Below are 111773 nucleotides of genomic sequence, written 5' to 3'. Positions count from 1 at the left end.
GGTTCTCGACGTCGAACTTGCCGTCGGGGGCATATGCGATAACGGCGTTGGGCATGCCCTTCTCGCGGATCAGCGCGGTCAGCGCCCGGGTGTCGACACCTGACATGGCGACGATGCCGCGGCGCTTCAGCCACTGGTCGAGGTGACCGGCGGCGCGATAGCTCGACGGGTTGGTGACGTCGGCCTTGAACACCGCACCCACGGCACCCGAGCGCGTCGCCGGGTTCAGGTCCTCAATGTCTTCATCGTTGGTGCCTATGTTGCCGATGTGCGGGAAGGTGAAGGTGACAATCTGGCTGGCATAAGAGGGGTCGGTGAGGACCTCTTGGTAGCCGGTGAGCGCCGTATTGAAGCAGACTTCGGCGACGGCACTGCCGGTGGCGCCGAGGCCTCGGCCGGTGATGACCGTTCCGTCGGCCAGAACCAGTACGGCGGTCGGCACTTCGGTTGCCCAGGGGGCGGTCTCTGAGGCCATGGCGATGCTCCTGCGTAACGGGCGCCGCGACTTGAAAAATGGCTCGCAAGGGGCCATATCGCGCAGCGAAAAGCACGGACGACCACCGTCAGGCGGGCCCCGTGCACAAAACAAACAAGTCCTTGCAAGGCGCGGACAATAGGCGAAGGCCGGCACATGGTCAATGACCGTTCCGGGATTCGCGGCTAATTATTTTTCCTAGCAAAAACAGGAAGTTGGCCATTGTCATTCGGTTTGCCACTGTGGCAGGTCGGCGCTATTGTTTGCGACACGTTCAGGAGTAACGGCCATGCGCGAGACACTCGCCGAGGCACTGAAGACTGCATTGAAGACCGGCGACAAGCGCCGCACCTCGACGCTGAGGCTGATCCAGGCAGCCATCCAGGACCGCGATATCGCCCATCGCGGTGCCGGCAAGGACCCTGTCACCGACGAGGAAATCCTGCAGATCCTGACCAAGATGGTCAAGCAACGCCAGGAATCGGCCAAGGCCTTCGAGGAAGGTTCGCGGCTGGAACTGGCCGCCCAGGAGCGCGACGAAATCGCCGTCATCTCCGACTTCCTGCCCAAGCAGATGGAGGAGGGGGCGGTGCGCAGCGCGGCACAGCAGGTGATTTCGGAAGTCGGCGCCGATGGCTTGCGCGACATGGGCCGCTGCATGAACGCGCTCAAGGAGCGCTATCCCGGCCAGATGGATTTCGGCAAGGCCAGCGGCATCGTCAAGGAGCTGCTGCAGTAGGCAGCTATGGCCTTGTGCCATGTGAACAGAAACGTCCCGCCTGCGATGCAGCGCGGGGCGTTTTTCGTTTGGGGCGCGAGGGTAGCCGCGCCTTTCCTTCTGCCCTTGCGGGAGGAGGAAAGGTCATCACGCGGCGTGGCGGAGCTTGACCGGGGCCTTGTCACGCAGGCCCCAGATGTGGCCGAACGGATCGAATACGGTTGCGCCGCGGCGGCCGTCGGTTGCCGCAGCCAGGTTTCCACGAATGGTTGCTCCGACCCCGATCGCTCGTTGCAGCGCGGCTTGCACGTTGGCGACATCGAGGATGAAGACGGCGCTGACCGCACCATGGGCCTTGGGGAAGAACGGCCCGCCGCGCCGCGGTTCCTGTTCTCGGCGGGGATTGGCGCCGCCAACCTGCAGGGCGACACCGCCGATCCGCAGGTCGATCGAGATCGGAACGCCCTCGAACAGGTAGGATCCGCCGCGAATGGCACCGAACGCCCTCTGGTAGAAACTGGCTGCCTCTTCCTCACGGCCATGCTCGACGACGACCGAAACGGCAAGCTCGGCCTTGGCGTCGGACGTCGCCTTGAGGGTGTTCCAGTTGTCGTAGCCGAACTGGCGGGCGACGATCTCGAGACAGGCGCTGTGGGCAAGGTGGATGTCTTGCGCGGCCAGGCCTGCACGCAGCTCCTTGGCCATGGATTTCACGCGATCAAGCGATGGCATGGGATGTTCCCTTGAAGAGGTGACATACAGCGTCAGTGCTCGCATTGCCGACGGTCACCCAAGGGTCAACCATGTTCTCCGGTGCATTCGCCAATCCCTGGGGAGCGAGCGGCAGGCTGCACGGCCCAAGGAGAGTGTCGCCAAGGACGGCGATTCGGGCAAGTTCAAATGGGCTGCGATGGCGGCGGCGTTTCCTTTTCAAAAATCACGTCACCGGCAGGCGCTGGCGGGCGATGGCCGCGTGGAAGCGGGTGCCGTGGATCAGGGCGTCGTCGTTGAAATCAAAGGACGGGTTGTGCAGCGGCGCCGAGGCCTCGCCATTGCCGATATAGGCGAAGCAGCCGGGGACATGGTCGAGGAAACGGGCGAAATCCTCGGATGCGGTGACGATCTCGCCCTTGCCGTTGACCGCACCGGCGGCAAACACGGAGCTGGCGGCTTCGAGCGCGGCTGCGGTGGCCTCGGCATCGTTGAACAGCGGCACGAACTCCCTGCTGTAAGTCACCTCGGCGGTGCAGTTGTAGGTCAGTGCGGTGCCTTCGGCGATGATGCGCATCTGCCGTTCGATCTCGGCGCTCACTTCAGGGCGGAAGCTCCTGGCATCGCCGAGGATGCGGGCGAAGCCGGGCAGGGCGTTGCGGGTGCCGTCGGTGATGAGTTCGGTGACCGAGACCACGGAGATGTCAGCCGGGCTCAGCCGGCGTGACACGATGGTCTGCAGGTTGGTGACGACGGCGCAGGCAGCAACCAGCACCTCGCGGCCGAGATGCGGGCGGGCAGCGTGACCACCGAGGCCGCGCAGCACGATCTCGAAATTGTCCTCCGCCGACATGATCGGGCCGGGCCGGGTCTCGAAATGGCCCAATGGCAGGCCGGGCATGTTGTGCAGGCCATAGATCTCGTCGAAGGGAAAACGCGCCATAAGCCCGTCGTCGAGCATGGCGAGCGCGCCCTTGCCCCATTCCTCCGCCGGCTGGAAGATGAAGCGCACCGTGCCGTCGAAGCCGCCTTCGTTGGCAAGCAGCTTCGCCGCGCCCAGGAGCATCGCAGTGTGGCCGTCATGGCCGCAGGCATGCATGACACCGGGATTTTGCGAAACGTGACCGTGGCTGGCCTGCTCGGAGATGCGCAATGCGTCCATGTCGGCGCGGAGCGCGATGGCCCGGTTGCCCGATCCACGGCGCAGGGTGCCGACGACGCCGGTGCCGCCGACGCCTTCGACGACCTCGTCGAGGCCGAAAGCCCGGAGTTGGGCTGCAACGAAGGCTGAGGTGCGCTTTTCCTCGAAGCCGAACTCGGGATGGGCATGCAGGCCGCGCCGCCAGGTTGTCATCTCGGCGACGAGGGTGTTCTGGTCGAGCGCGGCCATTGTGCTGATCCCTAGGATTGGAGGAAACAGCGTCGCCCGGATTAGCTGTGGCAGGCAAGAGCGGTTGGTGGGGCCAGCCTTTTTGCCGTGCGGGAAAAGCGCGCCGGTTGCGCCTTACGAGGCAAATCGTCAACGTTGCGATCCTTCGCACCCCCCTCTGGCCTGCCGGCCATCTCCCCCACAAGGAGGGAGATCACGCCGTCATCGGTGCTACGCCCAATCACTGACGTTAGCGGGGGCCTGGCAATCTTGCAGGATGGGCGCCGCCGGCGACGCGACTAATCTCCCTCCTTGTGGGGGAGATGGCCGGCAGGCCAGAGGGGGGTGCGGAGGATCGCAACGCACAATGGAAAGAGGCGCGGCGTGCGCATGCGGAAAAGCGTTACTGTGCGCTGCTCAGCTCGCCTTCAGACGCGAGCCGCGGAGCAGGCCCTGCTCTTCGAGCACGGGATAGGCCATCGAGGCGAGCAGGGAGTTGATCTGCTTGAGATCGCGGATGGTGTCGAGGTGGATCGAACTGGTCTCGACGCTCTTGATGGTGCCGTCGCGCAGGCGCAGGAAATGGCTCTGGCTGGTCTGCTTCTCGACGTCGCGCAGCCGGTCCTTTTCGAGCACGAGCTGGCGCGCGGTGTTGGCGTCGCGCGACACCAGAACGTTGAAGGCCAGGCGCGCATTGGCCATCACCGAGGCGTGGAAGGAAGTCAGCTCGCGCCAGCCTTCGGGCGTGAATTCCAGGCCGCGGTCGAGCTTCTTCTGCACATGAGCCAGCATGTTGCGGACGATGATGTCGCCGACCTGCTCAAGCTTGACGCAGGCGCCGAGCAACTCCTGGCAGCGCAGCGCCTCGTCCTCGGTCATCGGCCGGATGGTGGCCTTGGCGAGGTAGAGCTTGATCGCCTGATGCTTGCGGTCGACGCGGTCGTCGAGCGAGGCGAGTGCCTTGATCTTGTCGGCGTCGGGGCTCTCATAGAGCTCGATGATGCGCTGAAGCATGATCTCGACGGTCTCGCAGACGCGGACCGTCTCTCGGGTGGCGTTGGCAAGGGCCTGCGAGGGGGTGTCGAGGGCGGCTTCGTTGAGCGCGCTGAGCTCGGCGACCGCCATCTCCTTGGCCGGATCGGTCCTGGTGCCAAGCGCCACGATCTTTTCCGAGGCGCTGTAGACGAGTTTGGCGAGCGGAATGCCGGCGACCAGGATGATGCAGTTGAACAGGATGTGGGCGTTGATGATCTGGTCGGGGCCGGTCGAGCCGAGGAACGCGGTCGACGGCTTGATCCATAGAAACGCCACCAGCATGACCAGCGAGCCGGCGCCGCGCATCAGCAGGTTGCCGATCGGCACGACGCGCACGCCCGGCTCGGCGTTGCGGGTGAGCAGGGGGGCGATGATCGAACTGCCGAGATTGACGCCGAGCACCAGCACGATGCCGAGCTCGGGCGGCACGAAGCCGCGGCCGGCAAGGGTGACGATCAGCAGCACGGCGGCGATCGAGGAATGGAACAGCCAGGTGACTATGGCCGCGAGCAAATAGGCAGTGACGGGGTCGCCGGCGAAATAGTCGATGATGACGGGCAGCAGCTTGCTTTCGCGCAGCGGCTCGGAGGCCTGGCCGACCATTTCGAGCGACAGCACGAGAAGGCCGATGCCGACGAGGATGCGGCCTGTCTGCTGCCAGCTGCGCCGGTCGGTGGCGAGGAACATTGTCGTCCCGGCGACGAGACACAGCGGCACCAGTAGCGACAGGTCGAAGGTCAGGATCTTGATGACCAGCGCCGAGCCGATCTCGGCGCCGCGCACGGCGAGCTGGCCGGCGATGCCGCTGACGATGCCGGCACCGGCGAAGGAGCCGACAAGCAGGGTAACGGCGGTCGAGCTCTGGAAAGCGATGGCCAGGGCCGTTCCGGCAAGCACCGCCAGGATCGGGGTGCGCATGGTGTTGCGCAGCTTGTGGCGCAGCACGTCGCCATAGGCACGCTCGACGCCGGTGCGCACCATTCGGGTGGCAAACAGGAGCAGGGCGACGGCGCCGGCGAGGTGCAGCAGGACGACGGAGCCACTCATCGGGAGCACCTGATGGACGTGCTGCCGGGGGCTGTCTGGGAGGCTGCCACGGTGCTCCTGGCGCGGATGCGAATCACTGTCATGAACATGCCATTTAGATTAGCCGGATAATATTTTTCGTCCATAGTGCACACGTGTGCACGCAATCGCAAGATGCGATCATCCATATTGTGACAGGTAGGGCGGCAATTCCGGTTCGACAGCGACCGGCCGACGGCGCAATCGGGATGTCTGGCCGGATGTTTGCGCTGCTGAGGCCCTGTGAACAGCGGGCATGTCCGCGGGCAGGCAACGAATAGGAGTCGTGTCCGGCGAGGCGAGCGCCTATATCAGTTTGAAACAAGCAGGACCCGATGCGCTTTTCCGACGGATTTTTGAGCGAGATACGTGACCGCGTGCCGATTTCGGCCGTGATCGGCCAGCGCGTGACCTGGGATCGCAAGAAGACCAACACCCAGAAGGGCGATTTCTGGGCCTGCTGTCCGTTCCATGGCGAGAAGTCGCCGTCGTTCCACTGCGAGGACCGCAAGGGCCGCTATCACTGCTTCGGCTGCGGCGTGACGGGCGATCATTTCCGCTTCCTGACCGAAATGGATGGGCTCAGCTTCCCCGAGGCGGTCGAGCGCATCGCCGAGATGGCCGGCGTGCCGATGCCAGCGCGCGATGCGCAGGAAGAGCGGCGCGAGCGCGAGCGCGCCTCGCTGCATGACGTCATGGAACTGGCGACCAAATTCTTCGAGGACCGGCTGCAGACGTCCGACGGAGCCCGTGCCCGTGCCTATCTGCGCGACCGCGGGTTATCGCAGGTGACGCAGCAGCAGTTCCGGCTCGGCTTCGCGCCCGACAGCCGCAATGCGCTCAAGGAGTTCCTCGCCTCCAAGGGCATCGAGAAGGCGCAGATGGAGGCCTGCGGGTTGACCGTCTTCGAGGACGTGCCGGTTTCCTATGACCGCTTCCGCGACCGCATCATGTTTCCGATCCCGGATTCCCGCGGGCGCATCATCGCCTTCGGCGGCCGTGCGATGTCGGCGGAGATTTCGGCCAAGTACCTGAATTCGCCCGAGACCGAGCTCTTTCACAAGGGCAACGTGCTCTACAATTTCGCCCGCGCCCGCAAGGCGCTGCAGAAGGGCGGCACGGTGATCGCCGTCGAAGGCTACATGGACGTGATCGCGCTCGCTCAGGCCGGTATTGAAAATGTCGTGGCGCCGCTCGGCACGGCGCTGACCGAAAACCAGCTCGGACTGTTGTGGCGCATGTCGGGCGAGCCGGTGTTGTGCTTCGACGGCGACAAGGCCGGCTTGAAGGCTGCCTACCGCGCCGCCGACCTGGCGCTGCCGCTGGTAGCCCCTGGGAACACGGCCCGCTTCGCATTGCTGCCAGAGGGAAAGGACCCTGACGACCTGGTCAAGGCGGAAGGGCCGGAAGCGTTCCGCACCGTGCTCAACGCGGCGCGACCGCTGTCCGACATGATCTGGATGCGTGAGACGTCGGGCGGGGTGTTCGACACGCCGGAACGGCGCGCCGAGCTTGAAAAGACGCTGCGCGAGCTGACCGGCAGGATCAAGGACGAGAGCGTCCGCTACCATTACCAGCAGGAAATGCGCGAGCGGGTGCTGAATTTCTTCGGCAGCCAGCGCGGCCGCCAGCAAGGGCAAGGCGGCAGGGGCTCGTTCAGCAAGGGTAGCGGCGAGCGCGGCCAGTGGAAAAAGGGTGGTGCCGGTGCCGCCGCGGGTCGGCTTGCCGTGTCCGAAAGCCTGGCGCGTTCGGCGCTGGTCAAACGCACGGCCGGCATCATGCCTCTGCGCGAGGCGGCACTCGTCGTCGCTCTGGTCAACCACCCCGCGCTGATCGACGAGAATTTCGAGCATGTCGAACGGCTCGACCTCAGCCATGGCGAGCTCAAGCAGCTGCATTCGGTGCTGATCGATGCGATGGCGCATGGCGAGGCCAACACCCGTGAAGCAGTTGTGGCGGCGATCGAGCGCGCCTCCTGTGCCGAGATGTGGGGGCGGGCGGTGATGCTGGCGCGGCGCGCCCGGCAGTGGACGGCGCTGGAAGACGCGGCGATCGAGGACGCCCGCGACGCCTTCGCGCAGGCGTTGCACTTGCACCGCAGCGCCCGCACCTTACATAAGGAGCTGAAACAGGCCGAAGCTGCGCTGGCTACAGATCCTACCGACGAAAACTACCGACATCTGGTGGAAGTTCAGGCGCAGTTTCACGACGTGCAGGCCACCGAAGCGCTTATCGAAGGCTTCGGGGTGTCTTCGGGCCGGGGCGGTCGTAACTGACGCTGCGGACCGATTATCCCGCAATTGATTCGCTTTTTTGGCGCGAATCATGCGAGAGGCGCTTGACCTTCCGACGGAATGACGGAATCAGGTCGATTCGAAAAAGTTAACCGGCGGCCAGGTCGCCAGTCGTGTCGATGGCCTGAAAATGCGGATTGGGGCACTTGTCACTGGACAGGAAGATATTCCGCCACAGATATCACGGTTAATCTGGACTTAACACAGGTACAGCTACTGGCAGTTCAGGCGCAGGTTCGATGAGCGCATCTGATTTGCACTGTCCAAGAGTTTAAGCGGCTGACGGGCCGCCTGGAGAAAGCGAAGAATGGCGACAAAAGAAAAGGAAGAGGTCGAGACTGAACGCGAAGGCGCCCCAGACGGACCTTTGCTCGACCTTTCCGATGACGCTGTCAAAAAGATGATCAAGGTCGCGAAGAAGCGCGGCTATGTCACCATGGACGAGCTGAATTCGGTGCTGCCCTCGGAGGAGGTGACCTCCGAGCAGATCGAGGACACCATGGCGATGCTCTCCGACATGGGCATCAACGTGGTCGAGGACGACGAGCAGGGCGAAGAGGCCGAGGCTTCCGAAGGCGACGCCGAAGAAGATGCCAATGAGCTTGCCGAGCAGACCGGCACCGCCGTTGCCGCGACCACGACCAAGAAAGAGCCGACCGACCGTACCGACGACCCGGTGCGCATGTACTTGCGCGAAATGGGCTCGGTGGAGCTTCTGTCGCGAGAAGGCGAAATCGCCATCGCCAAGCGCATCGAGGCTGGCCGCGAGACGATGATCGCCGGCCTGTGCGAAAGCCCGCTGACCTTCCAGGCCATCATCATCTGGCGCGACGAACTCAACGAAGCCAAGATCCTGCTGCGCGAGATCATCGATCTCGAGGCGACCTATGCCGGTCCCGAGGCCAAGCAGGCGCCGATCGTCGAGCGCCTCGAGGAAGACGCAAAGCCCAAGGACGAGCCGAAGGCGGGCCGCCGCCGCGGTGGCGACGAGGAAGACGACATCACCAATGTGGGTGGCGACACCCGTGGCGAGGACGACGAGGAAGACGAGGACGAGGCCAGCCTGTCGCTGGCGGCCATGGAAGCGGAACTGCGTCCGCAGGTCATGGAAACCCTCGACGTCATCGCCGACACCTACAAGAAGCTGCGCAAGCTGCAGGACCAGCAGGTCGAGAACCGTCTCGCCGCCGCCGGAACCCTGTCGCCGAGCCAGGACCGCCGCCTGAAGGAGCTGAAGGATCAGCTCGTCAAGGCCGTGAAATCGCTGTCGCTCAACAACGCCCGCATCGAAGCGCTGGTCGAGCAGCTCTACGACATCAACAAGCGCCTGGTGCAGAACGAAGGCAAGCTTTTGCGTCTCGCCGAAAGCTATGGCGTGCGCCGCGACGAGTTCCTGAAGGAATATCAGGGCTCCGAGCTCGACCCGAACTGGATCCGCTCGATCTCGAACCTGTCCAGCCGCGGCTGGAAGGAGTTCACCAAGAACGAGAAGGACACGATCCGCGACCTGCGCGCCGAGATTCAGAACCTCGCCACCGAGACGGCGATTTCGATCCTGGAATTCCGCAAGATCGTCAATCAGGTGCAGAAGGGCGAGCGCGAGGCAGCGATCGCCAAGAAGGAAATGGTCGAGGCCAACCTGCGTCTCGTCATCTCGATCGCCAAGAAGTACACCAACCGCGGCCTGCAGTTCCTGGATCTGATCCAGGAAGGCAACATCGGCCTGATGAAGGCCGTCGACAAGTTCGAGTACCGCCGCGGCTACAAGTTCTCGACCTATGCCACATGGTGGATCAGGCAGGCGATCACCCGTTCGATCGCCGACCAGGCCCGCACCATCCGCATCCCGGTGCACATGATCGAGACGATCAACAAGATCGTCCGTACCTCGCGCCAGATGCTGCATGAGATCGGCCGCGAGCCGACGCCGGAAGAACTGGCCGAAAAGCTCGCCATGCCGCTCGAGAAGGTGCGCAAGGTGCTGAAGATCGCCAAGGAGCCGATCTCGCTCGAAACGCCCGTCGGCGACGAGGAAGATTCGCATCTCGGCGACTTCATCGAGGACAAGATGGCGATCCTGCCGATCGACGCGGCGATCCAGGCGAACCTGCGCGAGACCACCACGCGCGTGCTCGCCTCGCTCACCCCGCGTGAAGAACGCGTGCTGCGCATGCGCTTCGGCATCGGCATGAACACCGACCACACGCTTGAAGAGGTCGGACAGCAGTTTTCGGTCACCCGCGAGCGTATCCGCCAGATCGAAGCCAAGGCACTGCGCAAGCTCAAGCATCCGAGCCGCTCCAGGAAGCTGCGCTCGTTCCTCGACAGCTGATCGCAGCGATCTCGTTCAAAAAGCCCGGCTCTGGCCGGGCTTTTTCGTTTGGGGGGCCCATATTCCTGCGCAATTCCAACCGGAGAACCGCCAGGCCCTTTTCCTGCAAATCCTCTAGTCCTCCGGGTTTCCAGCAACGAGATTGTATTCGGCCCATCTGGCCTCGGGAATTGCCTCGCCGACGCTGAACTCGAAGGCCGCGACAGCGCCTGCGGTCACATCGCAAGAGAAGACTACGCCGTACCAGCGGCCCCCGGCCCGGAAGGCTCCGCCTTGCGCATGAATCGAGCCGCCAGCGATCCTGAGATCGCCGGTCGCATAGGGGACGACAAGATCGGGACGGAGCTCCGCCTTCCAGCGGTGGATCTGCTCCATGGCCTCGATGTTGCACAGCTGGATGGCACGTTCGTCGGGAGCAAAGGTCGCCAGCGCCTGCCTGGCATGGCGGCTGCGCGGGTCGGCGAGCAGCTTTGCCGCGTAGAAACTGTGCGCCTTGACCATAGAGGGGGGCTGAGCGGTGGGCGCCTCGGGCTTGGAGGTGGTGGCAGGCGCAAGGGTACGTCCAAGCGGTGCGGCGGAGGCTGCCTGTTGTCGCGGCAACTGGACTGGTGCGGGCGCCGGTGCCACCAGTTCGACCGGCACTGCATCCTCGGCCGGAACCCTGAATGGCTGTGGCCTCGGCAACAGCAAGAGGGCGGCCAGCAAAAGGGCATGCAATGCCAGCGAGACGGGCCAGCTGGGATCCAGTTTCACGACAGGCGACATGCGACCCGGGTTTTTGTGCAGCCAACTGGTTCGCCCGTCACTGTGGCGCGATTGCGGCGCCGGATATCGGTGCTGCGCAAGCCTGCCTAATTGCGCCTGCGCCGGTAGACGTAGACGACCGCCGGCGGCAGGTTGCGCCAGACGCGGGGCGAACGGGTGAATTCCAGGCCGAGGCTTTCGGCAATGTTGCTGCGCACCGGCGAGAACAGCCCATAGGTGAACTGGATATAGACGCCATCGGGCCCGAGCCGCGAGAAGGCGGCGGACAGGATCGCCTCCTGCTGGCTTGATGTCATCGACAGCAGCGGCAGGCCAGAGACGACGGCGTCGACGTGCTGCGGTCCTACGGACGCCAGTTTTTCCGCAGGTTCGTCAAAAACGGTCACTTCTGGGTGGCGGTCGCGCAGCATGCGGCAGAAGACCGGGTTGAGCTCGTAGAGGAAGAGGTCGGCGGGCGCGATGCCGAGCTTCAGGATTTCACGGGTGATGTTGCAGGTGCCGGGGCCGAACTCGGCGACCCACCGGGCCCAGCGCGGCAGCTGGCTGGCCATGAGCTGGCACAAACTCGGCGACGAAGGGGCAAGGGCCGACACCTGACGGGGCCGGCGTAGCAGCTGGGCAGCGAACGCATTGAATTCGGTCATTCTTGCGGGTCCTGGCTTTTGGCGTAGGTGGTTAGCGGTCGCGCATGATGCAATAGGCAAGCTCGGGCGAAATCCGATGCACGATGCGCAAGAGCTTGGTCTTTTCGATCCAGATCTCGTCGAGGCCGCGTTCGATGCCGGCTATGAGGTCGGCGGCGGCCAGCGCCGGCGGATATTTCCGGAGCGGACCGGCGCGCGACAGGGTGGTGTCGACAAGCGTCATGACGGCTTCGGTGAGCTGGATCGGAAGCTTGGCCGCGCGGCACTGGTCGCGCAGCGAACGGGTGAAGCTGCGCAGGGCGTCGCGTCCGACCGCGATGACATGCGCGCCCTTGGCGGCCAGCTGGCGGGAGAGCTCCAGGCCGATGCCGCGTGCGCCGCCGGTGACGAGCACGGTCCTGTCGTTGAAGTCGAAACTGTCGTGCATTCCCTGACCTGGTGGGCTTGGCTGTTGACCCGTACTTGGGTGCGGGAAATATTGCGAATAATCGTGTCACCCACTACTCGCATCCCATGAACGCATCAAAGTCCCGGCTGACCCCCCGCAAGACACCGCGGCAAGAGCGCAGCGCTGCCACCTGCGCTGCGATCCTGGAGGCGGCTGCTCGCATTTTGGAGACGTCGGGCAGCGCCGGACTCACCACCAATCATGTCGCGATGTTGGCAGGCGTTTCTGTCGGTACGCTCTACCAGTACTTCCCCGCGAAGGAGGCGATACTGGCCGAGCTGGTCCGCCAGATGCGACAGGACATGCTGGCCGATTTCGTCGGTGCCGTGCGCGAGGCCGAGGGCAAGGGGCTTACCCGTGCCGTCGATGCGATGGTCTCTGCGAGCCTGCGCCATCATCTCAGGCGGCCGGCGCTGGCGCAGGCGCTGGAGCACGAGGAACTCGAGCTCAAGCTCGACAAGGAGACGGTGCAGCTGAAGGCCGACATGCGCGACCTGATCGTCGGCGTGCTGCGCGACCACGGCGTCGACCAGCCGGAGCGCACGGCCTTCGATCTGATGTCGCTGTCCAGGGGCATCGTCGACGCCGCCGTCCGGGCCGGCGAGAGCGATTTCGACGATCTGCAGGCGCGCTTGCGCCGGGCGGTTGCCGGCTATCTCGGAATTCTTGCCTAGCTGCTCTTCGTCGGGTCGCCGACTTCGGCGTTCAGCCGCACCGCCTCCCGGACGAGTTTTTCGGCAAGCGCCGCATCCACCGTGTCACCCTCGCGATATTCCATGGTGGCGAGCTCGTATTTGCCGCCGGCCTTCAGCCTTGGCTCGATGCCGCGCAGCCGCTTGCCGCGCCAGAAGCCGAACAGTACGCGGGCTTCCTCCGCCCGGATGAGCAGGACCGGGCCATTGGAGAAGCAGACGATGTGGCCCCATTTGATGCGCGCCTCGGGATCGCCCGCGGCACGAGTGGCTGCGCGCAACGCCTCGACGATGTCGAAGCGCCAGTCGCTCAAGGCCTTGATATAGGCCTCCGGGCTCTCCGCTGGCACTTCCTTGCGCATCATCTGGCTGTTCTCCCCCTGCAGGCACGCTATCCCGATCGCATTGGCCGCGCCATATCGTGTGCAGTTCAGCCCCTAGCTGCCGCCACGCCCCAGCGCGGGTCCGACATAGCGGGCGCGCGGGCGGATCAGTACACCTGACGTCAGCTGCTCGATGGCGTGCGCGACCCAGCCGATGGAGCGGGCGATGGCGAAGAACGCTGTCTCATGGCCGATCGGCAGCCCGAAGGTGCGCACCATCACCGCCAGCGCATAGTCGATGTTGGGGTGCAGGCCGGTGGCTTCGGTGATCAGCGTCGGTGCCTCGACGGCGAGGCGCCTGTCGGCGCCCGCCTCGGCCAGGGCTGTCAGCAGGCTGTCGGCGCGAGGGTCGCCGTCGCGATAGACGGTGTGGCCGAAGCCGGGGATGCGGTCGCCTATGGCGACACGTTCGCGGATGTTGGCGGCGACGTCGGTGGCGGCGAAATCGGCCACCATATGCGCTGCCAGCGGGCCGGCGCCGCCATGACGAGGGCCCTTGAGCGCCACCAGGCCTGATATCAGCGCATCGTAGAGGTTGATGCCGGTGGAGGCGGCGCAGCGCACCGTCCATGTCGAGGGGTTGAACTCGTGGTCGGCAAGCAGCACCAGCGCGCGGCGGAAAATTGCCTCGGCACTGGGATGGCCAGGCGCCCAGGCGTTGGCCACCTGCAGATGGATCGGCGCAGGCGAGGGCGTGGTGCCAAGGATGCCTGAGGTGAGCAAACGGACGGCACGGGCACCAACCTCGACGCGGCCCTGGCGCGAGCGATTGAAGGCGCGTGAATCGTTGCCGCCGGCCAGCGCGAGCATGGCGATGGCACGTGGGATTGGCGCTTCGCCCGTGGTGACCGAGGCCACGGCGCGCATGGTGTCGCTGATGACAGGCATGTTGGCGGCGGCGAAAGGGTCGGCGTCGTTCATGTCCCACAGCAGCGTCGCTGCCTGTTCCAGCGTCGCGTGCTCGGCCAGTGCCACCGCCTGAACGCCGCGATAGACCGACCCTTCGCTGGTGATGGTCGAAATCGCTGAATCGAGAACCGGCGCCTCGGTCTCTCCGGCGCTGGCGAGGCCGGCCGGGGCACGCCGCGCCAGAAGGGCTCGGACGTCGTCGGCACGGTAGCGCCGGGCACGGGCGTCCTCGGACGGTTCCGAGCGGATCAGGCCGCGGCTGACATAGGCATAAAGCGTAGCCGGCGAAACGGCGAGCTCGCCCGCGGCCTCGCGGGCCGAGAGATAGAGCGGTTCGGAGGCTTTTTTCATATTGATCAAGCTAATCAAGATTGATCAATATGAAAAGAGCTTCATCTTTCTGCAGCGCAGCAAGGAGCAAGCCCATGACACTTCATCAGACCACCGCCGGACTGGACGGCGTGACCGCGGCCATGACCGCACTTTCCCATGTCGACGGCGAGGGTGGCGAACTGATCATCGCTGGCAGCCGCGTCGCCCAGCTGGCCGCCGAGACGGATTTCGAGGGGGCTGCCGCCCGCCTGCTTTCGGCCGCCGGCAAGGAAACCGCAGCCGGCGAATTGAGGGCGGAGCTTGGCGAAGCACGTGTCCGTGCCTTTGCGCGGCTCGAAAAGATCCTGCCCGCGACCGAAAGCCTGGCGCTCGGCGCCGGCTTCCGCGCGGCGATCGCCGCGATCGATCGGGAGGACGGTCTCGACGACGAGGTGGCGCTTCTCGGTGCCATGCCGGTTCTGGCGGCAGCACTGGCGCGCAGCGCCGAGGGACTCGCCCCCGTTGCGCCCGATGCCAGCCTCGGCCAGGCGGCCGACATGCTGCGCATGATGCGCGGCACGGCTGCGAGCGACGCAGAAGCGGCGGCGCTGGACGCCTATCTGGTGACCGTCAGCGACCACGGCATGAACGCCTCGACCTTCGCCGCGCGTGTTGTCGCCTCGACCCAGGCGGACCTGTTCATGGCGGTGACGGCAGGCTACTGCGCGCTGTCGGGCCCGCTGCATGGCGGCGCACCGGCACCTGTCCTCGACATGCTGGAAGCCATCGGCAAGGCCGACAACATCGCACTATGGATCGACGCGGCATTGGCGCGCGGCGAGCGCCTGATGGGTTTTGGTCACCGCATCTACAAGGTGCGCGACCCGCGCGCCGACGTGCTGAAGCGGTCGGTGGGCACGTTGGGCTCGGAGGGTATGGATATTGGCCTTGCCGCCGAGGTCGAGGGATATGCCCGCGAGGCGCTCGCCCGCGCCAAGCCGGGCCGTCGTCTCGACACCAATGTCGAGTTCTACACCGCCATCCTGCTCGGTGCGCTGAAGATCCCGCGCGAGGCGTTCACCCCGGTCTTCGCTGTCGGCCGCACGGCGGGCTGGGTCGCGCATGCGCTGGAACAGCAGCGCACCGGCCGGCTGCTGCGCCCGGCCTCAGTCTATACCGGGCCGATGCCGGCCTGAGAGCATGCTGACGGATTGCGCAAAGCCCGGGGCATGACCCCGGGCTTTTTCATTTGGCAATTGCCTTTGGACGGTACGACGCTAGATGCAGCGGTGGAAGCTTGAAGGGAGAGGGCCCGATGCGGCTGGTGGCGAGTTCTGTGGGATTGGCGGCCATTTCGCTTGCCGTGATGGGCGCTGCGGCGGCACCGCCGCAAAATCCGATCGGCATGGCGAACCCTGCCTCGGTGCATTGCGGCAACATCGGCGGCAAGCTCGAGATCCGCAAGGACGCCGGCGGCAACGAGACCGGCTATTGCCGCATGCCCGACGGCAGCCTCTGCGAGGAGTGGGCGCTGTTCCGCGACCAGAAATGCGTGGCACCGAAGGATTAGGCACTCAATACAGACCCGGCACCAGCCGCCATGTGCGGCGGGCGTAGTCGTCATATTCCGCGCCGAAATGGGTGCGCAGCAGGCGCTCCTCGGACCGGATGCGGGCGACCAGCGGCACTAGGGTGAGGCCGACGAGGATGACGCCCACGCCCGAGCGGAAGACAAGAGCCCAGCCAAGGGCGTTGACCAGCAGGCCGAGATAGCTGGGATGGCGGATGAGCGCATAGATGCCCGAGGTGACCAGCCTGTGCCCGGGCTGGATGGCAACCAGCCCGCTGAAGCGGCTGCCGAGGACGAAGAACGGCCACAGCCGGAGCATGCCGCCGGCGGCAAACAGCGCGACGCCGATCCACCGGATCGTTTCGCCGCCGATGGTCCAGAAGTCGATACGGTCGTCATAGGCCGGCAGGAAGGCACTGAGCAGGCCGATGACGCCGAGCGCCGGCAGCACCCAGCGATTGGCGCGGTCCTCCTGCTCGCCCGGGCTGAGATTGGCGCCGCTGAGCAGGGCGACGACCATCAGGACGACGGTGAGGATTGCGGCAGCGGTGCGGGACGGGTTTGAGAAGAATACCATGAAGCCGCCCGCGCCGAGAATCGCAAGCCCGAGGCTGACAAGCGTGCCGGCCACGCCAAGGATGAGTATTTTGAGAGAGGGCATTGTTTTCCACGTCCCCGATGCAAGCGTTCCCACCTTAGCCGAAAGCAGTGCCTAGAATGCAAGGGCGGCCTGTGCGGTGTGTAACCGTGGGCCGTACCTTGAAGAATCAAGATTCCGACCCGCGCGATCTTCACCGCGCGGGTCGGGCTACTTGCTTACTCCTTGCCGACATACTCGCTGAGCAGTTTTTCGTTGCGGGCCTTTTCGATCTTGGCGGTCAGTTCGGCGGCGAGACGATCGTCCATACGATACTTGACCAGATTGACGAGGGCGCCGGTGAGCAGAAGCACGCCCATGCCCCAGTAGCCCTTGGTCGAGAGGTCGACCGGCGCCAGCCACAGCGACAGGGCGAGCATGAAGTAGGCGACGGCGACGGACGCGGCGTTGAACAGGATATAGGTCTGGTTCGGGCTCATGATTTTCCTCCTTGAGTGACGACATTGCGGGGTGGCGAGATCTAGGGATCAGTTGGGTGACGAGATTTCGGTGGCGGTTGCGAGACGCTGAAGGACCTGGGTCGCGTCGACCCTGACGGGCAGGCCGTGGCCGGCATTCGCCAGTCTTGTGCGCACCGCATCGCCGCTCAATTCGTCGTCGATGGCATCGATGACGAAGGCTTCCTCCAGCGGATCGCTACGGTCGTGGATGCGGGCGATGAGAGCCTCCGCCTCCTTGAAGCCGGTGGACCTGCCGAGCGAGCGGTTGAGGCCGCGCTGGGCCCGATGCTCGGCGTCGAGCGCCTTGGCCGAGATCAGGCCCTGGTTGAGGTCGACAATCTTGGCATGGGCCTTCTCGATCGAGAGCCGCATGCGGGTGATCCGCTGCTCCAGCGCTGCCAGCGTCGCCTGGCGAACCGCGCGTTCGTTCTCCAGTTCGGCGATGACGGTTGCGCCGTCATGCGCCAGTTCATTGGCGCCGGCATGAAGCGCGCTGGCGGTCCGCTGTTCGAGGTCACTGAGGCGCTGGGCAAGGCGCGAGAGCGCCGACTGTTCACCGCGGTGGCGGATGACGATCGTCGCCAGGGTCTGCTTGGCGGCGCTCAGGCCGGATTGTGCGTTCCTGATGTGTTGTTCGATCAGGTCGATGGCAAAGCGGTTTTCAAGGCCGGTTTCAGCCTGGGCTCCCGCAACCGCCAGCAACGACTTGAAGACATTCCTTATCATGCTTCCCTCCCTTGAACATTGTTCATATTTGAAGGCTACCACAAAATGAACATTGTTCAAGAGGCATTTTGAACGATGTTCATTTTGGCGGCGTTGTGCTATCTGGATGGCAATGGCGGGCCTTCAACATTGGCAGGAAACAAGATGGCGCTGGATCGCAACGAGACGAAGGAGCGGGTGCTTGGCATCGCCGAAAGGCTGCTCAACGAAGGGGGGGCTGCCAAGCTGCAAGCGCGCACGATCGCCAGCGAGGCCGGGATCGCGGTCGGCTCGATCTACAATCTGTTCGGGGACCTGACCGGTATCTTGCGGGCGGTCAACACGAGGTTGCTCGAACGACTTGATACCGTCGGCAATCAGGTGCTTGGCGACCTGGAGCGTCAGGGCGTGACCGATCCGGTCCGGCTGCTTCTGGCACTGGCCGGGGTCTATCAGCGTTTCGTCGTTGAGAACCCGGGAAGCTGGCAGTCACTTCTGGCCACTGGCCTTGCCGGTGAGCCCTCGGACGAAACCAGGGCATATGAGGAACGGCTTTCGAGCAGCTTCTTGCTGATTGCCGACATCCTGGAAAAGAGCGGGCTGATTACCGATCCGCGCCTGAGGGGAACGGCCGCGCATGCCTTGTGGTCAAGCGTCCACGGTATCGTGACGGTCGGCTACGCTACCGATGCCATCGAGGGCAGACGAGGGGACGTGTCGGAGCAGATCACGCTTCTGGTGACGACCTTCGTCGCCGGCCTCAGGCAGAGGGTATGACGGGAGGGACCCACGCGACGGATGCCGCGCGGGTCGCGTTTGTCACTTGCAGGTGGTCTTCAGCTTGTTCGCTTCGATCGCCGTGCCGTTGAGCTTCAGCACCGAGCCGTCGGTCTGGATCAGCGAAGTGCCCGACCAGGCGCCCTGATCGGCGAGGCAGTTGAGCGGCGTGTCGACGACGGTGATATTGCCGCGGATGTTCTCGGCAGGGCCTGAGAAATAGAGACCTGCCTTGCTGGCGCCTTCGACGCGCATGTTGCCGAAGTCGATGTTCTTGACCGGGCCGCCGAGGAAGTCCCACTCGCTGCCGTAGATGTAGGCACCATAGGTGCCGGCATTGGTGATGGTGACGTCCTTGAAGCTGATGCCGGAGACGGGGTTGAGGAAGATGCCGGCGTTGCGGGTGCCGTCGATGGTGAGGCCGTGGACATTGACGTTGGTCGTCACCGCATTCTCAGGCAGGGTCGAGGCGGTGACGAGCATCAGCCCGTTGATGCCGCCCTTGAGCGTCATGTCGGTGATGGAGACATTGGAGGTGCCCTGGAGCACCACCAAGTCCATATCCAGGCCCTGCTCGGAATTGTCGACGGTGACTTTGTTCATCGTCACGTCGTTGGCGGCGACGAGCAGGATGCCTTCGCGGCGCGACTTGCTGATCCTGACGTTGTCGATGACGATGTCGCTGGCGGCGTGGGTGATCACCTCCGGCCAGTCGCTCTGGTCGATGCGGCTGCCGGCGAAGATGCCATAGGTGATGCTGTCGATCACCGTATCGCGGACGGTCATCCCGCTGGTGCCGAGCGCGGCGATCGCGGCGTGCGGCGCGCGATTCGGCCGGCCGACCGCGAACTCGCAATTGGTGTTGCTGTTGCAGATGTAGAGGTCGTGGATGTTGGCGCCTGATATCGTGGCGCCGGTGACGTTGTCGAGGCGGATGCCGTCGCCCGCGGTCTTCGAGATGTCGACGTCGCGGATCGAGATGTTGGAGGTTTCGCTGCTGGCGATGCCGGCGAGGCCGCCGGTGATGGTCAGTCCGGCGATCTCGCTGCCCGAGGCCATGCTGACGACGTTGGCGGCGGCGTTGGTGCCAGTCAGCTTAGCTGCGTCGCCGCCATTGCGGAACGCGGCCTCTATGCGACTGTTGGCGCCGCGTACGGCGATCGATCCGCCGCCGCCGACCATGTGCTGGCCGGCGCCGAGCTGCAGCGCCTGGCCGAGCGTGATGCCGCCATTGGCCAGCACAAGCGCGTTGGTGCCGGCGGTGCTGAGTGCTGCATTGATGGCTGCCGCATCACCCGTTGCCTGCGAGATCGGGACGACCTTGCCGACGGCCTGACCGCCGTGGACAAACTCAGCGGCCTCGTTCACGCCATCGCTGTCGGCATACGTGCGGATGAAAACGGCACGTTCGACGCGCTGGAACATCGGATCGAAGGCGGCCTTGCCGGTGCGGCTCGATCCGCCGAGTGGCACACGCAGCCGCGCGGTGAGGCCGAATTCGGTCTGGTCCTCATTGTCGTAGGAAATCGAGGCGCCGAGCGCCAGCATCGAACCGGAGACACCGGGCAGGCCGGAGAAGCTGACCTCGGTGCGCGCCTTGACGCCAAGCGTGTCGTCGAGGCCGCGCGCGCCATCATACCAGTAGGCGCCGCCGAAAACCTTCATCTCGGTGTTCATGCTTTCGGGGAAGACGGGCAAGCGCAGGCCGACTTCCGTGTCGGCGCCGGTGCGGGCGAATTCGCGGCCGGCCTGGAACTTGAGTTCGCTGCCGGAGACGAAGGCGTGGCTCAGGCTTGCTGCGACCTTGTCGTCGCCGAGGGGGAGATAGGCGTTGGCGCGCGCTTCGTAGACCGGGCCCAGCGCTTCGACGCCGAATGACAGCTGATTGAAGCTGTTGCCGTGTTCGCTGTTGAAGACGTCGAGATAGCCATAGCCGCCGAGCAGCCAGCCACCTTCGACACGGTAGCGGTAGCCCATGCCGAACGAGGCCTGCCGTGCCGAACCTTCCACGAAGCGGCCGCTGGCGTCGAAGAAGACGCCATTGCCGTTGTCGAGCAGGAACGGCATGAAGATACCGATGCCGCCATTGCCGACGCCATAGGCAAGGTTGCCTTCGAGTTCGAGGATCGGCTGCTGGGCTTGCGCAAAGGCGCAGGTCGAAAGGGCGGTGCCGGAGGCCAGCGCCACTGCAAACAGGCTTGGGAATGTCATGGCAGGTACTTCAAATTTCCGATTGAACGTCGGTGAGCTAAAATACCTGAATTGAAGAGTCCAGATTAAATTGGCGACTGTACGGGCGTCGCCTGTTGACGACGTTTTTCCTTTTGTTTCAATGCGTTGATGCTAATTTAGGCCGTTGCCGGGTTGGTTTGTTAGAAACCGCTGCGGACGCTGGGGCAGATGGCGACCACGCGCGGGACCGCAGCGGTCGTTGCCGACTGCTGCGGCAAATTGGCTTTCCATTGGGCCAGACCGCGCGCCGGGGCAGCCGCTCATGCTGCCCGGCGCGTTTCGCTTCTAGCTTGCCTTAGGTGCCGCGACGACAAGTGCCACGATGCGCCTGACCAGCGGCAGGACCAGAAGCAGCGTCGGGAACGCCACCAGCCAGGACAGAGCCCAGGCGGCGGGCCAGGTCGACAGGAAGGCCGGCGTCGGCCCAAGGCTCTTCAGCGTCGAGATGGCCGAGACGACAGACGACATCAGCACCGAGAGCACCAGTGGCATGATGATGGCGGCATAACGCGCGGGCAGCTTCCCGCATGTGCGGGGATGGGAACGTAAGCTCATGGGATCACTCATTGGAAGCAGTCGATCACGAGAGTGCAAGTCATGGCATTCCTCCCGGTCGCGACCGGTTGAATGCGTTGCTTGACGTGAGACGCTTACGGCATGCGTGGAACGCAGCGCGGCCTAGATAGCTTTGACCGTTGCGGAATGCAACGGTGCCGGGCATAGCTTTTCGGGTGGCTTTTGCCGGTGAAGGTCTTGCTTTATGGTCGCCGCACCTTGAGGGAGGACACCAGTGTCGATCGAATTCCTGCTGACCACACTGATCATCGTCGCATCGCCCGGCACGGGCGTCGTCTACACACTGGCGGCGGGGCTGTCGCGCGGCGGCAAGGCGAGCATGCTTGCGGCATTCGCCTGCACGCTCGGCATCGTGCCGCATCTGATCGCCGCGCTGACCGGCCTTGCCGCGCTGCTGCACACCAGCGCGCTGTTGTTCGAGGTCGTCAAATATGCCGGCGTTGCCTATCTGCTCTACATGGCCTGGCAAAGCCTGCGTGAGCAGGGCGCGCTGAAGGTCGAGGCCGATGCCGATCCGCGCAGCGCATGGCAGGTGCTGGTCGACGGCATCCTGATCAACGTGTTGAACCCGAAGCTGTCGATCTTCTTCGTTGCCTTCCTGCCGCAGTTCATTGCGCCCAACGAAGCCAACGTGCTGGGACGCATGCTCGAACTGTCCAGTGTATTCATGCTGGCGACCTTCGTCATCTTCGCCATCTACGGCCTGTGTGCAGCGGCCGTGCGCGACAAGGTGACGGGTAGCCCGCGCGTCCTGACCTGGATGCGGCGGACGTTCGCCGCCGCCTTTGTCATGCTCGGCGCCAAGCTGGCCCTGACGGAACGCTGAAAGTGGTCCTGTCGGCCGGGTTGCCCGGCCGTCGTGGCTGCGCTTTAGTCGGGTTCGATGCCATTGTGAGCCGAGCCTGACGAAATGCAGTTCCAGATTGCCCTGGAAGATCCAGCCAAGCCTGACGTGATCGCGCTTTTGGAGGCGGGCGACGCCTATGGCGCTTCGCTCTATCCTGCCGAAAGCAACCACTTCCTGCCGCTGGAGGCGTTGCGGGCGCCCAATGTGCGCTTCGTCGTTGCCCGCGACGGGCAGGGCACGGCACTCGCCACCGGGGCCGTCGCGCTGTCGGACGATTTTGCCGAGCTCAAGCGCATGTGGGTGGTACCTGAAGCCAGGGGCAAGGGCATTTCCAAGGCCGTTCTCGCAGACCTCGAGGCGCGGGTGATCGAGGCAGGCCAGTCGTTGTTGCGCCTGGAAACCGGCATCGACAATCATGAAGCCCTGGCGCTCTATGAGCGCCAGGGCTTTGTCCGTCGCGGGCCCTTCGGCGACTACCGCGAGGACCCGCTCAGCGTGTTCATGGAAAAGCAGTTCGGCGTGGCCGCCGCCTGATCAGCGCCGCCCCGGAATTTCCGCTTACTTCGCGCTCGCCGGGAATGCGGGCAGCTTGGCGATGTCGTTGGCATCATGCTGGACGACGAGCGTCGCATCAAGCGCCTTCGCCATGTCCTGAAGCCTGCCCATCGAGGCCAGCGACTGTGCCCTGTCGACGTTGAAGGGCGGCACGCCGTTGTTCGTGAACTGCTCCTCGAAATGTACGGTGTCGCCGCTCAACAGCACGGCTCCCTTGCCGGCGAGCCGGACAAGCAGCGAGTAGCTTCCATGGGTGTGGCCGGGCGTCGACAGCATGACGACAGAGCCGTCGCCGAACACATCCTTGTCGCCTTCGACTGTATTGACCGGCGCCTTGCCGTCGAGCCATGGCTTGACCAGCGACGGGTCGACGGCGAAGGCCGGCGGTTCGGCGCGAAAGCCGTCGAGGTCGGCCTTGCCGATCAGCAACCTGGCCTGCGGGAAGTCGGTGGCCTGGCCGACATGGTCGAAATGGTTGTGGCTGATGCCGACGGTTTCGATCTTGTCAGGCGCCACGCCGATCTCGGACAACTGGTCCTTGATCGTCTTTGACAGGCTCGGCTTCATGCCGTTGCCCTCCTGCGATGCGCCGAGCAGTGCGGCCGGCAGGCCGGTGTCCCACAGCATGTAGGATGCGTCGTGGCGGATCAGGTAGCAGCTGTCGGTCAGCGTGCGTTGTTCGCCCTGATAGCGCAACGTGTCGGAGAAGGCGGAGAGATCGCTGATCTTGATCGATCCACAATCGAGGCGCCAGAGTTCGATCTCGGCGGCCTGAGCGGTGTCCATGGCCGGCAGGGCCAGCATGGCGGCCAGCAGAAATTGTGCAGTTTTCACTTGGGATCTCCTTGAATGCGGCTGCGGCGATTGCCGACGCCGCGCAAAATGGCCTGCTGGCGCAGGGCGAGCGTGCCCGGAATGGCGGCGATATGTACCCGAAACGCTCAAAGTGACGTCGACAGCGCCATTGCAGGTGCTACTGTTGGGGTATGCTCAAACCAGTCGAAGACGCCCAAAGCACATTGTCGCGACGCCTGCTGCAACTCCTGCGGCCGCTGGAGATGTCGAGCCGCACGGCGCGCGGGCCGGGGCTGCACACATTCGCCCGCCAACTGTTCAGCTATTGCTGCATCGAGCGCGAGCGACTGGTGAGCGTTGTTTCGGAAATGCCGAGAATCGGCATCGTGCTTAGCGGCGAAAAGGAGTTCTGGCTCGGCGACGCCGGCCAGCGTTTCGTGGCGGGTGATGTGTTCGTGCTGCCGGCGGGTACGCCGTTCGACGCGGTCAACATTCCCTCTGAAGCCAACGGCCTCTACGAGTCGCTGCTGCTCGAGGTCACCCAGGTGCCGAAATGGGTGCAGGAAATGCCGGGCGCTGCCCGCCCAGTCGTCGGCTTCGACCTGCGCGTGCCACTGTCTCAGGAACTCGTCGATGCGCTCGGCCATGCCGCCATCTCGCTCGGCGGGTCCGATCATGCCGCGGTGCTGGCCGAACATCGCCTCGCCGAAGTGCTGATCCTGCTCAGGAAGTTGCCGGTGGCACAGCCGCTGTTTGCGCAGTCGCTGGCCGAGCGCGCAGCATGGCTGGTGGCGCGCGCGCCGGCCAGGCGCTGGACGGCCGAGGAGATCGGGCGAGAGCTCGGTGTCGGCGCCTCGACGCTGCGGCGCAAGCTGGTCGAAGCGGGCACCTCGTTGCGCGGCGTCCAGGCGTCGGCCAGGATGCAACTGGCGCATGAGATGCTGGCGCGCGGCGAGGGCAACATCACCGATGCGGCCGATGCCGCCGGATACGCTTCGAGGTCGCATTTCGCCCGCCGCTTCCAGGCGGTCTATGGCGCGTCTCCGGCTGAAGTCCGGCTGCGCCAGCCAACGCAGCAGGGTTGATCCGCGCAAAACCTTGCCGGAAGGCCGGCAGGGGAGGATACTGCCTCTCCGTGGATGCATTTTAGGGCGATGACCCGGATGCCCGCCCCGGCCTTCATGCCGTGCTCCGTGGCACCGGAGGGAGGTGTGCAGTGACGACATACATCATGCTGATCAACTGGACCGACCAGGGCGTGCGCGACGTTCGTTCGTCGCCCAAGCGGCTCGACGCGGCCAAGAAGCTGCTCGGTGAAATGGGCGGCTCATTCAAGCAGTTCTATCTGACCATGGGCGAGTACGACATGGTGGCGGTCGCGGAGGCGCCCGACGATGCGGTGGTGGCGCGTTTCGCGCTGATCCTGGGACAGGCCGGCAACATCAGGACACGCACGCTGAAAGCCTTCCCCGAACTTGCCTATCGCGAGATTATCGCTTCGATGGGCTAGGCGGATCGCCACGGCGCAAGCCCGCTGCCTGCGCCGTGGCTCGAAACGCCTCGACTGAATCAAGATGACCGTCTAAGCTTCGGAAAAACAACGGGAAGAACCAGATGTCGTTTCTGAAGAGACTTTTTGGCGGGGGCGGGAGCTCTGTCGAGACCCAGACGGCAGCGGTGGCCAAGGAGATCGAATACAAGGGCTTTGCCATCAAGGCGATGCCGTACAAGGAAGGCGGCCAGTTCCAGACCTGCGGCATCGTTTCCAAGGATGTCGAGGGCGTGGTCAAGGAACACAAGTTCATCCGCGCCGACCGTTTCGCAGCGCTCGACGACGCGGTCGAGGTGTCGCTGACCAAGGGCCGTCAGCTCGTCGACGAGCAGGGCGAACGCATGTTCGGCTGACGGAGCGCGCGCCTCGTGCCGCTTCATCATGTTGCCCTAATGCAACTTTTTGTCGCAATGAGAGCTTTCTGTTCGATCCTGCCTTGCGTGGCGGATTCATGAAACCCTAGGGTTGTCGCATCCGAATCTGGGAATGCTCATGAAAGCCGTTCTTCTCGCCTCGTCGATCCTCTTCGCCGCAACCGGCGCCGGCGTGGCTGCCGATGCGGTCGCAGCTGACCCGGTGGCAGCACCTTACAACTGGACCGGCTTCTATGCCGGCGTTCATGGCGGCTACTCTTGGGGCAGTGGTGACGGTGCTTATCCGCACCCTGTCATCGGACGCTTCGAGACAGCGTATCCCGAGGCCCGCGGCGGCCTGCTGGGTGCCCAGGTCGGCTACAACCATCAGTGGGGTTCATGGGTTCTCGGCCTGGAGGGCGATCTGTCCTACTCCTGGGCGGATGGGAGCTCCAGGATCAACGAATTTCCCGCCGAGACGGACAATGGTGCGCGCAACGACAACGAGTATTCGTTCCTTGCCAGCATCACCGGCCGTGCCGGCTACGCGGTCGACCGCACCTTGTTCTATGGCAAGGCGGGCATTGGCTTTACGCGGCTCGAAATGAGCGACTTCACGGACCCGAACACCTTCAACTCACGTGGATCCAAGACGCTGACCGGCTGGACGATTGGCGGCGGCGTGGAGCATGCGCTGAACGACAAGTGGTCGGTGAAGGGCGAGTACCAGTTCTATCACTTCTCGGGCGACGTGGCGCTGGACGATCCCATTCCGTTTCGCTCCTATGAGGGCGATTTCAACGTCCACGCCGTCAAGATCGGCCTGAACTACAAGTTCTGAGGCGCGCCATATCAACCCTGGCCTCGCGCCGGGGTTTTTTTGTTTCCGAGGGCTGTGGCCAAGCCTAGCCGAGCGACCTGACATAACCGATGTAGCCGCGCACGTCGTTGGCTGGTTCGGTGTAGGCGTCGCCCAGCGATTTCTCCATGGCCGCAACATAGGCCTTTGCCCAGGCCGGCAGCGGATAGTCGATGACGGCGAGGAATTCCAGGGTCGCGGCGAGCCGGATGTCGGCGATTGACGGGCTGTCGCCGCCGATGAAGGGCTTGTCCTTGATGTAGAAGGAGCGAAACACGTCGAGCGGCTCGGCGAGGGCTTCGACGGCGGCCTGGCGCGCCTTTTCCTTTGTCGGCGCGTCAGCGTCGCTGTAGCCGACTTCGCCGGGATATTGCGGGAAGTTGAGTGCCGGGTAGGTGGCGCGCGCGAGATAGGGATAGAATGTGCCGATGAGGTAGAACATCGCGCTGTCGATCATCGCGCGCCGCTCGGCATCCCTGGGGTAGAGGTTGTCCAGTCCGTGCTTGTTGGAGAGGTACTGCATGATGGCGCAGCTCTCCCACAACACGCCGTTTGGTAATTCGGCGCTTTCGATCATCGGTGTGAGATGGGCCGGGCATGCAGCGAGATATTCCGGCGTGCGGGTCTGGCCGTAGACGTCCTTTTCGGTGAAGCCGAGTCCCGAGGCACGCAGGAACACCCGCGCGCTCAAGTTGTTGACGCTTGGCTTGATGACGTTGAGCGTGATGTCGGCCATGTCAGCTTCTCCCGGGTTCAGCTCTTGCGATAGGGATCCTTGGGTTCCCGCCCGGCCGACAGGGTCGACCGGCTGCGCTCGGTGAGCGCCTCGATGGCGTCGGCAAGGTGGATTTCGGCGATGTTGTAGTCACCGCGGGCGACCCTGACCTTGTGCGCCTCCATCAAAACGTCGGCATGGGTATGCCCCGCCGGCGGCTCGAACCGGTAGGAGGCGAGCTCGATCAGGAGGCCGAGGGGATCCTCGAAATAGATCGAATCCATGAAGCCGCGATCCTTGACGCCGCTGTGCTTGATGGCGCGCTCGTCGAGGCGCTCGACGGCCTGCAGGAACGTCACCCGCGAGACAGAGAAGGCGATGTGGTGCACGCAGCCGACGTCGGTCGGCGTCCGCTTCGGGTCAGGCTTGCGGTTCTCGTCGGTGAAGATGGTGATCAGGCGGCCGTCGCCGGGATCGAAATAGAGGTGGCTCTCGCTTGCCTTGTCGAGATTGGGTTGCTCGAAGATGAAAGGCATGCCCAAAATGCCTTCCCAGAAGTCGATCGAGGTGTTCCGGTCAGCGCCGACAAGGGTGATGTGGTGTACGCCTTGCGCCTGGAGCTTTCGCATGTGCAATCCTCCGTCGGCAGCAGTGTCGCACAAGCCCCATCACAAGCAATAGACCGAAGGAGTGGCGCTGTCTGGCCTTGCTGACACTTGGACGTGCACGCAGCAATCGAATTTCAAACAAAAAACCCCGGCATTGGGCCGGGGTCTGTGTGTGCCGCGTGCGAACGAAGCCTTGGCGCCAGAGCGTCAGCTCCTGAGGCCGGGGGCTTCCTGGCCGGTGCGCTCGACATATTCAGTGTAGCCGCCGCCATAGGTGTGGATGCCGTCAGGGGTGAGCTCGAGCACGCGATTGGACAAGGCGGCGAGGAAATGGCGGTCGTGCGAGACGAACAGCATGGTGCCCTCATATTGCGAGAGCGCAGTAATCAGCATTTCCTTGGTGGCGATATCCAGATGGTTGGTGGGTTCGTCGAGCACCAGCAGGTTGGGCGGATCAAACAGCATGATCGCCATCACAAGGCGGGCCTTTTCACCGCCTGACAGCACGCGGCACTTCTTTTCGATCTCGTCGCCGGAGAAGCCGAAGCAGCCGGCGAGCGCGCGCAACGGTGCCTGGCCGGCCTGCGGGAAGGTGTCCTCGAGTTGCTGGAATACGGTACGATCGCCGTCGAGCAGATCCATGGCGTGCTGGGCGAAATAGCCCATCTTGACGCTGGGGCCGCGCGCGACCGTGCCGTTGTCGGGATTGGAGGCGCCAGCGACAAGCTTCAGCAGCGTCGACTTGCCGGCGCCGTTGATGCCCATGATACACCAGCGTTCCCTGCGGCGAACCTGGAAGTCGAGGCCTTCATAGATGGTTTTCGAGCCATAGCTCTTGTGCACGTTCTTGAGCGTGACCACGTCCTCGCCCGAGCGCGGTGCCGGCTGGAATTCGAACGACACTGTCTGGCGGCGCTTCGGCGGTTCGACCTTGTCGATCTTGTCGAGCTTCTTGACCCGGCTCTGCACCTGGGCGGCGTGCGAGGCGCGCGCCTTGAAGCGTTCGATGAAGGCGATTTCCTTGGCCAGCATCGCCTGCTGGCGTTCGAACTGGGCCTGCTGCTGCTTGTCGGCCAGCGCTCGCTGCTGCTGGTAGAACTCGTAGTTGCCGGTGTAGGCGGTCAGCGAGCCGCCGTCGATTTCGACGACCTTGTTGACGATGCGGTTCATGAACTCGCGGTCGTGCGAGGTCATCAAAAGCGCGCCGTCATAGTTCTTGAGGAAGGCTTCGAGCCAGATCAGGCTTTCCAAGTCGAGATGGTTGCTCGGCTCGTCGAGCAAAAGCGCGTCGGGGCGCATCAACAGGATCTTGGCGAGTGCAACGCGCATCTTCCAGCCGCCGGAGAGCGCGCCGACGTCGCCGTCCATCATTTCCTGGGAGAAGCCGAGACCGTCGAGCACCTCGCGGGCGCGGCCGTCGAGTGAATAGCCGTCGAGCTCCTCGAAACGGCCCTGGACCTCGCCATAGCGCTCGATGATCTGGTCCATCTCATCGGCGCGGTCGGGATCGACCATCGCCGCTTCCAGCTCGCGCATCTCGGCGATCAGCTCGCTGATCGGACCGGCGCCGTCCATCACCTCGGTGACCGGGCTGCGGCCTGCCATGTCGCCGACATCCTGGCTGAAATAGCCGATGGTGACGCCGCGGTCGACCGAGACCTGGCCTTCGTCGGGCTGCTCCTGGCCGGTGATCATGCGGAACAGTGTCGTCTTGCCGGCGCCGTTCGGGCCGACGAGGCCGACCTTCTCGCCCTTCTGCAGGGCCGCCGAGGCCTCGATGAAGACGAGTTGCTTGCCGTTCTGCTTGCCGATGTTTTCGAGACGAATCATGATTTGTAGGACCCAGAGGATTGGTCGGGTCACCACGCCATCGGTTGCGCCCGCAAAAGAGATCGCCCGTAAAGCACTCCGCACCTTGGCGCGCAAGGGCCGCCGATGTCACAGGCACCGGCGGCGCGGAGACAAAAGCATCTTGCTAACCGAGCAAGTGGCGCAGGACGCCGGCCGACGCGATGCCGACGATGACGGTCGGCAGCATCGACAGCCGCGTCGCCGCAAGCACGGTGATGGCGAGCGCCAGAAGATCGGCCGGATTGTCGGAGACAAAATCAGGCGCGATGACCGAGATCAGCACGCAGCCCGGTGCTGCTTCCATGACAGCAGTGGCGCGCGGGCTCAGCGTCCGGTTGCGCAGCATGACGTAGCCGCCGATGCGGGTGAGGTATGTGACGCTGGCCATCAAGACGATGGCGAGAAGGTTGATCTGGTCGATCATGCTTCACCTGCCAGGACATAGGCCGCAACGAGGCCGGACAATGCGCCGGCGGCGACATACCAGGCGCCGGGAACCAGGAGATAGACGATGGCGGCAACGACGAGGCTGACCAGCCATGGCCGTGCGGCGGCGACGCCTTTCCACATGCCGGCGAGCAGCACAAGGAACACCGCCGGGAAAGCCATGTCGAAGCCATAGGCCTCGACGTCGCCGAGCACCGGGCCAAGTGCGCCGCCAAGCCCGGTGAAGACGACCCAGGCGAGGTAGAAGGGGATCGATGCGCCGGCATAATAGGGCAGGCTGAAGGCCGGGCCTGAGCCCGCCGCAGCACGTTTCCTGGCGTCGGCAAGCCCGAGCGCCCAGCTCTCGTCGCACATCAGGAAAAGTGCCGGAAATACCTTGCGCCTGGGCAGGTGGCGCAGGAACGGCGCAAGGGCCGCTCCCATCAAGAGGTGGCGGCTGTTGACCAGGAAGGTGATGGCGACGATGAGCAGCACATGCGGCGGCGAGGTCCACAGCTGGATCGCGGCGAATTCGGAGCCGCCGGCGAAGTTCAGGCCGGTCATCAACGGCACCTCGACAGGGCTCAGCCCCTTCTGCGCCGCCTGGGCGCCAAGCACCAGCGCATAAGGCACGATGCCGAGCAGCACCGGCGTGCAAGAGCGCATGCCGCGCCAGAACTCGGAACCGCTGCCGCCTTCTGCCCGGTCGGACAATGTGGCCTGTGAAACACTCATGCAATCATCCCGCGCGCCTTGCGGGGCGCGCCTTCCCAAAAGGTTCGAGGTGATGGTGTCGAACGGCAATCTAGTCCAAGGCGGGCGCAATTTGGTTGCGAAGATTGTTGAGTTTGGTGCCGATATGGCATCTGATGCGGCAGATGGCTAAAAAATTGGAATTCTGAGCCAATGAAGCTGGATGACATCGACAAGCGCATCCTGCGTGCCTTGCAGCGCGACGGCCGGATGGCCAACAATGATCTGGCGCGCGAGGTCGGACTGTCGCCGTCGCCCTGCCTGCGGCGCGTCAAGCTGCTGGAGGAGGCGGGGGTCATCGACCGCTACGTCGCCATGCTCAATCCGGCCAAGATCGGCAAGGGGCAGACTTTTTTCACCCGGATATGGCTGAAAGCGCAGGACGAGGACACGATCGAGCACTTCGCCGCCGAGGTGGCGAAGCTGCCCGAAGTGCTGGAATGCTACCTGATGCTCGGCGACTGCGATGCCATGGTGCGCGTCGTGGCCGCCAACATCGACGCCTACCGGCGCTTCCAGTCCGAGCATCTCAGCCGCATCAAGGGCGTGCAGAACGTCAAGACCGACGTGCCGAGCCAGACGATCAAACAGACGTCGGAGATGCCACTCTAGGCGGCATTGGGGGAGAAAAGGGCCCCGGCGGTTGCCGGGGCCATTCGTTTTCGTCAGGCGGGCTGGACCAGGTTGGCCAGCAGGCGGAAGGCGCCGGGCACCAGCTTGTCGAGCTGGTGGTGCAGCACGAGCGAGGTGTGGGTGTGGCGGCCCTTGCCGATCTCGGCCGACAGCAGCGAGCCTTGCAGCTTGTCCTCGCCCTTGTCGCTCATCGCCAGCAGCGGCTTATAGGCCTTGTCCCACTCGGAGGCGAAGTAAAGGCCGCGCTCCTTGTCCCAGTTTGCCCAATCCTCCGGCCCGATCTTGTTGGGCTTGTTGAGCAGCGGGTGCTCGGGCTCCAGGATATCGACCTCGGAACTAGCGTCGGTGACGCGGTAGCGGATCGAGGGCGAGCCGATCTTGAGGAACAGCGGTGGCACTTTCTCGGCATCCCAGCCGTCGCTGGGGCGGTGGTAGAGCGTGACCAGATGGCCGCCATCCTGCACCCACTTGTGCAGTTCGGGCACGGCTTTGGCGAGGTCCTTGCGCTTGCCGAAAGCGAAGATGCCGACGACGATGGTCTTGAGGTCGCGATATGCACCCTGTCCGACTTCGGCCGGGCTGAGCTCGACGACATCGATGCCGAGGCGCTTCATCCACAGGCCGACCTTGTCGCTGCCGCCGCCGATGTAGCCGACCTTCAGGCCGGTCAGCTCGGCGCCCACCGTCTGTACCGGAACCGACACCCTGGTCGGCACGACGGAGCGGCCGATATGTGGGTAGGTGAAGGTGTTGATGGCATAGGCGTCCTTGCCGAGCAGCTGGGGTTCGATGGCAAAGCGGGTTTCGCCGGGTTTCGCCGGCGGCTGCAGGTCGAAGGTGCCTGAGTTGCCAGACGCCTCACCCGACGGGTTGAGTGCCCAGCCTTCCGGCAGATCGATCTTGAGGTCGCCGACCTTGGCGTTGGTGACGGTGGCGGTCATGGCGACGGGTGCCAAGTCGGCAGCGGTATTGAACACCACCGCGTCCGGCTTCAGCTCGAGCGATGCCGCGGGCACCACCCGGAGCGCGTCCTCGAGGTCGACGTCGAGCACCGCCGAATGGCCGCCGATGTTGGCAGTCAGGCGCACGAAGGCATCGCCGTTGCCGCCGAGCGGGTCGAACTGCTCGGTAAGCGGATTGGTGAGCTCGGCGTCGGCTGCGACGGAAAGCTGGTCATTGCTCGCCGTCAGGCCCTTGCGGGCGATGATCTCGGCCGATTCAACGACAACGTTTTCAGGGGCTTCGACCAAGGTCTTGATGGTGATACTGTCGCCCGGCTTGAGGTCTTCGCCTGAGGTGAACGCTCTGACATGCATGCCTGCGGCGGTTGCCAGAACCAGGTCGATTTCGCGCGCCTTGCGGTCGAGGCGATGGGCAACCTCGGCGCGCAGCTCCTGCGGCAGCTGCTTGCGGGCCTCTGATATGGCCTTGGCAATCTCGACGGCCTTGGCGGTCACCACGACGGGGTCGCCATAGTCGGCGATGGCCTCGTCGATCAGGCCCTGGGCGTTGCGCAGGGCGTCCGCCGAGGAGGCCGGCATGCCGTCGAGCTTGGCAATGTCGCCGACGGTGGCGATCAGGCCCTCGCGGATGTCACCTTCGGTCTTTGCCGGCTCACCCTTGGCGACGCGGGCGAGATGCAGCTGCCACTCGGTCTGCGGCTCTTCCCGCCATTTGCCCATGCCCTGGGTCAGGTGGCAGGAGCGCGACCACTCGCCCATCTGCGGGAAGGTGGCTCCCGAGATCTTGTCGCGCTCGGGCGCAGTGACGGTCAGAGTGGTCGGGGGCGGGGGCGTTTCATCGTCATAGACGCCGCCACCACCGCCATAGGCCGGTGAATAGATCTTGGGCACGTTCCATGGGTCGAGGCCGGCGGCGAGCTGTTCGGGATACTCCTTGGCGTCGCCCGAAATGTCGGCGGAGATGAAGGTAGCAACGACGGCGGCGCGGTGCTGGCCGTGCTGGCCAGGCACGTCGAGGAAGCAGTTCATGACGATGTCGGGCTTGTACTGGCGGAACGCCCAGGTCATTCGCTCGACGACACGGTCGCGGCCCCAGCGGTCGATGGTGGCGTTGGGATCCTTGGAGAAGCCGAAATCGTGCACCGAATCGGAGTGGCCGCGGCCGCCGAAGGCGAGCGAAGCGTCAAGTGAGCGCGAGGCTTCCTGCATTTCGCGTGTGCGAAGCACGCCAAGCACCGAACCGCGCTCGGCGCCGATGCTGTTCTGGCCGCCTTCGCCGCGCGTGATGCAGTAGAGCACCGGGCGGATGCCGTAGACGTGGCGCAGGGCGGCGAGCAGGCCGCTTGGCTCATCATCGGGATGGGCGCCTGTGGTCATGAATGTGAGCGTCGAGGTGAGGCGCTCTAGGCGGCGGTGCAGGGTCACGATTGCCGGCTCAAGCTTCTGCCTGGCGATCAGTTCGAGGTCGGTGGCGGGCGTGGAGTGCGCAGCGGTGCGCATGGCCAGAAGGGCAGGCGGCAACGAGGCGATGAACAATCGCCGGGTCATCGTGGACATGGAAATCTCCTCTCGTAATCAGGCGGCGCCGTGAGGTGGCAGCTCCCCTCCCGTGGGCGCCTGCGCTGGCCAATGGAGCCAGCAAGCAGACTATGGCCAGCAAGATAAAATAACTCAAGTAAGTTTATGTAATTGAGAAGGTGCTTACCTATGGTGAGGCGCCGACGGCGGGAGTATGGGAAAGTGATGCCCTCTGCGCCTGCAGCGGCGGTGTTTTTCGCCTGTCGTCGCTTGCTTCGTCCTGTGCCTGCGACATTGGAGGCGGATGCTGGTCCGGCATCGAAAGACAACTGGATCAACGAGGGTGGGCAAGCACGGTGCCGGCACGCACCGACAATAAGAATCGGGCGAGCGCTGACTGCGTCCGCCCGATGGCAATCGTGGCGATCGTAAGGGTGCTATGCGGCAATGGCCGTATGGGCTGAGGATGCAACCAGCGCATCGACCTTGGCCGTTGCCTTGGCGAGGGCTGCCGTGACTGCGTCCGGGCCCATGCCGACGCCCTCGATACGGACGACCTCGACGTCGGTCATGCCGATGAAGCCGAGCACGCTGCGCAGATAGGGGATGGCGTGGTCCATCTGGACGGCAGCACCTTCCGAATAGATGCCGCCTGAGGCCAGCACGATATAGACCTTCTTGCCGGTGACCAGGCCTTTGGGGCCGTTTTCGCCATAAGCGAAGGTCTTGCCCGAGCGGGCGACGTGGTCGACCCACGATTTCAGCGTCGACGAGATGTTGAAGTTGATGAAGCCGGTGGCGAGGATGACGGTGTCGGCGGCAAACAACTCGTCGAGCACGGCGTCGGACACGCCGACGACCTCGGCCTGGCGCTTGGTCCGGGCTTCAGCCGGCGTGTAGATACCCGTGGCGTAGTCGGTATCGATATGCGGCAGCGGGTTGGCGACGAGGTCGCGGACGACGAGAGTGGCCGCGGGATCGGCGGCCACCAGCTTGTGGGCAAATTCGGTAGCGATGCGGGTCGAATGCGAGGCGGCACCGCGGGGGCTGGACGTGACAAGCAGGACGGACATGGCGGTTTCTCCTGGGGTTGGATTGTTCGATGCGTTGAATATGGTCGAGCCAACCCATTTGAAAAACTGGCATATTTTATATATTATCCATCGATAATCTGGATGGATAGATGCAGCCCAATCCCACCCTCGACCAGCTACAGGTCTTTGTCGTCGTGGCTGAAACCGGAAGTTTTTCCGCCGCCGGCCGCAAGCTCAACCGTGCGCAGTCGGTCATCAGCTATGCCATTGCCAATCTCGAGGCGCAGTTGGGTCTCAGGCTGTTCGAGCGCGAAGGCACGCGCGAGCCGCAGCTGACCGACGTCGGCAAGACGATGCTGGAAGATGCGCGCCGCATGATCGGCGTGCTGCAGCGGATCCGCTCGCGGGCCAGCGGCCATCAGCAGGGACTCGAGGCGGAGGTCGCGATGTCGGTCGAGGTCGCCTTGCCGTCGCCGGTGCTGGTCCCGGTGCTGAAGGCGTTCGAGGAGCGATTCCCGACCGTGGCGCTGCGCCTGCATGTCGGCTCGCTCGGGCTGATCGTCGATCAGGTCATGACCGGGCAGGCCGATCTCGGAGTGGGCGGCATAACTGGCGAGGCCGAGGTGCAACTTGTTCGCCTTGGCTTCATGTCCATGGTGCCGGCAGCCGCTCCCGATCACCCGCTGGCGCAGATTTTAGGACCGGTGCCGCTGGAGGAAATGCGCGAGCACATCCAGCTTGTCGTGTCGGACCAGTCGGAGCGGACGCGCGGACGCGATTTCGGCGTGTTCGCCTATCGCACCTGGCGGCTGACCGACATGCGCACCAAACATGCGCTCATGCGCGAGGGGCTCGGCTGGGGCGGTCTGCCGCGCTGGCTGATCGCCGACGATCTGGCCAATGGCCGCCTGGTCGAGCTCAATCTCGAGCCTTACAGCGAGCAGCGCTCGCCGCTGTTTGCCATGCACCGCGCCGACAGCACGCCAAAGCCGGCGGCGGCCTGGCTGATCGAGCAGTTCAAGTGCGAGCTTGGCTGTTTCAACGAGTTCGAGCCGCAGCGCCATACAGCGACCGGCATGGCGTGAGCGTCAGGCCGGCTGCTCGGCCGTCATCAACCCGTCGATCAGCGCCGAGATGACCGCCATCTGGTCGGCGAAGGGCGCGCCCGTATCGATCGCCAGCGCGGCGCGATCGAAGGTGGCTGCGAGCAGGCTGGTAAGGGTGGTCGGCGGTAGCTTGCGCATTGCGCCGGCACGCATGGCCGCTGCGAGGCCTTCGCGCAGCGTGCGGTTGCCATGGCGGTCGTCGATGGCGTCCATGCCGGGACGGCCGAGCACCGCCGGGCCGTCGAGCAGCAAAAGCCGCGTCCGTCCCGGCATCTGCATCGCCCGGAGATAGGCTTCGGTACCGACAAGAAGCGCTTCGCGGGCGCCAAGGGAGACGGGTGCCGCGCGTTCGATCTCTTCGGCAACCGCATGCGCCTCCTGCTCGACGACCGCCGCAAACAGCGCCTGCTTGTCGCTGAAGTGGTGATAGAGCGCGCCGCGCGTGACGCCGGCCGCAGCCACGATCTCCGGCGTGCCGGTTTCGGCATAGGATTTTTCGGTGAACAGCCTGCGCGCGGCAGCGATCAGGTCGCCGCGCGTCGCCTCGGTGCGGTCACGGTTGGAACGGCGCTCGGTTTTCACTTGCATACATTCAGCCTGTATGTTAATTCGAATTTACATGCAGACTGTATGTTGATTGAGGAGAGAAGGAAAGCCATGAAAACGACAAGCTATTATCCCGTGATCATGACCGGCGACGTCGCCGGCACCGCCGCGTTCTACGTCAAGCACTTCCGCTTCGAGTCACAGTTTGATGCCGGCTGGTATGTCCATCTGCGGTCGGCGGAAGACAGGGACGTCAATCTCGCCATCGTCCAGGGCGATCACGAGACGATCCCCGAAGAGGGGCGCGGGCGGGTCGCCGGCCTGCTGATCAATTTCGAGGTCAAGGATGTCGATGCCGTGCATGCGCGGGTCGTCGCGGAAGGGCTGCCGATCCTGCGGTCGCTGCGCGACGAAGACTTCGGGCAGCGCCACTTCATCACCAGGGACCCCAATGGCGTTCTAATCGACGTCATCACGCCGATCCCGCCGAGCCCCGAGTTTCTGGCGCTGTATGCGCCGGGTACGGTTGACGCCTGAACGCAAACGAAAACGGAGGCGCCGCGAGGCGCCTCCGTCACTTTATCACTATGGCTTCTACCTGGCCGGCAGGCTCAGTCCTGGATGTAGCAACGCTTGCGCATGCCGGGCGCCGGATCGCCGAAGGTCTCGTTGTCGCAATCGACGCCGTCGCGGAAGACGCCTTCCTCGAACTGGCTCATCGTGCCGTAGCGCACTCGCTTGCGGCCGTAGAAATCGCAATAGTCGTTCTCGCTGGCGCAGGCCACCCAGCGCTTGCGGCGCGGTTCGCCGTAGCCGCCATCGCCATAGTCGCGGCTGCGCCGGCCGCGCTCGACGATGTAGCATTCCTTGCGCAGGCCCGGTGCCGGATCGCCGAAGCTGCGGTTCGAGCAGCGGACCGCGGGCGCGTCGATGAAGCGCGAGGTGGTCCTGCCTTGCGCGCCATAGACGACTTCTGCCGGATAGGGCAGGCGGCAGGTGCCGCCTTCCGATGCGCAGCGGATCAGCCGTTGAGCCTCTGCAGGGGTGGGGGTGACGGCGGAGACGGTTGCCGCCAGTCCGGCGACGCAGATCGATGCGAAGGCCGTTCGCATCGTAAGGGTTTGGGCGATTGACACGATAGAAGTCCTCGAATCGTTGGAGGCCTCGACCTTAGCGAGCATGGCTTGAACGCAAGATGAATGCGGCGTTTTGAAGAAAGGTTCGGCGCCCGGCCAGACAAGATGCCCACGCAAAAGCTGCCAGCAGAAAACCGGCTATCACCCTTGCCTTGTCCACTTGCGGGGCTCTGGTGAGCAGCGGACGCTACCTCGCTCGACAACGGCCAAAATCATCCCAATACCTCCACCAGCGCCGTGCGCCGGCGCGAAGGCGCTGGTGTGGCGCCAAAACTGACAGGAAATAGGCGCTCACATTACCCCTGTCGAACGCGAGCACGACGCTCCAGGTCTCTCCGGATGGCCAGTCCACGTCTTCTTCAAACCTTGCAGTGGTTGAATAGACCCCATCTGTCGGTTCAGGGTCGCCACCAAACCAGGTGAGGCGAACGCGTGCGGCAGGGATTCCAATCTGCTCGAGCATGCTGTTTCCAGTTTCGCGAGGCCAGAACCATTGGCAGCGCCTGATCTAGGCCTTGGCCGGGCGCTCCTGCACCGGATAGACCCGGTCGTAGGCTAGGTTGAAGACGAATGCGTAGGCCATGTAGAAACCCGCAAAGGACGCATCCATCAGCAGCGCCTGAAGAAGGCTCACGCCGAGATACCAGGCAATGAACGGCATCAGGACGGCGAGAAGCCCGACCTCGAACAGGACAGAGTGAGCGACACGCACAGGCAGCGATTTCCGGACGCTGCCTTTGATCGCCAGAAGCAGGTGGTCGAAGCCGAGATTGAACAGGTAGTTCCAGATCGTTGCGATCGTCGCGCTGACGATGGCGACGGCGCCGATGTCGCCCATCGGCATATGGAAAGCCCAGGCGCCAAGCGGCGTGACCAGCGCCAGCCCGATCAGTTCGAAGCTGATGGCGTGGCGAACACGATCAAGAGTGGTGCGCATATTAGCCCCCGTGGGATTTCGGCCCGTTCCGAAAAAGCGTCCCAGATGGGGGAGATGGTCCTCGCTTCGGAAGCAAGATTAAGAACCGTGCCAGATGTTCAGTACTGCCATGGTCGGTTGTTCGATGGTGCCAGGGACGATCGCAGGCCTGTAACTGCCGTCCCGCGCGGCGCCGGTATTGTCCGGCTACTTCCTGCGATGGGAAAGGATCGTGCCGGCGCCGGCCAGCGTCAGCACGGCGCCGGCAATGAAGGGCGGGATGAATACGGCGAGCGCCTCGGTGTCTTCCCAGCGCAGGCGGAAATCGTTGCAGCCGGTGCCGCAGCCATGGGCGTTCAGCCAGATCCAGCCGCCGAAGGTCGCCGAACAGACCAGGACGCCCAGGACGAGCAGTGCATATCCCAACAGCCGCAGCAGAGCCTCCTGCGCAAACAAAAACGGAGGCGCCTGTGCAGCACCTCCGTCCATTGATGTCAATCGGCGCCCTAACGGCCGAAGGTGAGTCAATCCAGTGGCTTGGCCGGTGCGGTTGAGAAAATGAATCCGGCCGACGTTCCCTCCTAGAGGCTCGGGCCGTCCTCGCCGGCGGCCTTCTTGTCGCCTTTGGAGAGGCCGGTCAGGCGGTCGATATAGGCAAGCAGCAGCGCCGACAGCACGAAGGCCAGGTGAATGATGGTCAGCCACATCAGCTGGTCGGAGGTATATTGCTGGGCGTTGAGGAAGACCTGCAGCAGGTGGATCGACGAGATTGCGACGATTGTCGAGGCAACCTTGATCTTGAGCGAGCTGATGTCGATCGTGCCGAGCCAATGGACCTCGCCGTCATGATTGTCGAAGCGGCTGACAAAGTTCTCGTAGCCCGAGATGATGACCATCACCACCAGCGAGGCGACAAGGGCCGCGTCGATCAGGCCGAGCACCTTGAGGATGGTGTCGGTGTCGTCGAGCACCATCACCTTCATGACGAACTCGTAGAGCTTCTTGACGAAGGACAGCGCGTAGATGCCGAGCGCCACGGCGAGGCCGAGGTAGAACACCACGAGCAGCCAGCGCGAGGCGAGAATGATGGATTCGACGGCGTGTTCGAGGCGTTTCATGAGACGTCCGAAAATGGCGATTGGAAAATGAGGCGGTGCCGACGAATGCAACAGCTTGGCGGATAAAACAAGGCCCGGCCGCTGGAGGGGGATTCGGCCGGGCCTGATCTCCTTGAACGCCGGAGATGGGACGGGGCAGGGAACCACGTCATCCACAAGGTGGCATCAAAATCCAGCGATTCAATGGCCAAAGCCGGGTGATCGCGTGATTGTTACCGGCGATTTCATGTCCGAAAAGGATGCTTTGGCGGCAAAAACCCGCCCTGCAGTGCGCGGGGCGGGTTTCGTTTCAGTGTCTTCAGCCGCTAGTTGGCGCTGGCGATCGGTGCCACCAGCGGGGTGATGCGGCGGATTGCGACGCGGCGGTTCTCACGCTCCGGCTTCTGTGACTTCACCTTGAGGTAGCGCTCGCCGTAACCCTGCGTCGACAGGTTCTCCGGCTGGATGCCGAAGACGTTTGTAAGCGCGTCCGCCACGGCCTCGGCGCGGCGATCCGACAGCGCCAGATTGGCGACATCGGAACCGACGGCGTCGGTGTGGCCCTCGATGAGGAAGGTTTCGGCCGGGTTCTTCTTGAGCAGCTTCTCCATCGCGTTGGCGACGCCCTCGAGCTTGGCGATCTCGCTCTCGGGGATCGAGGCCGAGCCGAACTCGAAGCTCAGCGTGTCGAGATCGACGCGCCGGGCGATGTCGCGGACACGGGCCGAACGCTTGACCTCGTCGACCGAATAGAGCCGCTTGACGCGTTCCACAGGAGGACGTTCGAGGAAGTCGTAATAGGCGTCGTCATCCTCGACATATTGCGCGTCGAGAATGTACTCGTTGCGCGGAATATTGAGCTGTAGGGGCGGCAGGTCGAGACCCGGATCGCGCCACTCGTCCATACCCTCGTAATACTGGTCGTCGACATAGCTCAGCACATATTCGCGGCCATCGGGGGTGATGCGCGAGCGCTGCACGATGTCGCCATATCGGTTGCGGATGGTGATGATCTGGTTGCCATTGTCGCGAACGATGACTTCGCGAGTACGGCCGCGCGGCAGTTCCTCGTAATAGACGTCCTGCGCATCACGCGTGATACGCGGCCGGTCGTTGCTCTCGACGATGATCTCATTGTTGATCTGGATGATCACCCGATCGCCGATCTCGCGCAGGAACTCGCTGCCTTCAGGTCGCGGCCTGCGGCGCAGGTCTACCTCGGGCATCTTTTCGATGCGGGTGCCCTTTTCGGCAGTGACGGCCTGGATCTCGACAGGCTGGGCTGCCTCGGTGGCCGTCTTGTCGTCAACCGGCGGCGGCCCCGGATCGACGGGCACCGGTACCGGCTGCGCCGCCTGCTCGCCAGTCTGGCCCTCGGGCGCGGGCTGAGCGGGCTGGCCTTCGGCAGCCGGCTGCCGGCCACCAGCCTCGGCGGGTGGCGCTTCCTTCTGGCTGTCAAGCATCGGCGCCTCGTTGGGGTTCACCGGTGGCTGGTTTGCAGGTGCTTCGCCCTGCTGGGCAGGCTGTTGTGGCTGTTCACCAGTTGCCGGTTGCTCGCCGGTCGCCGGCTGCTCGCCAGTCGCGGGCTGCTCGGTCGAAGGCTGCTGCGCGGCAGGCTGTTCGCCCTGCGCTGGCGCTTCACCTGCGGGTGCGGTGGTTTCGGGCGCCGGAGCAGGGGTGGGAACCTGTTCCGGGGTCGCTTCTGCAGGCTTCTCCGCCGGTTGCTCGGCAGGCTGTTCGGCCTGGGGCTTCTGCTCGGGCTGGGCCTCGGGCTGCGGTGCCACCTCAGGCGTCTGGGCCGGCTCTTCGGCCTGTGGTTCCGGTTGAGGCGCTGCCTCCGGCTCGGCGGCAGGCTGTTCTGCCTGGGGCTGCTGCTGTTCGGCGGCGGGCTCGCGCTTCTTACGCTTGGGGGCGGGTTCTTCCGCCTGCGGCTGAGGCTCTGCCTGCGGCTCGGGTTCAGCCTGCGGTGCGACATCTTGCTGAGGTGCTGGTTCTTCCGCCGGCGCCTCGCGCTTCTTGCGGCGTGGCTCGGGCGCTGGTTCTTCGGCCTGCGGTGCCGGCTGCTCTGCCTGCGGCTGCGGCGCGGGTTCCGGCTGTGGCTGCGGTTCGGGCTGAGGCTCAGGCTGCGGGGACGGTTCCGGTTGCGCCTCCGGGGCAGGGGCCTGCTGGCCACCACCCTGGCGTGCTGCACAAGCTTCCGCCGATTCGCCTTCCTGGCAGTCCGACTGAACGCGGATCAGCGGCAGCGCAGCCCCCGCTTCGTTCAGCGCGCCGTTCGGCAACGGCATGGCGCCCAACGGCGCGGATGCCATGAACAGGCCGATTGCCGTGCCTGCGAGAATCCGTGGTTGGCGTTTCATCGTTGGAAATCTCCTCGAAGTGAAGTTTGGTCCCGTCCCGGCCCAAACAGATGGAACCGTTAATGGTTCCGCTTGTCGTGGCAGTCGCATCGCATCGGGGCGATTGCCCGACGGCAACATGGCAATATCGTGGTTTCGCTGAACTGGCGATGAATGAGAAGGGCGGCTTGACGCGCCCCCCTTTCGGGGCCAAATGCCAGCCATGGACGATGCCTATTGGAAAACGACGCCGCTGGAGGCAATGAGTCCGAGCCAGTGGGAACAACTCTGCGACGGCTGCGGCAAATGCTGCCTGTCCAAGCTCGAGGACGAGGATACCGGCGAGATCTATTGGACCAGCGTTGGCTGCCGGCTGTTCGACGGCGCGACCTGCCGCTGCGCCGACTATGCCAATCGCCTTGCGCGCGTGCCGGACTGTGTCGGGCTGACGCCTGAGAACGTGCGCACGATTTCCTGGCTTCCCAGCACATGCGCCTATCGCCTCGTCGGTGAGGGCCATGATCTCTATTGGTGGCACCATCTTGTTTCGGGCAGCCGCGAGACGGTGCACGAGGCCGGCGTATCGGTGCGCGGCAAGCTGACCGCCTCCGAGGATGATATGGCCGAGCCGGAAGACTATTTCGACCACATGCTGGACGAAGAGCCGTAAGCGCCAAACTCGCCCGACACAATACGGTCAAGGCCCTTCGGGTGGACGGCCAAGGCCCTTCTGGTGGCTGTCTTCCATCTGCGCGACGGCTCACGCATTGTTGCAGTGCGTAAAAAATACTTAGCAGAATCAAATATTTGATACATGAACCGAAAATGAATGCGTGGTTCGAAAACGGTTCAGCTTGGGTGGCGCATTGTCTGGTCATCGCTCAGGCAGAGATGGCCTGACGCCTCGGGTTCAAGGAGAAGACACAATGTTCGACAAGATCAAGATCGCGGCCCTTTCTGCCGTCATCGGCTTCAGCACGCTGGCCGCCATTCCTGCGACCGCACAGGCCGACGGCCTTTATCTCAATCTTGGCCAGGGCTCGCCGAATGTCGGCGTCTACATCCAGGACCGCGACGGCCGCCGCGACAACCGCTGGGACAACCGCCACGACAATCGCTGGGGTCGCCCCGGTGGCCGCTGGGACCGCGCCTGCTCGCCTGACCGTGCTGTCGACAAGGCCGAGCGCATGGGCCTGCGCCGCGCCCGCATCGTCGATGTCAACCGTCGCTCGATCACGGTGAGCGGCCGCAAATATGGCGAGCGCGTCGCGATCACCTTCGCCCGCGCCCCGAACTGCCCGGTCGTCCGCTGGTAAGTCGAAACGCGACCTGAACAGCGTCGGGTAAGCCCGATCGCAGTAGCGGGAGCCCCTTTCCTCTCGGGGAAGGGTGGTGGCTCCAAACAAAACCCCGGAGGCCTTGCCTCCGGGGTTTTTCATATTCTTTCCAGCTGTTGGGGTGTCGGACTGCCTGGATGCGATCCGTTTGCCCGATCCTGCCGCGCTTCCGAACGCGCGGCAGGGCGCCCGATGTCAGATCGTCAGTTCTTCAGTTCGAAGGTGACGTTGACCTGGACGCGGTAGGCGTTTTCGCCGGCCTCGACCGGTGCTGCGCCGGCTGCGCGGTCGAACGACTTGGCCTGCATCGGCATTGGCGGCGGGGCATAGGACTGGTCCGTGATCTCGAGCACCTTGCCGACTTTGACGCCGGCGGCCTCGGCCAGCACCTTCGCCTTGGCGATGGCGTCGGCCACCGCAAGCTTGCGCGCCTCGGTGATAACGCCTTCCGGCTTCTCGTTGGTAAAGGTGATGCCGCCGCCCTGGTTGACGCCGAGGGAGACGGCCTTGTCGAGAACCTCGCCTGTCTTGGCGATGTCGCGGACGCGCACCGACAAGGTGTTGATCACTTGGTAGGCGACGAGCTCGGCATCCTGCGAGCCATCGGGCTTGTTGGTGTAGTTGTAGCGCGGCTGGATCTGGATGCCGGCGGTCTGCAGGTCGCGCTCGGCGACACCCGCTGCCTTCATCGCGGCGATCACGGCAGCCATTGCTTCGTTGTTGGCGTCCAGCGCCTCGCGGGCGGTCTTGGCCTCGCGCATCACTGACAGCGACAACAGAGCCAGATCGGGTGCCACCGAGGCTTCGCCTTCCCCCGTCACGACGATGCGTGGCGACGGTTCGTTATCGGCGCGGGCGGCAGCGGCGGGAAGTGTCAGTGCCGCTGCAAGTGCAAGCGCCATGTATTTGCGATTCATAATATAATCTCCGTTGTCCTGAGCCCTTCGGGAGTGTCAGATAGGGGCGGATTATGGGTGGATTGCGGCAGCGCGCAACAGATGCGCGAAGATGGCTTGTGCCAGCGCGCAAAACTGACTATCCAGCCCGCATGTGGGGCCTGTAGCTCAATGGTCAGAGCCGGCGGCTCATAACCGCTTGGTTGGGGGTTCGAGTCCCTCCGGGCCCACCAAAAACTAAGTTTTTGATTTTATTTATATTTTCTCCGTTTTAGTCCGGGCGTACACCACGGCGTACACTGGAACACGCGTGTATCTTTGGTCAGGCCATGAGTGCTCAAGAAGTATTCTTGGATGCCAATCGGAATAAGTTGAGGTTAGTCATCTCAGGGGCGAAATCTTCCCATCGCAATCTTGAACGTTTCGGTAGGAATGTGGCGCGCGGCTACCTCCTCGCTTGACATGGCTGGGACGTCGGCAGCACGACTGCGGATGCCGCCCTTCGGCGCCAGCGCCCAAGGCAATGCCGGTGCCTGTCGTGGTAAGAAGACAGATCCATCTCGAACATGCCGCGCGCACCGAAGCCATCCGCATCGTGACGCTGCGCGCCAAGGCGTCAGGCTATCTGCAGGCACACGGACTATCAGGCCGCGCTCGATCAGGCCAAGGCGCAGATCGAGCGTGACCAGGCATCGCTCGAATAGCTCAAGTCGAGCCTCACCCGCGGCAACAAGCTCGCCGACAACGGCTATCTGGCCAAGGACGGGTTCGACCAGCGCTGCAGCGCGGTGCGACAGGCGGAAGCAGCCCGTGCCATATCACGTTCGGCCTTGCGGACTGCCGACTCAGTTCAACGCCGCGGCCGGCATGCGCAATATCGGGACGCGACTTGGTCGATCGAACCAGCCTCTCGAACTGGCATGCAACGACGTGCCAGTTCATTCGCTCCGCGCGTAACCGTCGGCCAGTCAGTCCTTGATGATGACGTCGGCCTTGTCGAATTTGGTGACGTCGATCAGCCCCTTGTCCGAGATGAGCAGTTCCCGGATCACGACAAGCGCCAGCAGCGAGTGCTGCATATAGGCGTCGCTTCGACCAACATGCCGGCCTTCACGGCGACCACCTCGGCCCGCTCGTCCGACATCGGGCCGGCGACCAGAAGCTCGACCAGCGCAAGCTCCTTGCCCTCGCTGATCATCACGATGCCGCCGCTGACCTCTGCAGCCTGTTGGCTGCCTGGGCCATGTCGGCCTTGTTGGTGCCGGCGACGATGATGTGATGGCTGTCATGCGCGATGGTCGAGGCCATGGCGCAATCCTTGGAGTAGCCGAAGCCCGAGACGAAGGCATTGACCACTTCACCGGTGGCCCCGGTGGACTAGCGGCCCTCATGTCGACTGTGACGATGCCTAGCGGGCGTGTTGCTTCCAAGGTCGATGACCAGGCCTCGTCAACACTCGGGCAAGTTCACCGCAAGCCCGCCCAGCGATGTTTCCTTATATTTCGTCGCCATGTCCTGGCCGGTCTGGCGCATGGTCTCGATGCAGTTGTCGAGGGGCATGAAGTGCTGACCATCGCCGCGGAGCGCCAGGCTGGCCGCCGAGACCGCCTTGATCGCGCCAAGACCGTTGCGTTCGATGCAGGGCACCTGGACAAGGCCGCCGGCCGGGTCGCAGGTCATGCCGAGATGATGCTCGAGCGCGATTTCGGCCGCGTTCTCGATCTGCTCGTTGGTTCCGCCCAGCGCTGCGCAAAGCCCCGCCGCGGCCATGGCGGACGCCGAGCCGATCTCGGCCTGGCAACCGCATTCCGCGCCGGAGATCGAGGCGCGGTGCTTGATCAGCCCGCCAATGGCGGCCGCAGTCAGGAGAAACTGCCGTTCGCCATCCGCATTGGCACCGACGCAGTGATCGCTGTAGTAGCGCAGCACGGCAGGTACGACGCCGGCAGCACCATTGGTCGGCGCTGTCACGACGCGCCCTCCCGCCGCATTCTCCTCGTTGACGGCCATGGCATAGACGAGCAGCCAGTCGGTCGCCGCGTGCGGCTGTGCCCGGTTGCTGCCGCGCTCGCCGAGCAATTGCTGGTGCAGGCCCTTAGCGCGGCGTCGCACCGACAGTCCTCCCGGAAGAATACCTTCCTGGCTGAGGCCGCGATCGATGCAGCCGTTCATTGCCGCCTGGAGTCGTTCAAGTCCCGGCTCCAGATCGCGGCCATGGCGCACCCGTTCGTTCGCTTCCTTCATCGCTGCGATCGGCAGTCCCGATTCACGCCCCATCCGCAGCATCTCGACGGCGGAGGTGAAGGGATAAGGCACGTCGCCTGCGGCTGTGTCCCGCGAAGGGGACACACTGGAAAGCTGGTCTTCACTGACGACGAAACCGCCGCCGATCGAGTACCAGACCTCACGCAGAACGACATTGCCGGAAAGCCCGTGCGCGGTGAAGACCATGCCGTTGGCATGGCCCGGCAGCGGCGGTCCGTAGTCGAAGACGAGGTCGTGATCCGGATCGAAGGCGATGGCGCCGATCCCGGGCGCCGTGATGTTGCGCGTGACCTTGAGGCCTGCGACCAAGGCTTCTGCCTGGTCGGGGTCGAGTGTATCAGGCAGAAATCCCATGAGCCCCAGAAACACTGCCCGGTCGGTTGCGTGGCCTTTGCCGGTGTAGGCGAGGGATCCATGCAGGGAGACCGTCAGCCGCCGGCATTCGGTCCGCCCGGGCAGGGCGGCGAGGGCCTTGAGGAAGCGCGAAGCGGCGACCATCGGGCCCATCGTGTGCGACGAGGACGGGCCGATGCCGATCTTGAAGATATCGAAGACGGACAGGAACATGGATCGATCCTTGAAGGGGTGTGCCCCCGGCGCGCGACCGGGGGCGACAGGCTCACTCGGCGGCTTCCGCGTAGCTTTCGAGCGGCGGGCAGGTGCAGACGAGGTTGCGGTCGCCATGCACATTGTCGATCCGGTTGACCGGCGGCCAATATTTGTCGGCCCGGAACGAGCCCGCCGGGAAGCAGGCGGCCTCGCGGCTGTAGGGGCGGTCCCAGTCGCCGACGAGATCCTCGACGGTATGGGGCGCGCGCTTCAGCGGATTGTCCTCGGCATCGAGCGTGCCGGCGACGATGGCCTCCGCTTCGGCGGCAATGCCCAGCATGGCGGCGATGAAGCGGTCGAGTTCGGCCTTGGGCTCGCTCTCCGTCGGCTCCACCATCAGCGTGCCGGCCACCGGCCAGCTCATCGTCGGCGCGTGGAAACCGCAGTCGACAAGGCGCTTGGCGATGTCGTCGACGGTCACCCCGGCGCGTTCCTTCAGCACTCTCGTATCCAGGATGCACTCATGCGCGACATGGCCGGCGGCCGAGCTGTAGAGGATCGGATAGGCGGACGCCAATCGCCGCGCAATGTAGTTGGCGCTGAGAATCGCAGTCTTGGTCGCCTGGGTCAGGCCCTCGCCACCCATCAACAGGCAATAGGCCCAGGAGATGAGCAGGATCGACGCGGAGCCGAATGGTGCGGATGATATGGCGAATGCGCCGGCAGCCGGATTGCCCGGCAGATGCGGCACGAGATGCGCCTTGACCCCGATCGGCCCCATGCCCGGCCCGCCGCCGCCATGCGGGATGGCAAAGGTCTTGTGCAGGTTGAGGTGGCTGACGTCGCCGCCGATATCGCCAGGGCGCGCGAGACCAACCATGGCGTTCATGTTGGCGCCGTCGATATAGACCTGTCCGCCATTGTCATGGGTGAGTGAGCAGATCTCGCGCACGGTCGTCTCGAACACGCCGTGGGTCGAGGGGTAGGTGATCATGCAAGCGGCCAGGTTTTCGGCATGGGCTTCCGCCTTGGCGCGGAAGTCGGCGACATCGATGTTGCCGTCGGCGGCCACGCCGACCACCACCACCTTCATGCCAGCCATCTGTGCGGATGCCGGATTGGTGCCATGCGCCGAGGTCGGGATCAGGCAGACGTTGCGATGGCCGTTGCCGCGCGCCTCGTGATAGCGGCGGATCGTCAGCAGGCCGGCATATTCACCCTGGGCACCCGAATTGGGCTGCATCGAAAATGCGTCATAACCGGTGATCTGGCACAATTTTGCCTCGAGGTCGCTCAGCATCTCGGCATAACCCTGCGCCTGGTCGGCGGGGGCATAGGGGTGAAGGTTGGCGAATTCCGGCCAGCTCAGCGCCATCATTTCGGCGGTGGCATTGAGCTTCATCGTGCAACTGCCGAGCGGAATCATGGCCCGGTCAAGCGCAAGGTCGCGATCGGCAAGGCGGCGCATGTAGCGCGTCATCTCGGCTTCGGCGCGGTTCATGTGGAAGACGGGGTGGGTCATGAACACAGAGGTCCGCAGCAGCGCGTCGGGCAGGCGATACTCAGGCGTCAGGTCGTCATCCGCCATGCCGCCGCCAAAGGCGCGCCAGATCGCCTCGGTGTGGCTGCGTCGGACAGTCTCGTCGAAGGTTATGCCAATGCGCGTCTCGCCGATCGGGCGAAGGTTGATCCCTTCACGCAGGGCCGATGCCAGGATGGCGTCGCGGCGGGGGCCGCATTCCACTGTTACCGTGTCGAAGAAGCTTGCCGGCTGGATAGGAAAGCCAAGGGTCTCCAGTCCCTTGACCAGCCGAACCAGCTTGCGGTGGATGCGCTCGGCGATCGCCCGCAATCCGTCCGGGCCGTGGAAAACGCCATACATCGAGGCCATGACGGCCAGCAGCGCCTGTGCGGTGCAGACATTCGACGTCGCCTTTTCGCGGCGGATATGCTGCTCGCGCGTCTGCAGCGACAGCCGATAGGCGCGGTTGCCGCGGGCGTCGATGGAGACGCCGACGATCCGGCCCGGCATCGACCGCGCGAGGTTGGCGCGCACGGCCATGTAGGCGGCGTGCGGACCGCCATAGCCCAGGGGCACGCCGAAACGCTGGCTGGAGCCGATAGCGATGTCGGCGCCCATCTCGCCCGGCGGCTTCAGCAGGGTCAGGGCCAGCGGATCGGCGGCCACGACGGCCAGCGCGCCCGCGTCCTTGAGCGCTGCGATCGGGGCGGTGAAGTCCTGCACATGGCCATAGGTGCCGGGATACTGGAACAGCGCGCCGAAAACGCGCGACGGATCGAGATCGGTGAAAGGATCGCCGATGATCACGTCCCAGCCGAGCGGTTCCGCCCGGGTCGCGACCACGGCAATTGTCTGCGGATGGCAATGATGGTCGACAAAGAAGGCGCGGGCCTTCGAGCGTGACGCACGCTCGCACAGGGCCATGGCTTCGGCCGCGGCGGTGCCTTCGTCAAGCAGCGACGCATTGGCGATGTCGAGCCCGGTCAGGTCGCACATCATGGTCTGATAGTTGAGCAGCGCCTCGAGCCGGCCCTGGCTGATCTCAGGCTGATAAGGCGTGTAGGCGGTGTACCAGGCCGGGTTCTCGAAGATGTTGCGCTGGATCGCCGGCGGGGTGAAGGTGCCGTGGTAACCCTGTCCGATGAAGCTGGCATTGGCCGTGTTCTTCATCGCCACGTTGCGCAGCCGTTCCAGTACGCCGCGCTCGGACAGCGCCTTGCCCCAGGCAAGAGGGCGTGTCTGCCGGATGTCTGCCGGGACGATTGCGTCGATGAAGGCATCGAGGCTTTCGGCGCCGACTGTTTCCAGCATCTCCGCCATTTCGCGCGGGGAGGGGCCGATGTGGCGGCGATTTGCAAAGTCGTATGGCGCGTAGCCGGTCGGGGTGTAGCTCATCTCAGTCTCCTCATCCCACCAGTGCCAGATAGGCGGCTTCATCCATCAACGCTGTGGCATCATCCACGTTTGCGAGGCGCAGCCTGAAGAACCAGCCTTCGCCTTCGGGCGACCTGTTGATCATGGCAGGGTCGCTGTGGAGGAATTCATTGACCGCAATGATCTCGCCCGCCAGCGGGCAATAGACGTCGGAGGCGGCCTTGACGGACTCAACGGTGGCTGCCGTCTCGCCCTTTTCGAGCACGGTGCCGACCGCCGGCAGGTCGACGAAGACCAGATCCCCCAGCAGTTCGCTGGCGTAGCGGGTGATGCCGACCGTGGCTATGCCACCCTTGATGGACAGCCATTCGTGATCTTCGGTGAATTTCAGCATATCGGGGCTCCTCAGTACCGTTTGTAGCGTTGCTTGATAAAGGGCAGCGGGGAGACGAAGACGCGAAGGCGTTTGCCCCTGACTTCGGCGAACAGGGGCGTGTCCGTGCTGCTCAGTTCGGTCGGAACATGGGCCAGGGCGACCGGCGCATTGACGGAGGGGCCGAAGCCGCCTGAGGTCACCTGTCCGACCGGTTCGCCGCCGACTTCGGCGGCAAACAGCTCCGTGCCCTCTCGGATCGGCGCACGGCCCTCGATCCGCAGTCCGACACGGCGGCGCGAAGCCCCCGTTGCCAGTTCTTCGAGGATAATCTCTGCCCCGGGGAAGCCGCCGGCGCGTGCTCCGCCTCGCCGCCGCACCTTCTGGATCGCCCATTCCAGCGCGCCCTGGGCAGGGGTGGTGGTGGCATCGATGTCATGGCCATAGAGGCACAGGCCCGATTCCAGCCGCAGGCTGTCCCGCGCGCCCAAGCCGACAGGGCGAACCCTGGAATCGGACAGCAGCGCTTCGGCGAGTGCTGCGGCGCGGTCGGCGGGAACCGAAATTTCATAGCCGTCTTCGCCAGTATAGCCCGCCCGCGCCACGATGCAGGGCGTTCCCAGCAGATTGATGTCGGCGACCTCCATGAAATGCATCTCTGCCACCTCAGGAGCGAGTGCCGCGAGCGCGGCCTCGGCATCAGGGCCCTGCAACGCGATCAAGGCACGATCCGTGAGCTCCTCGATCTCGCAGTCTTTGCCGAGGTGAGCCCGAAGATGGGCGACATCCTGCGCCTTGCAGGCGGCGTTGACCACCAGGAAGAGGTGATCGCCGCGGTTGGCGATCATCAGGTCGTCGAGGATGCCACCATCGTCCGCGGTGAAGAGCCCGTAGCGCTGGCGCCCCGGCTTCAGGCCGAGGACATCAACCGGAACCAGCCGTTCGAGCGCCAGCGCCGCATCCTCGCTCCTGCCCGTCCTCGGGCGAAGAATGACCTGTCCCATATGGCTGACGTCAAAAAGCCCGGCGGCGACGCGGCAGTGCAGGTGTTCCTTCAGGACGCCGTCGGCAAACTGGACGGGCATCTCATAACCGGCGAACGGCACCATCCTGCCGCCGCGTGAAACGTTGAATGCCGTCAGCGGGGTTTGCCGCAACTGGAATGGCAAGGTCATGAAGAGCCTCCAAGGCTGGAAAACAGAGCGCTGTCGAACTTGTTCGGGCATGGAACAGGCGGCCATCCCGTCAGGGCGGGAAAGGGCCGCCTGACATCTCAGGTCGCTGCGCTGGAAAGGGCCGCCACGCATGCCTCCTTCACAGCCTCACCCATGCCCGGATGCGGATGGGAGGTGCCGGCAATTTCGGCTAGCGTCGTGCCGAGCCGAAGCCCGAGGACCAGTTCCTGCAACAGTTCCCCCGCGCCATGTCCGAGGATATGGGCGCCGAGAAGCCGGCCTGTCTCGGCGCAGGCGATGACCTTGGCGAAGCCGTCGGTGGCGCCGATCGCACGGGCGCGGCCGTTGGCCAGGAAGCTGGCCTTGCCGACCAGAAACGCGCGCCCGGAGGTGCCGGCATCGTCCTCCGTGAGGCCGACGCCGGCGATTTCGGGCGCCGTGTAGACCACCCCCGGCACGAGGCGATAGTCGGGTGCGCCATGCGCCTTGCCCGCCAGAGCATCGATGCAGGCAGCGGCGTCTTCTTCGGCCTTGTGGGCGAGCATCGGCCCGGGCACCACGTCGCCGATGGCCAGGACGCCGGGCACGCTGGTGCGGAACTGTGCATCGACTTCGACAAAGCCCCTGGCGTCCTGCCTGACCCCCAGCGCCTCAAGCCCAAGGCCTGCGGTGTGGGGCCGCCTGCCGATAGCGACGAGCACGGCATCTGCTGCCAGCGTTTCCAGTTCGCCCGATCCGCGGGTTTCGATCTCGACGCTGGCCGCCTCGCCGTCGCGGGCGATTGTCTTGACGGCCGCGTTCAGGGTGAAGCCGATGCCTTGGCGGGCGAGGATCCGCTGCGCGTTCCTGGCCAGCTCGCCGTCGATGCCGGGCAGGATGCGGTCGAGATACTCGACGACAGTCACCTTGGCGCCGAGGCGCGACCAGATCTGGCCGATCTCCAAGCCGATGACACCGGCGCCGACCACCACCAGCCGGTCCGGCACCTTGCCGAGCGACAAGGCACCTGTCGACGACAGGACGAGCTTTTCGTCAAAGGGGACATTGGGCAGGGCAGCAGGCGCGGACCCGGTGGCGATCAGAATGTGCCGTGCGGAGATCTCGCGCTCACCAACCGTAACCCGCCCCGGAGCGGCGATGCTCGCACGCCCCTGGATGAATTCCACGCCGGCCTTCTTGAACAGGAAAGCGATGCCTTTGGTCAGGTCGGAAACCACCTTGTCCTTGCGCGCCATCATGCGCGAAAGGTCGAAGCGGGCGGCTTCGGTCTCGATGCCTTGGTCGGCGAGGGATTTCAGCCCTGCCCAGTGTTCGGTCGATGACAGCAGCGCCTTCGAGGGAATGCAGCCGACATTCAGGCAGGTGCCGCCCGCCGTGGACCGCTCATCGATGCAGGCCACCCGCATGCCGGCCTGTGCGGCCCTGAGTGCGGCGACATAGCCTCCCGGTCCGGCGCCGATGACGGCGAGGTCGAAATCAGGCATCGGCCTTGCTCCCGTAGATCGGGAAGGCGAAGCAGAGCGCGGTTACTCTCCGGTGGACTGTGTCTTCGACGGCAGCGTTCGGGCCGCTGCGCAGGCTGTCCAGCACGTCCCCGATCAGATGGCCGATCTGCCGGAACTCCTCGGGGCCGAAGCCGCGCGAACAACCGGCTGCGGTGCCCAGGCGGATGCCCGAGGTCACCGTGGGCTTCTCGGGGTCGCCTGGCACGCCGTTCTTGTTGCAGGTGATGCCGGCGCGCTCCAGCGCCTCGGCCGCTTCGTTGCCCTTGAGGCCAAGGGGACGCAAATCAACCAGCATCAGATGGTTGTCGGTGCCGCCGGAGACGATCGCAGCACCTCGCTCGACCAGAACCGCGGCGAGCGCCTTGGCGCTGGCCACGACCCGTCCGGCATATTCCGTGAAATCCGGTTCCAGCGCCTCGGCGAAGGCGACGGCCTTGGCGGCGATCACATGCATCAGCGGTCCGCCCTGCAGGCCGGGAAAAACCGCCGCATTGATCTTTTTGGCGATGGCCTCGTCATTGCTCAGGATGATGCCGCCGCGCGGGCCACGCAGGGTCTTGTGTGTGGTCGAGGTGACGACATGGGCATGGAGCATCGGGCTCGGGTGATGGCCGGTGGCGACCAGCCCCGCAATATGGGCCATGTCGACCATCAGCATGGCGCCGACGCTGTCGGCGATGGCGCGGAAGCGGGCAAAGTCGATCACCCTGGAATAGGCCGAGGCGCCGGCGATGATCAGCTTCGGGCGCTCGGCCTCAGCCAGGGCAGCTACCTGATCGTAGTCGATCAGCCCTTCCGGGGTCAGCCCATAGGTGATGGCGCGGAACCACTTGCCTGAAAGCGCCGGACGCGCACCGTGGGTGAGATGGCCGCCGGCATCCAGCGACATGCCGAGGATGGTGTCGCCCGGCTGCAGCAAGGCCAGCATGACAGCGCCGTTGGCCTGGGCGCCGGAGTGGGGCTGCACATTGGCGAATTGCGCGCCGAACAGCTGTCTTACGCGATCGATCGCCAGTTGCTCGACCACGTCAACCTCGCCGCAGCCGCCATAGTAGCGCTTGCCGGGATAGCCTTCGGCGTATTTGTTGGTCAGCACCGAGCCCTGCGCCGCCATCACCCTTGGGCTGGCGTGGTTTTCCGACGCGATCAGCTCGATTTCGCCCTCCTGGCGCCGTCCCTCGGCCTCGATGGCCGCCCACAGGTCCGGGTCGAAAGTGGCAAGCGCTGATGTGCCGTCGGTCATGTCTTCTCCTCCTGTGACGATGGCCAGCGCAGGCTGCCCGATCTCGTCCAAGGATATCGAACGGCCATCATTGTTGAACTTCATAGTTCTCATGCTAGGATGAGGGATACTCATGATAGGATCGGCCATGCGCAACATCCCGACAGACCTGATGCGCAGCTTCGTCAAGGCGATCGACGGCGGCAGTTTCACCCGCGCGGCCGAAATGGTGGGGCGCACGCAGTCGGCGGTCAGCCTGCAGATCAAACGGCTGGAAGAGGTGGTCGGCGTGCGGCTGTTCCAGCGCGACGCCCACAATCTGCAGCTCACCGCGCAAGGGCGCAGCTTCGCGCAATATGCGCGTCGCATCCTGGCCCTGAACGACGAAGTCCTGGCACTGATGCAAAGCCCTGACGTGTCGGGCAGGGTGCGGCTTGGCGCCCCGAGCGAGTACACCGACTCCCTGCTGCCGCATCTGTTGGGGCGCTTCGCCCAGGCCCATCCCAACGTCATGCTGGAAGTGACCAGCGACCTCAGCAAGAACCTTCTGGCCCGGCAGGAGAACGGCGAGTTCGATCTCGTCGTCGCGCTGCACGATGACAGCGAGAGCCGGGGTGGCAGGCCCATCCACACCGAGCCGCTGGTCTGGTTCAGCAGCGCCGACCACTTCGGCCATACGCAGAGCCCATTGCCATTGGTGCTGGCACCGCCCCCATGCGTCTATCGGCACCGGATCCTGCAGCAACTGAAGCGGGAGGCAAAAGCCTGCCGGATCGCCTATCTCAGCTCGAGCCATAGCGCGATCCTGGCGGCGGTCAGGGCAGGGCTTGGCGTGACCGCCATGGCGCAAAGCACCGTTCCTGACGACGTCCGGCGTCTCGGCCCGGACAATGGGCTCGCGCCGCTTGGGCATCTTGCGCTGCGCCTGCACCGGCTTGCCGCAGCGCATTCCGAAGAAGCGATAGACTATCTGGAAACCTATATCACCGAGCAGATCGGCCAGACGGCGGGACGGCTGGCGATCTCCGCCTGATCCGCAGCCGATGCGGCGCCAGCGCAATTCCAGGAAAGGTGTGCAGCGGTTTTCCGTCCGGAATTGCGCAAGACAAAGGCATAGAGAGATTCCCCGCTTCGAAGAAAAGCGGAAACTGTCTAGGCGGAAAAGACTGCCTTCAGCGACTCGAGATCACGGCGCAGCCGGCGGTCGATGTCCTCGTCATCGCGGTTGTCGTCGGCAATGAACTGGAAGAACCTTATGTTCTGCAGCGAAAACAGGCAGTCGGCGAGGGCTGCACTGTCGACGGATGCCGGTATCAGCTCGCGCTCCTGAAACTCGACGATCATGGCGTGCATCAGCTCGATCAGCACGTTGTCGAGCTCGAGATAGGTGCGCCCGAAGTCGCTGCTGCCTTCGTTGATGCTGGCTGACAGGACCTCGCGCCACGTCGATTTCGTCAGGTAGCTCATGGCGTGGCGACGGAGGATCTGGCCGAAGGACGCCACCGCATCGACCAGATTTGCAGGCTTGCGGGCGATCATCGTTTTCAGCTGCCGGATCAGCAGCTGGTCGCTCTCGCTGACGAGGGCGAGGAGCAAGCCGGCCTTGCTGTCGAAGTAGTTGTAGACGGTGACAGCGGAAATATCCGCGTCCTTGGCGATCAGTTCGATCGTCGTCGCGGTGTAACCATCTGTCTGGAAGCGGGTCTTGGCGATTTCCAGGATGCGCTCGCGGCGGCTTGCCTTCTGTCGCTCTCTCAGTCCCATCGACGCCATGCTTCAGTCTGCCCCCTTCAACGGCTTTTGCCTCCAATTTCCTTTAGGTGCAACAAAAAACACGTTGACACGAAAATTTTAGAGACTAAAACTTTTGATGCTCTAAAGGGAGGAGACCTTGCGATGGGCATTATCCGACGTTCTTTCTGCATTCTGGCCGCAGCCGCGGTCGTGACGGGCTTTGGCCTGTCGGCACCGGCACTCGCCGAAAATCTCAAGGTCGCGATCGTCCTGCCGGGCGTGAAGACCGACAAGTCGTTCAATCAGGCCGGTTACGAAGGCGTCGAGCATGCCGCCAAGGAGCTGGGGCTGGAATTCGCCTACAGTGAAAAGGTAGCCCAGCCCGACCAGCCGGAGGCGCTGGCCGACTATGCCAGGCGTGGATATTCCGTGGTGATCGGCCACGGCGGCGAGTTCCAGGATTCGGTGGCCAAGGTTGCCAATCGCTTTCCCGATACCAAGTTCGTCGTCGTCAACGGGACCGAGCCGGGTGGCAATGTCGCCATCATGAGCTTCGACTTCCGGGCCCTCGGCTATGTCATGGGTTATGTTGCCGGCAAGGTGTCCGAGACCGGCAAGGGCGGCTACATCGGCGCGCAGAAGCTCAAATTCTACGTCGATCTGGGCAACGGCTATGCCAAGGGTTTCAAGGCCGCCCGTCCGGATGGCGAGGTGCTGACTGCCTGGACGAATGACTGGGACGACGTCGCCAAGGGCAAGGAAGCCGCGCTCAACGAGATCAGCCAGGGCGCCGACGTCATCTTCCCGTCGATGGACAATGCCGTCGTCGGCAGCCTCCAGGGTGTGAAGGAAAAGGGCAAGAAGGCGATCGGCATCTATTACGATGCGATTTCCAACTGGCCCGACACTGTCATCCAGTCGGCGATCTTCGACATGCGCGGCGCGCTTCTGACGCTGCTCGGAGAGGCCAAGCAAGGCAAGCTCGAGGGCAAGGCCTACATATACGGACTGGAAACGCCGACGGCGGCCCGCATCGGCACCTATTCCGCCGCCGTGCCCGCCGCCGTGCAAAGCGATGCCGCGGCCATCATCGAGAAGATAAAGGCCGGCGAAATCGACGTCCACTGAGGCCATGCCGGCCTCTCGCGCGAGGATGGTCTGGCGCCTGCCTCGCGCACCCACTTGCCACTCGTTTGAATGCTGGATTGTGCCATGACCGCGCAAGGACTTCGGCTGGAGAAAATCTCCAAAACCTTCGGCGACTTCAAGGCGCTGGACGGTGTCGACATGACCGTTCCCCGGGGAACCGTACACGCCATTCTCGGCGAGAACGGTGCCGGCAAGACGACACTGATGAACATACTTTACGGTCTCTACCAGCCCGATGGCGGCCGCATCCTCATCGATGGCGCCCCGCAAAGGATCACGTCTCCGCGCCGGGCGATGGAACTCGGCATCGGCATGATCCACCAGCATCTGATGCTCGTCGAAACGCTGACGGTCGTCGAAAACGTGGTGCTCGGCCTGCCGGGGCAGGGAATGCGGCTTTCGCTCGCCGAACATGCCCGCAAGCTCGAGGCACTCGCCAAAAGTTTCGGCTTCGACATCGACCCACATCAGGAGGTGTGGAAACTGCCGATGGGTATGCGCCAGCGGGTTGAGATCCTGAAGGTCCTCTATCGCGACGCCAACCTCATCATCCTCGACGAGCCGACAAGCGTGCTGGCGCCGAGCGAGGTCGAGGGGTTCCTCGAAGGCTTGCGGCGGCTTCGGGCCGCGGGAAAGACAATCATCTTCATCAGTCACAAGCTGGACGAGGTGGCAGCCGTTGCCGACCGGGTCACGGTGCTGCGCCGCGGCACGGTTTCGGCCGATCTTGCCGTCGCAGGAACGCCGCCGAGCGAAATGGCGCGCATGATGGTCGGCCGCGACGTCGTGCTGACCACGCTCGAAAAGACCTCGCCGACGTCGGATGAGGTTCTGGTGCGCATCCGCGACCTCAAGGCGCGCGACAACCGTGGCAACCAGGCCCTGAAGGGCGTGTCGTTCGACATCCGGGCGGGTGAAATCCTCGGTGTCGCCGGTGTCGACGGCAATGGCCAGGCAGAACTTGCCGAGGCCTTGACCGGGCTGCGCCAGGCAGAGGGCGGCACCGTCGAGCTGTCAGGCGAGGATGTGTCTGCTGCCGGCGTCTACGAGCGTCGCCATCGGCTCGGCATCTCGTTCGTGCCGGAAGACCGCCATGGCACCGGCCTGGTCCTCGACCTGCCGGTCTATCAGAACGCCATGATCCGCGACTTCCGGGAAAGCCCGTTCTCCTCAGGTCCGATGCTGCGCGCGGCAAGCGCCCGCAAGGTCGCGGAAGACTGGGTCAAGCGTTACGACGTCCGCCTGCAGTCGGTGGACCAGGCGATCCGCTTCCTGTCGGGCGGCAACCAGCAGAAGCTCATTTTTGCCCGCGAGGTCGAATGTCGGCCGCGGCTGCTGGTCATCATGCAGCCCTGCAAGGGTCTCGATGTCGGGGCGATCGAAGCCGTGCACAGGACTGTTCTCGCCGAGCGCGAGCGCGGCACGGCGATCCTCTACATCTCCACCGAACTGGAACACATCCTGAGCGTCTGCGACCGCGTCGCCGTCATGTGCGCCGGGCGGATCACCGGAATCATTGCTCCCGAAGAGGCGACGCCAGAGCGTATCGGCGCCCTCATCGGCGGGCTCGAAGAGGAAAAGGTGGCGTGATGCTACGAGCCATCCAAGGTATCTACATGCTGCGGCCGGTCTGGGCCGTCCTGCTCTCGCTCCTTGCCGGAGCTGGTCTCATAGCCATCGCCGGGGTCAATCCCGGCGAGGCTTACGCGGCGCTCTTCGGCGGCGCGTTCCTCGACTATTACGGCCTTGCCAGCACGCTGGCGAAGATGTCGCCGATCCTTCTGGCCGGCCTCGCAGTCATCATCCCACTCCGGGTCGGCCTGCTGAACATCGGCGCCGAGGGCCAGATCTACATGGGCGGCCTGTTTTCGTCGATGGCAGCACTGCTGCTGCCGGAAATGTCGCCCGTCGTTCAGGTGCCGCTGTGCGTTCTCGCCGGAGCTCTGGGCGGTGGCCTGTGGGGTTTGATCCCCGGCTATCTGAAGGCTTATCGCGGCATCAACGAAGTCATCATCACCATCCTTTTGAACTTCATCGCCATCAACCTGGTGAGCTATGTCGCCGGCGGACCGATGATGCAGGAGGGCGCGCCTTATCCCTATTCGGAGGAAATCCGCGAGGGGCTCTGGCTCCCCTACATCATGCCCCATACCGACGCTCATCTCGGCGTGGTCGTCGGCATCGTGCTTTGCGTCGTGGCATGGTTCGTGTTCCGCTTCACCACTGTCGGCTTCGGCCTCGGCATGATCGGCAAGAACCCTGTCGCCGCGACCTATTCGGGAATCCGTGTCCGGCGCAACGTCGTGGCGGTGATGTTCGTCGCTGGCGCCATCGGCGGGCTGGCGGGTACCTTCGAGGTGCTGGGCCTCAAGCACCGTCTCTACCATCTGTTTTCGCCGGGCTACGGCTTCGACGGCATCGTCGTCGCCTTCCTGGCCCAGCTGTCGCCGCTGATGGCGCCGGTTGCAGCCTTCTTCCTGAGCGGCCTCAAGGTCGGCGGCCTCATCATGCAGCGCGCCGTCGGGCTTGAAAGCACGGTCGTCGAGGCAATCCAGGGCCTGGTCATCATCTTCGTCGCGGCAAGTCTCGCCTTCCGGTTCGATCGGGGCAACTGGCGACGGTTCCTCGAACGGCGCCGGCTGCTGGATGCCGGCATCGCCGGAGGCATCACGAACAATTCCGGAGGCAGGTCATGAGCTGGGCAGGCGATGTTTCGAGCTTGGTGGATTTCTTCTCGACCGTTCTCAGGCTGTCGACGCCGATTGTCTTCGCAGCGCTCGGCGGCGTGCTGGCAGAGCGGGCAGGGGTGTTCAACGTCTCGCTAGAGGGCTGCATTCTCGGTGGTGCCTTCGGCGCCGCCACAGGCGCCTATCTGCTCGGCACGCCGGTCGGCGGGCTCGTCTTCGGCATCCTCTTTGCGGCCGCCATTGGTTGTGTCCTTGCCGGCCTGGCCGTTGGGCTCGGCATCAACCAGCTCGTCACCGGCATCGCGATCAACATCCTGGTGCTTGGCCTCACCTCCTATCTCGCGCGGCTCATACTGGGAGCTGACGCCACCTCGACCTTGCCCGGCTTTGCGCCCGTGGCGATACCGCTCTTGTCCTCCATTCCGCTCATCGGGCCGGTCCTGTTCAACCAGGATCCGCTCGCCTACCTGATGTATCTGGCGGTGCCGCTGTCCTACTGGTTCCTGTACCGGACGCCCTGGGGGCTGAACGTGCGCGCCATCGGCGACTATCCGGTCGCGGCCGACACCGTCGGCGTCAGCGTTCCCGGTGTGCGGGCGATCTGCGTGATCACCAGCTGCGTGCTCGGTGGCCTCGGCGGCTGCTATCTGGTGCTCTGCCAGGTTTTCGTCTTCACCGAGAACATGAGCGCCGGCAAGGGCTGGATCGCGCTTGCGGCGGTGATCCTGGGGCGGTGGAACCCGGCCCTGGTCTTCGTCGCCTGTATCTTCTTCGCCTTCTCCGAGGCCCTGCAGCTGCGCCTGCAGTTCAACAACCCCGATGTGCCCTACCAGCTGTTCTCGATGGTGCCATTCCTCGCTTCCTTCGTGGCGCTGGTTGCCTTCGCCGGCCGGGTGCGTCCGCCGGCGGCCATCGGCACGAAATATGTCAGGGGCGGAAAGTAGCAGCCCCTTCCTTCCCCACTGTCCTGAAAGGGTCGACAATGACCAGCAATTCGTATGAATCCGGACGTCTGAACCTGCCGTTCGTCGGCATCTGCACCTTCGGCAAGTATCCCTACCAGCCCGACTGGGACGCCATCGACGCCGATGTCGCCATCCTCGGCGCGCCCTTCGACTGCGGCACGCAGTGGCGGGCCGGCACCCGCTTCGGCCCTCGTTCCATCCGCGAGGCTTCGACGCTGTTCTCTTTCGGCCATGGCGGCGCCTATGACCACGAGGACGATGTCACTTACCTGCCCAGCGGCGAGGTCTCCATCGTCGACATCGGCGACGCCGACATCGTCCATACCGACACGATGAAGAGCCACGCCAACATCGAGTTCGGCGTGCGCAAGATCCTCGCCGCCGGCGCATTGCCGGTGGTGCTGGGCGGCGACCATTCGGTCAATATTCCCTGCATCAACGCCTTCTCCGACGATTGCGCCGAGAACGGCCCGATCCACATCGTCCAGATCGACGCTCATCTCGACTTCGTCGACGAGCGCCACGGCGTGCGCTACGGCCACGGCAACCCGATGCGCCGCGCCGCCGAAAAGCCCTATGTCAGCGGCCTGTCGCAGCTCGGCATCCGCAACGTCTCGTCCACCGCCAAGGAAGGCTACGAGGACGCGCGCAAGATGGGCTCCGACATCCTGTCGGTGCGCCAGATCCGCGCCCTGGGAAGTGCCGCCGTCGCCGAGCGTGTTCCCGCCGGCGCGCGCTATTACGTCACCATCGACATCGACGGTTTCGACCCGTCGATCGCGCCGGGCACCGGCACGCCCTCGCATGGCGGCTTCATCTATTACGAGGTGCTGGAGATCCTGGCCGCACTCGCCAAGCGCGGCACCATCGTCGGCATCGACCTGGTCGAGGTGGCCCCCGACTACGACCAAACAGGCGGTACCGCCATCCTGGCGGCACAGGTGCTGATGAACCTCATCGGCCGCGTCATGCATGCCAGGAAGGGATAAGGACAGGATCATGATCCGCAATCAAATCCCCTGGCCGAACGGCGCGAAATGCGCTGCCTGCATCACCTTCGACATGGATGCCGACAGCCTCGTCCACATCGCCCATCCGAAGGACGGCCACTCACGTGTGGCGGCGATCTCGATGCTGCAATACGGCCCCAAGGTCGCCGTTCCGCGCATCGTCGAAAGCTACCGGCAACTCGGCATCAAACAGACCTTCTTCGTGCCCGCCTGGTGCATCGAACGATATCCCGAGGCCATCGAGGCGATGCTCGAGGGCGGGCACGAGCTCGCCCATCACGGCTTCCTGCACGAGCATCCGCGCGAGCTGTCGGAAGAGGAGGAGGCCCACTGGCTCGACCGCGGCATCGAAGTGATCAAGCGGGTGAGCGGCAGGCATCCCAGGGGCTGGCGCGCGCCGCTCTACAATTTCTCGCATCGCTCTGCCGATCTTCTGGTGTCGCGCGGCTTCAGCTATGACGCCTCGCTGATGGGTGACGACATCCCCTATCTGCTCGACTGCGAGGCGGGGCGGCTGGTCGAGCTGCCGTCGCACTGGGGACTCGACGACTGGCCGCAATATGTCCAGTCGATGGATCTCGACTACATGATGCCGATCCGCGCGCCCGAGCAGGGTTTTGCGATCTTCGCGCAGGAGTTCGAGGCGGCGTACCGCAATGGCGGCCTGTGGATCCCGGTCGTTCATCCCTTTGCCACCGGTCGCCTGGCGCGCTGGGACGTCGTCCACCGCTTCCTCGAAGGCGTGCTCGATCGCGGCGACGTCTGGTTCGCGCCGATGGAGGAGATCGCGGCACACGTCCTGAAGGTGACGGCCGACGGGGCGTGGACGCCACGCGTCGACCGGCTGCCCTATTACGCCGAGCCGGTGCAGGTTCGGTAACGGGCTGGAGCTCCGAGGAGACGGAGGTAAGCATGCAGGAGCGCGGTGTGGGCTACGTGGTTGCGGGCCGGAACAAGGGCGGCGCGGCGGCCCCCGCCGGCGACCCTTGCGATGAACCGGTCGCCCAGCCTGCGGGGCGGCGGCTCGTTCGTTGCATGGTGGCATGCCTGCCTCGGTTCGTCAGGCGATTGCTGCGCTTGCCTCGGCCTTCTCAGGACCTGTGACGACCAGGCTTGGCGCCGGGCAGTGCAGCGACCCAGGCGTCGGCGTTCGACGCTCCCCGGGGGGCGGATTTCACCACGAGGGCCCTGATACCGACACCGGGCAAGGGTGTTGGCAGGCGCGTATCGCGTCGTCGTAGATTCCTTCGATGGCCAATCTTCCTGCCGGTAGAAAAAAACGTCGGCGAATTCCGCATCGTGGAATCCTCATCTTGAGAGACATTGGGCGTCACGCAATCCTGCCTGCCACTGACAGTCTGGTTTCTGGGAGGAAAAAATGTCGACAGGCTTGGATACGCCGCTCGAAGGCGGCACACGGGGGGCGGCGACGCTCGCGGATGGTTCAAAGACCCACGAGTTTCGAAAATCGCTCGGCGTGTGGCATGTCGTCGGACTGGCGATGGCTGACGTGTCGCCGACAATGGCAGTGCTGCTGCTGACCGGCGGCGTCGTCTCCATCAGCGGAACGTTCACGATCGGCGCCTGCCTCATCCTGAGTGCCGTGGTCGTGCTGATCGCGCTGTGCCTCGGGGAACTCGCGGCGCGCAACCCCTCCGCCGGCGGCATGTATTCGATCGTCAAGGACGTGCTGCCGGCACCGATCGCCTGGATCACGCTTCTGAACTACCTGTTGCAGGGTGTCTTCATTCCCGCCGCCCTGGTCCTCGGCATCGCCGTCTTCCTGAAAGACCTCGTTCCCGGACTTTCCGTTTCCAGTGAACTGGTCGCCTTCATTGCCTTGATGGCGGCGGGGCTGATCGCCCTGACCCGCGTCGAAGTCGGCGCCTGGACGACAGCCATAATGGTCGTCGTCGAGGTGGCCGTGCTGGGCATCATAACGGTGGCGGCAGTGCTCAACTGGAACCAGGACATCGTTGCGGTGACGATGGCGCCCGTGCATGTCGTTGACGGCCATCTCGTGCCGGTGACCTTCGCCATTGCCATCACGGCATTGGCGCCCGCTTTCAACATCATCAACGGTTACGACGCGACATTGGGTTTCGCCGAAGAAATGCATGACGGGCGACGCCAGATCGCCAAGGCGGTCGTCATCACGGCGATCCTCGCCAGCTTTCTGATCACCGTGCCGTTCACGGCTGCGGTCGTGGCCGCTCCCGACCTGCTGGCCTTCCTGACAAGCCCCGCTCCGGTGGTCTACTCGGTCGAGCAGGCGCTCGGGCCTTCCGCAAAAGCCATTGTCGACGTCGGCGTGATCATTGCTTTGTTCAATGGCGCGCTTTCGCTGATCATGTATTTCGCCCGCGGCGTGTTCGCCACCGGTCGCGATCGTCTGTGGCCGGCCGTAGTCAGCGACAAGCTCGGCTCGCTCAACAAACACGGCGTGCCGGGCTGGGGTGTGGTGGTGCTGGTGGTTCCCGCCATTCCGCTGCTCTTCGTCAGCCAACTCGACTGGCTCATCATCTTCGCCGGCACGATGATTGCGGCTGTCTATTTCTGCATCGGCCTGGCCGCATTGTGGAGCCGGATCAAGGACAAGGACGGTGTCCGTCCATTTCGCATGCCGCTCTGGCCACTGCCGGCGCTGGCCGTCACCCTGTTCACCGCCTTTGCGCTGGCGCAGCAGGAATCACAATTCCTGATCGGCGAACTGGTGCTGGCGATTGCCGGGCTCGGCCTCTTCGTCCTGTCGAGGATGTGGTCGCAAACCAAAGCATGAGGACGGGCGGGCAGCACAGCCCGCCACCCTCCAGCAGATCAAAAAAGGGACCACAACATGAAGAGAGTGATCATCGTAACCGGTGCCGGCCGTGGTATCGGGCTCGCCGTGGCAAGAAGGTTCGCGGCGACGGGCGACCTTCTGGTTCTCAACGACCGCCAGTTTGGTGACGAGGCTGCCGAGATCGTCGAGCAGGCAAAGTCGTGCGGCGGCGACGTCGCCTTCGTCACCGGCGACGTGTCGCGGGTCGAAGACGTTGCCGCCCTGGTTACCACGGCGATGGACCGTCATGGCCGCATCGATGTCCTGGTCAACAATGCCGGCGTGCTTCTGTCCAAGGCGACCGTCGACACAAGTGCCGAGGATTGGGCACGGGTGATCGGCATCAACCTGACCGGGACCTGGAACTGCCTGCATGCCGTTCTGCCCGGAATGATCGCGCGCCGCTCCGGTCGCATCATCAACGTCTCGTCCGAGCTCGGGCTGATCGGCTTCGCAACCTATGCCGCCTATTGCGCCTCCAAAGGCGGCGTGATCGCGCTGACCAAGGCGGTGGCCAAGGAGGTGGCGCCGCATGGCGTGCTGGTCAACTCGGTCGCACCGGGTCCGATCGAGACCGACATGCTCAAATACGACACCGTTGAATACAACGACGAGACGCGCGAGCAGATTCCGCTGCGGCGTTTCGGGCAGCCGGACGAGATCGCGGCGATGGTCGAGTTCCTGGCAGGCCCCGGCGGCAGCTACATGGTCGGCCAGATCGTGAGCCCCAACGGCGGCACGGCCATCTAGGGAAACGCCGATGACCAGCGAAGTTCAATCGCTCCTGCGCGGTCTCTCGTTGCTGGAGGCCCTGGCCGAATTCGACACACGCGGCGCGTCCCTGCAGGAACTGTCGGAGAAGACCAGCCTGTCGCCCAGCACTGCACATCGGCTGCTGACGACGTTCGTGGAGGCCGACTATGTGACGCGCGGCAGGGAACGGAGTTCCTACGTGCTTGGTCACCGCATCATCGGGATTGCGGGTTCGGCGCAACTGCGTACGGCGCATCTCAGGGTGATCGTCCGGCCATATCTCGAGGCCATAGCCGAGGAAAGCGGCGAGACGGCGAACCTGGTGGCGCTGGACGGCCGCAGTTCGGTCTATATCGACCAGGCGGAAGGCAAGCGCGTCCTGCACATGTCGATCCGCGTGGGCAGCACCTTTCCCGCCAACACCTCCGCTTCCGCCAAGGCGATCCTGGCATTTCAGAACCCGGAACAGGCCTTGAGGCTGATCTTCGGCGACGGCAGGGCCAAGCGCTACACCAGGCGCACGATCGTGCAGGCCGATGCATTCCGGGCCGATCTGCAAAGCACCAGGGAGCGCGGCTTTGCGATCGAACGCGAGGAGGTCGACGAGGGGGTGAGCTGCATCGCGGCTCCCATCCTCGATCGCAAGGGCGTGGCGATCGCAGCGGTCAGCGTACCCGGCCCAACCACGCGCATTCTCAACCCGACCCCGGACCGCCTGGGCAATCTTATCCTCGCCCACACGGCCAAGATCTCGCAGGCGCTCGGCGCCAGATACCTCGCGCGACGGCCGATCTGACCCGTCACAATCCCCGTTGCAACCAAGGAACAGAGCATGACTTCGATTCTGGTTACCGGTGGCCTCGGCTACACCGGCCGCATCATTGTTCGCCAGCTCGCCGAGCAAGGCTTCAAGGTCGTCAACTACAACCGCGACTACTCCGAGTGGGCAACCGACCTGATCACGCCCGTCCAGGGGGAGCTCTATGACATTCCGCGCCTTGTCAGGACGATCGAACGCCATGAGGTCGACCGTGTCATCCACACCGCGGCAATGTCGCATCCCGACTTGTCGATCGAACTGCCTGTCACCACCGTCGTGGCCAACATAGACGGCACCGTCAACCTGATGGAGGCGATGCGGCTGGCCGGCATCAGGCGACTGGTCAACTTCTCGTCGGAAACCGTCTACGGCAATCACGTCGAGCCGATCGACGAACGCTCCGCCACCGTGCCGACCACTCCGTACGGTGTCACCAAGGTGGCGGTTGAGCACTTCAGCCGCATCTACAACGAGCTCTATGGGCTCGAGGCGCTGTGCCTGCGCTTCAGCGAGGTCTATGGACCCGGCAACAGGATGCCGCAGATCTTGCGTGACATCATCAAGCCGGTGCTGCGCAGCCAGGCCTTCCGGATGGAGAACGGCGCCGACCATCTGTTTCACTTCATCCATGCAGAGGACGTCGGCCGTGCGGCCATCCTCGCCGCTTTTGCCGACAAGCCGGACGGCTCGGTGTTCAACGTCTTCGGCGATCGTTGCTGGACGCTTTCCGAAGCAGTCGGCCTTATCCGCAAGCTCTTGCCCCAAGCAGATATCGCAATCGGCCCCGGATATTGCCACCTCGACCGCCAGGGACCCTGGGACCAGTCAGCCGCCAGGCGCGCGCTTGGCTATGCCCCGGGCTACACGCTGGAGCAGGGGCTTGCGGCCTATGTCGAATGGCTGCGGTCGAACGAGTACTGAGATGGCCCGCTGCTTCATCCCCGTGCAGCCACTCTCCCGGGATGGGTTCGCACCCTATGGCGACGTGATCGACGCCGGCGGCCCGGAGTCTTTCCCCACAAATGGCGGCGCTGCCCATCGCTTTCACCGTCTTGGTGTCGCTGACTGCGGTGCGGAAGGTGGTGCGGCATTGCTCAGCATCTTTCGCGTGCTGCACGCCGGATTGCCGCTGCGTGTCAAAATGATGGAACGTCATCCTCTGTCGAGCCAGGCTTTCATACCGCTCGCCGGCCAGCGCTTCGTCGTCATTGTCGCGCCTGCCCAGTGCCGTCCCGATCCTGAAATGCTTCGGGCCTTCGTCACCGACGGGCGCCAGGGGGTGAACTACCATCGCGCCACCTGGCATCACCCGCTGGTGGCCCTGGATGGCGGCGATTTTCTCGTCGTCGACCGCGACGGCCCAGGTCCCGATTTCAACCAGGACTACGAGGAAGTGTTCCTGAGCGGGGACGTCCTCATCGACATGCGGGCGGTCGAGGCCGCCCTTTCCACGCTGTCGCCAACATCTTCGCAGGAGCAGAACCGATGATTTCCAATCAGATTGCCTGGCCCAACGGTGCCAAATGTGCCTGCTGCCTGACGTTCGACATGGACGCTGACAGTCTGATTCACGTCGACTATCCCAACGACGGCGACCGCAGGGTCTCGGCGATCTCGATGCTGCGCTACGGACCCCAGGTGGCGGTGCCGCGCATCGTCGAAACCTATCGCCAGCTCGGCATCCGGCAGACCTTCTTCATTCCCGCGTGGTGCATCGAGCAGTATCCGCAGGCCGTCGAGACGATCCTGGCCGGTGGGCACGAAATCGCCCACCACAGCTACATCCACGAGAATCCACTGGAACAGACGGCAGAGGACGAAGCCCATTGGCTCGACTCCGGTATCGAGGTGATCAGGCGCGCGACGGGACAGTCGCCGCGTGGCTGGCGCGCTCCGCTCTACAACTTCTCCAACCAGTCGCTGGATCTGCTTTTGGAGCGCGGCTTCAGCTACGACGCCTCGCTTATGGGCGCCGACATTCCCTACATCCTGAAGAGCCGGAAGACGGGCCGTGAGCTCATCGAGTTGCCGAGCCATTGGGGGCTCGACGACTGGCCGCAGTATGTGCAGTCGTTCGACCTGAATTACATGATGCCGGTGCGCAGCGCGCGCAACGGCTTCGACCTCTATCTGCGCGAGTTTGAGGCGGCCTACGCATATGGTGCGCTATGGGTGCCTGTCCTGCATCCGTTCGTGACCGGGCGGCTGTCGCGCTGGCACGTCTTCCGGGAGTTCCTGGAGCAGGTCGTCACAAAGGGTGACGTCTGGTTTGCACCGATGGAGGAGATTGCCGCGCATGTGCGCGCGGAGACCGAAGCCGGCCGCCACGAGCCGATGGTGGAGCTTCTGCCCCAATACCAGCGGCCGATCGGCCGTGTCCTGCCGCGGCGTTGATGTCACGGCGGAGGTCTGGCTTGTCCATTCTCAAATTCCAGACGCCGGCGGGGAACGCGCTTTCGATTGCTGCCGAGCAATTGTTGCTTGCCGGCTATGCCGGCCGAAACCGAGCCGATGTCGAGGCTCATATCTTGGAGATGCGCCGCCTGGGCGTTCCGGTGCCGGCCGAGCTGCCGGTATTCTATCGCGCGATGCCCTGCCTTCTGACACAGGCGGGGAGTGTCGATGTCGTCGGCTTGGACACGCGGCCGGAAGTCGAGTTCGTGCTGCTTTCCTGGAACGGGCGCCGCTATGTCACGGTTGGCAACGACCAGTTCGACCTGGCGGTCGAACGGCACGGATGGGGCGAGAAATCCAAGAACCTGTGCCAGAAGATCGTCGCCGGCACGGCGTGGCCGGTGGACGAGGTGATCCTCCATTGGGACAGGCTGGTGCTGGAGCTCTGGAGCAATGACGAGTTGCTGCAACAGGGTTGCCTTGACATGCTGCTGGAGCCGGACAGATTGCTCGAACGCGCCCGCTGCCAGGCCAGTTTCGACACCGGCGGCATCCTGCTTTTTTCAGGAACCATACCGGCACTGCGCCCCCCTGGCGCCGACATGCGAAATTTCTGCATGAAACTTCGCGACCCGGTGCTGGGTCGCGAGATCGTCTCGCAATTCGTTCTGTGCGACATCTCCGGTTCGTGCTCTCGACGTGACGTGGTGGTGCCGGCCTAGGTGAGAGGTGCGGCCGGGCAAGGTCGCTGCCGCGCGAGGGGCGCGAGACAGGCCGGACCGACAGAACGGGATCATCGCGATGGTCACCGGCCTGCAACAGAAATGACGAGGAGTGCCGAGGCGCCGCGGTTCACGGGCGGCGAAGAACCATGCTGCGCCTGACATCCCGGCCTTTCATCCAACCAGCGAGGTCCGCTCGGTGAGGTGGAGGTTTTTCTGCCAGGCGGTCTGGATCCGGGCCTCGATGACCTGGAGTACCATGCGGTGGGCACGGGCGACGTCGAACTCGCCCTGGCGATGGGCGAATTGCAGCCAGAACCCGTAATGCTGGACCGTGCCTGACGTTCGTTGCTCTCCCTTTGAAGGCTACAGGTCGTCGTCAAACGGCATCTGTCACTGTCGGTCGCCGCAATCCGGACAACAGCAAGCGGCCCCGAAAGCGTCACACCATGGAGGCGTCTTTTGCGTTCGCATTGCTAGGGCCGACGGTTTTCCGCGCGCCATGTCTGCACAGCGACCGCGTCGGCCTTGCCGCCGCGCGGGCCGTGGATGGTGACCGAGCGGGAGGCGGCGGCGATGGAGAAATCCAGGGCATCGGCGAAGGGCCGGCCCTGCGTCAGGCACCAGGTCAGCGCGCCGCCAAACGTATCGCCGGCGCCGGTCACATCGACCACTTGGACAGGGTAGCCGGCTGCCTGCAGGCGCGTTTGGCCGTCATGTGCCTCGGCGCCATCGGCTGCCAGCGTGCGCACGACCCATCCGATCTGGTGATCGCGTATCCAGTCGCCGATGCGGGAAATGTCGTCATGGCCGAAGGCGGCGCGGAAGCCGACCTGGTTAAAGATCACGACGGCTGCGCCGGTGAGATAAGGCATGTCTTCGGGCGTACAGCCACCGACATCAAGGTCGAAGATGGCGCGGCGGCCATGGTGCCGCAGGTCGGCGACGAGGTCTGCCTGCCTGAGCAGGCCCTGTTCCGTCTGGACGTGAAGCCGGCGGACGCGGTAGAGCGTCGTGTAGAGGAAGCCCGGCTGGCGCAGGGCCGCCAATGTCGCCTGCGCCAACCACATTGGCTGCTCGCCCATTTCCACTGTGAGCACGACATGCTCGCCGTCGATCAGGAAGATCAGGTTGCGCGACTCCGCAATTGCGGGATCGATCAGCATATGATCGGCTCCGACGCCATTCTGCCCGAGGTCGTCGATCAGGCGCCGTGACAGCGGGCTGTCATTGAGCAGTGAAATGAACTGGGTTTCGCCGCCCAGGGCGGCATGCACGACGGCGGCATTGGCGATGGAGCCGCCGATCTCGGCCGGAAGTTCCCTGACCATGCCCTTGTCGGCGCGGCCTGGCCAGCGATCGGCAGTGTAATATTCGTCGAGCGCAACGTCGCCGATGAAGAAGGTGGTCATGGGTGCAGTCCTTGCGCAGCCTGCACCTGACGCGGCCCGCCTTCGACCGGCACCCAGGGGCTCTCCGCGAGGCCGCAGATCGCCATCCAGTAATAGGGTGCGGGGCCAGAAAGACCCCGACAGGCGTCGTGCCAGACATTGCGGTGCATGACCACCGCCTGGCCAGGAGCGATGACGAAGGCCTCGATGTCGTCGCGGTGCGGTGCGCTGGCCTCCGACGCCGGGGCCACGGCGAGAATGACCGGCTCGGCGGCGCAGAAGATCGCTTCCTCCGTTCCGGGATGCCGTTCCATCGCCGCACATGACCATGGCGCGCCGCCGCCACGGGTGATGCCGAGATGACCGGCACCCGCGATCAACGGCGTGCGGGTGAACCCGTCGTTCCAGCCGTCGCCGGCGGTCCAGATCACGGCGGCATCTGTGTCGCCCATGAGATCGTAGACCCTGCCGTAGGGGGCAAAATTTTCCGGCGTCACCGGCTGGGCGACGATTGCGTCCGGCACGCTCATGCAGCGCTCCTGAGCGAACGGACGGCGCGCATCAGGCGCGCAACGTGAGGGGCCTCGACGCGGCCGGTATCCTTGTGATCATGCTTGAACCAGCTGCCGACCACTGCGCCGTCGGCCGCAGCGAGTTGTTCGGCGGCATTCGCTTCGGTGAGCCCTGCACCGATGAGGAGCGGCACGGTGCCGCCGGTGGCGGCACGGAAGCGAGCCACCTTGTCCATGTCCGTCGGCTGCCCGGTGGCATCGGATGTTACGACCAGACCGTCGCAGCGAGATGCACCGATGCGCACGTCTTCTTCTTCCGGCCGGCCGGAAAGGACGGGCTGGTATTTGAAGCGCACGCCGCCGAGCAGCAGCGCGGGAACGCTTGCCCGTCTTTCTGCGAGGCCCGTGGCGAAGGGGCCGTCGGCTTCCGGCGGCAAGTGGCCGGCGACGGAGTCGACCTGGATGAAAGCGACCGGATAGCGCCTGGCCAGCGCAAAGGCACGCGCATCGTCGCGCAACACATTGACGCCGATCTTCGCGCCAAGGTCGAGGCCGCACAGGCGATCGAGCACACGCTCGACGTCATCGGCTTCGCCGAAATAGTTCTCCACCACCAGCCCGTCGACGCCTTCGCCCGCCATGATGCGCGCTTCTTCCTCGGCCTGGACAAGTTTTGCAGCAGCGCCGTCACCGGCAAGGTGCAGCATGCCGAGGATCGGCTTTACGGTGGTGAATGTCTGACTGAGGCGGCTCATGCTTCTTCTCCTGCGCGCCGCCCTCAGGCAGGCGCGGTATCGCGTCCCCAGCGGGTAGCGAACTTCATCTGGACAGCCGGCGAGTAGACGATCGACGTGCGTTCGACCAATCGGTCGTCGGCATCGAGCACGTCCCCGCTGGCGCAAAGGTAGCCAGGCACCGCAGGTGCCGGGCCGAAAACCGTCCGCAGCTGATCGGACGGCGGCACGACGGTGAGCAGCAGTTCCGAGCGCAATGGATGGCGGTCATAGTCGCGGCGCAAAACCTCGTAGAGCGATTGCGCCGCGAAATCGTAGGCCTCGATGCCGGGATAAAGCGCGAGGTCGAGCTGGGACGTGTCGACGTTCAGCCAGTTGATCGTCTCGCCATTGGCAAGGCCGCGGGCGCGCACCAGACGGAGCTCGCCGTTGTCCACCCGATGCTCCAGCATCTTCGTCACTGGTCGCAGGCCTTGCCGACGTGCCAGTTCCGTGAAGCTGCCGAAATTCCAGATGTTGTGGCTGATCGGGCGGTGCGAGACGATCGTGCCCCGGCCTCGCACCTGTTGCACCAGTCCTTCCGACACCAGAAGCGCCATCGCATTGCGCACTGTCGTCCGGGCGATGCCGAACTGGTCGCGCATCTGGTTCTCCGAAGGAATGGCTTCTCCTTCGGAGAAATCGCCGCTCAATATGGCGGCGCGCAACGCCCTGTAGAGCTGCCGGTAGAGCTGTTCGCTCGAATAGGGATCGAGGCGAAAGCGCGACAGCCTGTCATCGGGGCGCTCCCCAGTCATGGAGGCATCTGGTGCGAAAGGTTGGGTCAAGGGCGGCTCCGGTGCGGTCCCGTTACTTGGTGGATCCGTTTATCTTGAACGCTTCCACGCCGGCCTCTTTCAAGCCGTGACGGTCGAGGATCTGTGCATAAGTTCCGTCGGCCTTGAGCGCGTCGAGCGTGGCCAGGACGGCATCGCGCAATTGCCCGTTCGCCTTGGCAAAGGCGATGCCGTAGTGGTTGACGTCGCCGACCTGGCCGATCTGGTAGAACTTGCCCGGCTCCTGCTTCATCAGGTCGAGCAGGCCCTCGAGACCGATAACCGATGCCTGGGCGCGGCCCTGGCGGATCTGCATGATGTGCTCGGCCTGGGTTGGGATCTGGATGACGGTGATCAGCTTGTCCGCCGGGCAGATCGACTTGCCGAGCTCTTCGGCCCAGGTGACCCAGCTCGTGCCTGTTGCTACGGCGACCGTCTTGCCGCAAAGGTCGGTCTCGGTCTTGATCTCACCCTGATGATCGGCGCTCGAATAGAAGACGTTGCCAGTCTTGAAGTAGTCGATGAAGTCGAGCTGGGTCTGGCGTTCGACCTTGTCGGAAAACGCCGTCATGATCAGGTCCGAACGGCCGGTGACGACCTGCGGGATGAGCTGCGGAAACTCGACGTTCTGGAATTCCGCCGTCAGGCCGAGACGTTCGGCAATCGCCTTGGCGAGATCGATGTCGAAGCCCTTCAGTTCGGTCGAGCCGGCATCGCTGTATTCCATCGGGGGATAGGCAAGGCTGATCGTGACGTTGAGCTTGCCGGCCGAGCGCACGGCCTCGGGCAGGGCGGCTGCCAGCTTTTCGTCGCCGGCGGCGTATGCCGCGCCGGCCAGGCTGATAAACGTGGCCGAGGCGAGCCCCAGAACCATCGGTAGCATTTTCTTCACTGTCCGTACTCCCATGTGTTGGACTGAAAGGGTCAGGCGAGCACGCGGCTCAGGAACGAGCGCACGCGTGGATCGGCAGGGTTGCTGAGCACGTCGCCCGGCACCCCCATTTCGCGGATTTCGCCGTCGATCATCACCACGACGCGGTCGGCGACCTCGCGGGCAAAGCCGATCTCGTGGGTGACGACGATCATGGTGGTGCCGCCGCGGGCCAGGGTGCGCATCACCTCCAGCACTTCACCGACCAGTTCCGGGTCGAGCGCGCTGGTCGGCTCGTCGAACAGCATGACGCGCGGCTCCATGGCGAGCGCCCTGGCTATTGCCACGCGCTGCTTCTGGCCGCCGGAAAGCTGGGAAGGATAGGCCGAGGCCTTGCCGGCCATGCCGACCTGCTCCAAAAGCTCCATCGCGCGGCTTTCCGCCTCGGCGCGCTTGAGGCCGCGCACCACCATCGGCCCTTCGATGACATTGCCGAGCACCGTGCGGTGGGCGAACAGGTTGAAATGCTGGAACACCATGCCGAGCTGGCTTTGCTGGGCGCGCAGGTGCTTGACCGGCAGTTCCTGCAGCGCGCCATTGGCGTAACGGTAGCCCATGATGGCGCCGTCGACCCAGACATAGCCGCCATTGGGTGTCTCGAGATGATTGATGCAGCGCAGGAACGTGCTCTTGCCGCTGCCGGAAGGGCCGAGGATGCAGAGCACTTCGCCATAGGCGACTTCCAGGTCGAGGCCCTTGAGGACCTCGTGTTCGCCGAAACTCTTGCGGATTCCGACCGCCTTGACCGCGAGACTCATGCTTGCCCCCTGGCGACGGCCCGGCGCGTCCAGCCTTTGAACCAGCTGCGCTGGCCGGCAGCTGCCGTGGCATCGCGGCCAAAGTGGCGTTCAAGGTAATACTGGCCGATGGAGAGGACTGTGGTTCCGGCCAGGTACCAGGTGGCGCAGACGAACAGCAGCTCGATGACGGCCCCATTGATGAAGTAGATACGCTGTGCAGCGTTCAGCATCTCGCCCATGGCGATTGTGGCGGCGAGCGAGGAGAACTTCAGCATGCCGATGGCGCTGTTGCCAAGGACCGGCAGGATCAGCCGCAGCGTCTGCGGCAGGATGATGCGACGCATGGTCTGGCCAGGCGTCATGCCGAGCGTATGGGCGGCTTCGGTCTGGCCACGGTCCACCGAAGCGATGCCGCCGCGCACCACTTCGGTGAGGTAGGAACCTTCGTTGACGCCGAGGCCGAGCACGGCAGCGACGAAGGGCGTGACGACGTCGACCATGCGCGCGTCGACCAGGCCGGGAATGTAGAGGCGCGGGAAGACCAGAGCGATGTTGAACCAGATGAGCAGCTGCAGCAGCACCGGCGTGCCGCGGAACACCCAGACATAGAGCCAGGCGGCGAAACGCAGGATCGGATTTGCCGACAGCCGCATGATGCCGAAGGCGAAGCCGAGGGCCACGCCGAGCGCCAATGCTACTGCGGAGATCAGCAGAGTCCAGCCGAAGCCGGTCACGATGACGCCTGCCGTCAGGAACTCTCCGACCACCGGCCATTGGATCTGCCCGACGGCAAAGGCACGGCCGATGACGGCGAGCAGCAGAAGCACGACGCCACCGCTTATCCAGCGGCCAGGATGATGGAGGTGGCGAACGGCGACGTCGCGCGCCGGCAGATCGGCCAGCGGCAATGCAGCGGTTGAAGGTGGAAGCGACTGGGACATGGCATCCAATTGTAGAGTTGGGCACCCAATTGTAGGGTTAGGCCTACAACTTAATATGAGGCGTTTCGAATGGAGTCAAGCTGCCTTCAGTCAGGGCCATCAGAGGGACGAGGGCGCAGTCGTCGAAGGGCAGGGCGGTATGCCGACAGGCGGGACCCGGATTGATGTCAATGCGGCTTGCGCACCGATTCCGTGATGGTCTGCGCAAGGGTTTCGGCCGCGCGCGAAGGTTTGTTGCGGGGATAGGCTATGTGGAACATATCCTCGAAAACCATGCGCTCGGGCGCCAGCACCCGGAGGCGGCCCGTGCGAACCCATTCGTCGGCATAGTGGTCGGGCAGGAAGCCGATATAGGCACCGGAGAGCAGCAGCAACAGGGTGCCTTCCATATGAGGCGTCGCAGCTGCCCAGGTGAAGCTCACCCCGCAGATCGTCTCGTTGAGCATGTAGGTGCGGCCGGCGAAGGGTTGGGCGGCGAGGTGGTCGTCGGTGAGGTCGGCGTCGGGGACGGCAAAGAGCGCGTGGCCCTCGGCACAGTAGAGCTTCTGGACCTCGGAGAAGGCTGCCTGGGTGCGGAAATGCGGCGTGACACTACCGACCGACGGCATCAGGACGATCTGATAGGCGCCGTTCAACAGGCCCTGGTGCAGCACCTGGGGTGCGGCGACGTCGATTTCCAGATGAACGCGCGGCGCGGCGCGGTGAAAGGCGGCCAATGCTCCCTGCAGGTCGAGGTCGCGGTTGGTGATCATGGCATCGACGGTGCCGAAGCTGAGATTGCCCGTCAGCTCCCCCTGCGCCTCGCCGATGCGGCTCTGGAACTTTTCGAGCGACCCAAAGAGCTCGAGCGCTGCGTCATAAACGAGCCGCCCCTCGTCGGTGAGCTCGAAGCCGCCGCGCCCGCGGCTGCACAGGCGCAAGCCCAGCCGTTCCTCGAGGTGGCGCATGTGGGTGGAGATCGTCGCCTGGGTCATGCCTAGCGCCGATTGCGCTGCGGAAAAGCCGCCGTGCTGCACGACGGAGGCGAAGACGCGCAGCAGCCTGAGTTCCGCATCGCCAAGCGAGAGGTTGAGGACGCGATGGCGGACCTTGTTGATCATTCATTGATTAATGCACAAGTAAACATCCAATCATAGATACTTTTAAACGTATCGGCATTTGGCACACTCCTCCGACCTTTGGAGGAGGGCATATGGCCAGCAATTCCTATGAAACCGGACGTCTGAACCTGCCGTTCGTCGGCATCTGCACCTTCGGCAAGTATCCCTACCAGCCCGACTGGGACGCCATCGACGCCGATGTCGCCATCCTCGGCGCGCCCTTCGACTGCGGCACGCAGTGGCGGGCCGGCACCCGCTTCGGCCCTCGTTCCATCCGCGAGGCTTCGACGCTGTTCTCCTTCGGCCATGGCGGCGCCTATGACCACGAGGACGATGTCACTTACCTGCCCAGCGGCGAGGTCTCCATCGTCGACATCGGCGACGCCGACATCGTCCATACCGACACGATGAAGAGCCACGCCAACATCGAGTTCGGCGTGCGCAAGATCCTGGCCGCCGGCGCATTGCCGGTGGTGCTGGGCGGCGACCATTCGGTCAATATTCCCTGCATCAACGCCTTCTCCGACGATTGCGCCGAGAACGGCCCGATCCACATCGTCCAGATCGACGCTCATCTCGACTTCGTCGACGAGCGCCACGGCGTGCGCTACGGCCACGGCAACCCGATGCGCCGCGCCGCCGAAAAGCCCTATGTCAGCGGCCTGTCGCAGCTCGGCATCCGCAACGTCTCGTCCACCGCCAAAGAGGGATACGAGGACGCGCGCAAGATGGGCTCCGACATCCTGTCGGTGCGCCAGATCCGCGCCCTGGGAAGTGCCGCCGTCGCCGAGCGTGTTCCCGCCGGCGCGCGCTATTACGTCACCATCGACATTGACGGTTTCGACCCCTCGATCGCGCCGGGCACCGGCACGCCCTCGCATGGCGGCTTCATCTATTACGAGGTGCTGGAGATCCTGGCCGCACTCGCCAAGCGCGGCACCATCGTCGGCATCGACCTGGTCGAGGTGGCCCCCGACTACGACCAAACAGGCGGTACCGCCATCCTGGCGGCACAGGTGCTGATGAACCTCATCGGCCGCGTCATGCATGCCAGGCAAACCAACGCCGAACGAGGAACTGAGGAGAGCCGGCCGCTCGCGGTTTTCGGCTGAGAAGGAGGAATACATGGACGACAACGTCCGCAATTATCTCGACCACTATGGTGTCAGCGACGCGACCCGGCGGTTTCTGGCGAAGCCGCAAAAGATGTTCATCGACGGCGCCTGGGTGGATGCCAGCAACGGCGCGACCTTCGATATTTTCGAGCCTTCGACCGGCGGTCTGGTCGGCCGCGCGCCTTCCGGCACGACCGAGGATCTCGACCGGGCCGTCCATGCCGCCCGCCGCCAGTTCGATGGCGGTGCCTGGCGCCGCCTCAAGCCGCTTGAGCGCGAGCGCCTGCTGCACCGCCTTGCCGACCTGATCGAGCTCCATGCCGACGAGTTGGCGGAGATCGAGGCGATCGACATGGGCAAGTCGGTGACCTTTGCCCGCGAGATCGACATCCAGGGCACGGTCGATACGTTTCGCTACTTTGCCGGCTGGCCTTCCAAGCTGCATGGGCGCACCGTCGAGCCGTCCATTCCCGGCAACTATCTCGCCTACACCCGTAAGGAACCGCTGGGTGTGGTCGCGGCCATCGTGCCGTGGAACTTTCCACTCCAGACCATGGCCTGGAAGCTTGCGGCAGCGCTGGCAGTCGGCTGTACCGTTATCGTCAAACCCGCCGAACTGACCTCGCTCTCCACATTGCGCTTTGCCGAACTGGTGCAGGAGGCAGGCATCCCTGATGGCGTCGTCAACATCGTGACGGGCCGCGGCAGTGTGATCGGCGCGGCTATGTCGACGCATCCCGGCATCGACAAGGTGACGTTTACCGGTTCGACACCGGTCGGCCAGGAGGTCGGCCGCACCGCCGTCGGCAATCTCAAGCATGTCACGCTGGAACTCGGCGGCAAGTCGCCGGTGCTCGTTCTGGACGATGCCGACATCGCGAGTGCCGCCAAGGCGGTGGTGAACGGCGTGTTCTTCAACTCCGGGCAGGTTTGCGACGCCGGCACGCGCGTCTATGTCCAGCGCTCGGTGCATGACGCCTTCCTCGACGAACTGGTCGCCGTCACCAAGACGCTCAAGATCGCGCCTGGCCTCGACCGCGACTGCTACATCGGCCCGCTGGTCTCGGCGCAACAGAAGAAAGTCGTCTCGTCCTATATCGCGGCCGGCCGCCGCGAAGGCGCCGAACTGATCCATGGCGGCGTGAGCCTCGACCGGCCGGGCCACTTCATCGAACCGGCGATCTTCGCGCGCTGCAAGCCCGAGATGACGATCGTCCGCGAGGAGATCTTTGGCCCCGTTCTGGTGACCGACGCATTCGACGATCTCGATGATGCGGTTACCCTGGCCAACGACACGCCGTTCGGCCTGGCGGCTGCGATCTACTCGAATGACCTGTCGCGGGTGCACGGGCTGATCCCGCGCCTGCATGCGGGTTCGATCTACGTCAATGCCCACAGCACGATCGATCCTTCCATGCCCTTCGGCGGGTTCAAGGCCTCGGGTTTTGGCAAGGACCTGGGTCCCGAGCAGCTCGACTACCTGATGGAGACCAAGGCCGTGTGGATCACGCTGCCATGAGGTGCTCGGCCTGATGAGCAATTCTCCGGCCGTCGCCCATGGGCGGCCGGTTGGCAAGATCGGCGGCTGATGGAGCCGCATGCATCGCGGATAGACGCCGAAGGCGCGACGCGAAAGGGGAACAACAATGGAAACAGATATCGCCTGGCAGAAAGAACTCGAGCGGCGCGCCCGCATCTATGAGGACATCGAGGCTGGCGGCCGCTTCGAAGGGGTGATGACCACGCTCGACTACGCCGGCATGGCCGCCCTGACGCTTGTTCTGGTCGTCGGATTCTGGATCTGGGGGGCGTGAAATGACCGACCATGTCAGCCGCGGCGGCTTTGCCGCCATCGAAACTGAGCAGGAAGAGGCCGCCCGCAATCGCGCTGCCGCCGAACGAGGCGATGCGCCTTTGCTTCCTTCCGAACGCCTCTGGGGCTTCTGGGAGTTCACTTACGCCAATTCGGCGCTTGCCATTGCCACCTGGGCATTCCTGATCGGCGGTGCCATCGGCCTCTTCGTCGGGCCGAAGGAAGGCATCGCGGCCATCGTCATCGGCAACATCGTCGGTGTCGTGCTGACGGCGCTCGCCACAACACCGCTCTCCGGTCGCTATGGCATCGAGCAGTTCGTCGCGCTGCGCAGCCAGTTCGGCTACAACGGCAGCCGCATCGTCTATGTGCTCGCTGTCGTCGTGCTCACCATGGGCTGGCTCGCGGTGCTCGCCATGATGTTCGGCCGCTCGATTGATGGGCTGGCCGCGCTCAGCGCAGGCGAGGCGGCCAATCCGACCGGCATCAAGATGGTCATCGCCGCGATTGGCGCGATCCTCGTCACCTGGTTCATCGTCGCCAAGGGGCCGACTTCGATCAAGTTCTTCAACATGGTCGTCTCGCCCGCGCTGGTGATCCTGATGATCGTAATGCTCTACCTCATCCTCCAGCAACGATCCTTTGCTGAGCTGCTTGAGATGCCGGCGCTTGCTCCGCCCTTCGAAGACAACACGCTCAACTTCATCATCGCCGTTGAAGTCAACCTTGCTGCCGGCTTCTCCTGGTGGCCCTATATCGGCAACCTGGCACGTCTCACCAAGAACGAGCGCACCGCCTTCTGGCCGAACATTCTGGGTATCTTCGGCGCCGCGGCTCTTGGCGAAATCGTCGGCCTGCTCGCCGCCGTTGCCCTGGGTGAAAGCGACCCGACGATCTGGATGACCAAGATCGCAGGTCCAATCATCGGCATCATCGCTCTGCTCTTTGTTGCCTTCGCCAACATGACCTCGATGGCCAACATTCTCTACACCTCCATCGTCGGTCTCAGGCAGGTGGGAACGGCGTCGGTGCGCGCCATTTCCTGGAGCACGATCCTGTTCCTGTTCTGCCTCATCCCGCTCGGCCTCGTGATCTTCTACCCGCAGATGTATGACGGTTTCTTCATCTTCCTCGTCTGGACGTCGGCGCTCAATTCCGCGCTCGCCGGCATCGGCATCGCCGACTACTTCTTCCTGCGCGGCCAGAAGCTGGACATGCGTAGCCTGCATGGTCCGCAGGAAAGCGGTCCGTACCGTTTCTGGGCAGGATTCAACCCGATCGGGCTCGCGGCACTTGCCATGGGCTTCATCGTCTACGTTGCGATCTTCAACCCGCAGACGCTCGCGAGCATTCCGGCCTTCAAGTACCTGACCGCCTCAGTGCCGTCCTGCGTGGCGGCCGGCGTGGTCCACTACGTGCTCACCAGGCTGTTCGCCCGCGGCGCCGGCTGGGGCAACTACCCCCGACGCTGAGCCCCTACATCGAGGTGGGCCACGCGCCGCCTCGAACCCCGTACCCAATAGTGATCCGAAACCCATCGGGATGACCGCCATGGATGCCACCTTCGACTACATCATCATCGGCGCCGGTTCGGCCGGCTGCGTCCTGGCCAACCGGCTGACGGAGGACCCGTCCTGCAAGGTACTGGTGCTGGAATATGGCGGCAGCGACAACTCGATCTTCATCCAGATGCCGACGGCACTATCGATCCCGATGAACGGCACGAAGTACAACTGGAAATACATGACCCTGCCGGAGCCCGGCCTCGACGGCAGGCAGGTGCACTGCCCGCGCGGCAAGGTCATCGGTGGCTCGTCCTCGATCAACGGACTGGTCTATATGCGTGGCCACGCACGCGACTTCGACGAATGGGCCGAGCTCGGCGCGCGCGGCTGGGGTTATGCCAATTGCTTGCCCTATTTCCAGCGCGCCGAAAGCTGGCAAGAGGGCGGTGATTCCTATCGCGGCGACAGTGGTCCGCTCGCCACCAATGCCGGCAACAAGATGCAGAACCCGCTCTACAAGGCCTTTGTCGATGCCGGCCACGAGGCTGGTTACATCACGACGGCGGATCCGAACGGGCAGATGCAGGAGGGCTTCGGCGCCATGCACATGACCGTCAAGGACGGTGTACGCTGGTCGACGGCCAATGCCTATCTCAAGCCGGCGATGAGCCGCCCGAACCTCACTGTCGTCACCCATGCCATGACGCGTCGCGTGTTGCTCGAGGGCAAGCGCGCCATCGGTGTCGAGTATGAACTCGGCGGCGAACGCGTCGTGGCCAAGGCGAGCCGAGAGGTGCTCATTTCCTCCGGCCCGATCGGCTCGCCGCATCTCCTTCAGCGCTCCGGCATCGGGCCTGCGGCGGTGCTGCAAAAGGCCGGCGTGCCGGTGCTGCATGACCTGCCCGGCGTCGGTGAAAATCTTCAGGACCATTCCGAGGTTTACATACAGTATGCCTGCAAGGAGCCGATTACGCTCAACGGCAAGATGGGGTTGTTGAGCAAGGCGCTGATCGGGGCCGAATGGATCCTGTTCAAGAAGGGGTTGTCGGTCTCCAACCATTTCGAGAGCGGCGGCTTCATCCGTTCCGATGCATCGCTCGAATGGCCCGACATCCAGTTCCACTTTCTGCCGGCAGCGATGCGCTATGACGGCAAGAAGCCGCTCAAGGGGCACGGTTTCATGGTGCTGACCGGCCCCAACAAGCCCAAGAGCCGTGGCTATGTCCGATTGCGGTCACCCGAAGCGCATGAGCAGCCCGACATCTTGTTCAACTATCTCGATCGCGAGGAGGACAGGGAAGGTTTCCGTCGTTGTCTGAGGTTGACGCGCGAGATCATCGCACAGCCGGCCTTCGACAGGTTCCGTGGTGAGGAGATGGCTCCGGGCAAGGACGTTCGTAGCAATGACGAGATCGACGCCTGGGTGCGCGAGACGATGGAGAGCACCTACCACCCTTGCGGCTCCTGCCGCATGGGGGAGGACGCGATGGCCGTCGTCGACAGCAACCTCAAGGTACGTGGCGTCGAAGGGCTCAGGGTGATCGACAGCTCGGTCTTCCCGTCCGAGCCGAACGCCAACCTCAACGCGCCGACCATCATGCTCGCCGAACGGGCTTCCGACATCGTGCGTGGAAAACCGCTGCTCGCAGCGTCCAATGCGCAGGTGGGCATCGCCCCCGGTGTCGGGGTCAGCCAGCGCAGCCGCAATCCGGTACGTGCCGTCCAACACTGAGCCGTTTTTGGAGGCCAGCATGGTCGAACGTGGAATTGGCTATGTGCTTTGCCGACGGGATGGCGGACCGGAGGAGTTCGATCAGGCGGCCTTCGTGGAGGCGTTCTTTCGCCGGTTGCGAGCCTGCTTCACCGGCGTGTTCGTGACAGCTCTATCGCGGCGGCCTCACATCCGGACGAGTGCCTCGGCGAGGCGGCCGAGATAGGGCTTCATGCGCTCTGCCGGAACACCGGCATAGCCGAGAATGAGCGCGTCGGCCCGGGCTACCGGGCCGATCGCATAGTCGGACAGCGGATAACTTTGGAGCCCGGCCTCGATCACCGCGCGGTGGGCTAGCCGGTCTTCTCGCCCGCCGTCCAACCAGGCGAGCGCATTGAGCCCGCTCTCGGAACAGTCCATGCGGGCGAGGCCGGCGAGGGCCACTTGGCCCGCTTCCTTAAAGGCGTCGCGACGCTCGGCATAGAGCCCGCGCATCCGGCGCAGGTGGCTGGCGAAATGCCCGCCGCCGATGAACTCGGCCAGCACGAGCTGGGTTTCCACCGGCGCACTGCGATGAATGAGGCCGGCCAGGTTGCGGAAGGCGCCGACGAGTGTCGGAGGCAGCACGAGATAACCGATGCGGATGCCGGGATAGAGCGCCTTGCTGAAACTGCCGGCATAGATCACCCGGCCGTGGCTATCGATGGAGCGCATCGAGGGCAGCGGCGCGCCGTCATAGCGGAACTCGCTGTCATAGTCGTCCTCGATGATCCAGGCATCGTTTGTCCGCGCCCATTCCAGCAGTGCAAGCCGGCGCGGCAGCGAAAGCGTCACCCCAAGCGGATGGTGTCGTGAGGGCATGACGAAGGCGAGGCGCACATGGGGGTGGCGCGCCATGGCACCTGTGACATCCATGCCATCCGCATCGACATCCACGGGGCAGAGTTCCAGGCCAAGCGTACGGAACAGGTTGCTGGTGGTAACGGGCCCTGGGTCCTCGAACCAGATGCCGTCGCCGGGATCGGCGAGCGCCAGCGCCGCAAGCGTAAAGGCTGCGTGTCCTCCCGGTGTGATAATGATCTGCTCAGGGTCGCAGGGATCGCGCCGGTGCAGGGCCAGGTACTCGGCGATCCGCTGTCGCAGTACCAGTTCCCCCGCGACATCGCCATAGCCCATGGCGGCCTTGCCGCCGCGCGTCACCGCGTTCCAGCATTTCCGCCACTGGGCGAAGGGAAAACGGTCGAGCGCCGGCTGGTTGGGCAGGAAGGGCCGATGCTCCATCTTATCGATCTCGGCCGACACGCCGCCCGCCAGCGTGCCGATCCGCGACAGTCGCGGCGGTGTTTCGCCAAGCGGCTGCGCGGCGCGCGGCTGCGATGGCTGGCGGGGCAGGGCGATGGAAACGAATGTGCCGGCGCCTTGCCGCGCCTCCAGATAGCCCTCCGCCTTCAGGTTTTCCAGGACGCGAACCAGTGTCTGGCGCGACAGGCCCAATTCTTGGGCCAGGATGCGGCTCGCCGGCAGACGCGTGCCCGCCCGCAAATGCCCGCGCAGGATCGCCGTGCGCAACTGGTCCTGCACCTGCCGGAACTTTGGCAGGGAGGCGGACCCTTCGAGGCGAAGGAAGGGCAGGATCGGGCCTTCGAACTGCTTGGCCAAGCTTATGTCCCTCCAAATTGGTCTAGTCGAATGCATGATAATGGACGTTTGATTGTTGTCCAATTGTTACATGCTCTGCCTACACGAGAACACACCGATGCAGCCCCAGAGGACGCAGACGGGTGCCAGGGGAACCGGTGCGCACGGCAGGGCCGACGACCGGACGCATGGATCAACGCATCGCCCACGAACCGTCGCCGACGGTCAACAGGAGGACTTCATGAACCGCTTCATCTCGCGCGCATTCGTGTCCGCGCTCGCCCTCGCGGCGGCTTTGCCGACAGTTGTTCGGGCAGAGCCGGTGCAGGACCTCGTCGACGCCGCCACCAAGGAGGGCACGCTGACGGTCATCGCCCTGCCGCATGACTGGTGCAACTACGGTGAGGTCATCGCCAGCTTCAAGGCGAAATATCCTGGTATCACGGTCAACGAACTGAACCCCGATGCCGGTACGGCCGATGAATTGGAAGCGATCCGCGCCAACAAGGGCAACACCGGCTCGCAGGCCCCCGACGTCGTCGATCTCGGCCTCGCCTTTGCGCCGGCCGCTGCCAAGGAGGGCTTGCTCCAGCCCCACAAGGTGGCCACCTGGGACGAGATCCCCGACAACATCAAGGATGCGGACGGCTACTGGTATGGCGACTATTACGGCGTCATGGCCTTTGGCGTGAACAAGGACCTGCTGGCGACGGCGCCGGCTGACTGGTCGGATCTTTCCAAGCCTGAATATTCCGGTGCCGTGGCGCTCACCGGCGATCCGCGTTCCTCGGCGCAGGCGATCCTGGCACTGATGTCAGCCGGCATCTCGCGTGGTGCCAAGCCCGGCGCCGAATCCGGCTCCAAGGGACTGGAGCTCTTTGCCGAGCTGAACAAGGCCGGCAACTTCGTTCCGGTGCTCGGCAAGGCCGGCACGATCGCGCAGGGCCAGACGCCGATCGTCGCTGCCTGGGACTACAACCTGCTTGCCTGGCGCGACGCGCTGAACGGCAATCCGCCGATGGACGTCGTCGTGCCCAAGAGCGGCGTTGTGGCCGGCGTCTATGTCCAGGCGATCTCCGCCTATGCGCCCCATCCGAACGCGGCAAAACTCTGGATGGAATATCTCTACTCCGACGAAGGCCAGACCGGCTGGCTGAAAGGTTACTGCCACCCGGCGCGCTTCGCCGCCATGCTGAAGGCCGGAAAGTTTCCGCAAGAACTGCTCGACAAGCTGCCGCCGGCCGAAGCCTACGAAAAGGCGATCTTTCCGGCTGTCGAAGAGCTGGACGCCAACAAGACCGCCATCACCGGCGGATGGGACAAGGTCGTCGGCGCCAACATCAAGTAAGCCGCGCACACTGTGGGAAGGCCTGCTCACGGCAGGCCTTCGGCCATCGCGCCCGTTGGGAGCAATCGGATGACGACAATAACCCTATCCCTGCCATCGGCGCGGCAGCCGAGGCAGGTGCTCAGCTGGTTCGGGGTTGCCCCATTCTTCCTCTTCGCCCTGCTGTTCCTGATCTTGCCGACACTCAATATCGTGGTCGGCGCCTTCCGCAACCCGCAGGGGCAGGTCACGCTGGAGAACCTCGGAAAGCTGCTCTCGCCCTCCATCCTGTCGGCTTTCTGGATCTCGATCGAGCTCAGCCTGCTGACGGCGGTGCTTGGCTGTCTGTTCGGCTTCCTCATCGCAGCGGCTATCACCCTCGGCGGCCTGCCGCGCCCGTTGCGCAATGCCATCCTCACCTTTTCCGGCGTCGCCTCCAATTTCGCTGGTGTACCGCTTGCCTTCGCCTTCATCGCGACGCTCGGACGCCTTGGCTTCGTCACCATGCTGCTGCGCCACTGGTTCGGCATCAATCTCTATGGCAGCGGCTTCAACGTCGTTTCCTTCCTCGGCCTCGCGCTCACCTATCTCTATTTCCAGATCCCGTTGATGGTGCTGATCATCACGCCGGCGCTGGAAGGGCTAAGGCGTGAGTGGCGGGAGGCGGCGGAGAGCCTCGGGGCTTCCGGTGCGCAATATTGGCGGATGGTGGCGCTGCCGGTGCTGTGGCCCTCGCTGCTCGGCACGCTGGCGCTGCTCTTCGCCAATGCCTTTGGAGCAGTCGCCACCGCCATTGCGCTGACAGGTTCCTCGCTATCGATCGCGCCCATCGTGCTCTTCGCGCAGATCCGCGGCGACGTGCTCAACGATCCCCACCTCGGCTACGCCATCGCCTTTGCCATGATCGTGCTGACGGCCATCGCCAACTGCATCTACATCCTCCTGCGCATGCGTGCCGAAAGGTGGCTCAAATGACGGGAAGACAGCTGTGGTCCTGGCTCGCCGTCGCGTTAGGCGGGCTCTATTTCCTGCTTCCGCTCGTCGGCATGTTCGACTTCTCCATGCGCATGCAGCGTGGCGTCTATTCGTTCCAAGCGTATCGCGTCGTGCTCGCCGATCCCCAGTTCCAGCAGACTTTCGGCTACTCGGTCGCGCTGGCCTTGCTGACCATCATCCTCGGCATCCTGCTCGTCGTGCCCACCGCCTATTTCGTGCGTCTCCGCTTTCCTGGTCTTCGGCCGGCCATCGAATTCATCACGCTGCTGCCGCTGGTCATCCCGCCCATCGTCATCGTCTTCGGCTACATCCGCATCTACAACACCTCGTCCGTGCTGCCACTGACGGGGAGTTGGTGGGGCACGAACATCCTGCTGCTCTGTGGCTATGCGGTGCTGTCGCTGCCCTACATGTACCGCTCGGTGGACACGGGCCTGCGCACCATCGACATCGCCAGTCTCACCGAGGCCGCGCAGTCGCTCGGTGCCGGCTGGGCGCGCATCCTTGCGGTCGTCATCCTGCCGAACGTCTTCGTCTCGGTTCTGTCAGGGGCCTTCTTGACCTTCGCCATCGTCATCGGCGAGTACGTCTTCGCTGCCTTGCTCAACGTCAATTCCTTCGGCCCCTACATGGTCTGGATGGGCGGCAACCGGGCCTATGAGCCCTCGGCGCTCGCCGTCGTCGCCTTCGCGATCACCTGGGCCTGCATGGGGCTGATCCAGCTTTTCACCCGCTTTTCCAAATTCTCGACAGCGAGGCGCTGACCGTGTCCTTTCTCGACATTCGCCATCTGCAAAAGTCCTTCGGCGCGCATCGCGTCGTGAAGGATTTCACCCTCGGCATCGACAAGGGCGAGTTCGTGTCCTTCTTGGGGCCCTCCGGCTGTGGCAAGACCACCGTGCTGCGCATGGTCGGCGGCTTCGAGGCGCCGACGTCGGGCGCCGTCAGCATCGACGGACGCGACGTCACCGCTCTGCCCGCAAACCGGCGCAAGATCGGCATGGTGTTTCAGTCCTATGCACTCTTCCCGAACCTGACGGTGGCGGAGAACGTCGGCTTCGGCCTCAAGGTGGCCGGCCAAGGCAAAGCGGAGATCGCACGGCGGGTTGCCGAAATGCTGGAGCTGATCGGCCTGCCACAACTCGGCAGCCGCTATCCTTTCCAGCTCTCCGGCGGCCAGCAGCAGCGCGTGGCGCTCGCCCGCGCGCTCGCGCCGCGGCCTGAGGTGCTGTTGCTCGACGAGCCGCTGTCGGCGCTCGATGCGAAGATTCGCGTCAGCCTGCGCGACGAAATCCGCCGTATCCAGCGCGACCTCGGCATCACCACGATCTTCGTGACCCATGACCAGGAGGAGGCGCTGTCGATGTCGGACCGCGTCGTTGTCATGCATCAGGGCGTTGCGGACCAGATCGGTACGCCGTTCGAGATCTACAACCGGCCGGCGACGCGCTTTGTTGCCGAATTCGTCGGCACGCTGAACCTCATCGATGCCGATCTGGTCGACGCCGCGGCTGGCCACATCCGCTTGGCCGGTGTGCCGGTGACACTGGACAGAGCATCGCCGGGCAGAGCCGGGGAGCGCATCAGCCTGGCGCTGCGGCCTGAGACGGTGACGCTCGGGCGCGGGGGAGGCGACATCGTCCTGCCGGGGCGGATCGCCGAAGTGCATTTCCTTGGGCCCGTGATCCGTGTCCGCGTCTCGGTGGAAGGCGGCGGTTCCATCGCGCTCGACACGTTCAATCAGGCCGACAGGCTGCCACCTTTGATCGGTGCGCCGGTCGATATCAGCATGTCGCATCGCGACCTTCTGGTACTCGCCGCCTGATGGGGCTCGAAGCTTTGAAATCACCAGCGGAGGAGCTGGCATATTGATCGACATGCCTTGGGACACGGCGCCGTCCGCCGACTGGCGCGCGCGCATCGCGCAACTTCCGGCGCACAGCCGGACCCGGCTCGCCGCACGAGCAAGGAGCGCGCCGCTCTTCGCCCATGCCTATGCCTTTCATCTTAACATGCGCTTCGGCGGCATGACGCCGCTGCATCTTGCCGAATTCGCTAGGAAGCAGCGGCTTTTCGGCGTGAAGGTCCATGTTGAGGATGGCGAAGGCGCAAGTCTTGCCCGAATGGCCGACGCGGCGCTGCGTGCCTACGGAACGGCGGTGAGCGATCTTGGGCTGGAGCTGCATGTCGAGACCAGCACGACAGATGCGGCCGGGCTGGCGGATGCGGTGCGGATCGCTCTTGCCACCGGTGCCACCTCGTTGCGCTGCTATCCGCGCTATGAGGGCCGCGTTTCCGACATCGTCGCCTGGACGATCGCAGACCTTCGCCGGTTGACCGCCCTCGACCCCGAAGGGAAGCTGCGTTTTACGCTCGAGCAGCATGAAGACCTCAAGTCGGATGAGCTGATCGACATCCTGGAGGCCGTGGCCAATCCTCGCCTCAGCCTGCTGTTCGATTTCGGCAACATGATCAATGCCTATGAAATGCCGCTGCCGGCGCTCGACGCACAGTCGCCCCATGTCACCGAGGTTCACGTCAAGGATTGTCTCGTCATGCCTGATCGTGGCGGCTGGGCGCATCTCGCCTGTCAGTCGGGCGGCGGGCACCTGCCGATGCAGGCGATGTTCGTCGACTTGCTTCTACTTGGCGATGACCGTCCGCAGGTCCTGGCCTTCGGGCTGGAGGAAGAAGAGGGCTATTTCGCTCCCGCCCTGCGTTTCGCCGCTGAGGAGGCCGATCCTTTCATCCCCGCTCGTTCAGCCAGCTTCACCGACATTGGGACCAGCCAGCTTGCAGAGCGGTTGCAACGGGAGGTCCACGCTGCCCACCGGCAGGTCGAAACCGTCAGGGCGATGCTGGATGAGATCGCCACCGAAGCTGAAAGGATGCCACAATGAACCAGGGCCCTGCCTGCCCCCCGGCGTACCTGGCGCTCGCCCATACGATGGCGGATGCCGCTGCCCAAGTGATCCGACCGCATTTCCGCCAACCCATCGCCATCGACGCCAAGGCCGATGCCAGCCCCGTCACCATTGCCGACCGGGACGCCGAAGCCGCGATGCGGCGAATGATCGAAAGAGAGTTCCCAGATCACGGCATCAGGGGCGAGGAGCTCGGCGCCTGCCGCACCGATGCCGAGTGGGTCTGGGTGCTTGATCCGATCGACGGCACGAAATCCTTCGTCTCCGGTTCGCTCGCCTTCGGCACGCAGATCGCACTGCTCCATCACGGCGAGCCGGTGCTCGGCATCATCAACCAGCCGATCACGGGAGAACGCTGGGTCGGGGCGGCAGGTGTCGCGACCCTCGGCGGAAAACCGATCCGCACCAGCGAAAGAACCGCACTCGATCAGGCGATCCTCTACACCTCGGCGCTCGAACAGTTCGACCGGCCACGCCATGATCGGTTCTCGGCGCTTGCCGCCAGCGTCCGCTTCACCCGGCTGTCGCACGACTGCTATGCTGCCGGACTACTGGCGCTCGGCGGCATCGATCTCCTCGTCGAAAGCGATGTTTTCGACTACGACATCCTCCCGCAAATGCCCATCGTGCAGGCCGCTGGCGGCCTCGTCACCGACTGGCAAGGGCAGCCGCTCCGGAATGCCCGAAACTACGCCACGGTGCTGATGGCGGCGAACGCCGAGCTCCACCGGGCCGCTTTGCAGATCCTTTGTCGCGATTGATTTTTCAGTCGTGCGGGTCGGCGCAAAAGGGTTGGTTGGCGACTGCTGGACGTCGCGGCCAATGGTCGTCTCATGCCGATGGGGACGAGTGCGCAAATATCCGCACGGCAAGGCGAGCCAACCGTCATGCGACTGGCTGACATCAGAGATGGCGTGTATTCGCGGACCGCGTCAAGCAGCTGATGGCCAAGCCGGCAATCCCATCGAGACAGATCTGCCAACGCGACTGCAACGAATGGTCCCCGCGTCAAGCACTTTCTTACCCGGGGAGTCCAGCCATTATTTTGCGTGATGCCGACGATCATGCTTGATGCCGCCAATATTTCACTGCACATCGCTCGGCATGTCGGATGAGGCAAGAAACCTGCGTCGGGATTTGCTGTGGGCCTGGCCCGCATCGCTGATTCTGCATGGGTTTCTGATCGCGGTGATGCTGGCCTACAGTCAGCCGAGGCTTCCTGAACAGCAGCAGGAGGAGGCGGTAAACGTCACTCTCGTGCCGCCGCCAGCACAGCCGAAGCCGAAACCGGCTCCTCCGCCTCCCGCGAAGGCCGAAGCCGAAAAGCCTGCGGAGCCGAAGCGGTCGCCGGCGCCGGAGACATCGCCGACCAAGCCGGCGCAAATCGAGGTGCTGAAGCCTGTCTTCAGGTTCGGAGACAAGGATGCCGGTTCCGGCAAGTCTCCGGAGAGCGGCAGCGTGCAGGACACCGCGCCGTCCCCGGCAAAGGACGAGACTGTGAAGGCGCCTTCCGAGGAACGGCCCGATGCAGCCGATGACGCCGCAAAGCAGGCGGCGGCTGCAAAGGATTTCGGGGCGGTTCAGGACGCGGAGAGCGAGCCAGCTCCAAACCAGGACAATGGCAAGCAGGAAGCAGACAAGCAGGAGGGACTGACGGAGGGTGCCGACACGCAGGCAGCGTCGGAGCCAGCGCCGTTGGGCGCCATCGGCGCTGACGGCGAGATCGCGCTGCCCGCCATGGCCACGGCGCCTGAGCCCAGGCCCGCCAATACGTCGAAACCCAGTCTTGCGCAGATCCATAAACCTGGAAGCGGCAAGGCCAGGGCCCCAGCCTCCGGCAATGCGAACGCTGCCGCCTCGCAGCCCTTTTCGGGATTGCCGGGGGTTCGAAGGCCGCAATCGCAAGGCGCTACCGGTGCTGCACTGAGCACGACGGCGATGGCCGGCTTGCCTCGCGACAAGCGGGCCGCCCAACTCTGCGCCAGCGCGCTGCAACGGCGACTGGTCGACGCTTCCTATTCTCCCGACCTTGTGCCTCTCGTCCCGCTCAGGCGCGGCAATGTGCTCGACGTTCCGGAGGCGGCCTTCCGCACGCGCACGGCATGGCACGCCTTGAGCTTCCGATGCGAGGTCGATGCCGAGGCGACAACGATCCGGTCCTTGTCCTTCCGCGTCGGAGCGACGATCCCGCCCGGTGAGTGGGCGCGGCTGGGGCTCCCGGCAAACGACTAGGCCTTGCCGGAAAACGGTTCCCGATACTGGCCTTGAGTAACGGCGGTTCGAAATGAAGACTCTGGAAATGACGATTACGGCCATAGTGGCAGGCGACCTAAGCGGAATCCCTGTTCTCAAGGCAGCCAGCCACGCTGATCTGCTCGATGCGGCTGCTAGGCTGCCTCAACTAACCATCGCGCGACCAGCCTTGGCAAAGGTGCTGAAGTCATGGCGCAGCGGTCATTGCAGTGCCGATGTTGTCCAGCAGTGGGCTTCATTTGCCCGGCGTGGCTACATCGCCGGTGGTGTCCGTGGCGCAGTGCGCCCAATCGATATCGAGTACGATGCACTCGACGAAAATTTGATCGTGGAAGTCATCGGGCGGCTCGATGAGATCGGCGACATCATTGATGGGGAGGTTGATGACAATGAACGCGAGGCAATGCTGAGAATTCTTGAGGCGTAGCCAGCCGTTTGGAACTCTTCTCCCGCAGAACTGGCTGAGTTTGGCGACCAGCCGCGAAGCCACTCTTCCACTCTGGTGCGGTCGCGTGGTATCAACTTCGCAGAGGGATAACCGAAGCTCAGCCTCGAAACCCGACAAGCACGTGCTGTGTCGGGACAGTTGTTTCCTTCCCGGCATGGTGCGGCCATGTCTCGGAAGGCAGAATATGGACCCTCGCATCTTTCTCCTGGCTTTGGCGACGTTCGCCACCGGCACGGCCGAAAACATCGTCATCGGCATTCTTCCCGATGTTGCCTTGGGCCTTGGCGTTTCGCTTGGGCTTGCCGGTCAGCTGACGGCCGTCTTTTCGTTGACCTTTGCGCTCGCCGCGCCGGCAGCGCTTGTGCTGACCCGGTGCATGGAGCGCAGGACGATCCTCGTTTTCGCCTTGGCGGCGTTCGTTCTGAGCAATCTGGCTGCAGCCTTGAGTCCTGGCATCGCGGTGCTGTTTGCAACACGCATCGCCATGGCAGCGGCAAGCGCGACCGCCTGTCTCGTGGCCACCATGCTGGCGACCGAGCTCGCCGGGCCCGACAGGCGCGGACGGGCAATCGGCCTGATCTTCATGGGAATCAGCGGGTCGATGGTGCTGGGCGTGCCCGCCGGAATGTTGATCAGCAGCCTGTTTGGCTGGCGCATCGTGTTCTTGGCGCTGGCGTTGCTGGCCTTGTCGATTCTTGCGCTCTGCCAGCTATTGCTGCCTGTTTCAAGCAGAGGGCCGCGCGACATGGCGGGCTATCGTCGCCATGTCGGGTCGCTGCGGCTTTTGTCCGGGCAGCTGGTGTCGATCCTGATGATAGGTGGTCACTTCGTCCTGTTTGCCTATCTCGTACCTTATGCCGTCGACGCGGTCGGCTTCGACGACGACACGCTCGTACCCATCTTCGTGGCCTTTGGCGTGGCCGGCGTCAGCGGCGGCTATCTCGGCGGCTGGCTGACGGACGTCGTCACGCCGCGTGCCGCGATCCTTGTCGTCCCGCTTGCCTATATGGCCGTCCTGCTTGCCATTCCGGCCGTCTCTTCCATGCCGATGGCGTTCCTCGGCCTGATGATGGTCTGGGCCTGCATCAGCTGGATGATCTCGCCCGTGGTGCAGAGCTTCCTGATCAGCGCGGGGCCTGAGACCGCGGAAGCCGGCGTCAGCCTCAACCTGTCGGCGATGCATGTCGGCGTGGCTCTTGGCACCGCGATCGGCGGGCTGGCGCTCGATCGAGGTTCCACAGCGGCCTTGCCGTGGACAGGCGCCATCCTCGCGGCCATTGCCGTAGCGGCGAGCCTGCTTGCTTCCTGGCGCGCCGGAAGCAAGCAGGGGAGACCAGCCATCGGAGTTTGAAAAGTCGGAATTTTCGGTCGACTATGCCGGCATGAAGCGCTTCGCATTTGTCCTCGCCCGCGACTTTACGCTGTCGCCGCTGTCGTTGTTCGTCGACACGCTCCGGCTGGCCGGGGATGAGGGTGACCGCAGCCGACGTGCGGCCTTCGACTGGCAGATCATCGGCGAGCTGGGGCTGCCCATCCGGGCGAGTTCCGGCATCGAGCTGATGCCGACCGCACCGGCCCTCCGGCCTGAGGATTACGACAACATCCTTGTGGTCGGCGGGCTGCTCGGGCGGAAAAACTCGCTGCCGGCATCGGCCGAGCGCTTCGTCGAAAGCGCGGCAAGAAAGTGCGTTCCCGTTGGTGCCCTGTGCACCGGCAGCTTCGTACTTGCCGAGATGGGCTTGCTCGACGGCCACAGGGCTTCGGTGAGCTGGTTCCACATCGAGGATTTCCGCTCCCGTTTCCCCGACGTCGACGCTTCCTGCGACCGGCTTTTCATCGTCGATGGCAACAGGGCGACATGCTCGGGCGGGGCAGGCGCCGCAGACCTCGCGGCCCATCTGGTCTCAGGGGTCATCGGCGAGCAGTCGGCCGCCAAGGCGTCGCGCATCTTGCTGCTCGACAGGGTCAGGGATGCCGATGCCGTGCAGCCCAATCTCGAGCTTTTCCCCGAGGCGAAGACGCTTTCGGTACGCAGGGCCTTGCTGGTGATGGAAAGCAACCTCCAGGAACCGCTTGCGATCGTCGACGTAGCCCGGTCGGTCGGCGTGTCCACCCGGCAGCTCGACCGCGATTTCGCCAGTCAGCTCGGAACCAGCCCCGCGCGCGCCTATCTGAAGCTGCGCATTAGCCTGGCCACCCGCCTGTTGAGCTCCGGCAAGAATCCGGTCGGCGAGGTGGCGTTCCAGTCCGGCTTCGCCAATGCCGGGCACTTCAGCCGGGTGTTCCGTAAGATGACCGGCCTGTCGCCGACGGAAGCCTCCCGTCGATCGCCGGCGCTGTGAAGCTGTAACATCGGTATATTTCGATTGGGTGCCTATTGGAGCCCACGGGCCACCGCTGGCGTGTATTGGCCGGGCGTGGTCAGGCCGAACCGTCGGCATTTCTTTCGAACTGCGGATATTCCGTGATCACTCAGGCAGTCTCCGGCACCTTCACCTCCGGCATAGCGCCGATCAGCATGCGGGCGTACTCGCTTTTCGGGGCGTCGAAAATCTCGGCGCAGTCGCCCTGTTCGACGAGCTCGCCACGGTTGATCAGCGCCACCCGGTCGCAGAGATAACGCACGACGGCGAGATCGTGGCTGATGAAGAAATAGGTCAGGCCGAGGCGGTCCTGCAGCTCGCACAGCAGGTTGAGAACCTGCGCCTGAACCGAGACGTCGAGCGCCGACGTCGGCTCGTCGAGCAGCAGCAGTTCAGGACCAGAGGCGAGGGCGCGTGCGATGCAGATGCGCTGGCGCTGGCCGCCGGAGAATTCGTGCGGATAGCGGTGCAGGTGCTGCGGGCCCATGCCGACGAGCGAAAGCAGTTCTGCGGCGCGGTCGCTGCGCTGCCTGTTGGTCAGGCCGAGAGTCTCGTGGTGGATGACAAGTGGTTCCGTGACGATGTCGTAGACCGACATGCGCGGGTTGAGCGAGGCGTAAGGATCCTGGAAGACGATCTGGACGCGCGAGCGCAGGCGACGCAGTTCGGCGTCGGAGAGTTTGCCCAGGTCCTGGCCCTGCACGCGGATGCTGCCCGATGTCGGCGTTTCCAGATGCAGGATCGAACGGGTCAGCGTCGTCTTGCCCGAGCCGCTTTCGCCGACAAGGCCAAAGCTCTCGCCTTTGCGAACGCTGAGCGAGACGTTTTTCAGCGCATGGACCTCGGCTGAGGTGCCGAATATGCCGCGCCGTCCCGGGTAGATCTTCGAGACGTTGTCGATCTCAAGCATGATCTCAGTCATCGACGAGCGCCTCCATTTCGTTGACGCGGATGCAGGCGGCGGCATGGCTGTCGCCCACCGACACTAGGGGCGGCATGGCCGCCGTGCAGGCGGGTTGGGCAAACTGGCAACGCGGCGCGAAGCGGCAGCCCGGCGGCGGCGTGATTAGGTTCGGTACCGAACCTGCAAGGCCGCGAAGCTCGCCGCGCTTGGTTTCACGGGTCGGGATCGCCGACATCAGGGCGCGTGTGTAGGGATGGACCGGGTTGCCGATGACTGCTGCGACCGGCCCGCTTTCGACGATGTTTCCGGCATACATGACAGCGACATGGCTGCAGGTCTGGGCGACGACGCCGAGATTGTGGGTGATGAGCACGACGCCCATGTCGAAGTCGTTGACGCTGTTCTTGATCAGCTTGAGGATCTGCGCCTGGACCGAGACGTCAAGCGCCGTCGTCGGCTCGTCGGCGATCAGAAGGTCGGGGCGGCCGATCAGGGCCATGGCGATCAGAACGCGCTGGCGCATGCCGCCGGAGAACTGGTGCGGATAGTCGTCGAGCCGGGCCAATGCGTTGGGGATGCCGACGCGGGTGAGCATCTCGCCGGCCAGCTTGCGCGCGGCCTGGCGGCGTTCGCGCTGGCCGGCATCGGGCGAACAGCCGATGACATCAGGATCGCGGTCGGCGGCGGCCAGCGCCACGTCGACGAGCTGCTCGCCGATGCGGAAGGCTGGATTGAGATTGGTCGTCGGATCCTGGAAGATCATGCCGATGCGCTTGCCGCGCAGGCGCTGCATCTCAGTCTGGCTGAGCTTGAGCAGGTCCTTGCCTTCGAGCAGGATTTCGCCGGCGGTGTAGTGCGCCGGCGGCGTCGGCTGCAGGCGCGAGACCGACAGGCCGGTGAGCGACTTGCCGCAGCCGCTTTCGCCGACGAGACCCCAGATCTCGCCTCGGTTGACTGTGAGGTTGATGCCGTTCAGCACATGCGCCCGGCCGTCGAAGCTGGACATCCTGAGGTGCAGGTCGCGGATCGAAAGGAGAGGCCGGGTCATCAGCGCCTCGCCTTCGGATCGAGGACGTCGCGCAGGCCATCGCCGAGCAGGTTGAAGCCGAACACGGCCAGGAACATCGCCAAGCCGGGCGCCATCGCCGTCCACCAGTAGTCGGGCATGTAGGAGCGCGAAACAGACAGCAGCGTGCCCCATTCGGGTGTCGGCGGACGAACGCCGATGCCGATGAAGCCGAGGCCGGCGACGGTCAGGATGGCGAACCCCATGTCGAGCGACATCTTGACGATGATCGGCGAGACGACATTGGGCAGTATATGGCGGAAGAGGATGCGCTTGGGCGTTGCGCCGAGGGCGCGGGCGGCGGTGACATAGACCTCCTCGCGCGCTGCCAGCACCTCGCCACGCACCAGCCGCGCATAGCCGGGCCACCATGACAGGGCAATGGCGATGACCATATTGCCGAAACCCGAGCCGAGGGCCGCAGCAATCGCCATTGCAAGGATCAGGCCGGGAATGGTCAAGGTGAGGTCGGTCAGCCGCATCAGCACCTCGTCGATCCAGCCGCGGGCAAAGCCGGCGACCGCACCGACCAGCGTGCCGATCACCGAGCCGATGAGCACGACGCCGAAGCCGGCGAGCACCGACACGGTGGTGCCGGCCATGACCAGCGACAGCACGTCCTGGCCGAGTTCATTGGTGCCGAAGGGATGGGCGACCGATGGCGGCATGAAGCGCGAAGCGGTGTCGACGCCGCCGGCGACATGTTCGGGATAGGGGGCGAGCACGGTGCCAAAGACGGTGAAGAAGATCACCGCCGCGACCATGACGGCGCCGAGCATCGACAGCTTGCTCTGTGAAAAGCGGAAGAAGGCGCGGCGCAGCCTGTCGCGGCGCGGCGTGGCGAAATCGTCCGCAATGTTGTGTTCGGTGGTGCTCATGAGTAGCGGACCTTGGGGTTGATGACGCCGTAGAGCAGGTCGATGACGAGATTGGCGAATACGAAGAGCAGGCCGATCACCAGGGCGACACCGATCACCGGCATCATGTCCTGCGAGACGATGGCCTTGGTGGCGTAGAGGCCGAGACCGGGCCAGTCGAAGACCGTTTCAACCAGCACGGTGCCGCCGAGCAGCCAGCCAAAATAGAGGCCGATCACGGTCAGCGTCGCCGAGACGGCGTTGCGCGCGACGTATTTGGTGATGATCTTGCGCTGCGGCAGGCCGAGCGCGCGTGCGGTCATCACGTAATCCTGCTGCATCACCTCGATCGTCGAGGCACGCATCATGCGCATGATGGTGGCGAGCGGAGACAGCGACATGGCGATGGCCGGAAGCGCCAGGTGGCGCAGCGACATGAAGAAGGCGTTCCAGTTGCCGGCGATCAGGGAATCGATGGTCAGGAAGCCGGTGACGAAGCGCGGCGGGATGACGACGATCGGCAGGCGGCCGCCGAGCGGCAGCCACATCAGCCACATCGCAAAGCAGAGCTGCAGCAGCAGGCCAAGGAAGAAGCGCGGCATCGAGATCGCGCCGATGGCGCCGACCTGGGCCAGGTAGTCGGGCCAGCGATTGCGCCAGACGGCGGTGATGAGGCCGAGCGGGATGCCAACGGCAACCGCGATGAACATCGCTGCGAAAACGAGTTCGAGGGTCGCGGGCAGGTAGGCCTTGATATCGGCAGCGACGGGTCGGCGCGTCAGCAGCGAGGTGCCGAGGTCGCCATGCATCAGGCCGGAGACATAGGTGCCGTACTGCACCCAGACCGGCTTATCCAGGCCATACTCCACGGCAAGCGCTGCGATTTCGGCCTGCGTTGCGTTCGGACCTGCGGCGAGTGCCACCGGATCGCCCGGGAGGAGGCGAGCGATGGCGAACATGATGATCGTCAGTCCGACGATGACCGGTATGAGCAGCAGAAGCCGCCGCAGGATGAAATGCAGCATTGCCGATGTCCTTTGGTTGGAGCTTTGGCGGGCCCGAAGGCCCGCCAAATGTTCGACTTAGCCGAGCGACAGGCCCCAGGCCTCGATGGCATTGGAGGCGACCGGGGTGAAGTGATAGTCCTTCACGGTGTCGCGCATGGCGAGCTTGCGGCGCTCCAGCACACCGAAGACGTCGGGGGCGTCCTCGACGACCTTCTTCTGGAATTCGCCATAGATCGCGACGCGCTTTGCCTGGTCGATTTCCTTGCGGCCGGCCTCGATGAGAGCGTCGACTTCGGGGTTCTTGTACACCGCGTTCTGCCATGCGCCGTTGCGCGACGAGTGGTAGGCCGCATAGGCGATGTTGTCGGGGTCGCCGTAGTTTGCCGTCTGGTAGACCGGAAACAGGTCGGGGAAGGTCTCCGGCGACTTGCAGGCGGTGACCATGTCGGGCCAGTTCATCGGCACGATCTCGAGGTCGATGTTCAGCTGCTTGAGGCTGTCGAGCATGATCAGCGCCCAGCGGCGCTGCTGCTCGAGACCCGAGACGTGGTACATCTTGAGCTTGAAGCCGCCTTCCGGCTTGGCCGACTTGGCCATGAACTCCTTGGCCTTGGCCATGTCGGTGCCATAGGCGGCAAGGTTGGCGTCGAAGCCGAGGATGCCCATCGGCAGCGGGCCTTTCATCAGGTCGGCATAACCCGCGGCGTCGAGGATCGCCTGGTAGTTGGTGGCGTAGGAGATCGCCTTGCGCAGGTTGATGTCGGCGCAGGGGCCGTGCTGGGTGTTCATCTTGATCGAGAAGGTGCGGTATTCCGGCTCGATGACGCTGACGACGCCCGAGGCGTCCTTCAGCGCGTCCATATCCTCGCTGGTGAGGTCGGTGGCGATGTGGGCTTCGCCGCGCTGGATCATCAGGCGCTGGGTAGCGGTTTCGCGGACGATCTGCCAGATCACGCCTTCGAGGTTGCCGCCGCCGGCCTGCCAGGCCTCAGGCGCGCGGGCCAGTTGATAGAGTGTGCCGACCTCGAAGCGGGCAACCGAGAATGGGCCGGAGCCGGCAGTATTGGTCATAAGATAGGTTTCGCCTGAATCACTGCCGAGATTGGCTTCGACCACCGCCTTCTCGACGATGAAGATCCAGGGCAGAACCTGCAGGAACGGCGCGAAGGGGGCGGTGAGCTTGAACTTGACCGTGCCGGCGTCGACGGCCGTCACGCCCTCGGCGGTGACGATATCACGGATCATCCAGGAGTTGCCCTTGGCGAGCTTCAGCGCACGGGCGAAGGAGTAGACGACGTCGTCTGCCGTAACGGCATTGCCGGAGTGGAACTTGGCGGCCTTGTTCAGGACGAAGGTGAATTCCGTGCCGTCGGGGCTGACCGTCCAGCTCTCGGCGATGCCGGGGGCGGGCACCGGCGGGTTGCCCGAGATGCGCACCAGCGGGTCATAGACGTTGCGCATGAAGAACGAGGCGGAATAGCCGGTCGCGGTGTGCGGGTCGAAATTGGGGATGTCCTGGCCGGCGGCGATGATCAGGACGCCGCCGGACTGGGCGAAGAGCTGACGCGGGAACACCGTGGTGGCGAGGCCGACGCCGGCGAGGGCCAGAAGGCCGCGCCGCGAGATGTTGAACTGGTCAGAGGTCATTGCATTGCTCCTGTCGAATGTCTGGTCGTCATTGCAAATGGGCGGCGCCAGTTGGCCGGGCGCCGCCGGATCTCGATGGGGCAGTCAGGCCCAGGCCACATTTTCCTGCGGTGCCACGGTGCCGGACGTTCCCGGTTCGTGGCGGTAGTTGAGCGCGACGTGGTCGGGCGTGACGAAGCCAAGCGCGAGGTCGCGGGAGATCGCTGCCGGGGAACGCTCGGCGGAGTTGCCGTAGCCGGAGCCGCCGGCGAGCACGAGCTCGACCACCTGGTCGGTCCGATGCAGCGACACCAACTCGCCGGTACCGCAGTCGCGCAGCACGCGGCCGTCGGTGGAGAGCACCCGGCCGCGGGCACCACCGCCGGCCTGGCCGCCGAACAGGCCGTCGATCGGGTTGTCGACACCTTCTGGGTAGACGGAGACGAGCATCTCCAGTCCGTCCTCTTCGCGCTTGCGGAAGCGAACGACCTGGCCGAGGCCTCCGCGCATCTTGCCGGCACCGCCGCTGTCGGCGCGGAATGCCTTCTCCAGCACCAGCACTGGAACGCGGCTTTCCATCAACTCGATGGAGGTGTTGGCAGCCGAGGTCGGCCACAACAGCGAGGAGTGGCCGTCGCCGCGCTCGGAGCCGCCCTGGCCGCCGCCGCAGAAGAGCATGTCCGAATAGAACTGCCCGTCCTTGGTCTGGCCGTAGACGTTCGCCGCAACCGCAAGCCCGGTGAAGGATTGGACCATTTCGGGTGAGGCCGACGACAGGGCCGCGAAGATGTTCGGCGCGAGATACCAGCCGGTGCGGGTGCGCAGGTTCACGGCCGCCGGATATGTCGGATTCAGGATCGAACCTTCTGGTGCCGTCACCGTGAACGGGCGATAGCAACCGGCATTGCCGCGCACCGCAGGCGTCAGCATGCACTTCAGCGGGTAGGTCGCATGGGCTGCGGTATAGTTCAGCGTCGAGTTGAGACCACCCTGTGGCAACTGCGGCGGGGCGCCGTCGAAATCGACAGTGATGCTGTCGCCTTCGACCTTGACCAGGACGGGGTAAGTGATGGTCTCGCCGAGCGGATTGTTGGTGATGACCGAGCGGTACTCGCCATCGGGCAGTGCGCGGATTGCGTCGCGCATCGCCTTTTCCGACAGGCCCTGCACCACTTCGGCGAGGGCACCGAGGTCATGCATGCCATAGTCATGCATGAAGGCATCGAGACGTTCCGCGCCGAGCTTGTTGGCTGCGACGAAGGAGAAGATGTCGCCCAGCACCTGTTCGCCGTTGCGGACGTTCTGGCGGATGAGCTGGATCAGGGTCTCGTTGGGCCGTCCCTCCTCGAAGATCTTCATCGGGGGGATCTGCAGGCCTTCTTCATAGATCTCGCGGGCATGCAGCGAGTCCTTGGTGCCGCCGATGTCGGAGACGTGGCCGACTGTGCCCATCAGGCCGACGAGCTTGCCATTGCGGAAGGCCGGCGTGACGATGGCGATGTCGAACAGGTGACCGGCGCAGAGCCACGGATCGTTGGTGATCAGCACGTCGCCGGGCTTCAGCGTATCGGCCGGATAGCGCTCCAGCAGGGCCTTGACCGCGCGCGGCAGCGTCAGGTTGAACACCGGCATGGCGCGCGGGCTGTGGGCCAGCGTCTCGCCGTCCTTGTCGAGCAGCTCGCAGGCAAAATCCTGCGCCTCGGCGATGACGAGCGAGAAGGCGGTGCGGCAGACGGTAAGCCACATCTCCTCAACGACGTTGACGAGACGCGACCACATGATCTCGAGGCCGATCGGATCGCCCTTGATGCGGGCGACAGCCTCGGCGCGGGTCATGTCGTCGGTGACGAACGCATCGGCGGCCTTGAGCGCGCCGACCTGGACGCAGAGGTTCTGGCCGGCGTCGATCGTGACGCTGTCGGATGGGCCGACAACGGTTGTGGATTCACGCTCTTCGATGATTGCCGGACCCGCAATGGTGTCGCCGCTGCGCAGCGCGTAGCGATCGTAGACGGCCGTCTCGAACTTGCCTTCGTCGAACCAGCAGACGCGATGGCCCTTGATCCGAGCTGCAGTATCGCCGCCGCCGGTGGCGCCGGTGAGCGACAACTGAGGCGTCGGGCCGGCGACGCGGACGCGGAAGTTGACGGATTCGAAACGCGCGCCCTCGAAAGGCTCGGCGTAGCGGGCCGAGTAGGCGCGGACGAAGGCTTCGCGAATGGCCGGCAGATCGGCTTCGCCAAGAGTCGTCGTGGGCAGCGCCACGCTGATGTCGTGCATCTGGCCGACGAGGCGCATGTCGGCGCTGCGCTCGACAACAATGTCGCCTGCCGCGATGCCGGAGCGGGTCAGCTGGTGCCGTCCCTCGTCTTCGAGGGCGGTCAGCACGCCATTGACGGCGTCCGTGTCAAAGCCAGTCTTCAGCTCGACACGCAGCGACCGCACACCCTCGAAGGACAGTGGGGCTGCAAGGAAGCCGAGGGCAGATGCCGCACCTGATGCCGGTGGGATCAGCACGGAGCTGATGCCCATGGCACGTGCCACGTCGACCGCATGGGCCGGACCGGCGCCGCCGAAGCCGACCATGGAGTATTCGCGCGGATCCTTGCCGCGTTCGACAAGGTGTACGCGGGCAGCCGAGGCCATGCTTTCGACCACCACCTTGTGGATGCCAAGCGCGGCTTCTTCGATGGTCAGGTTCAACGGTTCAGCCACCCGCGCAATCGCTGCACGTGCGGCCTCGAGGTCGAGCTTCATGCGACCGCCGAGGAAGAAGTTGGGGTCGTAATAGCCGAGCGTGAGGTTGGCGTCGGTGACCGTCGGCTGCTTGCCGCCCATGCCGTAGCAGGCCGGGCCCGGATCGGAGCTGGCGGAATGCGGGCCGACCTTCAGCAGGCCGACGTCGTCGATGGCGGCGATCGAACCGCCGCCGGCGCCGATCTCGATCATCTCGATGACGGGGGCCTTGATCGGCAGGCCGGAACCCTTGACGAAGCGGTGGACGCGCGCGGCCTCCATCATCGGCGAAATTTCGGCGCGGCCGTCTTCGATCATGCAGGCCTTGGCGGTGGTGCCGCCCATGTCGAAGGAAATGACGTCGGACAGGCCGGCAGCCCTGCCGAACAGGGCGGTAGCGAGACCGCCACCGGCGGGGCCGCTTTCGAGCAGCCGGATCGGGAAGTCGCGTGCGGTTTCCAGAGACATCAGGCCGCCGGCCGAATGCATCAGCCTGAGCGCGCCGGCAAAGCCAGCACCGCGCAGCGATTTCTCGAGCTTGGTCAGATAGCGGTGCATCAAGGGCTGCACGAAGGCGTTGGCGCAGGTGGTGACAATGCGCTGGTACTCGCCCATTTCGGCGACGACTTCGCTCGAGATCGAGACCGACAGCTCGGGGAAGGCGGCGCGGATGATGTCGGCGGCGCGGCGCTCATGCGCCGAATTGGCATAAGAGTGCATGAAGGCGATGGCGACCGCCTCGCAGCCCTGCGCGACGAGCGCCTTGGCCGCCTGCAGGACCTGGGCTTCGTCGAGCGCGGTCTCGACCTCGCCCGAGGCATTCATGCGCTCGTCGACCTCGAGGCGCAGGTCGCGGCTGACCATTGGATCGGGGAAGGAGACGAACAGGTCATAGATGTCGTAGCGCTGCTCGGTGCCCATTTCGAGCAGGTCGCGGAAGCCGCGCGTCGTGATGAGACCGACCGGTGCGCCCTTGCGTTCAATGACGGCGTTGGTGACCAGCGTCGTGCCATGGACGATCTCGCCGACGTCGCTATGCTTGATGCTCTTGAGATCCAGCAGTTCCTGCAGGCCGAGCAGAGCCGCCTGGGACGGATCGTGTGGCGTGGTCAGGCGCTTGTGCAGCGTGACTGAATGGTTCTGGCTGTCATAGAGCACGAAGTCGGTGAAGGTTCCACCAATGTCGAACCCCACGCGCCAGCGGTTGGGCAGATCACTCATTACTGATGTCCTTTCTTCAGATCCGGGGGGCGATGAAGGCGCTGTCGCCCAGGTCCTCGGCTATGCGGGCGGCCCCCTTGGCGAGGGCGGCAATCATCTCGTTGCGGCCTTTGGTGTCGACGAGTGCGTGGGGGTAGACGATGCAGAGGCTGACGGCTTCGTCGGTGCGCGGATCGGCGACCGAAATCGCGATGGCGTCGACGCCGGGCGTGGCTTCCTGGCTCGAATAGGCGAAGCCCTGGTGCCGCACTTTCGAAAGCTGCTCGCTCAGGTCATGCAAAGCGCTGTGCCCGGCATAGAGCGCATGCACTGCCTCCTCGCCAAGCCGCGCCAGCAGCGACCGACCGGTCGCACTGAGATGGGCAGGCAGGCGGCGGCCGATGTTGCTGACGACGCGGAGCGCGTTGGTGCCCTGGAAGTCGGCGACGGCAGTCACTTCCTTGCCGTCGCGCACCGAGATGTATCCGGTATGGCCAAAGGTGTTGCTGGCTTCGGCGACGACTTCGCTGGCGCGGCCGATCAGCAGCGAGGAACGGCGGTAGGCGGCGGCGAGATCGAGCATCAGCCGGCCCGGGCGATGCCGGTGACTGTCGCCGATCGTCTCCAGCATGTTCGCCTCCCGCATCGCCTTCAGCAGGCGCGACGCATTGGCTTTCGGCATGCCGAGCAGCCGCACGACGTCCGAAACCGTCAGGTCGGGACAGTCGTTTCCGAAGCACCTCAGCACGTCTGCGGCATTGTTCAGGACCGACATTGCTCCTCCGAGTCGTTCCATTAAATGGAACTCAAGTTCCACTTTATGCAACTAATGCTCTCGTCCTTGCATTCGGTCAAGCTAAAAAATGAGCCGACTTCGCGATGCCGCCAGGCAGGCGGCATCTCGGACCGAACAGGCAAAGCTCCGCCCGTCCCGACAGCCATGCCGGGATCGAGCGAAGTCCTCAGATCAATAAATTGATTTTATTGGCGCGGCCGCGCTCAGGCGGCGCCGCGCACCTCGACGAGCCGGGCCAGCAGGCTGGCGCCGACGGGAAGAATCGTGTCGTCGAAAATGAACCCGGAATTGTGCAGCGGAACGGTTCCGCCATGCCCCAGATTGAAGAAAGCACCCGGGACGACGCGCAGCAGATCGGCCATGTCCTCCGATCCCATCGTCAGTTCCGCATTCGGCTGCGCCTTGTCGCCGACGATCTCATGGGCCACCTCGATCAGGTTGCCGACCCGCTCCGGATCGTTCGACAGCACGTCGAAGATGTTGCGGATGTCGGCTGTGATCTCGATTTCGTGGGCGAGCGCAAAGCCGGCGCAGAGTTTGCGGATGCGGTTTTCGATCATTACCCCGTCGGCCTCGTCGAAATAGCGGAAGGTGCCGCGCAGCACGGCGGTTTCCGGAATGACATTGTAGGCCGAGCCGGCATGGAACTGGGTCACGGAAACGACGGCCGGACGCGTCGGGTCCATGTTGCGCGAGACGATTTCCTGCATCTCCTTGATCAGGCCCGAGCCGATGGTGATCGGATCGCGGCTGGCCTGGGGCATGGCGCCGTGGCTGCCGCGGCCGTGGATCGTGATGTCGAAGAAGCTGGCGCCGGCCTGCGCCTTGCCCGGCCGGATCGTCAGCTGGGAATGGCCCTGGTAGGGCGAATTGTGCATGCCATAGAGCTCGTCGCAGGGGAAGCGATCGAACAGGCCGTCGCGCAGCATGGCGCGCGCACCGCCGAGACCTTCCTCCGCCGGCTGGAAGATCAGCACGGCGCGGCCGGCGAAATCGCGGTTGCCGGCGAGGTAGCGCGCAGCGCCAAGCAGCATGGTGGTGTGCCCGTCATGGCCGCAGCCATGGAACACGCCGGGGTTCTTCGAGGCGTAGGGCAGGTTGGTCAGTTCGTCCATCGGCAGCGCGTCCATGTCGGCTCGCAGGCCGATGCTCCGCCCCGGCCTGTTGCCGTCGATGACGCCGACGAGGCCGGTGCCGCCGATGCCGCGCTCGACTGAAACACCCCAGCTTGCAAGCAGATCCGCCACGCGCTGCGAGGTGCGATGCTCCTCGAAACCGAGTTCGGGATGCTGGTGGAAATCCTGGCGTATCGCGGTGAGATCTTGGGCAAACTGGGCAATCTGTTCAATCACAGGCATGGCGGACCGTCTTTCGTGGCTTTGGCCCGTCAGTGGCACTGGCGTCTTGTGAAGGCAAGCGTTTCGTCCTAGGCCTCGAAGATGTGAGCGGAGGCGCGGGTTGACAGGCCCATTGGCGCCGACACTCCAGATTGAACTGCCTGAAAGAGGAAATGATGTCAGTACAGACGATCGAGACGATTGCGGAAGAAGCCGGGCAGTGGCGCCGCCACCTGCACCAGAATCCCGAGTTGCTGTTCGATCTGCCCGCGACGTCGGCCTTCGTCGCCGACAAGCTGAAGTCGTTCGGCTGCGACGAGGTCGTCACCGGCATTGCCAAGACGGGTGTCGTCGCGGTGGTGAAGGGAAAGCTGGGCGCCGGCCGCACCATCGGGCTGCGGGCCGACATGGATGCGCTGCCGATCGCCGAGCAGACCAACCTTGCCCATGCGTCGAAGAACCCCGGCAAGATGCATGCCTGCGGCCATGACGGCCACACGGCGATGCTGCTCGGCGCTGCGCGTCACCTTGCCTCGACACGGGACTTCGCCGGTACCGCCGTGCTCATCTTCCAGCCGGCCGAGGAGGGCGGCGCTGGTGGGCGCGTCATGATCGAGGAGGGGCTACTGGAGCGCTTCGGCATCGAGGAGGTGTTCGGCATGCACAACGAGCCGGGCCTGCCTGTCGGTTCCTTTGCCATCCGGCCGGGCCCGATGCTGGCCGCCGCCGATCGCTTCGTGGTCAAGCTGAACGGCAAGGGCTCGCATGCCGCTTCGCCGCATGAATCGCGCGATCCCGTGCTGATCGCTGCGCATCTGGTGACGGCGCTGCAGTCGATCGCCTCGCGCAACGTCGACCCCTTCGATCCCGTCGTCGTCTCGGTCACCTATCTCGCCGGCGGCAGCGAGGCTGCACTCAACGTCATTCCGGAGCAGGCCGTCGTCGGCGGCACGATCAGAACGATCAATCCGCAGACGCGCAAGGCCGTCGAGCAGCGCTTCAAGGACATCGTCGCCAACACTGCCCGGCTGTTCGAGGCCCAGGCCGAGATCGACTGGCGCCCCGGCTACCCGGTGACCGTCAACGATCCCGAGATGACGAAGGCTGCGATCTCAGTTGCCTCCGACGTCGCCGGCGCCGACAAGGTCAACGGCAACTGCCAGTGCACGATGGGCGCGGAGGATTTCTCCTACATGCTCGAAAAGCGGCCCGGCGCCATGATCTGGCTGGGCAACGGCGACTCCGCCGGCCTCCACAACCCCGCCTACGACTTCAACGACGGCGCGATCGTCCACGGTATCAGCTACTGGACGACACTGGTCGGCGAGAGACTGGTGAACCGCGGGTAGCCGATCGAGGGCGCTCCGCAATTCTCCCCTTTAGGAGCAGCTGATGCCGACGAGCAACGCCGACCCAACTTCAGGAAGAAGGCCGGCGCCGACCCGCCGCTGAATGACGTTCCATGCAGTTGGTGTGCGCTTCGTAGGTTCGTTGAAGCTGGCCTGACTGGCATCAGACGAGATGCGCGATCTGGGCCCCGGCTTCATACCAGGCCTCGCGGCTTCGGCGGAACGTGGCGGGCGTGACGTCGGAGACCGGCAGCGGCAGCTCGGCGTATGTCTTCTCGCCCTTGATCAGCAGGGCGATCTCGCGGCCGAACACCGTGCCGGGGGCGATGCCGCGGCCGTTGTAGCCGGAGAAACCGACGGCGTTGGGACCGAATGTGTGAAGTCTCGGCAAGGCATCGCCGGTCATGCCGATCTGCCCATACCACTCGTGCTCGAAGGCAATGTCGCCAAGCTCGGGATACAGTTTTGACAGGGCGCGGCGGGCCCAGGCCTTGTGGATGGCGGTGCCGGAATTGCGCAAAGCGCCGACGCTGCCGAACACCAGGCGCCCGGCACGATCCATGCGGAAGGAAGAGAGGATGGTCTTGGTGTCCCACACGCCTTCGCGTCCAGGGAGGACCTTGCGCAGCAGCCCAGGCGCGAGCGGCTGTGTCGCCAGGTTGAAATAGGGCAGGTGGACCTGCTCTGTGCGGACCATCTGCCACGGGCCGGTGCTGTAGGCATCGGTCGCGACGACGACCCAGTTGGCATCGACACTGCCATTGGGCGTGGTCAGGTGCCAGCGCCCGTCCTTGCGTTCCGCTGTCGTAACGGGGCTGGACGTATGGAGCGTCACGCCGGCCTTGACGACGGCGGTCGCCAGTCCACGGGCATAGGCCAGTGGCTGCAAGGTTCCGGCGCGTGCGTCATGCAATGCGCCGAGATAGGCCGACGTGCCAAGCCTTGCCGCGGTTTCGCTGGCGTCAAGCAGCTTGACCGGCGCGCCGCGCTTTTGCCACTGCGCCTCGCGCTCCCTGATTTCGGCGAGGCCCGAAGCGCCGACTGCGCAATGCAGCGTGCCATTGCGCTCCAGCTCGCAGTCGATGCCGTGCCTGTCGATCAGCGCCATGACCGCAGCCGGTCCTTCGCCCAAGAGCTTGAGCAGCCGCTCGCCATGGTCCGGCCCTAGGGCCGCGGAGACCTCGTCGGGCGCGAGCCACAGGCCGGCATTGATCAGGCCGACATTGCGGCCGGCGCCGCCAAAGCCGATCTCGCGGCCTTCCAGCAGCACGACCTGCCTGCCTGCCTCGGCAAGATGCAGCGCGCAGGACATGCCGGTGTAGCCGCCGCCGACGATGACGATGTCGGTCGATACATGCCCGCCGAGCGCCGTCGTAGCCGGTGCAGCCGGTGCCGTCGCTTGCCATAGCCCGTGCGAGCGTGGCCCATGTGAATGCGGCCCAGATATATGCGACTTGTGCGGGGTGCTGAGCATCGGCGGGTGTCCGTGGCTGCAGGTTGCTTGAAAAGATTGGCACGGCTCGGGACGTGCGTGACGTCGGGGCCGGTGCCGGTTCTGGGAGACGCCGCCCGCTTCTGCGGACGGCGTCTGACGTCATGCTGCGGCTGTGGCGTGGCCGATGCCAGCGCCGCAACCGGTATCGTTGTCAGTCGATGTCGAAGCTGACGCCCTGGGCCAGCGGCAGCGCCTTGGAGTAGTTCACCGTGTTGGTGGCGCGGCGCATATAGGCCTTCCAGGCATCCGAGCCGCTTTCGCGGCCGCCGCCGGTCTCCTTCTCGCCGCCGAAGGCGCCGCCGATCTCCGCACCCGAGGTGCCGATGTTGACATTGGCGATTCCGCAGTCCGAACCCTCGACCGAGAGGAAGCGCTCGGCTTCCTGCAGGTCGAGCGTGAAGATCGACGACGACAGGCCGGCGCCGACCGCATTGTGCAGGTCGAGCACAGCATCGAAGTTGGAATATTTCATCACATAAAGGATCGGTGCGAAGGTCTCTTCCAGCACCGGACCTGTCTGATCAGGCATCTCGACCAGCGCCGGCTTGACGTAATAGGCGCCGTCATGGCCCTGGTCGACGCGCGCACCACCGGTGATCTCGCCGCCGGCCTCGGCCGCGTGCTTCAGCGCCTTCTGCATGCCGTCGAAGGCGGCCTTGTCGATCAGCGGGCCGACGAGGGCCGAGCTTTCCAGTGGGCTGCCGACCGAGACGCTCTGATAGGCCTTCTTCAGCCGCGGCACGAGCTGGTCGTAGACGCTGTCATGGACGAACAGGCGGCGCATGGTGGTGCAGCGCTGGCCGGCGGTGCCCATGGCGCCGAAGGCGATGGCGCGTAGCGCCATGTCGAGATTGGCCGAAGGGCAGACGATGCCGGCATTGTTGCCGCCGAGTTCGAGGATGGCGCGGGCGAAACGTTTGGCCAGACGCGGGCCGACGTCGCGGCCCATGCGGGTCGAGCCGGTGGCCGAGACCAGCGGCACCTTGGGGTGGTCGACAAGCACCTCGCCGATGGCGCGGTCGCCGATCAAAAGCTGCGACAGGCCCGCGGGCGCATCAGCGCCAAAACGTTTTGCCGCACGCTCGAAGATCGCCTGGCAGGCAAGGGCGGTCAGCGGCGTCTTTTCCGACGGCTTCCAGACCACCGAATTGCCGCAGACAAAGGCCAGGGCTGCATTCCACGACCACACCGCAACGGGGAAGTTGAAGGCCGAGATGACGCCTGTGACGCCGAGCGGATGCCAGGTTTCCATCATGCGATGGCCGGGACGCTCGGTGGCAATGGTCAGGCCATAAAGCTGGCGCGACAGGCCGACGGCGAAGTCGCAGATGTCGATCATCTCCTGGACTTCGCCAAGGCCCTCGGAGGTGATCTTTCCCACCTCGATCGAGACCAGGCGGCCGAGATCGGCCTTTGAAGCGCGCAGCTCCTCGCCGAGCAGGCGGACAAGCTCGCCGCGCTTCGGCGCCGGCACGTTGCGCCAGGCTTTGAAGGCGGCATCGGCGCGGGCAATTACGGCTTCCGCCTCGGCTGATGAGATCGACTTGAGCGCGCCGATCTGCTCGCCCGTCACCGGGCTGCGCACGATCAGGTCGCCGCCGGTGAAGGCAGCTGACGCAACGCCAAGCCGCTCCAGAAGAGCGGCGGTTTCTTTTGCTAAGGTCATTTTCTTGTCCTTTTGTTTGTCGGGTTCATTGTGGCGCTGTACGCCATGATCAGCCCAGCCGTGCGGTGCCGATCGGAGCGGGGGCGACCGCCTGTTTCAGCTGCGCGGCCATCGATTTCAGTTTTTCCGTCGTGTAGCGGTCGTAGAAACGCTGGTTGCGGCGTCCAAGTCCGTGTTCGGCGCTGAAGCTTGCGCCATGCTCCTCGACGGCAACCGAGATCACCCGCTCGCGCAACGCCTCGGCGGTTGCCATGTCGTTCGTCCCGTCCGCCAGCTTCGGCACGACTAGATTGAAATGCACGCCGCCGTCGCCGACATGGCCGAAATCGCAGATGGCGACAGCGGGGAATTCCAGGGCCAGCAGGTCGCTCATGTGCTGGCGGAAGCGCATCAGCTCGCCGCGGCGGAATGACAGGTCGAGGCCGACGACATAGCCCGACGACTTCACACCTTCGGACAGAGCGTGGCGCAGCGCCCACATTTCGTGCACGGGACCGACGAAGGCGTCGCCCAGCGACTCCTCCGGCAGGCTCCATATGTCTGCCAGCACCTCTTCGAGCACGGCGTCGAGCTGCTGCTCGGCCGCGCGTGGCAGCCATGACCTGGAAACCTCGGCGAGGATGACGAAATCGGGCACGGCCCCGCCGGGGAACGGATTGCGCAACGCTTCGACATGGGCGAGCGTGCGGGTGATCGCTGCGCCCGACATGCCTTCGAAGGCGCTGAGATAGGTGCCTAGGCGCTCTTCCATGGCGTTGAGCAAGACGGTCACATGCTCGGGTGAACGCGGCACCAGATAGGCGGTCGCCACCTGCTGCGGCAGCCTTTCCAGGTTGAAGATGCATTCGGTGATGACGCCGAACGCACCTGACGTGCCGATGAAATGCTGCTTCCAGTCGACGCCGGTGTTGTCCTTGCGCAGTCCGGCGCCGAAATCGACAACGGTGCCGGCTGCGTCGCCGAGCACCACCTTCATGCCCAGCGTGTTGCGGCGGACGTCGCCGAAGCGCAGGAAACGCGCCCCGCCGGTGTTGCTCGCCACCATGCCGCCTGCCATCGGGTCGGCGCCAAGATCGATCGGGAAGAACAGGCCGTGCGGTTCGAGCCGAGCGTTGATTTCGGACAAGCGGAAGCCGGCGTCGACGCGCAGGCTGCGGTTGTCGAAGTCGAGCTCGAAGGTGGAGCGCAGGCGGTCGAGGCTCAGCACGCCCTGGGTGCCGGTGGCGTCGGGCGTCGAACCGGCGACCAGCCCGGTATTGCCTGACTGCGGCACCAGCGCGATGGCATGGCGGGCGCAATAAGCGACGACGGCCGACACGGCCTCGGTCGAGGCCGGGCGTGCCACGAAGGCTGCGCGGCCGCTATCATAACGCGCGCCCCTTTCGTAGCCGGCCATGTCGGCTTCTGCGGTCAGTAACCCGCCTGCGCCGAGCAGGGCGCCGAGAGTGTCGATGTGTTCGCGCGCCAGCATCAAGCCGCGTCCGAAAACGCCT

General features: G+C 64.5%; 107 protein-coding genes, 1 tRNA gene and 1 pseudogene (2 of these 109 cut by a window edge). 51 read left to right on the top strand and 58 right to left on the bottom strand.

Annotated features, from left to right (window positions below; all coding sequences use genetic code 11):
• Nucleotides 1-475: the start of a glutamine-hydrolyzing carbamoyl-phosphate synthase small subunit gene (gene carA / locus HNQ95_RS00990; protein WP_067959797.1), read on the bottom strand. It extends 728 nt beyond the left edge of the window; 475 of the gene's 1203 nt are visible here — the first part of the coding sequence; it begins with the start codon at nucleotides 473-475; the stop codon falls past the left edge of the window.
• Between the two features lie 289 nt (nucleotides 476-764).
• Here carA and HNQ95_RS00985 point away from each other — a divergent pair, with 289 nt between their 5' ends.
• Nucleotides 765-1214, top strand: a complete 450-nt coding sequence (locus tag HNQ95_RS00985) for a GatB/YqeY domain-containing protein (protein WP_067959800.1) — start codon at nucleotides 765-767, stop codon at nucleotides 1212-1214.
• 126 nt (nucleotides 1215-1340) lie between these two features.
• Here HNQ95_RS00985 and HNQ95_RS00980 read toward each other — a convergent pair whose 3' ends face one another.
• From HNQ95_RS00980 to HNQ95_RS00970, 3 genes are all read right to left on the bottom strand, one after another.
• Nucleotides 1341-1925 carry a glyoxalase superfamily protein gene (locus tag HNQ95_RS00980; protein ID WP_182573270.1) on the bottom strand — a complete coding sequence of 195 codons (585 nt, stop codon included), beginning with the start codon at nucleotides 1923-1925 and terminating at the stop codon, nucleotides 1341-1343.
• Between the two features lie 205 nt (nucleotides 1926-2130).
• A complete protein-coding gene (locus HNQ95_RS00975; RefSeq protein ID WP_067959802.1) occupies nucleotides 2131-3294 on the bottom strand; it encodes an amidohydrolase in 1164 nt (387 codons plus the stop codon).
• Nucleotides 3295-3690: 396 nt separating this feature from the next.
• Complete coding sequence (locus HNQ95_RS00970) at nucleotides 3691-5355, bottom strand: Na/Pi cotransporter family protein (protein WP_182573269.1); 1665 nt, start codon at nucleotides 5353-5355, stop codon at nucleotides 3691-3693.
• Nucleotides 5356-5708: 353 nt separating this feature from the next.
• On the opposite strand from HNQ95_RS00970, the gene dnaG reads away from it, so the two are divergent.
• Entirely contained in the window at nucleotides 5709-7649 is a 1941-nt protein-coding gene (dnaG, locus tag HNQ95_RS00965; RefSeq protein ID WP_067959808.1) for a DNA primase, read from the top strand.
• Nucleotides 7650-7974: 325 nt separating this feature from the next.
• Nucleotides 7975-9999 carry an RNA polymerase sigma factor RpoD gene (rpoD, locus tag HNQ95_RS00960; RefSeq protein ID WP_067959812.1) on the top strand — a complete coding sequence of 675 codons (2025 nt, stop codon included), beginning with the start codon at nucleotides 7975-7977 and terminating at the stop codon, nucleotides 9997-9999.
• Between the two features lie 114 nt (nucleotides 10000-10113).
• Here rpoD and HNQ95_RS00955 read toward each other — a convergent pair whose 3' ends face one another.
• The 3 genes from HNQ95_RS00955 to HNQ95_RS00945 all read right to left on the bottom strand — a co-directional run bounded on the left by HNQ95_RS00955 (nucleotide 10114) and on the right by HNQ95_RS00945 (nucleotide 11835).
• Nucleotides 10114-10752 carry a DUF930 domain-containing protein gene (locus HNQ95_RS00955; protein ID WP_169808324.1) on the bottom strand — a complete coding sequence of 213 codons (639 nt, stop codon included), beginning with the start codon at nucleotides 10750-10752 and terminating at the stop codon, nucleotides 10114-10116.
• Between the two features lie 98 nt (nucleotides 10753-10850).
• Nucleotides 10851-11408, bottom strand: a complete 558-nt coding sequence (locus tag HNQ95_RS00950) for a class I SAM-dependent methyltransferase (protein WP_067959817.1) — start codon at nucleotides 11406-11408, stop codon at nucleotides 10851-10853.
• 31 nt (nucleotides 11409-11439) lie between these two features.
• Nucleotides 11440-11835, bottom strand: coding sequence for an SDR family NAD(P)-dependent oxidoreductase (locus HNQ95_RS00945; protein WP_182573268.1), 396 nt, complete (start codon nucleotides 11833-11835; stop codon nucleotides 11440-11442).
• An 86-nt stretch (nucleotides 11836-11921) separates the two neighbouring features.
• On the opposite strand from HNQ95_RS00945, the gene HNQ95_RS00940 reads away from it, so the two are divergent.
• Entirely contained in the window at nucleotides 11922-12530 is a 609-nt protein-coding gene (locus HNQ95_RS00940) for a TetR/AcrR family transcriptional regulator (protein WP_154384847.1), read from the top strand.
• Here the strand turns inward: HNQ95_RS00940 and HNQ95_RS00935 are convergent.
• Together HNQ95_RS00935 and HNQ95_RS00930 are read right to left on the bottom strand one after the other, a co-directional pair.
• A complete protein-coding gene (locus HNQ95_RS00935) occupies nucleotides 12527-12913 on the bottom strand; it encodes a DUF1801 domain-containing protein (protein ID WP_154384848.1) in 387 nt (128 codons plus the stop codon). The two genes, HNQ95_RS00940 and HNQ95_RS00935, sit on opposite strands and share 4 nt — an antisense overlap.
• Nucleotides 12914-12985: 72 nt before the next feature.
• Nucleotides 12986-14191 carry a citrate synthase family protein gene (locus HNQ95_RS00930; protein WP_154384849.1) on the bottom strand — a complete coding sequence of 402 codons (1206 nt, stop codon included), beginning with the start codon at nucleotides 14189-14191 and terminating at the stop codon, nucleotides 12986-12988.
• A gap of 74 nt (nucleotides 14192-14265) precedes the next feature.
• Here HNQ95_RS00930 and HNQ95_RS00925 point away from each other — a divergent pair, with 74 nt between their 5' ends.
• Both HNQ95_RS00925 and HNQ95_RS00920 read left to right on the top strand, forming a co-directional pair.
• Complete coding sequence (locus HNQ95_RS00925; RefSeq protein WP_182573267.1) at nucleotides 14266-15348, top strand: citrate synthase; 1083 nt, start codon at nucleotides 14266-14268, stop codon at nucleotides 15346-15348.
• Between the two features lie 119 nt (nucleotides 15349-15467).
• Nucleotides 15468-15722, top strand: a complete 255-nt coding sequence (locus HNQ95_RS00920) for a putative hemolysin (protein WP_154384850.1) — start codon at nucleotides 15468-15470, stop codon at nucleotides 15720-15722.
• 4 nt (nucleotides 15723-15726) lie between these two features.
• Here HNQ95_RS00920 and HNQ95_RS00915 read toward each other — a convergent pair whose 3' ends face one another.
• The 3 genes from HNQ95_RS00915 to HNQ95_RS00905 all read right to left on the bottom strand — a co-directional run bounded on the left by HNQ95_RS00915 (nucleotide 15727) and on the right by HNQ95_RS00905 (nucleotide 17546).
• Nucleotides 15727-16383, bottom strand: coding sequence for a methyltransferase family protein (locus tag HNQ95_RS00915; protein WP_154384851.1), 657 nt, complete (start codon nucleotides 16381-16383; stop codon nucleotides 15727-15729).
• Between the two features lie 155 nt (nucleotides 16384-16538).
• A complete protein-coding gene (locus tag HNQ95_RS00910) occupies nucleotides 16539-16799 on the bottom strand; it encodes a YiaA/YiaB family inner membrane protein (RefSeq protein ID WP_115731274.1) in 261 nt (86 codons plus the stop codon).
• A 48-nt stretch (nucleotides 16800-16847) separates the two neighbouring features.
• Complete coding sequence (locus HNQ95_RS00905) at nucleotides 16848-17546, bottom strand: PspA/IM30 family protein (RefSeq protein ID WP_182573266.1); 699 nt, start codon at nucleotides 17544-17546, stop codon at nucleotides 16848-16850.
• Between the two features lie 75 nt (nucleotides 17547-17621).
• Between HNQ95_RS00905 and HNQ95_RS00900 the strand changes: the two genes are divergently transcribed.
• Nucleotides 17622-18302, top strand: a complete 681-nt coding sequence (locus HNQ95_RS00900; protein WP_246340508.1) for a TetR/AcrR family transcriptional regulator — start codon at nucleotides 17622-17624, stop codon at nucleotides 18300-18302.
• A 42-nt stretch (nucleotides 18303-18344) separates the two neighbouring features.
• Here HNQ95_RS00900 and HNQ95_RS00895 read toward each other — a convergent pair whose 3' ends face one another.
• Both HNQ95_RS00895 and HNQ95_RS00890 read right to left on the bottom strand, forming a co-directional pair.
• On the bottom strand, nucleotides 18345-20513 hold the full coding sequence (locus HNQ95_RS00895) for a right-handed parallel beta-helix repeat-containing protein (RefSeq protein WP_182573265.1): 2169 nt from the start codon (nucleotides 20511-20513) through the stop codon (nucleotides 18345-18347).
• Between the two features lie 306 nt (nucleotides 20514-20819).
• Complete coding sequence (locus tag HNQ95_RS00890; RefSeq protein WP_083948529.1) at nucleotides 20820-21089, bottom strand: DUF2798 domain-containing protein; 270 nt, start codon at nucleotides 21087-21089, stop codon at nucleotides 20820-20822.
• 235 nt (nucleotides 21090-21324) lie between these two features.
• Between HNQ95_RS00890 and HNQ95_RS00885 the strand changes: the two genes are divergently transcribed.
• Complete coding sequence (locus tag HNQ95_RS00885; RefSeq protein ID WP_067959840.1) at nucleotides 21325-21936, top strand: LysE family translocator; 612 nt, start codon at nucleotides 21325-21327, stop codon at nucleotides 21934-21936.
• A gap of 84 nt (nucleotides 21937-22020) precedes the next feature.
• Nucleotides 22021-22491 carry a GNAT family N-acetyltransferase gene (locus HNQ95_RS00880; protein WP_067959845.1) on the top strand — a complete coding sequence of 157 codons (471 nt, stop codon included), beginning with the start codon at nucleotides 22021-22023 and terminating at the stop codon, nucleotides 22489-22491.
• Nucleotides 22492-22515: 24 nt separating this feature from the next.
• Here the strand turns inward: HNQ95_RS00880 and HNQ95_RS00875 are convergent, their stop codons facing one another.
• Nucleotides 22516-23346: an N-acyl homoserine lactonase family protein gene (locus HNQ95_RS00875; RefSeq protein ID WP_157097054.1), complete on the bottom strand. Its 831-nt coding sequence runs from the start codon at nucleotides 23344-23346 to the stop codon at nucleotides 22516-22518.
• A gap of 152 nt (nucleotides 23347-23498) precedes the next feature.
• Here HNQ95_RS00875 and HNQ95_RS00870 point away from each other — a divergent pair, with 152 nt between their 5' ends.
• The 4 genes from HNQ95_RS00870 to HNQ95_RS00855 all read left to right on the top strand — a co-directional run bounded on the left by HNQ95_RS00870 (nucleotide 23499) and on the right by HNQ95_RS00855 (nucleotide 26053).
• Nucleotides 23499-24392, top strand: coding sequence for a helix-turn-helix domain-containing protein (locus tag HNQ95_RS00870; RefSeq protein WP_182573264.1), 894 nt, complete (start codon nucleotides 23499-23501; stop codon nucleotides 24390-24392).
• A 131-nt stretch (nucleotides 24393-24523) separates the two neighbouring features.
• A complete protein-coding gene (locus tag HNQ95_RS00865; RefSeq protein ID WP_067959851.1) occupies nucleotides 24524-24817 on the top strand; it encodes a GYD domain-containing protein in 294 nt (97 codons plus the stop codon).
• 104 nt (nucleotides 24818-24921) lie between these two features.
• Entirely contained in the window at nucleotides 24922-25212 is a 291-nt protein-coding gene (locus tag HNQ95_RS00860) for an HlyU family transcriptional regulator (RefSeq protein WP_067959855.1), read from the top strand.
• Between the two features lie 139 nt (nucleotides 25213-25351).
• Nucleotides 25352-26053: an outer membrane protein gene (locus HNQ95_RS00855; protein WP_169808325.1), complete on the top strand. Its 702-nt coding sequence runs from the start codon at nucleotides 25352-25354 to the stop codon at nucleotides 26051-26053.
• Nucleotides 26054-26117: 64 nt separating this feature from the next.
• Here HNQ95_RS00855 and HNQ95_RS00850 read toward each other — a convergent pair whose 3' ends face one another.
• From HNQ95_RS00850 to HNQ95_RS00830, 5 genes are all read right to left on the bottom strand, one after another.
• On the bottom strand, nucleotides 26118-26807 hold the full coding sequence (locus HNQ95_RS00850) for a glutathione S-transferase family protein (RefSeq protein ID WP_067959860.1): 690 nt from the start codon (nucleotides 26805-26807) through the stop codon (nucleotides 26118-26120).
• Nucleotides 26808-26824: 17 nt separating this feature from the next.
• Nucleotides 26825-27415 carry a VOC family protein gene (locus HNQ95_RS00845; protein WP_067959863.1) on the bottom strand — a complete coding sequence of 197 codons (591 nt, stop codon included), beginning with the start codon at nucleotides 27413-27415 and terminating at the stop codon, nucleotides 26825-26827.
• A gap of 186 nt (nucleotides 27416-27601) precedes the next feature.
• Complete coding sequence (locus HNQ95_RS00840) at nucleotides 27602-29224, bottom strand: ABC-F family ATP-binding cassette domain-containing protein (protein ID WP_067959867.1); 1623 nt, start codon at nucleotides 29222-29224, stop codon at nucleotides 27602-27604.
• 145 nt (nucleotides 29225-29369) lie between these two features.
• Complete coding sequence (locus HNQ95_RS00835; protein WP_067959871.1) at nucleotides 29370-29669, bottom strand: branched-chain amino acid transport AzlD family protein; 300 nt, start codon at nucleotides 29667-29669, stop codon at nucleotides 29370-29372.
• Nucleotides 29666-30406, bottom strand: coding sequence for an AzlC family ABC transporter permease (locus tag HNQ95_RS00830; protein ID WP_067959875.1), 741 nt, complete (start codon nucleotides 30404-30406; stop codon nucleotides 29666-29668). Before HNQ95_RS00830 ends, HNQ95_RS00835 begins: the two co-directional genes overlap by 4 nt.
• A 171-nt stretch (nucleotides 30407-30577) precedes the next feature.
• Between HNQ95_RS00830 and HNQ95_RS00825 the strand changes: the two genes are divergently transcribed.
• Nucleotides 30578-31036: an Lrp/AsnC family transcriptional regulator gene (locus HNQ95_RS00825; protein WP_067959879.1), complete on the top strand. Its 459-nt coding sequence runs from the start codon at nucleotides 30578-30580 to the stop codon at nucleotides 31034-31036.
• Between the two features lie 53 nt (nucleotides 31037-31089).
• Here HNQ95_RS00825 and HNQ95_RS00820 read toward each other — a convergent pair whose 3' ends face one another.
• Both HNQ95_RS00820 and HNQ95_RS00815 read right to left on the bottom strand, forming a co-directional pair.
• Nucleotides 31090-33576: a PIG-L family deacetylase gene (locus HNQ95_RS00820; RefSeq protein WP_067959881.1), complete on the bottom strand. Its 2487-nt coding sequence runs from the start codon at nucleotides 33574-33576 to the stop codon at nucleotides 31090-31092.
• 398 nt (nucleotides 33577-33974) lie between these two features.
• A complete protein-coding gene (locus tag HNQ95_RS00815) occupies nucleotides 33975-34610 on the bottom strand; it encodes an FMN-dependent NADH-azoreductase (protein ID WP_182573263.1) in 636 nt (211 codons plus the stop codon).
• A gap of 110 nt (nucleotides 34611-34720) precedes the next feature.
• Here HNQ95_RS00815 and HNQ95_RS00810 point away from each other — a divergent pair, with 110 nt between their 5' ends.
• Complete coding sequence (locus HNQ95_RS00810; RefSeq protein WP_182573262.1) at nucleotides 34721-35656, top strand: LysR family transcriptional regulator; 936 nt, start codon at nucleotides 34721-34723, stop codon at nucleotides 35654-35656.
• A gap of 3 nt (nucleotides 35657-35659) precedes the next feature.
• Here the strand turns inward: HNQ95_RS00810 and HNQ95_RS00805 are convergent, their stop codons facing one another.
• Nucleotides 35660-36265, bottom strand: coding sequence for a TetR/AcrR family transcriptional regulator (locus tag HNQ95_RS00805; RefSeq protein WP_182573261.1), 606 nt, complete (start codon nucleotides 36263-36265; stop codon nucleotides 35660-35662).
• A gap of 69 nt (nucleotides 36266-36334) precedes the next feature.
• Between HNQ95_RS00805 and HNQ95_RS00800 the strand changes: the two genes are divergently transcribed.
• Nucleotides 36335-36760 carry a VOC family protein gene (locus HNQ95_RS00800; RefSeq protein WP_067959892.1) on the top strand — a complete coding sequence of 142 codons (426 nt, stop codon included), beginning with the start codon at nucleotides 36335-36337 and terminating at the stop codon, nucleotides 36758-36760.
• 74 nt (nucleotides 36761-36834) lie between these two features.
• On the opposite strand, the gene HNQ95_RS00795 is transcribed toward HNQ95_RS00800, so the two are convergent.
• The 5 genes from HNQ95_RS00795 to HNQ95_RS00775 all read right to left on the bottom strand — a co-directional run bounded on the left by HNQ95_RS00795 (nucleotide 36835) and on the right by HNQ95_RS00775 (nucleotide 41732).
• Nucleotides 36835-37335 carry a hypothetical protein gene (locus HNQ95_RS00795; protein WP_067959896.1) on the bottom strand — a complete coding sequence of 167 codons (501 nt, stop codon included), beginning with the start codon at nucleotides 37333-37335 and terminating at the stop codon, nucleotides 36835-36837.
• A 532-nt stretch (nucleotides 37336-37867) separates the two neighbouring features.
• The gene (locus HNQ95_RS00790) at nucleotides 37868-38296 is read right to left on the bottom strand and encodes a PACE efflux transporter (RefSeq protein ID WP_154384861.1); all 429 of its coding nucleotides are present in this window, start codon (nucleotides 38294-38296) and stop codon (nucleotides 37868-37870) included.
• Nucleotides 38297-38482: 186 nt separating this feature from the next.
• Entirely contained in the window at nucleotides 38483-38731 is a 249-nt protein-coding gene (locus HNQ95_RS00785) for a hypothetical protein (protein ID WP_154384862.1), read from the bottom strand.
• A gap of 125 nt (nucleotides 38732-38856) precedes the next feature.
• Entirely contained in the window at nucleotides 38857-39393 is a 537-nt protein-coding gene (locus HNQ95_RS00780; protein WP_067959907.1) for a TIGR00645 family protein, read from the bottom strand.
• Between the two features lie 305 nt (nucleotides 39394-39698).
• Complete coding sequence (locus HNQ95_RS00775; protein WP_067959910.1) at nucleotides 39699-41732, bottom strand: OmpA family protein; 2034 nt, start codon at nucleotides 41730-41732, stop codon at nucleotides 39699-39701.
• 202 nt (nucleotides 41733-41934) lie between these two features.
• Here HNQ95_RS00775 and HNQ95_RS00770 point away from each other — a divergent pair, with 202 nt between their 5' ends.
• Both HNQ95_RS00770 and HNQ95_RS00765 read left to right on the top strand, forming a co-directional pair.
• The gene (locus HNQ95_RS00770) at nucleotides 41935-42381 is read left to right on the top strand and encodes a YcgN family cysteine cluster protein (RefSeq protein ID WP_067959912.1); all 447 of its coding nucleotides are present in this window, start codon (nucleotides 41935-41937) and stop codon (nucleotides 42379-42381) included.
• A gap of 256 nt (nucleotides 42382-42637) precedes the next feature.
• Complete coding sequence (locus HNQ95_RS00765; protein WP_067959914.1) at nucleotides 42638-43027, top strand: hypothetical protein; 390 nt, start codon at nucleotides 42638-42640, stop codon at nucleotides 43025-43027.
• Nucleotides 43028-43251: 224 nt separating this feature from the next.
• Here HNQ95_RS00765 and HNQ95_RS00760 read toward each other — a convergent pair whose 3' ends face one another.
• A complete protein-coding gene (locus HNQ95_RS00760; protein ID WP_067959916.1) occupies nucleotides 43252-43965 on the bottom strand; it encodes an SIMPL domain-containing protein in 714 nt (237 codons plus the stop codon).
• Between the two features lie 136 nt (nucleotides 43966-44101).
• Between HNQ95_RS00760 and HNQ95_RS00755 the strand changes: the two genes are divergently transcribed.
• Nucleotides 44102-44177 (top strand) — tRNA-Ile (locus HNQ95_RS00755).
• Nucleotides 44178-44482: 305 nt separating this feature from the next.
• Nucleotides 44483-44629 (top strand): hypothetical protein, encoded by a 147-nt coding sequence (locus HNQ95_RS00750; protein ID WP_182585756.1) that lies wholly within the window; start codon nucleotides 44483-44485, stop codon nucleotides 44627-44629.
• Between the two features lie 283 nt (nucleotides 44630-44912).
• Here HNQ95_RS00750 and HNQ95_RS00745 read toward each other — a convergent pair.
• From HNQ95_RS00745 to glyA, 7 genes and pseudogenes are all read right to left on the bottom strand, one after another.
• Nucleotides 44913-45309, bottom strand: a pseudogene (locus HNQ95_RS00745) (adenine deaminase C-terminal domain-containing protein); the annotation flags it as partial.
• Between the two features lie 84 nt (nucleotides 45310-45393).
• Complete coding sequence (locus HNQ95_RS00740; protein WP_154384925.1) at nucleotides 45394-46776, bottom strand: L-serine ammonia-lyase; 1383 nt, start codon at nucleotides 46774-46776, stop codon at nucleotides 45394-45396.
• A 52-nt stretch (nucleotides 46777-46828) separates the two neighbouring features.
• A complete protein-coding gene (gene gcvP / locus HNQ95_RS00735) occupies nucleotides 46829-49675 on the bottom strand; it encodes an aminomethyl-transferring glycine dehydrogenase (protein WP_154384926.1) in 2847 nt (948 codons plus the stop codon).
• A 10-nt stretch (nucleotides 49676-49685) separates the two neighbouring features.
• A complete protein-coding gene (gcvH, locus tag HNQ95_RS00730; RefSeq protein ID WP_067959924.1) occupies nucleotides 49686-50048 on the bottom strand; it encodes a glycine cleavage system protein GcvH in 363 nt (120 codons plus the stop codon).
• Nucleotides 50049-50059: 11 nt separating this feature from the next.
• Nucleotides 50060-51202 carry a glycine cleavage system aminomethyltransferase GcvT gene (gene gcvT, locus HNQ95_RS00725; protein WP_154384970.1) on the bottom strand — a complete coding sequence of 381 codons (1143 nt, stop codon included), beginning with the start codon at nucleotides 51200-51202 and terminating at the stop codon, nucleotides 50060-50062.
• 98 nt (nucleotides 51203-51300) lie between these two features.
• On the bottom strand, nucleotides 51301-52686 hold the full coding sequence (gene lpdA / locus HNQ95_RS00720; protein ID WP_154384927.1) for a dihydrolipoyl dehydrogenase: 1386 nt from the start codon (nucleotides 52684-52686) through the stop codon (nucleotides 51301-51303).
• Entirely contained in the window at nucleotides 52679-53950 is a 1272-nt protein-coding gene (glyA, locus tag HNQ95_RS00715; RefSeq protein ID WP_067966296.1) for a serine hydroxymethyltransferase, read from the bottom strand. Before glyA ends, lpdA begins: the two co-directional genes overlap by 8 nt.
• Before the next feature lie 127 nt (nucleotides 53951-54077).
• Between glyA and HNQ95_RS00710 the strand changes: the two genes are divergently transcribed.
• A complete protein-coding gene (locus HNQ95_RS00710; protein ID WP_067966297.1) occupies nucleotides 54078-54962 on the top strand; it encodes a LysR substrate-binding domain-containing protein in 885 nt (294 codons plus the stop codon).
• Between the two features lie 119 nt (nucleotides 54963-55081).
• Here the strand turns inward: HNQ95_RS00710 and HNQ95_RS00705 are convergent, their stop codons facing one another.
• Nucleotides 55082-55702, bottom strand: coding sequence for a TetR/AcrR family transcriptional regulator (locus HNQ95_RS00705; RefSeq protein WP_067959932.1), 621 nt, complete (start codon nucleotides 55700-55702; stop codon nucleotides 55082-55084).
• Nucleotides 55703-55825: 123 nt separating this feature from the next.
• Here HNQ95_RS00705 and HNQ95_RS00700 point away from each other — a divergent pair, with 123 nt between their 5' ends.
• The 14 genes from HNQ95_RS00700 (at nucleotide 55826) to HNQ95_RS33350 (ending at nucleotide 69326) form a co-directional block, all read left to right on the top strand.
• A complete protein-coding gene (locus HNQ95_RS00700) occupies nucleotides 55826-56791 on the top strand; it encodes a BMP family protein (RefSeq protein ID WP_182573260.1) in 966 nt (321 codons plus the stop codon).
• A gap of 84 nt (nucleotides 56792-56875) precedes the next feature.
• Entirely contained in the window at nucleotides 56876-58402 is a 1527-nt protein-coding gene (locus HNQ95_RS00695; protein ID WP_182573259.1) for an ABC transporter ATP-binding protein, read from the top strand.
• Nucleotides 58402-59508, top strand: coding sequence for an ABC transporter permease (locus tag HNQ95_RS00690; protein ID WP_182573258.1), 1107 nt, complete (start codon nucleotides 58402-58404; stop codon nucleotides 59506-59508). The genes HNQ95_RS00695 and HNQ95_RS00690 overlap by 1 nt, the downstream gene beginning before the upstream one ends.
• Nucleotides 59505-60443, top strand: a complete 939-nt coding sequence (locus HNQ95_RS00685) for an ABC transporter permease (RefSeq protein WP_182573257.1) — start codon at nucleotides 59505-59507, stop codon at nucleotides 60441-60443. Before HNQ95_RS00690 ends, HNQ95_RS00685 begins: the two co-directional genes overlap by 4 nt.
• A 38-nt stretch (nucleotides 60444-60481) precedes the next feature.
• The gene (gene speB, locus HNQ95_RS00680; RefSeq protein WP_154384931.1) at nucleotides 60482-61453 is read left to right on the top strand and encodes an agmatinase; all 972 of its coding nucleotides are present in this window, start codon (nucleotides 60482-60484) and stop codon (nucleotides 61451-61453) included.
• Nucleotides 61454-61463: 10 nt separating this feature from the next.
• Nucleotides 61464-62354, top strand: coding sequence for a polysaccharide deacetylase family protein (locus HNQ95_RS00675; protein ID WP_182573256.1), 891 nt, complete (start codon nucleotides 61464-61466; stop codon nucleotides 62352-62354).
• A gap of 498 nt (nucleotides 62355-62852) precedes the next feature.
• Nucleotides 62853-64253, top strand: a complete 1401-nt coding sequence (locus HNQ95_RS00670; RefSeq protein WP_182573255.1) for an APC family permease — start codon at nucleotides 62853-62855, stop codon at nucleotides 64251-64253.
• A 57-nt stretch (nucleotides 64254-64310) separates the two neighbouring features.
• Nucleotides 64311-65045 (top strand): SDR family NAD(P)-dependent oxidoreductase, encoded by a 735-nt coding sequence (locus HNQ95_RS00665; RefSeq protein ID WP_154384933.1) that lies wholly within the window; start codon nucleotides 64311-64313, stop codon nucleotides 65043-65045.
• A gap of 10 nt (nucleotides 65046-65055) precedes the next feature.
• Complete coding sequence (locus HNQ95_RS00660; RefSeq protein WP_182573254.1) at nucleotides 65056-65844, top strand: IclR family transcriptional regulator; 789 nt, start codon at nucleotides 65056-65058, stop codon at nucleotides 65842-65844.
• Between the two features lie 36 nt (nucleotides 65845-65880).
• Nucleotides 65881-66789, top strand: coding sequence for an NAD-dependent epimerase/dehydratase family protein (locus tag HNQ95_RS00655; protein ID WP_182573253.1), 909 nt, complete (start codon nucleotides 65881-65883; stop codon nucleotides 66787-66789).
• 1 nt (nucleotide 66790) lies between these two features.
• Nucleotides 66791-67357: an ureidoglycolate lyase gene (locus HNQ95_RS00650; RefSeq protein WP_210283692.1), complete on the top strand. Its 567-nt coding sequence runs from the start codon at nucleotides 66791-66793 to the stop codon at nucleotides 67355-67357.
• On the top strand, nucleotides 67354-68262 hold the full coding sequence (locus HNQ95_RS00645) for a polysaccharide deacetylase family protein (RefSeq protein WP_154384936.1): 909 nt from the start codon (nucleotides 67354-67356) through the stop codon (nucleotides 68260-68262). The genes HNQ95_RS00650 and HNQ95_RS00645 overlap by 4 nt, the downstream gene beginning before the upstream one ends.
• Before the next feature lie 20 nt (nucleotides 68263-68282).
• Nucleotides 68283-68984 (top strand): DUF2848 family protein, encoded by a 702-nt coding sequence (locus HNQ95_RS00640; protein WP_067959964.1) that lies wholly within the window; start codon nucleotides 68283-68285, stop codon nucleotides 68982-68984.
• A gap of 204 nt (nucleotides 68985-69188) precedes the next feature.
• On the top strand, nucleotides 69189-69326 hold the full coding sequence (locus HNQ95_RS33350; protein WP_210289138.1) for a hypothetical protein: 138 nt from the start codon (nucleotides 69189-69191) through the stop codon (nucleotides 69324-69326).
• Nucleotides 69327-69460: 134 nt separating this feature from the next.
• Here the strand turns inward: HNQ95_RS33350 and HNQ95_RS00635 are convergent, their stop codons facing one another.
• The 8 genes from HNQ95_RS00635 to HNQ95_RS00600 all read right to left on the bottom strand — a co-directional run bounded on the left by HNQ95_RS00635 (nucleotide 69461) and on the right by HNQ95_RS00600 (nucleotide 76148).
• Nucleotides 69461-70396, bottom strand: coding sequence for a carbohydrate kinase family protein (locus HNQ95_RS00635; RefSeq protein WP_182573251.1), 936 nt, complete (start codon nucleotides 70394-70396; stop codon nucleotides 69461-69463).
• A complete protein-coding gene (locus tag HNQ95_RS00630) occupies nucleotides 70393-70905 on the bottom strand; it encodes an ureidoglycolate lyase (protein WP_182573250.1) in 513 nt (170 codons plus the stop codon). Before HNQ95_RS00630 ends, HNQ95_RS00635 begins: the two co-directional genes overlap by 4 nt.
• A complete protein-coding gene (locus HNQ95_RS00625; protein ID WP_182573249.1) occupies nucleotides 70902-71642 on the bottom strand; it encodes a BtpA/SgcQ family protein in 741 nt (246 codons plus the stop codon). Before HNQ95_RS00625 ends, HNQ95_RS00630 begins: the two co-directional genes overlap by 4 nt.
• Before the next feature lie 23 nt (nucleotides 71643-71665).
• Complete coding sequence (locus tag HNQ95_RS00620; protein WP_067959989.1) at nucleotides 71666-72418, bottom strand: GntR family transcriptional regulator; 753 nt, start codon at nucleotides 72416-72418, stop codon at nucleotides 71666-71668.
• A 52-nt stretch (nucleotides 72419-72470) separates the two neighbouring features.
• Entirely contained in the window at nucleotides 72471-73319 is an 849-nt protein-coding gene (locus HNQ95_RS00615) for an ABC transporter substrate-binding protein (protein ID WP_246340521.1), read from the bottom strand.
• A gap of 41 nt (nucleotides 73320-73360) precedes the next feature.
• A complete protein-coding gene (locus tag HNQ95_RS00610) occupies nucleotides 73361-74125 on the bottom strand; it encodes an amino acid ABC transporter ATP-binding protein (protein WP_067959998.1) in 765 nt (254 codons plus the stop codon).
• Complete coding sequence (locus HNQ95_RS00605) at nucleotides 74122-75057, bottom strand: amino acid ABC transporter permease (RefSeq protein WP_376769239.1); 936 nt, start codon at nucleotides 75055-75057, stop codon at nucleotides 74122-74124. The genes HNQ95_RS00610 and HNQ95_RS00605 overlap by 4 nt, the downstream gene beginning before the upstream one ends.
• A gap of 158 nt (nucleotides 75058-75215) precedes the next feature.
• Nucleotides 75216-76148 carry a LysR family transcriptional regulator gene (locus tag HNQ95_RS00600; RefSeq protein ID WP_067960001.1) on the bottom strand — a complete coding sequence of 311 codons (933 nt, stop codon included), beginning with the start codon at nucleotides 76146-76148 and terminating at the stop codon, nucleotides 75216-75218.
• Between the two features lie 92 nt (nucleotides 76149-76240).
• Between HNQ95_RS00600 and speB (HNQ95_RS00595) the strand changes: the two genes are divergently transcribed.
• The 5 genes from speB (HNQ95_RS00595) to betA all read left to right on the top strand — a co-directional run bounded on the left by speB (HNQ95_RS00595) (nucleotide 76241) and on the right by betA (nucleotide 82313).
• Complete coding sequence (gene speB / locus HNQ95_RS00595) at nucleotides 76241-77260, top strand: agmatinase (protein WP_067960002.1); 1020 nt, start codon at nucleotides 76241-76243, stop codon at nucleotides 77258-77260.
• Nucleotides 77261-77273: 13 nt separating this feature from the next.
• Nucleotides 77274-78782 carry an aldehyde dehydrogenase family protein gene (locus tag HNQ95_RS00590; RefSeq protein ID WP_067960005.1) on the top strand — a complete coding sequence of 503 codons (1509 nt, stop codon included), beginning with the start codon at nucleotides 77274-77276 and terminating at the stop codon, nucleotides 78780-78782.
• A 127-nt stretch (nucleotides 78783-78909) separates the two neighbouring features.
• Nucleotides 78910-79077 carry a hypothetical protein gene (locus HNQ95_RS00585; protein ID WP_154384946.1) on the top strand — a complete coding sequence of 56 codons (168 nt, stop codon included), beginning with the start codon at nucleotides 78910-78912 and terminating at the stop codon, nucleotides 79075-79077.
• A 1-nt stretch (nucleotide 79078) separates the two neighbouring features.
• Nucleotides 79079-80548, top strand: a complete 1470-nt coding sequence (locus HNQ95_RS00580; protein WP_182573247.1) for a purine-cytosine permease family protein — start codon at nucleotides 79079-79081, stop codon at nucleotides 80546-80548.
• Between the two features lie 79 nt (nucleotides 80549-80627).
• Nucleotides 80628-82313, top strand: a complete 1686-nt coding sequence (gene betA, locus HNQ95_RS00575; protein ID WP_067966305.1) for a choline dehydrogenase — start codon at nucleotides 80628-80630, stop codon at nucleotides 82311-82313.
• Nucleotides 82314-82478: 165 nt separating this feature from the next.
• Here betA and pdxR read toward each other — a convergent pair whose 3' ends face one another.
• A complete protein-coding gene (gene pdxR / locus HNQ95_RS00570; RefSeq protein WP_182573246.1) occupies nucleotides 82479-83951 on the bottom strand; it encodes a MocR-like pyridoxine biosynthesis transcription factor PdxR in 1473 nt (490 codons plus the stop codon).
• A 220-nt stretch (nucleotides 83952-84171) separates the two neighbouring features.
• On the opposite strand from pdxR, the gene HNQ95_RS00565 reads away from it, so the two are divergent.
• The 10 genes from HNQ95_RS00565 (at nucleotide 84172) to HNQ95_RS00520 (ending at nucleotide 94220) form a co-directional block, all read left to right on the top strand.
• Complete coding sequence (locus HNQ95_RS00565; RefSeq protein WP_182573245.1) at nucleotides 84172-85278, top strand: ABC transporter substrate-binding protein; 1107 nt, start codon at nucleotides 84172-84174, stop codon at nucleotides 85276-85278.
• A gap of 69 nt (nucleotides 85279-85347) precedes the next feature.
• Nucleotides 85348-86232, top strand: a complete 885-nt coding sequence (locus HNQ95_RS00560; protein ID WP_182573244.1) for an ABC transporter permease — start codon at nucleotides 85348-85350, stop codon at nucleotides 86230-86232.
• Nucleotides 86229-87017, top strand: a complete 789-nt coding sequence (locus HNQ95_RS00555; RefSeq protein ID WP_067960015.1) for an ABC transporter permease — start codon at nucleotides 86229-86231, stop codon at nucleotides 87015-87017. The genes HNQ95_RS00560 and HNQ95_RS00555 overlap by 4 nt, the downstream gene beginning before the upstream one ends.
• 2 nt (nucleotides 87018-87019) lie before the next feature.
• Nucleotides 87020-88078, top strand: a complete 1059-nt coding sequence (locus HNQ95_RS00550) for an ABC transporter ATP-binding protein (RefSeq protein ID WP_067960018.1) — start codon at nucleotides 87020-87022, stop codon at nucleotides 88076-88078.
• Between the two features lie 52 nt (nucleotides 88079-88130).
• Nucleotides 88131-89153: a sugar phosphate isomerase/epimerase family protein gene (locus tag HNQ95_RS00545; protein ID WP_246340520.1), complete on the top strand. Its 1023-nt coding sequence runs from the start codon at nucleotides 88131-88133 to the stop codon at nucleotides 89151-89153.
• Nucleotides 89150-89938, top strand: coding sequence for an inositol monophosphatase family protein (locus HNQ95_RS00540; protein ID WP_067960024.1), 789 nt, complete (start codon nucleotides 89150-89152; stop codon nucleotides 89936-89938). Before HNQ95_RS00545 ends, HNQ95_RS00540 begins: the two co-directional genes overlap by 4 nt.
• Nucleotides 89939-90566: 628 nt before the next feature.
• Nucleotides 90567-91409: a DUF930 domain-containing protein gene (locus HNQ95_RS00535; RefSeq protein WP_312874154.1), complete on the top strand. Its 843-nt coding sequence runs from the start codon at nucleotides 90567-90569 to the stop codon at nucleotides 91407-91409.
• Between the two features lie 52 nt (nucleotides 91410-91461).
• Nucleotides 91462-91857: a hypothetical protein gene (locus HNQ95_RS00530; RefSeq protein WP_067960030.1), complete on the top strand. Its 396-nt coding sequence runs from the start codon at nucleotides 91462-91464 to the stop codon at nucleotides 91855-91857.
• A 205-nt stretch (nucleotides 91858-92062) separates the two neighbouring features.
• Nucleotides 92063-93229 (top strand): MFS transporter, encoded by a 1167-nt coding sequence (locus HNQ95_RS00525; protein ID WP_182573243.1) that lies wholly within the window; start codon nucleotides 92063-92065, stop codon nucleotides 93227-93229.
• Nucleotides 93230-93260: 31 nt separating this feature from the next.
• Nucleotides 93261-94220 carry a GlxA family transcriptional regulator gene (locus HNQ95_RS00520; protein WP_182573242.1) on the top strand — a complete coding sequence of 320 codons (960 nt, stop codon included), beginning with the start codon at nucleotides 93261-93263 and terminating at the stop codon, nucleotides 94218-94220.
• Nucleotides 94221-94350: 130 nt separating this feature from the next.
• Here the strand turns inward: HNQ95_RS00520 and HNQ95_RS00515 are convergent, their stop codons facing one another.
• The 8 genes from HNQ95_RS00515 to HNQ95_RS00480 form a co-directional block, all read right to left on the bottom strand.
• The gene (locus HNQ95_RS00515; protein WP_067960040.1) at nucleotides 94351-95163 is read right to left on the bottom strand and encodes an ATP-binding cassette domain-containing protein; all 813 of its coding nucleotides are present in this window, start codon (nucleotides 95161-95163) and stop codon (nucleotides 94351-94353) included.
• On the bottom strand, nucleotides 95156-96193 hold the full coding sequence (locus HNQ95_RS00510; protein ID WP_182573241.1) for an ABC transporter ATP-binding protein: 1038 nt from the start codon (nucleotides 96191-96193) through the stop codon (nucleotides 95156-95158). Before HNQ95_RS00510 ends, HNQ95_RS00515 begins: the two co-directional genes overlap by 8 nt.
• Nucleotides 96193-97089, bottom strand: coding sequence for an ABC transporter permease (locus HNQ95_RS00505; protein ID WP_067960045.1), 897 nt, complete (start codon nucleotides 97087-97089; stop codon nucleotides 96193-96195). The genes HNQ95_RS00510 and HNQ95_RS00505 overlap by 1 nt, the downstream gene beginning before the upstream one ends.
• Entirely contained in the window at nucleotides 97086-98093 is a 1008-nt protein-coding gene (locus tag HNQ95_RS00500; RefSeq protein WP_067960048.1) for an ABC transporter permease, read from the bottom strand. The genes HNQ95_RS00505 and HNQ95_RS00500 overlap by 4 nt, the downstream gene beginning before the upstream one ends.
• Nucleotides 98094-98150: 57 nt before the next feature.
• A complete protein-coding gene (locus tag HNQ95_RS00495) occupies nucleotides 98151-99722 on the bottom strand; it encodes an ABC transporter substrate-binding protein (RefSeq protein ID WP_067960050.1) in 1572 nt (523 codons plus the stop codon).
• A gap of 84 nt (nucleotides 99723-99806) precedes the next feature.
• Nucleotides 99807-103658, bottom strand: a complete 3852-nt coding sequence (locus HNQ95_RS00490; protein ID WP_182573240.1) for a hydantoinase B/oxoprolinase family protein — start codon at nucleotides 103656-103658, stop codon at nucleotides 99807-99809.
• A 16-nt stretch (nucleotides 103659-103674) separates the two neighbouring features.
• Nucleotides 103675-104412: an IclR family transcriptional regulator gene (locus HNQ95_RS00485; RefSeq protein ID WP_182573239.1), complete on the bottom strand. Its 738-nt coding sequence runs from the start codon at nucleotides 104410-104412 to the stop codon at nucleotides 103675-103677.
• 224 nt (nucleotides 104413-104636) lie between these two features.
• Nucleotides 104637-105791, bottom strand: a complete 1155-nt coding sequence (locus tag HNQ95_RS00480) for a M20 aminoacylase family protein (RefSeq protein WP_182573238.1) — start codon at nucleotides 105789-105791, stop codon at nucleotides 104637-104639.
• A 152-nt stretch (nucleotides 105792-105943) separates the two neighbouring features.
• On the opposite strand from HNQ95_RS00480, the gene HNQ95_RS00475 reads away from it, so the two are divergent.
• Nucleotides 105944-107119 (top strand): M20 aminoacylase family protein, encoded by a 1176-nt coding sequence (locus HNQ95_RS00475; RefSeq protein ID WP_182573237.1) that lies wholly within the window; start codon nucleotides 105944-105946, stop codon nucleotides 107117-107119.
• Nucleotides 107120-107282: 163 nt separating this feature from the next.
• Here the strand turns inward: HNQ95_RS00475 and HNQ95_RS00470 are convergent, their stop codons facing one another.
• From HNQ95_RS00470 to hglS, 4 genes are all read right to left on the bottom strand, one after another.
• The gene (locus HNQ95_RS00470) at nucleotides 107283-108593 is read right to left on the bottom strand and encodes an NAD(P)/FAD-dependent oxidoreductase (RefSeq protein WP_182573236.1); all 1311 of its coding nucleotides are present in this window, start codon (nucleotides 108591-108593) and stop codon (nucleotides 107283-107285) included.
• Nucleotides 108594-108765: 172 nt separating this feature from the next.
• Nucleotides 108766-110280, bottom strand: a complete 1515-nt coding sequence (gene amaB, locus HNQ95_RS00465) for an L-piperidine-6-carboxylate dehydrogenase (RefSeq protein ID WP_182573235.1) — start codon at nucleotides 110278-110280, stop codon at nucleotides 108766-108768.
• Between the two features lie 49 nt (nucleotides 110281-110329).
• On the bottom strand, nucleotides 110330-111751 hold the full coding sequence (locus HNQ95_RS00460) for an FAD-binding oxidoreductase (protein ID WP_182573234.1): 1422 nt from the start codon (nucleotides 111749-111751) through the stop codon (nucleotides 110330-110332).
• Nucleotides 111751-111773 carry the final stretch of a 2-oxoadipate dioxygenase/decarboxylase HglS gene (gene hglS / locus HNQ95_RS00455; protein WP_182573233.1) on the bottom strand. 1369 nt of this gene lie beyond the right edge of the window, so the window shows 23 of its 1392 coding nt (coding positions 1370-1392); its start codon lies beyond the right edge, outside the window — the gene reads right to left on this strand; it ends in the stop codon at nucleotides 111751-111753. Before hglS ends, HNQ95_RS00460 begins: the two co-directional genes overlap by 1 nt.

The sequence above is a fragment of the Aminobacter ciceronei genome, from assembly GCF_014138625.1.
GTDB classification, from domain to species: Bacteria; Pseudomonadota; Alphaproteobacteria; order Rhizobiales; family Rhizobiaceae; genus Aminobacter; species Aminobacter ciceronei.
Note: the sequence above shows the minus strand (reverse complement) of the source record. Positions and strands in the feature narration are given on the sequence as shown.

Coding starts and splice junctions, on each gene's coding strand:
- HNQ95_RS00985 (WP_067959800.1), top strand. CDS start 765: ATGCGCGAGACACTCGCCGAGGCACTGAAGACTGCATTGAAGACCGGC.
- HNQ95_RS00980 (WP_182573270.1), bottom strand. CDS start 1,925: ATGCCATCGCTTGATCGCGTGAAATCCATGGCCAAGGAGCTGCGTGCA.
- HNQ95_RS00975 (WP_067959802.1), bottom strand. CDS start 3,294: ATGGCCGCGCTCGACCAGAACACCCTCGTCGCCGAGATGACAACCTGG.
- HNQ95_RS00970 (WP_182573269.1), bottom strand. CDS start 5,355: ATGAGTGGCTCCGTCGTCCTGCTGCACCTCGCCGGCGCCGTCGCCCTG.
- dnaG (WP_067959808.1), top strand. CDS start 5,709: ATGCGCTTTTCCGACGGATTTTTGAGCGAGATACGTGACCGCGTGCCG.
- rpoD (WP_067959812.1), top strand. CDS start 7,975: ATGGCGACAAAAGAAAAGGAAGAGGTCGAGACTGAACGCGAAGGCGCC.
- HNQ95_RS00950 (WP_067959817.1), bottom strand. CDS start 11,408: ATGACCGAATTCAATGCGTTCGCTGCCCAGCTGCTACGCCGGCCCCGT.
- HNQ95_RS00945 (WP_182573268.1), bottom strand. CDS start 11,835: ATGCACGACAGTTTCGACTTCAACGACAGGACCGTGCTCGTCACCGGC.
- HNQ95_RS00940 (WP_154384847.1), top strand. CDS start 11,922: ATGAACGCATCAAAGTCCCGGCTGACCCCCCGCAAGACACCGCGGCAA.
- HNQ95_RS00935 (WP_154384848.1), bottom strand. CDS start 12,913: ATGATGCGCAAGGAAGTGCCAGCGGAGAGCCCGGAGGCCTATATCAAG.
- HNQ95_RS00930 (WP_154384849.1), bottom strand. CDS start 14,191: ATGAAAAAAGCCTCCGAACCGCTCTATCTCTCGGCCCGCGAGGCCGCG.
- HNQ95_RS00925 (WP_182573267.1), top strand. CDS start 14,266: ATGACACTTCATCAGACCACCGCCGGACTGGACGGCGTGACCGCGGCC.
- HNQ95_RS00920 (WP_154384850.1), top strand. CDS start 15,468: ATGCGGCTGGTGGCGAGTTCTGTGGGATTGGCGGCCATTTCGCTTGCC.
- HNQ95_RS00915 (WP_154384851.1), bottom strand. CDS start 16,383: ATGCCCTCTCTCAAAATACTCATCCTTGGCGTGGCCGGCACGCTTGTC.
- HNQ95_RS00910 (WP_115731274.1), bottom strand. CDS start 16,799: ATGAGCCCGAACCAGACCTATATCCTGTTCAACGCCGCGTCCGTCGCC.
- HNQ95_RS00905 (WP_182573266.1), bottom strand. CDS start 17,546: ATGATAAGGAATGTCTTCAAGTCGTTGCTGGCGGTTGCGGGAGCCCAG.
- HNQ95_RS00900 (WP_246340508.1), top strand. CDS start 17,622: ATGTTCATTTTGGCGGCGTTGTGCTATCTGGATGGCAATGGCGGGCCT.
- HNQ95_RS00895 (WP_182573265.1), bottom strand. CDS start 20,513: ATGACATTCCCAAGCCTGTTTGCAGTGGCGCTGGCCTCCGGCACCGCC.
- HNQ95_RS00890 (WP_083948529.1), bottom strand. CDS start 21,089: ATGAGCTTACGTTCCCATCCCCGCACATGCGGGAAGCTGCCCGCGCGT.
- HNQ95_RS00880 (WP_067959845.1), top strand. CDS start 22,021: ATGCAGTTCCAGATTGCCCTGGAAGATCCAGCCAAGCCTGACGTGATC.
- HNQ95_RS00870 (WP_182573264.1), top strand. CDS start 23,499: ATGCTCAAACCAGTCGAAGACGCCCAAAGCACATTGTCGCGACGCCTG.
- HNQ95_RS00860 (WP_067959855.1), top strand. CDS start 24,922: ATGTCGTTTCTGAAGAGACTTTTTGGCGGGGGCGGGAGCTCTGTCGAG.
- HNQ95_RS00855 (WP_169808325.1), top strand. CDS start 25,352: ATGAAAGCCGTTCTTCTCGCCTCGTCGATCCTCTTCGCCGCAACCGGC.
- HNQ95_RS00850 (WP_067959860.1), bottom strand. CDS start 26,807: ATGGCCGACATCACGCTCAACGTCATCAAGCCAAGCGTCAACAACTTG.
- HNQ95_RS00845 (WP_067959863.1), bottom strand. CDS start 27,415: ATGCGAAAGCTCCAGGCGCAAGGCGTACACCACATCACCCTTGTCGGC.
- HNQ95_RS00840 (WP_067959867.1), bottom strand. CDS start 29,224: ATGATTCGTCTCGAAAACATCGGCAAGCAGAACGGCAAGCAACTCGTC.
- HNQ95_RS00835 (WP_067959871.1), bottom strand. CDS start 29,669: ATGATCGACCAGATCAACCTTCTCGCCATCGTCTTGATGGCCAGCGTC.
- HNQ95_RS00830 (WP_067959875.1), bottom strand. CDS start 30,406: ATGAGTGTTTCACAGGCCACATTGTCCGACCGGGCAGAAGGCGGCAGC.
- HNQ95_RS00825 (WP_067959879.1), top strand. CDS start 30,578: ATGAAGCTGGATGACATCGACAAGCGCATCCTGCGTGCCTTGCAGCGC.
- HNQ95_RS00820 (WP_067959881.1), bottom strand. CDS start 33,576: ATGTCCACGATGACCCGGCGATTGTTCATCGCCTCGTTGCCGCCTGCC.
- HNQ95_RS00815 (WP_182573263.1), bottom strand. CDS start 34,610: ATGTCCGTCCTGCTTGTCACGTCCAGCCCCCGCGGTGCCGCCTCGCAT.
- HNQ95_RS00810 (WP_182573262.1), top strand. CDS start 34,721: ATGCAGCCCAATCCCACCCTCGACCAGCTACAGGTCTTTGTCGTCGTG.
- HNQ95_RS00805 (WP_182573261.1), bottom strand. CDS start 36,265: ATGCAAGTGAAAACCGAGCGCCGTTCCAACCGTGACCGCACCGAGGCG.
- HNQ95_RS00800 (WP_067959892.1), top strand. CDS start 36,335: ATGAAAACGACAAGCTATTATCCCGTGATCATGACCGGCGACGTCGCC.
- HNQ95_RS00795 (WP_067959896.1), bottom strand. CDS start 37,335: ATGCGAACGGCCTTCGCATCGATCTGCGTCGCCGGACTGGCGGCAACC.
- HNQ95_RS00790 (WP_154384861.1), bottom strand. CDS start 38,296: ATGCGCACCACTCTTGATCGTGTTCGCCACGCCATCAGCTTCGAACTG.
- HNQ95_RS00780 (WP_067959907.1), bottom strand. CDS start 39,393: ATGAAACGCCTCGAACACGCCGTCGAATCCATCATTCTCGCCTCGCGC.
- HNQ95_RS00775 (WP_067959910.1), bottom strand. CDS start 41,732: ATGAAACGCCAACCACGGATTCTCGCAGGCACGGCAATCGGCCTGTTC.
- HNQ95_RS00770 (WP_067959912.1), top strand. CDS start 41,935: ATGGACGATGCCTATTGGAAAACGACGCCGCTGGAGGCAATGAGTCCG.
- HNQ95_RS00765 (WP_067959914.1), top strand. CDS start 42,638: ATGTTCGACAAGATCAAGATCGCGGCCCTTTCTGCCGTCATCGGCTTC.
- HNQ95_RS00760 (WP_067959916.1), bottom strand. CDS start 43,965: ATGAATCGCAAATACATGGCGCTTGCACTTGCAGCGGCACTGACACTT.
- HNQ95_RS00740 (WP_154384925.1), bottom strand. CDS start 46,776: ATGTTCCTGTCCGTCTTCGATATCTTCAAGATCGGCATCGGCCCGTCC.
- gcvP (WP_154384926.1), bottom strand. CDS start 49,675: ATGAGCTACACCCCGACCGGCTACGCGCCATACGACTTTGCAAATCGC.
- gcvH (WP_067959924.1), bottom strand. CDS start 50,048: ATGCTGAAATTCACCGAAGATCACGAATGGCTGTCCATCAAGGGTGGC.
- gcvT (WP_154384970.1), bottom strand. CDS start 51,202: ATGACCTTGCCATTCCAGTTGCGGCAAACCCCGCTGACGGCATTCAAC.
- lpdA (WP_154384927.1), bottom strand. CDS start 52,686: ATGCCTGATTTCGACCTCGCCGTCATCGGCGCCGGACCGGGAGGCTAT.
- glyA (WP_067966296.1), bottom strand. CDS start 53,950: ATGACCGACGGCACATCAGCGCTTGCCACTTTCGACCCGGACCTGTGG.
- HNQ95_RS00710 (WP_067966297.1), top strand. CDS start 54,078: ATGCGCAACATCCCGACAGACCTGATGCGCAGCTTCGTCAAGGCGATC.
- HNQ95_RS00705 (WP_067959932.1), bottom strand. CDS start 55,702: ATGGCGTCGATGGGACTGAGAGAGCGACAGAAGGCAAGCCGCCGCGAG.
- HNQ95_RS00700 (WP_182573260.1), top strand. CDS start 55,826: ATGGGCATTATCCGACGTTCTTTCTGCATTCTGGCCGCAGCCGCGGTC.
- HNQ95_RS00695 (WP_182573259.1), top strand. CDS start 56,876: ATGACCGCGCAAGGACTTCGGCTGGAGAAAATCTCCAAAACCTTCGGC.
- HNQ95_RS00690 (WP_182573258.1), top strand. CDS start 58,402: ATGCTACGAGCCATCCAAGGTATCTACATGCTGCGGCCGGTCTGGGCC.
- HNQ95_RS00685 (WP_182573257.1), top strand. CDS start 59,505: ATGAGCTGGGCAGGCGATGTTTCGAGCTTGGTGGATTTCTTCTCGACC.
- speB (WP_154384931.1), top strand. CDS start 60,482: ATGACCAGCAATTCGTATGAATCCGGACGTCTGAACCTGCCGTTCGTC.
- HNQ95_RS00675 (WP_182573256.1), top strand. CDS start 61,464: ATGATCCGCAATCAAATCCCCTGGCCGAACGGCGCGAAATGCGCTGCC.
- HNQ95_RS00670 (WP_182573255.1), top strand. CDS start 62,853: ATGTCGACAGGCTTGGATACGCCGCTCGAAGGCGGCACACGGGGGGCG.
- HNQ95_RS00665 (WP_154384933.1), top strand. CDS start 64,311: ATGAAGAGAGTGATCATCGTAACCGGTGCCGGCCGTGGTATCGGGCTC.
- HNQ95_RS00660 (WP_182573254.1), top strand. CDS start 65,056: ATGACCAGCGAAGTTCAATCGCTCCTGCGCGGTCTCTCGTTGCTGGAG.
- HNQ95_RS00655 (WP_182573253.1), top strand. CDS start 65,881: ATGACTTCGATTCTGGTTACCGGTGGCCTCGGCTACACCGGCCGCATC.
- HNQ95_RS00650 (WP_210283692.1), top strand. CDS start 66,791: ATGGCCCGCTGCTTCATCCCCGTGCAGCCACTCTCCCGGGATGGGTTC.
- HNQ95_RS00645 (WP_154384936.1), top strand. CDS start 67,354: ATGATTTCCAATCAGATTGCCTGGCCCAACGGTGCCAAATGTGCCTGC.
- HNQ95_RS00635 (WP_182573251.1), bottom strand. CDS start 70,396: ATGACCACCTTCTTCATCGGCGACGTTGCGCTCGACGAATATTACACT.
- HNQ95_RS00630 (WP_182573250.1), bottom strand. CDS start 70,905: ATGAGCGTGCCGGACGCAATCGTCGCCCAGCCGGTGACGCCGGAAAAT.
- HNQ95_RS00625 (WP_182573249.1), bottom strand. CDS start 71,642: ATGAGCCGCCTCAGTCAGACATTCACCACCGTAAAGCCGATCCTCGGC.
- HNQ95_RS00620 (WP_067959989.1), bottom strand. CDS start 72,418: ATGACTGGGGAGCGCCCCGATGACAGGCTGTCGCGCTTTCGCCTCGAT.
- HNQ95_RS00615 (WP_246340521.1), bottom strand. CDS start 73,319: ATGCTACCGATGGTTCTGGGGCTCGCCTCGGCCACGTTTATCAGCCTG.
- HNQ95_RS00610 (WP_067959998.1), bottom strand. CDS start 74,125: ATGAGTCTCGCGGTCAAGGCGGTCGGAATCCGCAAGAGTTTCGGCGAA.
- HNQ95_RS00600 (WP_067960001.1), bottom strand. CDS start 76,148: ATGATCAACAAGGTCCGCCATCGCGTCCTCAACCTCTCGCTTGGCGAT.
- speB (WP_067960002.1), top strand. CDS start 76,241: ATGGCCAGCAATTCCTATGAAACCGGACGTCTGAACCTGCCGTTCGTC.
- HNQ95_RS00590 (WP_067960005.1), top strand. CDS start 77,274: ATGGACGACAACGTCCGCAATTATCTCGACCACTATGGTGTCAGCGAC.
- HNQ95_RS00585 (WP_154384946.1), top strand. CDS start 78,910: ATGGAAACAGATATCGCCTGGCAGAAAGAACTCGAGCGGCGCGCCCGC.
- HNQ95_RS00580 (WP_182573247.1), top strand. CDS start 79,079: ATGACCGACCATGTCAGCCGCGGCGGCTTTGCCGCCATCGAAACTGAG.
- betA (WP_067966305.1), top strand. CDS start 80,628: ATGGATGCCACCTTCGACTACATCATCATCGGCGCCGGTTCGGCCGGC.
- HNQ95_RS00565 (WP_182573245.1), top strand. CDS start 84,172: ATGAACCGCTTCATCTCGCGCGCATTCGTGTCCGCGCTCGCCCTCGCG.
- HNQ95_RS00560 (WP_182573244.1), top strand. CDS start 85,348: ATGACGACAATAACCCTATCCCTGCCATCGGCGCGGCAGCCGAGGCAG.
- HNQ95_RS00555 (WP_067960015.1), top strand. CDS start 86,229: ATGACGGGAAGACAGCTGTGGTCCTGGCTCGCCGTCGCGTTAGGCGGG.
- HNQ95_RS00545 (WP_246340520.1), top strand. CDS start 88,131: ATGCCTTGGGACACGGCGCCGTCCGCCGACTGGCGCGCGCGCATCGCG.
- HNQ95_RS00540 (WP_067960024.1), top strand. CDS start 89,150: ATGAACCAGGGCCCTGCCTGCCCCCCGGCGTACCTGGCGCTCGCCCAT.
- HNQ95_RS00530 (WP_067960030.1), top strand. CDS start 91,462: ATGAAGACTCTGGAAATGACGATTACGGCCATAGTGGCAGGCGACCTA.
- HNQ95_RS00525 (WP_182573243.1), top strand. CDS start 92,063: ATGGACCCTCGCATCTTTCTCCTGGCTTTGGCGACGTTCGCCACCGGC.
- HNQ95_RS00520 (WP_182573242.1), top strand. CDS start 93,261: ATGAAGCGCTTCGCATTTGTCCTCGCCCGCGACTTTACGCTGTCGCCG.
- HNQ95_RS00515 (WP_067960040.1), bottom strand. CDS start 95,163: ATGACTGAGATCATGCTTGAGATCGACAACGTCTCGAAGATCTACCCG.
- HNQ95_RS00510 (WP_182573241.1), bottom strand. CDS start 96,193: ATGACCCGGCCTCTCCTTTCGATCCGCGACCTGCACCTCAGGATGTCC.
- HNQ95_RS00505 (WP_067960045.1), bottom strand. CDS start 97,089: ATGAGCACCACCGAACACAACATTGCGGACGATTTCGCCACGCCGCGC.
- HNQ95_RS00500 (WP_067960048.1), bottom strand. CDS start 98,093: ATGCTGCATTTCATCCTGCGGCGGCTTCTGCTGCTCATACCGGTCATC.
- HNQ95_RS00495 (WP_067960050.1), bottom strand. CDS start 99,722: ATGACCTCTGACCAGTTCAACATCTCGCGGCGCGGCCTTCTGGCCCTC.
- HNQ95_RS00490 (WP_182573240.1), bottom strand. CDS start 103,658: ATGAGTGATCTGCCCAACCGCTGGCGCGTGGGGTTCGACATTGGTGGA.
- HNQ95_RS00485 (WP_182573239.1), bottom strand. CDS start 104,412: ATGTCGGTCCTGAACAATGCCGCAGACGTGCTGAGGTGCTTCGGAAAC.
- HNQ95_RS00480 (WP_182573238.1), bottom strand. CDS start 105,791: ATGCCTGTGATTGAACAGATTGCCCAGTTTGCCCAAGATCTCACCGCG.
- HNQ95_RS00475 (WP_182573237.1), top strand. CDS start 105,944: ATGATGTCAGTACAGACGATCGAGACGATTGCGGAAGAAGCCGGGCAG.
- HNQ95_RS00470 (WP_182573236.1), bottom strand. CDS start 108,593: ATGCTCAGCACCCCGCACAAGTCGCATATATCTGGGCCGCATTCACAT.
- amaB (WP_182573235.1), bottom strand. CDS start 110,280: ATGACCTTAGCAAAAGAAACCGCCGCTCTTCTGGAGCGGCTTGGCGTT.
- HNQ95_RS00460 (WP_182573234.1), bottom strand. CDS start 111,751: ATGCTGGCGCGCGAACACATCGACACTCTCGGCGCCCTGCTCGGCGCA.